The following is a 115,343-nucleotide window of genomic DNA, read 5'->3' as shown; positions in this document are numbered from 1 at the left end:
AACCTGTTCTTGATGAATTTGTCCTGCCACTTGCCGTAATCCGTTTCCTCTGCAGACATCACTGCCAGTTCCTTCGCGTGAGACGAAGCCGCCTGTGCCATAGTCTCGACGATCTCGTCCAGCTTTTCCTGCGGGAAGGTTGCCAGTTTCTGCTGCGCTTCATATGCATTTTCAGTCAAGATACGAGCTTCCTGGATCGATAGCAAATCGTTATCAATGATATTCACTTTCATTTGCATCTCTCCTTTTCTCTATAAGTTCGTCATCATATCCGGATTTTTTATTCTGCCGGATACGGAAGCAGCTTATCCAGCGAATACTGACAGGTGATCTTCTTCAGTCCCTCGTGCGGTCTTGCGATCACCGTGGAACTGTAAACCTCATGTCCGATCGCTTCTACTGCTTTGATGCCGGCTTCTACTGCAGTCTTGCATGCTCCGACATCTCCTTCTACCAGCACCGAGATATATCCGGATGCGGTATTTTCAAAACCGATCATTTCTACATCAGCTGCCTTGCACATTGCATCGGCTGCTTCAATGCAGTATACGATACCGAAAGTTTCGATCATGCCCAGAGCTTCTGTTCTGATCGCGCCGGGTTCCAGCAGTTCTTCGTCACACTGAGTATCTACATCATAGATGGATACTACATCCCCGATCGGACGGATCGGTCTTGGAATGACATCGGTCGCTGTCAATTTACCGATAGCTTCTGCAGCTTCTGCACCTGCCTTGATCGAAGACTTTACTGCAGCAACATCTCCCTTGATGAACATCGTTACCAGAGTAGATCCTACGTTTTCATAAGATAACAGTTCTACTTCTGCTGCCTTGAGCATCTTGTCACATGCTTCCAGTGCAGGTACCATGCCGATAGTTTCCAGCATACCCAGTGCCTGGTCTGCATAATATCTTGCCATAACAAGAATCTCCTTTCCTGAAAATCTTTGACACCTGCCGTCCCGTTTTCTTTGCGGCGGCAGTGCCGGGCTTTTTTAGCAAGTAAACCGAAAAAGGATGAAACACCCTTTTTCGGATACTGCATAACACTGATTTTAAATTAGTCCTTGATGTACTTGTTGATCGTATCGATGCCTTCCTGGCTGGACTTGTAGTAGATCACCAGTTTGCCATCCTTGTCCAGCTCATAACGGCTTTCGTCGATCAGTCCGTTGGAACACGCTGTCATCAGAGCTTCGTCCATAGCGTGATCCTTAAATGCCTTGAAATTGCCGTACTGTGCTCTGAGAGCATCCTGTACGTCAGCTCTGCATGCTTCTTTACCGTCTGTAAAGTACTTCAGTACTGAAAAGAATAATGGTCTCATGTTCCTACGCCTCCTTCTCTGTTGCCTTCTGCTGCGAAATAGCGAGAACGAAGATACCGATTACCATGGTGATAGCTCCTACCCAGCCTGGCCATGCGATATTCCATCCTTCTCCGCCGAAAATAAATCCGCATACAACGAGGCAGTACAACGGTCCCCAGAATGCGTATGTACCATTGCAGCCCATACCTAAAGCAGCACCGCACATGGAAGCACCCTTGTACCAGAACTTGAAGGACCAGGATGCAAAAATACCTGCAACGATGAACATCCAGATGGATGGTCCGTCAGCCAGTGCATGTCCTACCAGAACCAGTCCTGAACCGATCCCGTCTCCGCCGATCATAGCCAGCAGGGAACACAGGATGACAGCGTTTACGATACCGGATGTGCACTGACGGATACAGATCGCGATTTCTGTATCGACCATGCAGCACGCATATCCGCCTACAGCACCTTCGATACCCCAGCCTAATGCTGCACAGAATGCCGCGATGATACCGATAACAGCTTCACCGCTCATGTTTCCGAAGATACCTGCGAGTCCGTCTTTCGGAATGCCATATCCGAACAGACCGATGATTACAGCTGCTGTGAAGCAGATCACGATACCGAGGATCATGCCGCCGCTAAGCTTCTGCTTGTAAATGATCCTTCCTATGATCGCGCCGATTGCTGCGTTCAGCGCCGCGATCGGAACGATGATGGATCCAGCCATCTGCAGACCTATTACATATGCTGTGGAAGCTAAAGGCCCGCCTATGATCGCTGCAAGGATCAGGATCCTGCCCGGCTTCGTGTTGATAGATCTTGTGAAGTCACCCAGTCTTCCGATTATCGCTGCATAGATCAGAGACCATACTGCAGAACAGATATCGTTTACTGCTGCACCTACTGCAGACAGTGTGTAAACAAGTGCGAATGCAGAAAGACCTGCTGCCACCCCTGTTCCACCATAATAATCAACCCAGATTCCGGATGCCATGCCCTGTGTCAGGAACGCTGTATATCCACCATACAGAAAACCTGACATCAGTGCGATAAAAATCCCCTTTTTACGGTAGGATTTCTCCTGTACCTGCTTTGCCGCCAGAGCATTGTTTGACATAGTCATTGCACTATCGCTCATAATACACCTCCTTTTTAAACGAATATTTGCAATTAAAAATATATAACTCTATAAAAAATTATATCGTTACCAAAGATCAGCAGAATCATCTAAAAGTAAAACCGTATAGACAAGCAGCCCGGTATACGCCTATACTTCTGTTTCTATGACTCTTTGCATGGTAATAATCAGTACCTCAGTGCCCAGTATTTATATTATTATTTTAGCCTATACTCCTATGAGGAATGTCAATCCAAAAAAACACTTAAGCTACACTGCTTTTTAGTCACTTTTCAATCAAACATTGATATAAAAAAACAGTAAAACTTTTATTCGATAAGAAACTATACGGATTTTTCTTATTTTCAAAATCTTCACACTCCTTGCAATTCCAATAAAAAAGAGTTTTTTCTAAAATTCTTTTTTCGAAAAAACTCTCCTTTTCTTTCTTCTTCTGATTTTTTTCTTTTTTAAAACGATATATGATCAGATATTGCCCCTAAGGGGAACCTTTTGCCGACTGTAAAATCAGTATATTTATCCGGGACAACCCATATAAAGAAACTGCCTAAGTTATTTTTCAATATCCACATAAATCTCGGTAACAAAATCACTGGATTTTCGGATGGTCCAGTAATCCGTAACATATCTCTCAATAGAAGTATTTCCACATTTGTAACCGTGGATCTTCGCCCAGCGAAATATCCTGTAGTACGCTTCGTTGATGGCATCATGAGAACCGATATGATATGTCGAAAGCATCATCTTCCCGCCAAAACTCATAGTTTTGCTATCATCAATCTCCCTTGCTCCTCGCTGGAACACAAAAGCTTTGGTAGGCTTTCCCTCCAGTTTCTCCGCTATATCAGGGAAACATATACATACCGGACCCGTAATTGCATGTCCGATTTCCTCCAGGTAGTTAGTCCAGTCGATATTGATGATAGATTCCATATAGTTATGCTCAAAAGTCTGTTCCATATAGCACATAGATTGCATCACTATATATTTGAGTGAAACTTCTGTTGCCTTGTTCTCCAATACGCTTTCTGCCTCCATAACCAGATTGTACCAGTCAGAGACGGATGTATAGGCGACATTGATATCTTCTCTCTGCTGTCTCAGTTCATCTATCTTTTTGAGAAAGCCCCGTTCCTGCACTTCGTAGGTATCACTTTCCAGGAATTCCTTCATTTCCTCCAGTTTAAATCCCATCTGCTTGAAATATTTAATAACAGGAACCAGAAGCAGTGTCTCTCTGCTGTAATACCGATACTTGTTTTCCTCGCAGATATAGTCCGGTGAAATAATATTGATCTTGTCATAAAAGCGGAGTGCCTTTTTTGATATATTACAGATTCTGCTGACTTCTCCGATGGAATACAGATCATGCGGTATTTTCGAGTAATTTGTATCTTTCATCAAACCTGCCACCTTTGATTCCTGACTGCTGCTCATGCTCTGCCGACCCTGGCGCCGGGCTATCTCTTTCTCAGGATCCTTGCTTCTGCATCATCCATGGATCCGTACCCGTAAAATCTCGTCATGATCCTGTGGATCACAAAAGACGGGTTATGCAATTCATCTGCCGGATCGATCCCCGCAATGTGACGATAGTACAGTTCCAGTGTCCGCAGCGAATACGTTTTCAGCTCACCGATCGTATATATGTGAAACGACACACCGCCTGTCTTCGTACCCTGCAGCGGTCTGCTCCTGCTGCCAAGTATCGGATACCGCTCGGCGAACACTTTTTCAAAATCCATGAGCTTATTGACAATACAGTCCACCATCGCGTTCTTTTCAGATGAGATCTGCGGAAGTGCAGATTTTATCTCACGGTCAAAATAAACCTGATCCGTATACTCCATCATGTACCCATACTTCTCTGTGATTATATTACGTCCTGCTGCCTGTATTTCCAGAAGATCCTGCTCATAACTTTGCAGCGTCGCATCATCAAAAGCCGCAAACTGACTGAAACGCATCACATAGAAAGTCCATTCATCGTCCTGGCAGGGTGCACGTCCGCCTATATTGACCACTTGATCAAACATGCTCCATTCCATATCAATGATCCTGTTTATCAGTTCATCCTTATGGCCGTCCCTGCGCTTGAATTTATCGTTTATAAATCTCATATCGTACGCACCCACCTTTTCTCAAATATACATTTCAGAATTTCCAATATCGAAACAGCATATGCTGTCAATCAAAATCCGCCATGATATGCAGGTTTTTAAGGCGAGCATCATGAATACTTCGCATCAGTTCTTCCCCATGCACCTGCAAAAACGCATCTGTACTCCGAGTAAACCCTCTGCGATTCAGCTCATTGCCTACACTGATACATACTTTCTCGATCACTTGCATTTTATACCCTGCATTTTCCGGTCGGTCCACAATCTGTGTCAGCTCCGTAATAAGCTGCACGGCATCCTTCAAAATATTAAAACGCGCTGCGCCTTTGAAAACCCATTTGTAGTACGGCATATATGCTTCATTGAGCAGATAGACTGCAGACATTGCTGTTCTGATAAATTCTCCGCAAGCCAGATAAGCCGCCTGACTATCCCCGCGCTTCATACATCTGCCGTAATTATATTGTCCTGCCTGTGCCATGACAGCGCATCTCGCTGCTAATTTTTTTTTCAGCACGTCTTCCGGATAAAACGCTTTTAAAGCTGCCCGGATCTGTGAAAACATCCCGAGATAATCCACAAAAACTTCTCCGCTGGTCACCGTTGCTAAAAAACGTTCCGGTATCCGAAACCACTCCATGTTGTCCTGCGGTGCTTTGGACATCCCAGTGAACTTACGGTAAAATCCCTCTGCAGAGATCACGCCTACTCTGCCGCCGCCCTGTGCCGAAGGAATTCTCCTGTATCCATGATATTCTGCCGGCAAACTGTCATATGCGCTTTTGAGCTCAGCGCCTGCCTGCTGGTAAAGCCACTCCGGCACCCAGATACAGAATGCAGGTCCGAAATCGTGATCAGTGGAAATATCATCATCAAACCCCAGACATTCAGAGCCCTCCCCCACAAGCCCTGCGGCAATATAGGGACGGTACTGCAGCAGTCGGGTATCGATCAAAGGTTTTCCATATTCCTCAAAATATGCCCTGGAAAGTTCCATACCTTTCATAGTTTCATACCTCTCAATTTCATAACGCAGTCTGCCAGTGCACTATAATATTCCGTTCTGCCGAAGTCACGCTCCATCAGCGTCAGTGCCTTTTCATACCAGTGAACAGCCTCGCTTATCTGCCCTTTAAGATAAAAAACCTGTCCCAGTCCGGCACATGCAGCAGAATAATGGACATTACCGCCGCCTCCGGCCTCAAATAACCGACATGCCTCTTCAAAGCTTTCCTTCGCCATCTCCAGCTTATTCTGCCGGACCTGCAGTTCTCCCAGATTGGTATACGTAGTTGCCAGTTCTCCCCAGCATTTTGGAATGTCTTTTATTATGCGGAATGCAGTATCCAGCGCCTGTTCTGCCTTCTCCATTTCTCCGGTATCGCGATAGACCATACTTATGTTGTTGCACAGCGCCGCCATCCGGTAATCGCCCGCAAGCCCGCGCTCTACAAGCAAATCTCTGGCTTTCAGAAAATAACGAAGAGCTTCCTCAAGTTCTCTGGAATTGACATACACATCTCCCGTATTGATCAATGCTGTCGCATAATGCTCAGAATGAGTCAGACCCATGTGTTCTAAATTTGTCAGCACCGTATGGTACAGTTCCTTCGCTCGATCAGTCTGACCCATGGCACGACAAACACCTCCCAGCTCGTTGCATACTGCAACGATCCCGGAGGAGTCATGTTTTGTTTCTGCCTCCCGTAAACAGTTTTCCAGATATCTGATGGTCTCGGCACTGTTCTTTTTTTTATACAATGCATCCAGTTCCTGATAGAATTGTTTCAGATCGATTCCGTTCTGCATGATATCACCTACTTTTGACGAATAAAGTTAGTCATAACCGGTTTTTCATATTCCGGCTGCTTCACACACTCGCGCAGCCCTGCATACTTATTGCGGATAGAGTACGCTATGCTCTCTCCCAGCGTGCGCATAGTCTGCATACCCTCTTTATCCTGTCTGACTTCCTCAGGTGAATTGCCGTGTACCTGATTCCAGTACTGTGATGTTGCAACGGTCATCTTGTTGATCATAAAATATTTGTTGATTCGGTCAAATGCTGTGCTGGCACCGCCCCTTCTGCAAGAGACAACTGCCGCTGCGATCTTGCCCTCCATTCTGCCGCTTTGGTAATTACTGTAAAACAATCTGTCCATAAAGCAGCAGAGCTGTCCGGACGCTCCGGCATAATACACCGGTGATCCTACGACGATCCCGTCAAATTCCACTAGCCGACCGGAAATCTCATTGACTCCGTCATTGTCGAACACACACTTGCCCGTGGTGAAACAGCTGCCGCATCCTACGCATCCTCTGATAGGAACCGCACCGATATGATAGATCTCCGTAGTGATATCGTTCCTGTTGAGCGAATCTGCCACTTCTTTCAGTGCAGTATACGTACACCCGAACTGATGCGGGCTGCCATTGATCAATAAAACTTTCATTTTCAATCCTTACTGTAAGCCTTTTTTCAGTAATAAATATCAAAAAAGTCTCAGTTTTGATTCAATGTACCATATCTTTTGAAAAAAATCAAACTAAATTTTTCGATAAAACTGTTTCTGTTCCGAAAAACTTATACCGCTCAATATTATGATCCGGTCACATGTATCACACCCTCTGCAAAAGCCTTATTCGAGCTTCGAGAAATCTGCTGCACCATGTTTACAAAGCGGACAGATAAAATCTTCCGGCAGGTCCTCGCCTTCGTATATATATCCGCAGATATCACATACCCAGCCCTTTTTATCGGTTTCCGGCTTTGGTTTCACATTGTTCTGATAGTACGTGTACGTCATCGTTTCGATATCAGAAAGCTTGACGCTCTCCGTCACTTCACAGATGAACATGATATGGGTTCCCAGATCTACCATTCCCGTTACGTTTCCGGAAATATATGCATTGGCATGCTTTGTCAGATACGGCAGTCCGTTGACCGCTTTCGCCTGATGCTCATAACCGGCAAATTTATCCACATTTTTACCCGACTGGAATCCGAAGTGTTCAAAGATCTTGAACGTGGCGTCTTCCGAAAGGACAGAAACATTCAGTCTGCCCGTATTTTTTATGACTTCGCAGGAATAATTAGCTTTGTTCACGTTCACCGCGATCCTGTTAGGATTATCACTCACCTGTGTCACCGTGTTGACTATGAGACCATTGTCCTTTTTCCCGTCATTGCACGTAACGACATACAGACCATATCCGATCTTGAAAAGTGCGGTTGGATCCAATTCTGCCTGCGTCTTCGCGCTTACCGGCAGATATCCCTTTGACAGTTCGTCGGCCAGTGCATCTATCTGTGCCGTGCTTTCCTCATTGAGAGCGGACAGGATCGTCACGTTGTTCTTCGCTATGGTCATATGCTTCATGTCTTCGAAATCAGCCTTCATGATCTTGTTGGCAACAGGAGCCCAGGATCCATTTTCAATAAAGGCTACTGTTCTTTTTTGGAAATTTCTTTCCTTTAGCTGATCGATAAAATAGCGCATGAACGGGAAGATCTCGGAATTATACGTCGTGGTAGCCAGTACCAGCTTGTCGTATCGGAACGCATCTTCGACCGCTTCTGCCATATCACATCTTGCTAGATCGTTGACCGCTCCCACAGGCACACCTTTACGTTCAAGCTCCGACACCAGAAGTTCTACGGCTTTCTTCGTGTTGCCATATACCGATGTATAGCAAATGCATACACCATCGGTTTCAGGTTCATAGCTGGACCATGTATCATACAGATTGATGTAATATCCCAGATTTTCCGTCAGAACAGGTCCGTGAAGCGGACAGATCTTCTCGATATCCAGTCCTGCAGCTTTTTTGAGTATACTTTGCACCTGGGCTCCGTATTTACCTACGATACCGATGTAGTATCTTCTGGCTTCGCAGGCCCAGTCTTCCTCAGCGTCAAGGGCGCCGAATTTGCCGAATCCGTCAGCTGCAAAGAGGATCTTCTCCGAAGATTCATACGTCATCATTACTTCCGGCCAGTGTACCATCGGAGCAAACACAAACGTAAGCTGATGGTTTCCAAGGTCTAGAGTATCTCCGTTTTCTACCTCCAAAGTGTTTTTTAGTTCCATCCCCGGGAAAAACTGGCGGATCATCTTGAAGGTCTTCTTGTTGCCGACAACTGTGACATCACCGTATTTTTCCAGGAACGCCTTGATGGATGCCGAGTGATCCGGCTCCATGTGCTGGATGATGAGATAGTCCGGCTTCCTGCCTCCGGTCGAATTATAACTTCCCTGCCTGGTTGCGAACATAGCCGGCGGAACAGCAAGATAATCAAGCTTTCTGCCGCTCAGAGCAGCATCTATATTGGCAAGCCATTCCTCGGTTTTCTTCTTGTCTATCGTGTCCATGATGGCGATCTTGTCGTCGATGATCGCATATGAATTGTATGCCATGCCATTGGGAACGATATACTGACCTTCGAAAAGATCCACATCATGATCGTTAGCACCTATATTGATAATCGTATTCGTAACATTAGTTGTCATGTTTTGTACCCCCCTATACTGGATAATTTTTATCTATTAATTTTATTATACCCGTTTTTTCTGCAAAAGGAAACAGTCAAAACTATATTTTTTGATTTTTCAGATATTCAGATCCCGAAAGTCCAGATATTCCAGAAAACGCCGAGCGGCCAGAGACAATTCTTTCTTGTTTTTCATAGCTACTCCGATCGTCCGATACGCGTCCACATCCAGAGGCTTTACCATCACATCATATGCGATCCTCTGTAAAATCAGCTTTGGCAAAATGGCGATCCCCAGCCCTTTCTCCACCATTCTCCACCATGGACAGAACCGCATAGTCATCAAAAGTGGTGTACTTGGGCTTTGGTATCAGTCCGTTTTTTTGATAGTTCTCCGTGATTTCTGTTTTAGTTCCTTTTTCCAGCATGATAAAAGGATCATCCTGCAAAGACTTCACCGGAAAGGTGTCCGCATGCGCCAGGGGGTGGTCTTTCGGAAGCACTACCATTGTTTTTGAAACACCGAAAATCTCTTGTATTTTTAACTTTATCAGGGTATTCCATGGGAATAAGCTGGCTGTTTCTCTTTGAAGCGTATCGACGGATCGGCGTCAGCATCGCATCTCTCGGATACTACTGCGGTCCCGTCATCGTCATGGCTCTGGCGCCTGTGATGTTTCATGAAAAACTGACTTTGGAAACCTTTCTGTTCCATGAAAAGCCGGAGAGTCAAAAAACGAATCTCCGGCTAAGCTGTCTTATTCTATTGATGCTATCTTGATTATATTGATTCTGCAGCTCATTTAAACTTTACTTGCCACGCCGCAATTAAACTCATTGCTTTATACTTTCGATCCTTTATTTTTCCTGCTGCGAAGGATCAGAGCCACTGAACCGCCGGCTGCAGCTGTCATCAGAAGGATCAGCAGCAGAAGATTTGTGTTGTCCCCGGTATCCGCAGCAGATGTCTTTGGTTTGTCAGCAGAGCCCGGCTTACCATTATCCGTCGGTTTTACCGCAGGATCCTGTTCTTCCGTACCGCCTCCGGCTTTCACCCAAATCGGATTTGAAACCGCATAGTTACCGTTGCTGTCGATCGCAACGTAGCTGTACCACTTCGCATCTTTTCCGGAATCGATCGTGAATTCAAGCGTCTGCTTGTCTTTACTCCCCGCCAGCTCTTTTGTTTCCGCTTTCACGCCATTTCGGTAAAGAACAACTTTTTCCAGACCATTAACTGCCATTGCGTCAATCTTCAGTGCTTTCCTGTCTGCCGAGATGGTGTCTCCAAATGACTCTCCATCATAAGTAAAGAAGAGCGGTCCCATAGTAACATATGAACGTCCGTCCTTCAGCGCTGCGAGGTAAGCCTTCGTATCTGCACTGCCTGCTTCTTCGCTGTTTTTTCCGACTTTTGCATATTGCCTGATGATTCCCGGATACAGTGCCGTATTAGTCGCCTGATGCTGGTCGGAGCCTGCGCTCAGATATTTCTTTTCTCCGGCATTCCAGAACGCAAATGCAGTTACGAGAGCTTTTGCATCCATCTGAGAGATCCCGGCACTTGCAATGGTGCTGCTGAGCTTGTCCAGACTGATGTTCTCATAATTTTCTGCAGTGAGTTCTTCCAGTGTGTCCAGTGTCTTCCCATCGGATGATATAGTTGATTGCAGTTCGATGAGATCGAAATCCTTCCAGCCTTCCGCATGGCCGCCGGCAACGCTGTCCTGATTGTGCAGGAATCCGTAGTCGGAATACGGATGATGTACGATAACCAGAGCATTGGCATCATGTCCGGCTTTGATGATCTCAGGCGGTGTTGCTGTAGAAGCGTTGACTATGTTGCCTGTTTCTTTTTCGCTGAAATCAACGTTGAGAACACCCCAGTGTCCCCATCCCGGAGAAACTTCCATATTGGAGATGTACGGTCTTCCGAACTTGTCGGAGAAGTTCTTCATCAGAATATTATTGATCCGCGTATCGTGGTCCGAAACGAGATTGTAATGGAGCTTCGCGGCGATCTGTGCATTGAACAGATCCTTCGGAGGCGTTGCTCCATCGCCGTAGTCCGAGTGCTGATGGTTGTCCATGGATACCCAGCCGGATGTCTTCGGATCGATCAGTTCATCGATGACAAAGGTGTGTTCAACGCCGCCTGCAGTCACGTTCGTATTGAACGGTACGGCATTGGATTCAAAGTCCTTGCCGTATGAAGCGGTAAAGGTCACATCGTCTGCCTGAGTCAGATTGAATTCCACAGCTGTTTCCCTGGCTGCGGAATTACTGAAATATGTACTGATCCCGGCGCATTTGTTCTCATAGGTCACGCCTGAGATCTCTACCCGGAACGGGATCGCATTTCCATTCTGATCCTTGGCGCTCAATTTGACAGGTGCACCTGTCTTGATGGTAAAGTTCTGTGTTTTATCGCTCTTGAGTGTAAACTCCTCCGTAGTCTGGGATGTGTACCCGGCTGCTTCCAGCTTCAGCTTATATCTGTAAGTACCATCCCCGTCAAAGCTGTTTTTGGTCTTCGGCAGTTTGAAAGAATACTCCCCGTTCTTGTCGGTGATCGCCCATACCATCGGCTGTTCGACAGTCTTTGGTGTATCGACCTCAGCGCCGTTTACTGAACCGGATTTTTTCGTGCACATGTACTTACCGTCTTTTTTAACGATCACATTCACGCCTTCGACAGGCTTGCCGTTTTCATCTTTTACAGTTCCGCGGACCATCGCCGTATCGTCATCTTCGATCTTGTCGCGCGCATAGACGCGATCCAGCACGGACGCTGTGGAATTGGAGGTTTCTACGAGAACTTCCCCCTTGAAAGTGTAGGATTTCCCGGCCTCAAGAACCTGGTTGATGTAAAGATCCTTGTAGCCGGAAGAGCCTTTGTAGGCGTCGGAGCCGTCCATGATCAGAGATACGGCGTAATCATCCTTGTACGTTGTGACGAATTTCCCGAAATATTCCTTTACGTTCTCATTGTTTCCGATAGCGATCCCGGTAGCCTTGGTGTCCGGATAATATCCGTAAGGGCCGAACATATTGGCTGCGTTAGTGCTTATGGAATAGCCTGAGAACATTCCCGTGCTGCTTTTACCGGCAGCTGATTCATTTAAGGCCTTGTTTCCGTAGTCGATACCCTTATTTGGATTTTCTACCGTGGTCTCCATGGTAAGGTGACTGTCACCGGCTTTCAGGGTATAGACCTGTGTCACGTTAAGAGGCAGTGCATCATCATTGATGCCGTCCTTGTTGGGATCCGCCACCCAGTAGCGGTACTTCGACGTAACCGTGACAGTATTTTTGTCCGATGATACCTCCGATGTGACATTAACGTCGTTTCGCAGATCTGTCCCGTTGTATTCTCCTGTAGCAGTCCAGAAATCCATCAGAAGCTCCACGTCATTGACCAGATCCGGCCCCCAGTTCCCTTCTGAATCGATCGCACAGATATCCAGAATACTTCCCTTTGTCATATTCCAGTAGTTGTTGGAACCGACTGCAAAAGAAACCGCCATCTTATCATTCCAAATGGTGATATCTTCAGCATCTGTTGCCATTCCTTCAAAAATCTTGGTAGCCCCTTGCTGAACGCCGCAAGTTCCACTGGCTGCATAGGATATGGCCGGCAAGGATACGAATGGTGTTACCGCCATAATCAGAGCCAGAATACCAGCTATCATTTTTTTCTTCATAAAATATACCTCTCCTGTAATTTGTATAGTTATCACAGTAACTTTTCTCTTATGCAATTCTGCAGTACAGCATTGCTGCTGCCTGTTGTTATCATCTCCCCTTTCTTCCTCTTCCAGGTGATTCTGATTCTGCACAAACACCCGGATATTTTAAAATATTTCCTCATATCAGAAAATTTATTAAACTGATTATAGACTATACCTTAAAGGGAATGTCCAGAAAAAAATCAGAAACATCTGAAGATTTTATGCCGGCGGTTTTATGCCGGAATAACCACTTCAAAGCTTGCAGAAGCTCGGGAATCCTGCCGTGACCCATAAACTGCGGACAGCTGAATCTCCTGTTTTTTCCATATTCTAAGAGGGGATCTTACTTGACATTGACACAAGGGCATGGTGTATAAAATACTTGTTGCATAAAGAATGTACGGTTTTGCATGCATCACAGTCATCTCATGTCTGCGGCGAAGGAGGTAAAATAAAATGTTAAATGTGTCAAAACAAATGGCTTATATTATCCTGGCGATTTCCATCATTATCGAGATCATCGGTGATGCCATGCTGACCGCATCCAGTGGCTATGAAAACAAACTTCTGGGGATCGGAGCTATTATAACCATACTGTTTTCCTTTTTCATATTTTCCAAAGTGCTCCACATCATTAACCTGCCTGTCGCTTATGCCACCTGGAGTGTAGTCGGCGCACTGGTGTGCACACTGCTGGGATTTTTTTTATTTCATCAGCCTCTTTCCACCGTTGGCTGGATATCGATAATCGTACTGGCGGCAGCTACATTTACCATGAATATGTGGGGAACGCCTGTAAAAGAAGCATCTGGTTCTGAAACCAGCTCTGCAGATTCTGAAACAGCAATAAAAAGCACAGATAAGCACGACAGGAAGGAGAGTACATCATGTTAGCAGCTTATATTTTACTGGCACTTTCCATCATAGCGGAAGTAATCGCGGCCTCATTTGTGACAGCCACACATGGTTTCACAAATCCCAAACCGACACTTATCTGCCTTTTAGGGTACACCATCAGCTATGCTTTGTTCGGATTCGCACTGACGGATATCGATCTGGGTATCGCATACGCGACCTGGGGTGCAGTAGGTATTGTCGTGACCTCTGTGGTTGGATATCTTTATTATAAGCAGAAACTGACCAGGATCGGCTACATATCGCTGATAGTCATCATTATCAGCACCTTTACATTAAATCTGCTGGGATAACCTGATCTTTCGCTAAAGCTGACCAAATAAAAAGCCCGAAGCATATTGCTTCGGGCTTTTTATTTGGTGCGGATAAAGGGATTCGAACCCCCATGAAGTAACCCTCACACGGACCTGAACCGTGCGCGTCTGCCAATTCCGCCATATCCGCATATCCAAGCGACCCTTTTATTATACTACATATTCAGGTTATTGCAAGTATTTTTCGGAAATTTTTTAGGAATTTCCATAATTTTTTGTGCAATCATTATACAAAAAAAGTGATAAATACTTCAAACAATCTCTCCGGTCATTGAAAATACATTGGGCAAGACTGTAAGCCGGGTTCTGTATCAGACGATCATCTATCTTGGCCTGATGTTGCCACCAGGCTCATGCGACCTACCTCCCGGACAGCGACGGGCCGCCGCTTTCCATGTCCTATTTGGTCTTGCTCCGGATGGGGTTTACACGGGAGATATGTTACCATATTTCCCTGTGAGCTCTTACCTCACAATTTCAACCTTGCCACGGCATGACCCGTTTCGGCGGTGTGTTTCTGTTGCACTTTCCCTATAGTTACCTACGCCGGACGTTATCCGGCATCCATGCCCTGTGGAGCCCGGACTTTCCTCATACATCCCGAAGATGCACGCGATCATCTGTCTTACCCAAAATATGACTTTAATATTTATACCATATAAAGCTTTTTTTGTAAAGCAGTACATCTGCTTCTGCTCAGACCTTGCGCTGAATGCCACCCGTCACCAGCCGGTTTTCAATACCGGCTTCCAGCACTTGCGATACACCCGGCATTTTGCAATCACACCGTCACCGCATCCGCCGGCCTGCGCCTACAGCTTGCAATGCATACTGCCAGCCTGGCGCCTATGGACTGCGATAAATTCCGCAACACATTCCGCGCCGCATCCGTACCATCATCTACAGTATATTGAACGGATCGATGTTCACAGCAGACTCCACGACTTCCGCTTTCCCGGCGAGCTTCTTCTCCAGCAGCTCCCGCATCGCCTGGGCAAAGAATTTTTCCGTTCCGTAATGCCCCGCGTCCAGAAGGCAGATGCCTCGTGCAGCAGCAGCCTGCGCCTCATGATACTTCACGTCGCCCGTTATGAAGAGCTGACATCCTGCATCCACAGCCATTTCAGCCATATCCGCTCCGGCTCCGGTGCATATCCCGACCGATGTTATCTCCGTATTCAGATCGCCGCATGCGCGAAGCTGCCTGATACTCATGTTCAGCTGGTTCGCAGCAAGCTCTATAGCCTGCACATAAGTCAAAGGCTTCCTGAATCTGCCGGTCCTTCCTATATCCGCCTCGTCGCGGTTTTCTGCCATCTTTGACGGTGAAACAACGTCATCGCCCCTGAGGTTTTTCACGGACGAAAGCCCAAGCCTTTCCGCGATGATATCATTATTGCCGCCCCTGACCTTGTCAAAAGGCGTATGACATGAATACACCGATATACCGTTCGAAACCAGCTTCATCACAGCTCTGTCCTCACTGCTGTCGTAGCTGAGCTTTCTGATGCCGCTGAAGATCAGCGGATGGTGCGATACTATCATGTCTGCACCTGCAGCGACCGCCTCGTCTGCCACGGCCTCCGTTATTTCAAGACATGTTATGACTTTTTTAACATGCTTCTCCGGAAATCCGATCAGCAGTCCGCTGTTGTCCCACGACTCCTGCAGTGATACCGGCACTGCGTCCTCGATCAGTTCAGTCACATCCGCAACTGTTATTATACCTTTTTTCCTATCTTCCATTTCCGTATTCCTCCAGCAAACGCTTCAGATAAGCTATCCCTCTGCATATCCTGTCTTCCTGCGCGATATCGCGCTCCTTTGCCAGCATCACATTTTCGAGCCTTTTCTTCTCATTTTCGATGTTCCTGGCAATAAATTCCTCTACCGGACCTGTCGCCTGTGTGATCCACGGCGGCACACGATATATGATGTCCTCGCCGGTGTCCTCTTCCGATGCGAACGATACGCCTCTTATGCAAAGCCTGCCGTCGTCCGTGACGTCTCCGGCTGCGGTATGCACGCCATACGTTTCCGATCCGGCATTATGCACGTCATCCGTCGCTGATCCGGTGATACAAACGTCATTCATACGCGCATCACCCATATGGACGCCATCTGCCTGCACACCATCCATACAAGCCACATCCACACTGGCATCATTAGTAAAAACGTCGTCCGCCTGCGGACTGAGCGCTGTTATTATCTCAGGTATGAACCGCCCCTCCTCGACCAGATCCTCATGGATTATCGTGAACCCGTTCTCGAGGAGCCACTTCCTGAGGTGCCCCTGCCTGGTTCTCGGCTGCAGTATGTATTTTCTGAAAGAGCATGTGTGCTCCATGTCGATGCTCATTATATCTCTTATGAGCATGCCGCCCATTCCCGCTATCACTACTGTATCCGTTTCGCCGCGCTCCAGTACGGATATACCGTCGCCCACTCTGAAATCCGCACGCTTTCTGTCTGCACCCAGCATGTCGAGATTATCCGAGCCTTTCATCAGAGACGGCCGGCTGACGTCAGTCATTATCACCGACGGCGATATGTCGTTTTCTATCAGATATATAGGCAAAAAACCATGGTCTGTGCCGATATCAGCCATGGTTTCACCTTCATTTATCCTGTCTGCTATTTTCTGCAGTCTTATACTTAATTCTGTCATGTTTCTATTCCAGGTAGTCCTTGAGTTTCTTGCTTCTGGTCGGATGTCTCAGCTTCCTGAGAGCCTTCGCCTCGATCTGTCTGATCCTCTCTCGGGTAACGTCGAATTTCTTTCCGACTTCCTCGAGCGTCCTGGCTCTTCCGTCTTCGAGACCGAATCTGAGCTTCAGCACCTTCTGCTCTCTCTCTGTGAGAGTTCCCAGCACGTCGACCAGCTGCTCTTTGAGCATGGAAAACGCTGCAGCTTCTGCAGGTGCCGGCGCATCGTCGTCCGGTATGAAGTCTCCGAGATGGCTGTCCTCTTCCTCTCCGATAGGAGTTTCCAGTGAAACAGGCTCCTGGGAGATCTTGAGTATCTCTCTTACCTTTTCTACAGATATGCCCATCTCTGCAGCGATCTCGTCAGGGGTCGGCTCTCTGCCTTCTTCCTGGAGCAGCTGTCTTGAGACTCTTATCAGCTTGTTTATAGTTTCGACCATGTGCACAGGGATCCTTATCGTCCTCGCCTGGTCAGCTATAGATCTGGTGATCGCCTGTCTGATCCACCATGTAGCATAGGTACTGAACTTGTATCCCTTCGTCCAGTCGAATTTGTCAACGGCCTTTATCAGACCGAGGTTTCCTTCCTGTATCAGATCGAGGAACAGCATGCCTCTTCCGACATACTTCTTGGCGATACTTACTACCAGTCTGAGGTTTGCCTCGCAGAGCTTCTGCTTCGCATACTCGTCGCCCTGCTCCATCCTCTTGGCAAGGTCGATCTCCTCCTGCGCAGTGAGGAGCGGCACCTTTCCGATCTCCTTCAGGTACATCCTGACAGGGTCGTCGACAGCGATGTTCTTTGAGATCGTCGCCTCGAGATCTATCTCCTTCGCATCCGGATTCTCGGCTATCACCGCATCGACTTCCGGATCGTCCACTTCTTCATCCTCGAGCTCCAGCAGATCGATATCGTCAGGCTCGTTTTCCATATCGACCTCGACGCCCTTGCTCATCAGAAGTTCGTAGATCTCTTCCATCTGATCCTTGTCGAGCTCCATGTCTCCGAGCCTGTTCGAAACGTCTGTGTATGAAAGTGACTTTTTCTTCTTTGATGAGGCTTTTTCTGTCAGATCCTTTATGATCTGCGCTTTCGTTTCCTCGTCAAGCACTTCGTTTTCTGCAAATTCGCTGTTCTGCACAGGCTCGGCCTTAGCGCCTGCTTTTTCAGTGTTTACCTTCTTTGTCTTTTTCTTTTTTACGTCTTTTGTATCAGCCATTCCGTGCCCCTCACTTCTTTATTTTTTTCTGTATTTCTATAAGCTGCTGTGTAAGCCTTATTATTTCTTCGTGGTTTTCTTCCTCATCTGCCATGGAAAGGCGTACGAGGATCTCTTCTTCCTGCTTTTTGAGTTCTTTCTTCCTTATCTGTGCGATGCATTCGTCAAAGACGGACCGCTCGGTGCCTGGAGATATTATCTCCGCCTCTATTTCCGCAAGACAGACGGCGCACTCCTCATCGAGCCTGTCCTTAAGCGCATTGATATCAAGTATATGCCTGCCGTCGCAGATTTGCAATATATTTTCGTATATACTTTTTCCCTGTTCGCTCCTGAATACGATATCCCTCACATCTTCCGGCAGGTCGATGTAGACAGGATCCGTGATCATCAGCTTCAGCAGGTTTTTCTCTGCAGCCGGCATTTCCACAGCCGTCTCTGCTGCCCGGTCGTCGTCCCTGAAATGATGCTCGCCGCCCGGCGGCACCTTTTCCTGACTATTATTGCCTGAATACTCGAATCTTATAGCCCCTTCCGAAACACCTGTTTCCTCGGCAAGCTTTTTTATGTAGATATCGGCTTCCACAGGCTTCATCCCGCGCAGTACGTCCACCGCATCTCTGATGAAATCGACCCTCTGCTGTTCATCTGACAGATCGTACTTCGCCTTTACGAAGCCGAGCTTGAAGTCTCCGTACGGCAGTGCGTTTTCTATCAGCTCCTGGAAAGCCCTGCGCCCGTTCTTCTTCACGAACTCATCGGGATCCTTGCCCTCTGTGACTTTTAACACCTTTGCTCTGCAGTCTTCTCTGTAGAGTATGTCCAGTCCGCGCATGGCCGCGTTCTGTCCCGCCTGGTCGGCGTCATAGGAAAGTATCACATTTTTCGTGTACCGCCTGATCAGCCTTGCCTGATTCTCGGTAAGCGCCGTTCCCAGTGATGCAGAAACGTTCCGCACTCCGCTCTGATAGAGCGAAACGACATCCATGTACCCTTCCACCAGGACGATGGCGTCTTCCTTTCTCGCCTCTGCGCCTGACATATTCAGACCGTAGAGGTTGTACTTCTTCCTGAAGACCGGGGACTCCTGCGAATTGAGATACTTCGGCTCTCCGTCTCCTATTATGCGGCCTCCGAAACCGATGACCTTTCCTCCCGTGTTCTGTATCGGGAAGATCACCCTGCCGCGGAACTTGTCGTAGTACCTGCCGTCTTTCCTCGATTTCGATACGAGACCGAGCTCAAGCATCCTGTCTTCCGAAAATCCTTTTTCCTTCAGAAAAGTGTACAGACTGTCCCATCTGTCGTCAGCATATCCTATACCGAACCTGTTGAGTATCTCCTCCGAGATACCTCTGTTTTTCATATATGTATATCCCGGATTGCTGTGCTGACGCAGCGCCCTGTAATAAAACCGGGCCGCCTGACGGTTTATCTCGTAAAGCTCCTCCTTGTCCCTGCTTCCGCCGAAAGCGCCTTCAAGGCTGATGCCGTACTCCTTTGCCAGCATCTCCACAGCCCCCTTGAAATCGAGGTTGTAGTAGCGCTTTACAAATTCGATGACATCTCCCGTCGCTCCGCAGCCGAAACACGTGAATATCTGTTTTGTTTCCGATACAATAAAAGAAGGTGTTTTTTCATTGTGGAAAGGACAGATACCTTTGTAATTATTCCCCGTTTTCTTTAACGAAACGACTCTGCCTATAACATCGACAATGTTACACCTGCTTTTTATCTCATCTGCTATATTTACATTATTACTACTCACTTTTGCCCCTCTTGAAAACTGCGATGCATAATATTATTTACGACAGGAATCAGCACTTTCCTTTTTTTATTTTTATATTTTTTTGTTTTATTTACCGTGCTTCTTTCTGCGCTGCGCGCTGCCCTGCGCTTTCGGATATCCCGCAGCGCGAGTCTTTTGCAAAGCCTCCGCCTGCCTATCTCCAGCCCTTTGCAACGAACAGTTCTTCATAGAGGTTTATCGCATATCTGTCTGTCATGCCTGCGATGTGGTCCTTGGCGAGCTCCGCATCCGGGAAGCTGCCGCGCATCGCACGGAGATCGTCCGGCAGTCTGTCGGGATCTTCCAGGAAATACTGGTACAGCGACACGATGATGTTCCTGACCTGGCTCACGTCTTCCGCGCGCTTTACTTTATCATTGTGATACACGTTCCTGAACATGTAGGTCCGCAGCTCATCCATAGCCTGGTAGCGTTCCTCGCTGAGCTGCGCCGTAGGCCTTCCGCTGCTGTTTTCGATCATATCTCTCACGAGAGTGTCTATACGCTTCTTATGCGTGTCTCCGAGCACGGCTATGCTTTCCTTCGGCAGATCCTCCGCAGTGATGATGCCGCTTCTGATAGCATCGTCTATATCGTGATTGATATACGCTATGCGGTCGCTCGTCTTCACGACCTGCCCCTCAGCTGTCACAGGCATCGTGCTCCCTGTATGATTCAGTATCCCGTCACGCACTTCGAACGTCAGGTTCATGCCTCTCCTGCTGCTTCCCGACTCCAGCACATCGACGACTCTGAGACTCTGCACGTTGTGCCTGAAGCCTCCCGGATATATCTCGTTGAGCACGGCTTCACCGCTGTGTCCGAACGGCGTGTGCCCGAGATCGTGCCCCATCGCTATAGCTTCGGTAAGATCCTCATTGAGTCCTGCGCCTCTTGCGATGGTCCTGGCGATCTGTGATACCTCTATCGTATGTGTGAGCCTCGTCCTGTAATGGTCTCCCTCCGGTGCCAGGAACACCTGCGTTTTGTGCATGAGCCTCCTGAATGCCTTGGAATGCACTATCCTGTCTCTGTCGCGCTGATAGTCGGTCCTGATGCTGCACTTCTCCTCAGGCAGCTTCCTTCCTCTGCTCTCCGCAGCCTTTGCAGCATACGGCGACAGATATTCAAATTCTCTCTTTTCAAAGACTTCTCTGGTGACCATTTTACCTCCGGTTTTATCACAGGCTCCCGCGCATACCATCGATGTCCGGCGCGTGCATGAGCCCTCTCAGATCCTGCTTTTCCAGTATATATAATACTATCCGGCAGGCTATGTTGTAAAGTCGTTTCTGCGCCTTATGTTTTCCGCCAGCTGCACGTCTGCCTCGCTGATCAGCGCCGTGATCCTTTCCTGCAGTCTGCTGTCGAGAAAAAAGATATCCTCTGCTACCGCCTCCTCGAGATCCTGACGCTGCGCGGCAGTCATCGCTCTGTAAAAGCTGCTCGCCTGCAGCATTTCCTTCAATATGAGCTCCCCCTTTCCATGGCCTCTGTCCTGTACAGGAAATCCATGATCTCTTCGAGGCCGTCTCTGTAAAGCTCTATGCCTTTTACCGGTCTGCCGGGTATGAAGCTCGTCAGATCCTGTATGTTTTCACGATCATCAGTGAGCCCTGTGATGCGCATCACACCTGCCAGGACAAACTGCGCTGTTTCTTCGTCCCATTCTGCAGTGTGCTTCGGATGCTCCTCCGGGTCGAACTCATCTTCGGGTATCATCTGCACATAAAGATCGAAGGACGGGAAGCGGCCTGCTGAAATGTCGGAAGCCAGCTCTTTGAATGCCGTGTCACAGTCGAATCCAGCCATGAATTCAGCGGTTATCCGGTCGTTCACCTTTTCCCGCGATGCCGTTACATCCTCTCCACTGCCTGCTGCAGGGCATGACGGGATCCATCGGTACCTCACGAAGCACTTTTCACCTGAAGCGTTTTCCCAGACAGTTGTGTTTACAGAAAACCATTTTACGTTTATAAACGTTCCAGCGATGCCTTCGTACGAAAACAGCCTCAGCGCGCAGTGCAGAGACTCCGGATTTTCCGCGACAAACTCCCAGAACCTTCTGCTGTTCAGGCCGTCACAGTGCTCACTGCGTGTGAACGCCCTTATGAGATCCGGCAGCTTCTGCTTTTCATCGATGAAAAATACAGGTATGCTCTGACAGACCATGTCGTACTCTTCGCTGCCATGGAATTTGACGCTCATTCCTTTTATATTCCGGACAGTGTCAGCCGTCCCCTTCTGCCCGAACATCGATGCGAACCTGACCGTGACCGGAGTGACCTCATCCGTGCTGCTGAAGATCTCTGCCTGTGTATGATCCGCGAAGGACATGTAGGGCCTGAAAAATCCGCGGACGGTCAGCCCTTTGCGAAACAGCAGCCGTGGTCTCGGCATCTCTTTTATCATTCTCTGTATATGCTCAAGCATCTGAAAATCTGTCATATGCACCACCTCAACATTATAGTATGGCGCAGAGCGGATTTTGTTCTGAATATTATCAGACGGCTCCGGATACCAGATCTTTGTCTGATGTCCGGAGCCGCCGTTATTTCCATATTTATACGCCTGTATGTCCGAAGCCGCCTTCACCGCGCTCCGTTTCGGAAAGCACCTCTGCTTTCTCCAGGTCGGCCTTCTCATATCTGGCCACGACCATCTGCGCTATCCTGTCACCGTTTCTGACGATGAAAGCTTCATCTCCCCAGTTTATCAGCGAGACTCTGATCTCTCCGCGATAGTCGCTGTCTATAGTGCCTATGCCGTTGGTCAGCCCTATGCCGTGTTTCACGGCAAGTCCGCTGCGCGCACGTATCTGCACTTCGAATCCCGCAGGTATCTCCATGAAAAGCCCCGTCGGTATCAGCGCCCGGCGCCCCGGCAGTATCTCGACCGGTTCATCGATGTACGCCCTGATATCCATGCCTGCCGAGCCTTCTGTCTCATATCGGGGCAGCTCTCCTGACAGTGTCTTTACCTTTATCTTCATCGTTTTATCAGCCTTTCGAGGTCAAAATCCGTTCCTGTAACAGACGCTGCGCAGTACGACGAGTAGTCGCCGATCATCTCCGCAGCCTGCTTTATATCATCTTGCGTCACCTTGTCGAATTCGCTCAGCACTTCTTCAGGAGAGTACACCCTGTCAAGAAGCAGCTTGTTCTTTCCTATCGAAAACATCCTGCTGTTGATGTTCTCAAGTCCGAAGATATATGAGCTCTTTACCTGCTCCTTCGCCATAGACAGCTCTTCGGCAGTGACTCCGTCTTTTTTGAGCATCTCGAGCTCATGTCTGACCGCATCGAGAGTAGCTTCCGCCTTGTCATGCGCCACTCCGGCATATATGCTGAAAAAGCCCGTATAGCTGGAGAACACGTTCATTGAGCAGACTGTGTAAGCCAGACCCTTTTCTTCTCTTATATTCTGGAAAAGTCTCGAACTCATACTTCCTCCGAATATGCTGTTCATCAGCACGAACGCGTAGTACTTGTCGTCCGCCATGGAAATGCCCGGCGTCGCAAGGCAGATATGAGTCTGTTCGATATCCCTCACCTTTACGTCGAAGCTCTGTCTGTAAGGCTTCAGCGTGAAGTCCTGCGTCACTTTCTTCTCTCTGAGCGAAGTCAGCCTGCTTTCAAAAAGCTCTGCAATCCTTTCCTCGTCGAAATTGCCCGCAACTGCTATCACGATGCTGTCTCTCGCATACTTTTCGCTGTAATACGCAGTGAGCTTTGCACGGTCGATCCCCGCGAGGCTCTCAGGTGTGCCGAGTATGCTCCTGCCCAGCGGATTGCCGCTTGCCACGAGCTCCGATATCGTATCGTACACGTCGTCGTCCGGACTGTCCTTGACCATCTTTATCTCTTCACAGATGACCTTTCTCTCCTTGTCCATCTCCTCCTGGTCGAAGCGCGAACCTGTCAGCATATCGAGCAGGATCTCAGCTCCCGCATATATATTGGATGACAGCGTCTTGATGTAGTAGCATGTCGCTTCCTTTCCCGTGAAAGCGTTGAACATGCCTCCGATCTTGTCGACATCAGACGCGATCTCCTTAGCCGTTCGATTGTCCGTCCCTTTGAACATCATATGTTCGATATAGTGTGACACTCCTGAAACACTGTCGTTTTCATCTGCGGCGCCTGTTCTTACCCAGATGCCCAGGGCTGCCGACTGAACGTAGTCGGTCTTGTCCATTATTAACGTTGTACCGCATTTTAATTTTACTGTTTTTACCATATCAACGCTGCCTTTCTTCTAAATACAAAATGTATTGTAACACAAAAACATCTGTTTTCATATACTGCCATTGAACAAAAAACACATTAAAATCACCATTCAAGGAGGTAAAATATGAACTGTTTCTGCACACCGCAAAACAATGCTTCAGGGGATTCCTGCTGCAAAGCCAACGATCTCTGCAGCTTCAGCGGGAATCTCGATGACGTCACCGCTACTCCGATATACGTACAGAGCGTGTATGACGCCGTAAGGTTCCATATGCAGGGAATGAAGACTGTACAGAATCTCAAATTCACACCTGCGATCCCGCCGGGATGCTCCGTCAGCAGGATACTCGATATCCGCTGCAAAAAGGTCTTCGATCCTTCAAAGGCATCGGACCGCAGCAATCTGACACTCGACATGGAGACCGGTATCTCCGGCGCATATTTCGTGAACGAGTGCAACAGCGTTGTCGAGACTGTCGGCCCGGACGGAGTCCCTTCCGAGAAGATACTGTTCGCAGACACGAGCGAATGCGATTCGACCGGAGGCGGCACACCGATCTTCGGCACACAGAATGTCAAGATCTGGGGCAACATCATCATCTACATCGATCTTGCGATCTGCGACAGCTGCGGCCGTGAAAGCACGATGACGCTCTGTTCCGAAGTCAACATAGCAAATCCTTCCTGCCCTCTCGTACTTACCAATTTCTTCGAGCTCTGCATGCCTAGCACATCGAACTCCGCATTCATGCCTCGTCTCACGGAGCTTTCGAATGCCGGATTCAGCTGCAGGATGGCTACGAACAATGCGACGCGCGACCTGTGCATGGGTCCTAACGGCGAGATATCTGCAAATCTCATCGTCACGATCTGCATCACTGTCGAGAAGAAGATCACGGTGCCTGTACAGCTCTGCGTCCTGTCGACAGGATTCGCTGAAGCTCCTCTGCAGGAAAACGTTTCAGGCGTCGTGACATGCCCTGGTCTGTTTCCTGAGAGAAATGACAGCAGCGCTGCTGCCTTCGGCCCTCAGGGTGAGCAGAGCGGCTGCTCTGCGAACCAGGGGTGCGATCAGCACCGCCCTCCGGCACCTGGAGACTGCGACTGCGGCTGCAGTGATTACCCGCCGACGACATGCTGCTGAGTGCAGGATGCATACGCGGTGAACGATAGCATCATTCGTTAAGCCAGGCCGGCGTTCTGAAGCGCCGGCCTTTAGAATGCCCTGATCTTTGCATGACGCTGCGCCTTTACATACGGCATGGCACGCGATGCATATATGCATGCTCTCACACTTCTATGTAATAAGGGCAGATGTCCTCGTACTCCCCGTTTTTCATGCGGAAGCCGCCCGGGATCTTGCCTAACTGCCTGAAACCGAGGCGCTCATAGAGATGTCTTGCCGCGAGATTCGTCGCCACGACCGCATTGAACTGTATTATCGAAAATCCGTGCAGCTTTGCCTGGCGCATACAGTCAGTCACCAGCCTCTCGCCTATGTGCATCCCTCTGGCACGCGATGCCACTGCATAGCTCGCATTGCTTATATGTCCGCATCTGCCGACATTGTTCGGATGCAGTATGTAAAGCCCCAGCAGTTCGCCCGTCCGGCTGTCTTCCGCGACCGCACAGTATGTCTGGCCTGCGAAAAACTCCATGCCTGATGTCTCGTCGAGGCATTCCTCCTGCGGAAAAGCGATACCGTCCTCGACGACCTCGTTCCAGATCTCATTCATCGCTTTCACATCTTCACTTCTGTATTTTCTCACCGTTATTTCCGTCATCTCTGTCATGTCTCCTGCTGTGTCTCCTTCGTCATCATTTTTCATCAGCTCTTTATTTTCGCTGTTTTCGCGTTTACTTCGTTTTCACTTATGCTCCATCAGTTCCGGATGATTGACGATATTGTCCGGCTTTTCTCCGGCTCTCACCTTCTCTATATCCGACCAGATCATGTCGTATCCGCGCCTGAACGACGCTCCTGTTATCCCTCCGATATGACAGCTGAGCAGCAGCTTTCTGCCTGCCTCTTCGGAAATCGTCAGCAGATCGTTGTCAGCAGCTACAGGCTCTCCGTCTATGGTATCGAGACCCGCTCCTGCGATCTCGCCGTTTTCCAGAGCCTTCACCATATCCTGGCTGTTCACCAGCTCGCCTCGCGACGTGTTTATCAGATATGCGCTGTCCTTCATCTTTGCGAAAAACGCACTGTCTGCCATGTATCTCGTAGATCCGTTGACCGGCAGATGCAGACTCACTATGTCCGAGCACGCCAGCAGCTCGTCGAGCTCCATGTATCTGACGCCGTATAGCTTTTCATCAGCCTCTGCAAGCCTGTGCGGTTTGTGATAGATGACCTCGGCACCGAACGCTGAAAGCAGACCGGCCGTCGCCTTTCCTATATCCCCGAGACCTATAAGTCCCACTCTGCATTCACCGAGCTCCCTGAGATCTCCGGCCATCATGTACGCCTCTTTTACCGCGATCTGCTCTCCGGCTCTGACGCTGCGGTCTCCGCCGGCAACATCTCTGAGCAGCCCCAGCATCAGAAGCACAGCCTGCTCCGCTACGGCAGCCGCATTCATTCCCTTGCAGTTGCAAACGTATATGCCTCTTTCATCGGCCGCATCGATATCCACGCCCTGATAACCTACGCCTTCAGAGTGTATCAGTTTAAGCTCAGGCATCTGCCTTATCACATCTCCCGGCACGTTCCCGATCGCATCGACGATAACGTACGATGCGTCTTTTCCGGCATCCAGAAGCTGCCCGGCTGTCGCTCCGACTGGAACGTAAGATATATCGTAATCATCCAGCTTCTTTTTATCTGCTGTATATCGGGCAAGCCTGCCTTCCTTTCCTATCACGAGTATTTTGTTTTTCATCATCTTCTCCGTTCTGTCTCTTTCTCACACCGCTTCATGTGCTTCATGCTCAGATCCAAGCCAGGATCCACGCTTAAAAGAAAGCATCCGCTTCCTTTCGCCATGACATCTCCTCTTCATCATCCGTTTCATCCAGCGCGATGCCGTGAGGCTTCGGCGCCTTTGTCTCCGGATCGATCGTCACGAATGTCGCATAGCCCTCCGCATAAAGATCTCCGGTCTGTTCGTTTTTCAGATCCACATGGACCGTCAGGCTCGTCCTGCCTGCACGCACTACCGTGCTTTCGTATCTCACTATGTCTCCCGGTTCGACCGACCTGCTGAAATCAAATCTGTGCATGTTCTTGTAGAGCAGCCCGTTCTTGTCGCCGTGCGTCAGGCACGCTGCCATGAACGCCGACTCCACCATCCACTCGATGCCTCTGCCGGCATAGAGATTCGCATGATGGTTCAGGTGCTCCATCCTTATCATATGTAATGAAATATACCGCTTCATATAACTGTGTTTCTCCTGTCCTGACCGATGCATCCTCTGCGGATGCACCGCTGTTTTTCCGTAAATAATATTATCACAAAGAAATGTCAAAATAAAGACGTTCGCCGGATGTACGCCGAATGATGCCGGACAGCCGAATGATGCCGGACGTTCGCCGGGCGGTTGCTTTTCCCCCGTTTATATGATAGCATAATGCTTACGTGTGCATATCGAAAGGACTGAAAAAATGAAACGCGACTTTAAAAACATGATAATTATAGGACTTGCTCTTTTTTCAATGTTTTTCGGCGCAGGAAACATCATATTCCCGCCTTATCTTGGAATGGGCGCCGGCCCTGAATGGGTGCCGGGATTCATATGTTACTACATGGCTGATATCGGGCTGTCGCTGATCGCGATATTCGCTCTTCTCCGAAATGAAGGTGAGATATCAAGGCTGACCGGAAAGATAGGGACAGTTCCTGGAAAGATAATGGTCTCTGCGATCATACTGTGCATCGGGCCGTGCATAGCGCTTCCGCGTACAGGTGCGACCGTGCATGAGATGTTCGCCCAGCCGCTCTCCGGCAGTATACCGGCAGCCGTATCGACATCTGTATTTTTTCTCATAGTGCTGGTACTCACGCTGCGTGAGTCCGCAGTAGTCGATATACTCGGCAAATTCCTGACGCCGGCGCTGTTTGCAGGACTTCTCATACTGATAATCTACGGAGTCGTAAATCCTGCAGGTGAGATATCGGCAGAGTCTATGATGGACAACGTGATAGTATCAGGCATAAACGCAGGTTACCAGACCATGGACGTGCTCGCTGCGATGATCTTCGGGATCATAATAGTGAAGACGGTTACCGAAAAAGGCTACACCGAGAGCCGTATAAAATCCAGGATGGTCCGCAACGCCGGCATCATAGCGGCGCTGCTGCTCCTGATAGTTTACGGCGGTCTGACGTACCTCGGCGCAACCGTCTCTGATATCTACAATCTCAGGATCAACCGTTCGGAACTGATACTGAATATCACGGAAGCACTGATGGGCCGCACGGGAGTGATACTTCTCGGCATCATCGTGACGCTTGCCTGCCTGACCACCGCTGTCGCACTCGTCAGTGCGAGCGCTGACTACTTCTGCACGCTTTCAGGCAGAAAGCTGAGCTATAAGCTGCTCGTCATCGTCATATGCGTCTTCAGTGCAGTCATCGCCAACTTCGGTATAGACAAGATCGTCATGCTGGCAGCTCCTGTGCTCAGCCTCATATATCCGGGAGCTCTGACGCTGATAATCCTCGCCATGTTCGACAGATGGGTATCTGACTTCACTGTGAAATTCGCAGTGTTCGGCGCTATGGGAGGAAGCCTTCTGGAAATACTGCACAGCAGCGGCATCATAAATCTCGGTTTCATATCTGAGATGCCGCTCAGCTCGTTCGGCCTGGGCTGGATGTGCTTTGCCGCTGCAGCCGGCATCGCAGGCGTGCTCCTGAAGCGGCTGGTTTTCGACAGAAAAAGCATGCCGGCTGACTGATGTCAGCTGGCACGTCTTTCTATCCTGAGCTTGTCAGCTATGATCGCGATGAATTCCGAATTGGTCGGCTTGCCCTTGTCGTTCTGTACCGTGTAGCCGAACAGGGCGTCTATCGTTTCAAGCTTTCCTCTGTTCCATGCGACTTCGATGGCATGTCGGATAGCTCTCTCGACTCTGCTCGGAGTCGTGTTGTTTGCTTTCGCGATGGCAGGATAAAGCTCTTTTGTCACTGCTCCCAGCAGGTCTATATCCTCCACGACCATTATTATAGCGTCTCTCAGATAATGATATCCCTTTATATGCGCAGGAACGCCTATCTCATGTATTATATTCGTTATGTCTATTTCAAGATTCCTGTTTTCCTCATCCTTCTGTCCCGTGAGTATCGCACGCGCATACTGCATCTTGCTCTCGCCCTTGTCCTCGACTCCCGACAGCTGATTTATCCTCTTCATGAGTATGTCGAGATTGAACGGCTTAACTATGTAGTATTCTGCTCCGAGGCCAATGGCCTTCTGCGTTATAGGCTCCTGTCCCACTGCGGATAAAACGATAGTTCTCGGGTATTTTTCAAGTTCAAGGTTGTTGATCGTTTCCAAAACGCCCAGTCCGTCAAGATGGGGCATGACCATATCGAGTATAAGGATCTCCGGCTGATGTATTTTGATATTTTCTACTGTTTTTATACCATCATGAGAAACGAAAGCCAAATCAATATCTTCCTTGTCCCTGAAGTAATCCGTAAGGATCTCACAAAACTCCCTGTTGTCGTCAGCGATACCGATTTTAATTCTTTTCATTTTCATATCCTCCTGGTTGTTACTGCTTGCAGCTGTACTTCACTTATTCACTGCTATATTTCCATTTTCAGACAAACCATGTAAATTATCAACGGTATCATGAATACAATTTGCTTTACTTTTCGACAAAAGCTGACTCATTCAGCATCCACTCGATAAATATCCCGTAACCTCGCTGCGGATCATTCACGAAAACATGCGTAACAGCTCCGATTATCCTGTCGTTTTGTATTATCGGACTGCCGCTCATTCCCTGGACTATGCCCCCGGTCTCCTCGAGAAGCTCCCTGTCGGTCACTCTTATCACCATGCTCTTATCCGACGGAGTATCCTGCTTTTCGATCTTTTCGATCTCTATCTCAAAACGCTTTATCTCATTGTTCGAAAGAGTAGACAGGATATACGCCTTCCCGAGTTCAGCCTGCTCCTTCGTTCCCACCGCGACAGGCTGCGTGTATATCGGGTTTTCTATCGGATGATACGCAGTGCCGAACACACCGTAGCTGCTGTTCTTTACAAGACTTCCCAGCGGATCGTCGGAATGATAGAATATGCCCTTTATCTCCCCGGGCTCTCCGCTCTTTCCTTCCCGCACCTCCTGCACCTGAGACTGTAGCAGCTGGCCGGTTTCGACAGAAAGCACAGCACCCGTTTCAGGGTCGGCGATCCCGTGCCCCAGAGCGCCGAAAGAAGAATCGGCAGGATCGTAATACGTAAGCGTGCCTATGCCTGCCGTTTTGTCCTTCACCCATATACCCAGCCTGTAGACGCCGTCTTTTTTCGATTTCACCGGATCTATGTCGACGCTCAAAGTCTCCTCATTTCTCTTTATCCTGAGCCTGACAGTGCCCTTCGCCTCGTTTATCAGCTCCTGGACCTCGTCCGCGCGATACACCTCGGTCCCGTTCACCGTCATGATGATATCACCTATCTGCAGTCCGCTCAGAAGCCCCGGATTCATCTTCGTTCCGTCCTCGCCCTCGATTTCCTCAAGACCGACTATAAGCACACCTCTGACGTCCATTTTGACGCCCACAGACTGTCCTCCCGGGACGAGCACCTTTTCAGCGACCACCGGAGCCGCCGCCGTGCTGTCCTCTCCCGGGAAGATCTGTCCTATCAGGATGATCGAAAGAAGAAGTCCGCCCAGCACGAGCGCACCCTTTCTGGCAAACTGTTTCATCAAAAGCCCCCTAACTGTCAAAGTTCTGCAGGAATTCCCCGAGATCTTCCTCCGTCTCCATCGTGACCCCGTCGACAAAAAGCTGCTGATCGCTTTCCGAAAGCAGATCGAACGGTATCGACGTGATCAGATACAGCTCCTTCCTGCCGTCTTCATCACATACAAAAACTTTGACCACTCCGTCAACTTCTTTTATTAGATATGTCTTCGGCTCCTCCTTCGTGCCTGTCTGCTGCTTCGAAGCGCTGTCCTTTTTATCGCTGCCGCTTTCGTCCGCCTTCTTGATCTCCGCAGTCTTCACCGCCGCTTCATCCGCACTGTCGCTGCTGTCGCTCTGATAATTGAGCCATACTCCGAAAGCCATGATAAGTATCCCTATCGCGCAATAGATTATCCTGTTTCGAAGCGCTTTTTTTCTCGTATCTCTAAACATAATACACTTCACCTCAAATGTATTATTGTCATTTTTCCCCTGTTTATACACTTCATCGCGGACACAAAAAACAGAACCTTCATCATGCTCCGGCTCTGTGGTTTTTTCTGATTTTTTTATGCGGCAAAGCCGCTTTTTTCTTTTTTGTAAAGCTGCAGCTGTCTGTTTTCCGGCATGCACGGATCGTCTGACGCGTGCGGCACGCTGTGCGCGCTGCGGATGACGTATGCCCGTCACCCGTCTATTTGAGCCCGAATTCCACCAGCTTGTTGAAAAGCTGTCTTCTGGATATCGAGAGGATCTCTGCGACCTTGTTCAGATCGTTAGGATACCTAGACAGCAGCTCCTCTATATAGATCTTCTCGGCCTTGCTCCTGTACTCCTTGAGTGATTCCGTGTAGTCCGTCTCGAAAATGTTCGTGGCAGTCCTGACAGGCCTTTCCGAAAGCATATCCGACGGCAGATACTCCTCGCGCACCTCCCCGTGCTCCGACAGCACCATGCACCTTTCCACTATGTTCTTGAGCTCTCTGACATTGCCCGGGTAATCGTAGTTTACGAGCAGATTTCTCACCTTGTCGCTCATCTCTATGTTCGTCTTTTTCATCTCCCTGGCGTACTTCTCCATGAAGTAGTCTATGAAGAGCGGTATGTCCTCCGGCCTTTCTCTGAGCGGCGGTATCTCCAGCACTATAGTACTGATCCTGTAGAACAGGTCTCCTCTGAACAGCTCCTTGTCCATGTCCTCCTTGAGGTTCCTGTTCGTTGCCGTTATCAGCCTGAAATCGACAGTTATCGGCGTATTGCTCCCCATCCTGTAGATCATCTTGTTCTCTATGGCTTTGAGCAGCTTTGCCTGCAGGTTCATCGACACTCCGCCGATCTCATCGAGAAACAGCGTCCCGCCGTGAGCCGCCTCGAACAGTCCGATCCGCCTCTGGTTCGCTCCCGTAAACGCACCCTTTTCATGTCCGAAGAGCTCGGATTCCAGTATCGAATCGGACAGCGCCTGACAGTTGAGATCCAGCAGGCTGGCATTTTTCCTGTTGCTCTTTTCATGTATGAAGGTGGCCAGCACTTCCTTTCCCGCGCCGGACTCGCCGAGTATCAGTATGTTCGCTTCGCTTGCCGCAGCTCTCTCTGCCATCATCAGCATCTGTCTGTACTGAGGATTCTGGCTCTGCAGCATATATCCGCCTCTGACCTGTTCTTCGAGCACGCGGTTTTTCATCGCCGCAGCCCGCATATCCCTTATCTTTCGCACTTCGATCAGAAGCTCCTCAGGATCGCTTCCCTTCGTGACGTACGAATATGCGCCGTTTTTCATCGTCTCGACTGCCTTTTCTATAGTGCCGAATGCAGTCAGTATCAGCACCTCTGTATCGTATTCGCGCTCCTTGATGTTTTTCAGAAGCTCGAAGCCGTCCATCACCGGCATGCTCAGATCCGATACCACGACGTCGAAACTGCGCTCTTCGAGTATGTCGAGTGCCTCTTTCCCGTTGAAGCACGTCTCCACTACATACCCGTTGTTTTCCAGGATCATCTTCAGGACCTCACAGTAATCCTTTTCATCATCCACTACAAGTATTCTCAAATTCTCCTTGACCATTGCGACCTCCATCCCTTAACTTTTCCTTAACTGTCCCTGAGAGGCAGATTAAGCCTGAATACAGAACCCTCGCCGACCCTGCTCTGGACCTCGATCTTCCCGTTGAGCTTGTCGGTCTCATTATATACGATATAAAGTCCCAGTCCGTTTCCTTTGTTGTTTCCCTTTGTCGTGAAGAACGGATTGAATATCTCCTGCAGGATATCCTCCTCTATACCGGTCCCTGTGTCCTGTACATCTATCTCGAATGTCTCATCATATTTTAACACTTTTATCGTCAGATTGCCATTTTCTTTCATCGCATCCGTGGCATTCTGTATCAGATTTATCAGGATCATATCCAGAGACTCCACCTGTATGAACGTTCTTACGGACTCACTGCATATTATATCCAGATTGATATTTTTCTTTTTCAGGATGTTGCGGTTGAGCGACGTCAGTGATCTGATATGCTCCTCGATATCGATAGTCTCACCTTCTTTTGATGACGCTCTTGAAAAGTTCAGCAGGTTGTTGATTATCGCGCCTGAATTGTCGACCGCCTTTTCTATATGCTCTATCGCCTTGTCCTTTACCTCTGCATTGTCATTCATGTTCTTGAGCACATAGCAGTAATTCCTTATTATACCCAGAGGATTCCTTATCTCATGCGCGACGCCGGCCGCCAGCTGACCCACCGCTATCATCTTATTGTCCTGCAGCAGCTGCCTTTCCGCCATCACCTTGTTGGTCACATCCTCGCCCATGAACAGCAGCTTGTCCACCGAACCCGATGCGCTCTCTATAGGGAAGATATCGATATCCAGCACTTTGCGCCGCATGCTGATATCGATCTTTTTATGATTTTGCCCGTTTACAGCCGCCTCTACAGCATCCTCGAGCTTCTGCCTGTTCTCACCGTCGAGATCGAGTACACTCCAGATCTTCCTGCCTACGATATCAGCCTGTATCGCATTGTAAAACGCCCGGTTTATATCCTGTATTCCGCCTTCAAGATCGAGCTCCGCCATATAGTAGTTGACTCCGTTGAATGTAGTCTTGAGCTCATTTTTGCTTTCTGTCAGCTTCTGCATCCTCAGATTCAGCTCATCGTACAGATTCTTGTCAGCATGATAATAGATAAAGAAGACGACGAGCACTGCAGTGAATATCACCAGTATCAGCAGATAGATATCTTCATTCCTGTTTTTCATGTAGACAGGCCCGTTTCCGTCAAGCCAGCGCTGGCTCGCTCTGTAGGAAATGACATGTCTGTCCGCTGCATTCACGCACTTGTCAAGTATGCCGTAGGCCGCTGTGTCCCCCTCATCGGTGATGATGCAGACATTTTCCGTATATATCGCGTGGTCAAGCGCACTGTAGTCATTGTCACCGCCCAGTGCGTCTTTTATAGCGCTGAGATCTCCAAGTATGAAATCCGCTTCCTTCTCTCTTGCAGCTGCAACAGTTTCTTCAGCGGTATCTTCATAGCTGAAATCTATTTTCTTACCGTCATATTTTATTTTTTCTTTGCCTTCTTTAGTACGTCCGCTCATCGCTACACCGTCAGGATCTTCTGACCATTCTGCTCCGTCGCGCAGGAAAAGAGTGCCTTCCAGCTGAAACAGCGCGGAAGTGTAGCTGATGTCACGATCAGCATGGATCTCATCGGTCACGACCACCATCATGCAGTCTGCAGAACCCTCGTCAGTCGTCAGGATCACATCAGTTCCCGCGTCACCGAAAACATTTTTAACGTATTCCTGCAGGAATCCGTCGTCACCGTCGCCCATCAGATACCGCAGGTTTTCATCGACATATATGTATATACCGTCATGGCTTTTTATATACGCCTGCTCACGCTTGTTCAGCTCTATTTTCGAATGCTCCTGAGCATTTATGTTTATGCTGTTCTTCTTGACTCCCCATATGCAGATCGCAGCTATACACAGTATTATGATTATCAGGAAAGTATGCTGCAGAATCTTATTTTTCATTTCGCACTCCCTTTCTGGCGAATTTCTCACCGAATATCAGAAGCTCCCGTTCTTCTCTGCTCACAGGCTTTCGTCTTCTGTTCAGCATCTTCACCATCACGAATCCGAGCAGCATCCATGCTGCAGTTATCACGAATTCCGGGCTCACACCGGACAGATTGACGTTTGCATTTATGTAAAGTCCCAGATAGACTGCAGTTATCGCCAGAATGAATATGCCTGTCTTTGCTCCTCCTTTTATGTTGAATGGCCTCGGCAGTTCCGGCTCGTTTTTCTTAAGCATTATGAACGATATTATCACAAGTATATACGAAATCAGCGCACAAAATGTGCTGGTGTCCATGAACCATACCAGTGCATTCATTCCCAGAAGCGGAGCTGTCACACACACTGCCCCAATTAGGAAGATCGCCACATAAGGCGTCCTGTATTTTTTATGGAGTCTGCCAAACACAGCAGGAAGCATCCCGGCTCTGCCCATGGAAAACAGCAGCCTAGTCGCTCCTATGAAAAAGCCGTTCCACGACGTGAGTATGCCGAAGATACCGCCGACTATAATTATCACCGAAAAAATATCCCCGTTGAACATGTACGAAGCCACATCAGCCATAGGTATCACTCCGGAACCTCTGATCTCCACAGGAGCCGCAAGTGAAACTCCTGTTATCAGCAAGATATACCATATTATGCTCACTATGATGCATACCAGTATCATCTTGCCTATATACCTGGGCTCTATGTTCATTTCCTCGGAAGACTGCGGTATGACGTCAAAGCCTATCAGCATCGCCGGCACCATCAGGAATACATATGAAAAGCCTCCATACGATCCGAACATATCACCGATATTGTCAACACTCCCGAATACTGCACCGCCAAAAAATATGAAAAGAACGATTATCATCATCGCCGCCGTCGCCATCACCTGGAACAGTACAGCCGGCCTGACTCCGAAAAAATTCAGGAGAGTGATGATCACTGCGCCCAGCATACCTACAAGTGCCCATGACATGTGTACCTGATATCCTGCCACCTCCCACAACAGGCCCACCTGAGGAAGAGGGAACATGTAGTTCATCGCCGTTGCCAGCGCGATGCCCTCCCAGGCCGCCACACCTATATACGCCATGGACATGATCCAGCCTACTATCCACGCAGCCCGGTTTCCCATAGCCCTGTAGGCGAATACGAATTCTCCTCCTGCAAGAGGAAGTGCAGCTGTAAGCTCTCCATATGTCAGCCCTATCGTGAGTATGATCGCACCGCCTATGATGAATGCGGCTATCGCACCGACCAGTCCCGCTTCGTTCACCCATATCGGTCCCATCATCACCCAGCTCCAGCCTACCATCGTGCCGAACCCTATAGCTATTATGTCTGTTCTTCCCAGTACCTTGCTGAGGAGGTTTCTCTTTTTTTCCATAATAAAACCTCACCTGTCACTAAACTTGGATCTTGATACATCCATTATACATTGTACAAAAAAAACAATAAAGTGGCTAGCGCCACTTTACCGTTTCGAGAATTTATTAAAAGGGATGAAATTGGACTCTGATTTAATTTTCAGGTTTGACCTGCAGGCTCTGCAGATGCAACAGCCACGATGCCTTTGCCATCCGTGTAAACACGACTTCACCGATTGCCATGGCGATTGTCGCTGTTGTCTGTAATACATCATAGTATCCTTCTCTGCATCTGTAATGCAGGCCTCTCTTATTGATCATACTTATAGTCTGCAGTGCCTGCCTGCCCTTTGCCAGAATGCATTGTTATCCTTCATTGGAGACGGATCACTAACGCTCCTTGTGCAGGCGGCAGTACAGGCCTATACTCAGCATAATCAAACCCCACGAATACAGTCTTCACACCGTTTAACAGGAATGCTTCAAGTCGCATTTGATTTACATGCGTGATTGATGCAGGAAATCTTAATTCAGCTGCTTGACTGTATTTGCCTATATATAAAACAAGTTCCGTGCCAATCTGGCACGATTCGCGAAAAACTTTTGTATTTTTTTATTCAACATCCCAAGAACATTGAAATTCCAACGTTTTTCTTTGCCGAAAAAAATACATATTTTTTATTCTTCCTGTTTTTTATTTTTTATTCTGGTATTTTTCCACCGGAAATAAAGTTCATCAAGAAAAAAAATTCCTGTTTATGAAGCAATTTTTTTCCTAGTTCGTATTTTTACTACCCTTGCCCGACGCTGCATTTTCTATTTTATCTGTCAGCTTCTCGCAGATCGCATCAGCTGCCGAAAAGTCCATGCCTGATATATAGTACCCTTCCAGTACGTCATGCTGCTCCTTCGCTTTTCTCAGCATTTCCACAGCCTTTATCATCAGCGCTCTCGACGACTCCCTGAGATCGCGGAAAATATCCTCCGGCATCTCATCATGCCACGCATCTTTATCAGGTGCAGCCTTTATGACACTGACCCTGCCGTCAAAATCATCAGCACCTACAGTGTGGAAATCATTGCTCGTAACGATCGCGATATCAGCGCCCGGACACACGATATGCTCCAGTCTCTCCTCCGGAAACATCGGGCAGTAGTATTCCTCGACATCCAGTCCGGCGTCCGCGAGCCGTTCTGCTACAGGCCTCAGCAGTCTGCCGGTACGGAACCCGACAGGCACATCCAGTACTATCACCCTGCCTGCGCCGTTTGCGACCGAAGTGATATTGCTCTTGATCCCTGCAGGTGTTATCGCTCCCGCGAAAAATCTCTTCACCCTGCCGCAGTAGTCGTATCTGCCCAGCGCATCGTCGCGCTTTGCCTTTCCTTCGGCCCTCTTGAGCACTGTCACCGCATCAAGATTAAGCTTCAGCCGGTTTTTCAGCTCTCTGATCCTGTCGTGCGGTATCAGCCTGTCAAGCATATTTCCCATGAATATCTGCTGCTGCTGTGCACACTTCAGATATCCGTATGCATACCCGAAAAATTCACTTATATGGCTGCTGCACTCCACGATCTCGCCGCGATACTTCTTCAGCTCGTCTTCGTCCCAGTGATCGCCCAGGTTCACTATCTCATCGACCGCTCCCGGGTTTTTCGGATCTACCACATGCGGCGCTGTGCCGTCTACGACAGCGATGTTGCGGTTTCTTATAAGTACGCCGTCAAGAGAAGACGGATCTGAGGAACACCACATGAGATCCACGTCTTCTCCCTTCTTTATGAAATGCTGCGCGATATTCTTCATAAGCGTTGATTTGCCCGTGCCCGGGCCGCCTTTTATGCAAAATATTTTTTCTGCTTCCCTTTGTGGTAATATATAGTTATAATAGGAATAGAATCCATCGGGAGTGTTGCCTCCCGGATACAGATTTCTTACTCTGCCGTCCATAAAAACCTCCTTTTCCGCTCATTCATAATATGCGGGACAGCATACGGAGTGTGAATGCCGGAGGCTTTGCGGCACGCGGAAGTTTATTTTTATAAAGTGAGGAACAGCCTATGAACAACAAAATGAAGCGGAAAAAATCCGGGATCGTGATCTCCGTGATACTTTTCCTGTTTTCCGCAGTATCTCTGATCTACGGTATCTACATGGTCAGATATTCGCTCAGCTACGTGAACACCTATACAGGGATGTCAGCCGTCCCGGCAGACAAGGTAATGCAGTATGTGGTTTCAGCCTCGTCGATATATTTCGGCTTCGGCATACTCTTTGCCGCATGTGCTTTCATCATCCTGTTCCTGAGCGGCACATCGCGCAAAGCTGCAGACTCCGAGCCTGCAGACGTCGATGAACATCCGGAAAACAATCCGTATTACACCGCTCCGGCTGACGCCGTACATACAGATGAAGCTGCCCGACCCGATGCCGGCATAGCCGAGATTCCTGCACAGCCGGAGACAGACATCCCTGACATACCCAGACAGGCTGGACCAGACACTCATGAAAATCAGATATGGCAGGAAGCCGAGCTTCATCAGGTAGCTGCTTTCGAAGAACACGCGGGACCGTCACATCACGAGGATCTGACACATGATACAGAACCAGAACTGACCGAAGCTTTTCAGCAGGACGCAGTAACAGCTCATACTGAAGAATCCCCGCAGCAGGACGCGATCCCGACTGAAGCGGAAACCACTCAGCAGGACGCAGCGCCTGCCGATCACGAATACCATATCAGGCCTGAGCTTGCTTCGGATTCCTGGTTAAAGGATGCATTTATAAAAAAATAGCGATAGATAATGTAAAAAACAAAAGACAGCATAGAAAAGATGTGCCCCCTGCCTGTACTGACAGAGAGCACGACAAAATCTCTCATGCTGTCTTTTTATTATGCGTTATTATGCTGTGATATCAGCAGATTACCTGATATCGCTGCCGCCGTGATCTTCATCAGCCGGTGCGCCTGGCGCCCCCTGCGGATCCTTATTTCCGTTTTCCGAGAAGATCGATGAAACATCCACTTTGTGGCCGCTGTTTCCTCCGCTCTGCACTTCATTATATCCAGCTGCTCCAGAAGCTGCCGGATGCGGCTGATCCTGCATCTGAGGCTGCTGTGTCTGATCGTAAGGAGCTGCCTGTAACTGCTGAGCTGCTACATCAGTTCCCTGACCATAAACCGTTTTTTCCGCTGCCACATCGTCGTAATGGTGTTCTTCTGCTGCAAAATGTACTGCCTCAGGTTCTATAGGAGCCGGCTCCGTTTCTTTTATCAGATGACCTGCAAGTATCTCGTAAAATCCTGCAAATGTCGAGTTCATATATACGATCACAGGAACCATGAACAGCGAACCCACTATTGATACGATCGTCTGGGCAAATACAGGAAGACCGATTATACCTGCTACCGATTCCAGGATCCATGACGGTATGCCCGAAAGAATGATCCATCCTATGAACGACAGCGACAGACAGAAGCTCTTTGCTTTGTTTCCGCGCATCATTCGCTTGCTTTCGTTCATGCACTCCCGGATGCTCTTTTCAGGGTCATCGACAAGCACATAGAAAGCCTGGCTGTATCTTATAGCTGCGATTATTCCCGGCACTATGAACAGCATAGTCCATAATGCGATGAACAGACTCTGGAAAAGGAAAAGACCGAGAGCCTTTCCGAAACGCTCAAATCCGAGAAACACATCGCTGACGCCTACCTCGTGTTTTCTGAACAGAGCCAGGAAAAATATCGTAAGTCCCAGAGTGAATGATCCGGTCACGAGAAGCAGATAGATACTGCTCAGCGATGAATAGTCAGGCATGCTGTCGTACATCGAATTGTAGTTGTAGTATCCGCCGGTAAATGTATTGTAGTAAAGCTCAGCGACGTTCACTCCGAACAGTTCATCAAGTATAGCAGGCGGTACCGAAAGGCACAGCGTACATACTGCCGATGCCATTATCGCTATCTTCCATTTGCCTGTAAGTGCATTGCGTCCCAGTGCTCTGAGGTTTCTGCTGGGCTCTGTTATTATTATATTCTGATCTATCATATTCTGCTGCATTTCATACCTCTCTTTTTATAAATTCAATGAAATCATCACTATATACTACCACAAACATGACGAAAAGGCAATGCTACGAGCATGGCAAACTTTTACAGTCTGTAGAGCTGCCTTTGCCGGCGTGCAGATCACTGTAAAGTCTGGTAAAAATGCTGCAGGCTTCGACAGTGTTCCCGGCGCCTGACCGGAGGAGAGGCTTTTCTTTGCACAAAAATACCGGCCTGCGGTATTCTGCAGGCCGGCAAAAGTCTGTTCTTATTAATACAGGTTTTCGAAGATCTCTGCGATCTCTTCTTCTGTAAGTGGAACATAGTTGTTTGCGAGCAGTCTCTGCTGGTTGTCAACAGTTGACTTAGCAAATTCAGCAACCTGATCCTTTGTCATGCCGTATTCGTGGAGCGGCTTCTTCTCGAGGATCTTTCCTAAGAATTCATCCAGTGCAGGATATACATCTGCAGGATCGCATCCTAATACGTCAGCAAACAGCTTGTTAGCGAGCTCGATCTTGCCCTTAGGCTGCTTTCTCATGTACATCTTGAATACTTCTGTGAAGCAGATGAAGTTAGCTTCACCGTGAGCGATGTGGAATGCTCCGCCGTGAGCATATGATAAAGCGTGAACTGCACCGCAGCCTGCATTACCGAATGCGATTCCGGCATAGTTAGCTGCCAGGCAGAAGTCTTTAAGATGAGGCTTTCTGTTTTCAGCTGTATTTCCACCTGCTGCGATGATCTCTTTGTATCCGTTCATGATCATTTCGATAGCCTTCACTGAGTACATTTCTGTGAAAGGTGATGCTTTAGGTGAAAGGAATGATTCTACTGCGTGGATAAGAGCGTCTACTGATGAAGTAGCGAATACTTTATCAGGCAGACCCTGAAGTGATTCAGGAATAAGTACAGCGATGTCAGCATAAGTTTCTTCGTCAGCGATACCCTTCTTGAGGTTGAGTGACGGGATAGATGCTACAGCAACGTTAGTTACTTCTGAACCTGTACCGCATGTAGTAGGTACAACAACAAGCTTCTTTACTCTCTTAGGAGCTACTTTTCCTGTGTAGAGATCAGCTACTTTGTCAGGGATGTCACATGCTAATACTTTACAGCAGTCAACGATAGTACCGCCGCCGAAAGCGATGATTCTGTCATATTCATACTTATCCATTTCAGCCTTCATAGCGTCCATCATTTCATCTGTTGGCTCGCCAGCGCCGTATTTTTCCTGGTAGATAACAGGCATATCGATACCAAGCGGTTTTACATACGGATCATACATCCACTGATTAGTTACGAGAATATCGCCTTTTCCCAGTTTGAATTCTTCATTGAAATCTTTGAATGTGTCAAAGTAATGGATTGTAGGAACTACTCTTAATGCTTGCATAATTTTACCTCTTTTCTTAAACTCGACTATAACTTAATGATTAACCTTAATGAGCCTGAGCCTGCCCGCCGTCAGCGCGGACAGACTCTTCTCAGATAGTTCGATTTATTTTAACAGATATCCGTCAGCGCACGAACTAGAATTCTGCGTTGAATCTTTCCTTGAACTGCTCTTTCAGCTCTTCTCTGAAGTCAGGGTGAGCTATGTTGATCAGCTGTCTTGCTCTGTCCTTAAGGTTTGTACCCTTGAGCTTAGCGATACCGTATTCAGTAACTACATAGTCAGCGTCGCATCTTGATGTAGTAACTGCAGCACCATGATCGATGAACGGAACGATCTTGGATATCTTTGAGCCGTCTTTCTTAACTGTTACGGAAGGCATTGCTATGATAGCTCTTGCATTTCCGTCTTTTGCCATCGATGCGCCTCTGATGAAGTCTACCTGACCGCCTACGCCTGAGATCTGCTTAGTACCGATACACTCTGATACTATCTGTCCCATGAAGTCGATCTGTACGCATGCGTTGATGCATACGAGGTTCTTTAAGTTGCATACTGTCATAGGGTGGTTTACATAGTCTACTTCTCTGAGCTCTACCATAGGGTTCTTGTCGCACCAGTCGTACAGCTTCTTAGTTCCCATAAGGAATGTAACGACCATCTTTCCTTCGTCGATACCCTTCTGTGAGCAGTCGATAGCGCCCTTTTCGAAGAGGTCAACAACTCCGTCTGCGATCATTTCCGAGTGGATACCAAGGTGCTTCTTCTCTCCCAGCTGAGCCAGTACAGCATCAGGAATAGCTCCGATACCGAGCTGCAGAGTATCTCCGTCGTTGATCAGTGAAGCGCAGTTTTTACCGATAGCTTCTTCAACAGGTCCGATCTTTGCAGGCTTGCTCTCAGGAAGCGGACGATTGTATTCAACAAAAGCATCTATTTCATCTACATGGATGTAAGTGTTTCCGAATACAGTAGGAACCTGATCGTTTACTTCAGCCAGCACTACTCTTGCAGATTTTACAGCCTGCATAGTGTAGTCGGAGGATACGCCGACATTGCAGTAGCCGTGTTCATCCGGCGGTGTTACTGTAACCATTGCAACGTCTACATGTAAGATGTCTCTTCTGATAAGACTTGGGATCTCATGGAAAAATACAGGGATGAAATCTCCGTGTCCTTCTGAAATAGAATTTCTTACTGAAGGTGAAGTGAACCATCCTTCATATCTGAATACGTCACTGTTCTCTTTCTTTGCGTATTCGCCCTTGCCGAGCGTTACCATGTGAGATACTGTGATATCCTTGTATAAATTTTTATTGGCAACCATAGCATCAACGAGAGCTACAGGCTCTGCAACAGCGTGTGCAAATACTACATTGTCGCCTGATTTGATAAGCTTTACGGCTTCATCAGCAGACATTTTTCTGCTTTCGTAAGTTTTTTTCCAGTCCATTTTACTTAAACTCCTCCGTTCCTTTACTTACTTCTTCCATAAGTTCTTTTTTTACAGTTTCGACCTGATCGTAATCCCAGATCTTATATACTTCACCCTTAACATCAAAGTGGCCGTATGCCGCACAGCAGTTGGCGCATCCGCCTATGACCAGCAGCACATCGTACAGTTCACCTTCGATTGCATGGGTAAAATCCATGTTTTTTACATCCTGCTCTATTTCTTTCAAAGCTTTGCCGCGATCGAATCTGGGGTTGCATCCACCGCAGAATCTCACGCCGCATTTTATCTTTTTTATCATTATTACCGATCCGAATGTCTTAAGTAATTTGAAAAAAGAGGCCGCTTTGGGCTACAAAGCGGCCTCAAATTTTTCTAATACAGATTAACTGTTAAATCCAAGACTTAACTATTTAATTCCTGCGATAGCCTTAGCTAATTCTTTCTTGCCTTCGAGATTTCCCTGTCTTGCGATCATGATTCTCTGAGCCTGTGGGGAACCAGCGCCGTGCAGTGATTCTGTTCTGTATCCTACAGCTGAAGATCCTAAGCAGATGTTTTCGATGAATCTTAATATTCTCATTCTCTCTTCTGTTGTGCATGAAGGAGCTGCTGCGAAGAACTTGTTGCAGATCTCGCCAATAGTCTCTCCGTTGCTTCCAACCTTTACATCTGACTTGAAGTCTTTTTCTGAAGGCATTGTAACCATGAGTCCGCCTGCGATATCTTCAGCTAATCTTGTGATGTCGTAAGGGAATCTAGTTACGTTCTGCTTACAAACGTTTGCTAACAGTAAGTCGATCTCGTAGTTTCCTGCGAGTGTAGGGTGACCTTCTGATGAGCAAGCGATACCGCAGCAGTACAGAGTTTCGTTCAGGTGGATCATTTCGATGAGCTTATCCTTGATGTGTGATGCTTTCTGAGCGCCATTGTATTCAGCAGCCAGAGCAGCAGCTCCGATAAGAACGTCACCAACACCTACTTTGCATCCGCCGTATGACTGTCTGTGATATCCTGCGAATCTTTCTACCATCATTCCTGCGAAATCATATTCTCCAGCGAGGAAGATATATTCGTTAGGGATGAATACGTTATCAAATACTACTAATGCTTCCTGTCCTCCGAACTGCTTGTTTCCGAGATCCACATCAGCGCCTTCTTCTAATTTTCTAGTGTCGCATGACTGTCTTCCGTAGATCATGTACATTCCTTCAGCGTCTGTAGGACATGCAAATGATACTGCGAAGTCTTTGTCAGCTTCCTTCATTGCCTGTGTAGGCATTACGATGTGCCAGTGTGAGTTGATAGTACCAGTCTGGTGAGCCTTAGCACCTCTTACTACGATACCGTCTTCTCTTCTTTCAACGATATGTACGAATAAGTCCGGATCTTTCTGTGCACTTGGAGCGAGTCCTCTGTCACCCTTAGGGTCAGTCATTGCGCCGTCTACAACGTAGTCGTTCTTCTGAACCATTTCGAGGAACTTCTTGAAGTTTTCATGGTAGTTAGTACCATATTTTTTATCTGTCTCATATGTTGTGGAGAAGACAGCATTAAAAGCATCCATACCTACGCATCTCTGGAAGCATGAAGCTGTTTTCTGTCCGCAAAGTCTCTGCATCTTAACCTTTTTCTTTAAGTCTTCTGTGCTCTGGTGCAGGTGTGCGAATCTGTTGATAGTTTCGCCTGTAAGGCTTGACTTGGCAGTCATCAGGTCAGCATACTCAGGATCCTGTGCCAGATCATAAGTTACTGCCACGCAGTTGATTGAAGGTCTGATGATAGGATGATCCACCCAATCTTTTACCTCTTCTCCAAACATGTAGACTCTCGTCTTCATTTTTCTCAAGCTTTCAATATACTGTTCTCCTGTCATTAACATATTAAAATCACTCCTTTGGTTATATTTAATTTCTCCGTACGCTTGATTGCTTACTGAGAAATCATTAACGATTTTACAAAACACTTCGGAAAAAATCAATGATTTTCTTTGTGTAAAATTTTCCTTGCCATATCGAGCAGGTCTTCACTGATCGAATCGTCGAGTACGACGTCCTTTATCTCCGGTATGTTTTCTGTAACAATAGCCTTCACTACTTCTTCGATAGTGGACTGGGCTGACGGACATGAAGCACATGAGCCTGTAAGTCTGACCATAGCCACACCGTCTCTGTAGTCGGTAAGGATAGCTCCGCCGTAATGCGCGGCCAGAACCGGATCGACTTTCTCCTTCAGCACTTTTCTGATTCGTTCTTCCATAATGTCACCTCTCATTAACCGTTGTTACAGTGCTATTATATATCTTGCTTTCGGCTTTTTCAAGAGGTTATAATTATCAATAACATCAAAAAACGGAGGTAATTTTTGAAAATGAGCAAGGCATTTATCATCACATCATTCATCGAAAACGAGATCGACATAAATAGCAGGGTAAATTCTGAAGATTATGTTATTTGCACGGACGGAGGCTATGATATTGCAACGGTTCAGGGAATTCGGCCAGATCTGATTCTCGGAGATTTTGATTCGATCAGCGGGGCACTTCCCGGAGATATTGAAATCAAAAGGTTTAAGCCAGAAAAGGATTTTACGGACCTCGAACTCGCGATCAAGACAGCCGTCGAGTCAGAATTTACTGAATTGGAAATAATAGGAGGCATGGGCGGCCGTCTTGACCACACTGTTGCAAATCTGCAGCTGCTTTTTCACTATGACATGTACTTTGAAAAGCTCGTCATGCTCGACGGAATGAATGAATGCTTCATACTGGATTCAAAAAAAGACAGCAACTTTATAATCCCATTCGCGGCCAATAGTTATTTTTCAGTATTTTCACTCACCCCAAAAACCACAGGATTGTGCATAAAGGATGCAAAATATGAGCTGACTAATCACATTCTGACAAGCGATTTTCCGCTCGGCGTCAGCAATGAATTTTCAGATAATAAAAATGCCGCCATCTCTATGGATGACGGCACACTGCTCATCGTGATATCTAAAAAATGATCTGTCAGCCGAGCGAGGCCCTGAGACGCTCGAACATGTGCTTCACCTGCGGTATGCACAGCAGAGCCACAGATATCGCTCCCTCCACGGCAACGTACGTGAAATTGTACCAGATAGACCATGTGAATGCATTGAATCCTTCCGGAGCATATTCCCCGAAGAATATCACACCTGAAAGCACGGCGCATATGTAACGGCAGAATATACCGAATATGTAGCCTTTGATCAGTCCGTTTTTCTTCGCGGCGAATATGCCTCCCAGCGCCAGGGAGCCGAATGCCAGCGGATAATCAAGCAGCAGCTGTATCGGATGTATCACGTACGGATTGAATATCAGTGATATCAGTCCTACGCACATCCCGGCCAGAAGACCTCTCCTCACACCGAAGAAATATGCGCACAGCACTATCGGTACCATAGAGAACACTGTTATGCTGCCTCCCTGAGGCATCCTGAATATTACGAGCTGATTGAGTATCAGCGAAAGCGCCACTAGAAGCGCGGAAATCGCAAGAGCCTTGGTATCCGTAGGTTTGCCCTTTCCGGAATAAAGTATCGCAGCGAACAGTATCACTATGACGCCCGCCACCGTGAGCTGTCCTGCAAGTGAATCAAAAAATGTCTGAATATCCATAAATCATTATTTCGCCCATCCGAGAGTGCACTTTACAGCTCTGTGCCATCCGTCGATGAGCGTTTGTCTCCTTTCTTCATCCATATCAGGTCTGAATATATTGTTTATCTGCCAGTTAGAGATGATATCGTCTGTGTTTTTCCAGTAGCCGGTCGCAAGGCCCGCCAGATACGCTGCACCCAGCGATGTGGTCTCTATGCATTCCGGTCTGTAAAGCGGCATGTTTATGATATCCGACTGGAATTCCAGCAGAAAATCATTCGCACACGCCCCGCCGTCCACCTTGAACGTCTTTATCTCATATCCCATATCCTCTGTCATCGAGTTCATCAGATCATATGTCTGGTAGGCCATCGACTCGAGCGCGGCCCTGACTATATGATTTTTGTTCACACCGCGGGTCAGTCCCATCAGCGCGCCTCTGGCGTACGGATCCCAGTACGGAGCTCCCAGCCCCGTGAAGGCCGGCACGATGTATGCACCTGCCGTATCATCGACGGATCTGGCTATTTTTTCAGACTCCGCCGCATTGTCGAGTATCCTCACCTCATCGCGCAACCACTGTATCGTAGCGCCCGAAACGAATACCGAGCCTTCCAGCGCATAGCACACTTTGCCGTCAAGCCCCCAGGCTATGGTCGTCAGCAGGCCGTTTCTCGACTCGACAGGAGTCTCTCCCGTATTCACCAGCATGAATCCGCCGGTGCCGTATGTGTTCTTTGCCTCTCCCTCCTTGAAGCAGGCCTGTCCGAAAAGCGCAGACTGCTGATCTCCGGCCGCACCTGCTATTTTTACAGGGCCTCCGAATATCAGAGGGCTGCTTTCACCGAATACCATGCTGGAAGGGCACGGCTCGGGAAGCATACACGCCGGGATATCCAGCTCCGCGAGTATCTCCTCGTCCCATTTAAGCGTATGTATATTGAACATCATCGTTCTCGATGCATTCGAATAGTCAGTCACATGGACCTTTCCGCCGGTAAGTCTCCATATCAGCCACGTCTCTATCGTGCCGAAAAGCAGCTCGCCGTTCCTCGCACGCTCATATGCGCCATCGACATTCTCCAGTATCCACTTCAGCTTCGTCGCGGAAAAATACGGGTCTATCAGAAGTCCTGTCTTTTTCCTGAAAAAGTCCTCAAGTCCTCTCGATTTGAGCTCGTCACAGAACTCCGACGTCCTCCTGCACTGCCAGACTATGGCGTTGTACACAGGCTCGCCGGTCACTCTGTCCCACACTATCGTGGTCTCGCGCTGATTCGTTATCCCTATGGAATCTATATCTTCATATGTAGCGTCAGTCTTGAGCAGCGCCTCCTGAGCGACTCCGATCTGAGTCGACCATATATCCATCGGATCGTGCTCGACCCATCCTTCGTGCGGATATATCTGTCTGAATTCCTTCTGAGCAACGCTGATCTGCCTGCCCTGCCTGTCGTAAAGTATGCATCTCGCACTCGTCGTACCCTGATCGAGCGCCATTATGTATTTCTTTTTCATCAGATAAACTCCATCATGATCCTGTTGGAAATGTCCACGCCTCTTTCTGTGAGGTACAGCCTGTCCCCGTTCAGGATCAGCAATCCTTTATATCTATTTAGTATGTCTCTGTCATAAATGCTGAAAAAATCCTCGCGGAATGTCTGTCTGAATTCTTCAAGACTTATCCCTTCGGCTTTTCTCAGTCCTGTGAACACGAATATCCCCATCTCTTCACGAGGCTTGTAGACTTCGGTGCTCTCCTCGTCCACAGGCGCCTTGTTCTGATTGAGATCTCTTATATAATCGTACATCTTGTCGTGATTTTTCAGTCTGGCGCCGTCCACGAACGAGCTTGCACCAAGACCGAGCCCCAGATACTCGTCGTATGACCAGTACTTGGTATTGTGACGGCTTCGGAACCCCGGCAGCGCGCAGTTCGATATCTCATACCGTTCGTAGCCCGCAGCTTTCATCATCCTGAGCGCTGCATGATACATCTCGCGGTCCGTGATCTCCGGCACAGGCTCGAGCTCGCCTCTTTCATATATCATCTTGTAAAACTCGGTGCCTTCCTCGATCTGCAGGCTGTACAGAGATATGTGCGACGGTTTCAGGAAAATGCACTGCCTCACCGTATCTTTCCACATTTTCATGGTCTGCCCCGGTATCGCGAACATCAGATCCAGGTTTATATTGTCGAAGCCCGCCTTCCTGGCTCTCTGAAAAGCGTAAAACGCATCGTTCTTGTTATGTATCCTGCCGAGCACGTCCAGCATGTGATTGTCAAAAGACTGGACGCCTATGCTCAGCCTGTTGATGCCCTTTCGGAGATAACGCTCCATCTTTTCATCGGAAAGTGTCGCAGGATTCGCTTCTATGGTTATTTCCGCATCATGCGCCACATTGAAATTGTCTTTCAGGCAGTCCACGATCCGGCCCATGTCCCACTCCGAAAAAAGAGACGGCGTGCCGCCTCCTATATATATGCTGTCCACCTCGCGATATCGCCAGCTGTCGGACCTGATCCTGATCTCGCGGATCAGAGCCTTTGTGTATTCCGAAAAGACTTTACTGCTGCTACAGCTGAACGACAGAAAATCACAGTATCTGCATTTTCTCGCACAAAACGGTATATGAAGATATATCCCCAGTTTATTTGTTGTCGTCATATTTCAACACCGCAGTAAACGCTTCCTGCGGTACCTCCACGGTACCGAACTGCCGCATTCGCTTCTTTCCTTCCTTCTGTTTCTCAAGCAGCTTTTTCTTTCTCGATATGTCTCCTCCGTAGCACTTGGCTATTACGTCCTTCCTGTATGCTCTGACAGTCTCTCTCGCGATGACCTTCTGTCCGATCGAAGCCTGTATAGGCACCTCGAACTGATGCATAGGTATTATCTCTTTCAGCTTGGAGCACACGAATCGTCCCCTCGCATAGGCCTTTGACTCGTGCACGATCATGGAAAATGCGTCGACCATCTCCTTGTTGAGCAGTATGTCGAGCTTGACCACCTTTGACGGCTCGTATCTCGTGAATTCGTAATCGAGCGATCCGTATCCCCTGGTCTTCGACTTCAGTGCATCGAAGAAATCGTATATCACCTCATTGAGCGGCATATCGTAGTGCAGGTTCACTCTGTTTTCGGTGATGTATTCCATATGGAGCATCCTGCCTCGTCTCTCCTGGCATATCTCCATTATGTTGCCCACGTATTCCTTAGGTACCATTATGTCAGCCTTCACCATCGGTTCTTCTATATGGTCTATCAGCACAGCGTCCGGCAGGTTCGACGGGTTCTGCACCATCTGGATGCTGCCGTCGGTCATAACTACCTTGTATATAACGCTCGGAGACGTCGTCACGACAGCCAGATCGAATTCACGCTCCAGCCTTTCCACGATGATCTCCATGTGCAGCAGCCCCAGGAACCCGCATCTGAATCCGAATCCCAGCGCTGTAGACGTCTCGGGCTCAAAGTGGAAAGCTGCGTCATTTACCTGCAGCTTTTCCAGTGCATCCTTGACGTTCTCGTATTTTTCTCCCTCAGCCGGATAGATACCACAGTACACCATCGGCTGCACCTTCTTGTATCCCGGAAGCGGCTCTTCCGTAGGATCGTCCGCCAGTGTGATCGTATCACCGACTCTGGCGTCGGACACCTGTTTTATGCTCGCGCATATGTATCCTACCTCGCCCGCTCTCAGAGTTCTGCATTCCACAGGCCCCGGCGAATACACGCCGACCTCTGTGACCTCGTACTCCTTGCCGGCATTCATCAGCCTTATCGTGTCGCCTTCCTTCACAGTTCCGTCGAACACCCTCGTATATATCACGACTCCCTTGTAATTGTCGTAGTACGAGTCGAATATAAGAGCTTTCAGCTTGCCGTGCTCGTCTCCCTCAGGCGCAGGTATGTCAGTGACGATCTTTTCCAGCAGCTCCTCTATACCGGTCCCCTCCTTTGCCGAAACCAGCGGAGCGTCCTGAGCCTCCACGCCTATCACGTCCTCTATCTCCTGCTTGACCTCGTCGGGTCTTGCGGACGGCAGGTCTATCTTGTTGAGTATCGGCATTATCTCCAGGTCTTCATCCATCGCCAGATACACGTTGGCCAGAGTCTGAGCCTCCACGCCCTGCGTCGCATCCACCACGAGCACCGCGCCCTCGCACGCCGCCAGACTTCGCGACACCTCATACGTGAAGTCGACATGTCCCGGAGTATCTATGAGATTGAACACGTATTCATTTCCGTCTCTGGAATTGAAGATCAGACGCGTGGTCTGCAGCTTGATCGTGATGCCTCTTTCTCTCTCAAGCTCCATATTGTCCAAGAACTGTTCCCTCATCTCACGTTTCGAAACGAGACCTGTCTTCTCTATGATCCTGTCCGCGAGCGTAGATTTTCCGTGGTCTATGTGCGCTATTATGCTAAAATTTCTTATATACTTCTGATAATCTTTCATTTCTGCCTCTCAAACTGTTGATTTATATCTTGTATTTTACTGGAAAAATGTCTAATTATCAACATGCAAAACTAATTTTCCTCCCGCACCGGTCGTTTCCATACATATATTATCAAGTATCAGCACGCCCGCAGTTCCCATGAAAAAAATCACGAACACGAGCAGCATCTCCACGATGGTCTTTTTCATCCTGTCCGTCCTCCTTTCCTACTGCTGTTCCTCCTTTATTATGCCCGCAAGCACTTCCGCAAAATATTTCGCGCATAGCCTTGTCTCCTCTATAGTGTTCTTGTTGTTGCCTATCTCCAGCAGCAGCGCCCTGTCGCTCACGAATTCATTATATCTGTAGTTCTGTTCTATGATCGCGCCGCCGTAGCCTTTGTGCAGCGCCTCTGATCTCTCGCTCACTTTTTTTGCAAATGCGTAAAGCTCCGTGTAGTTGTCATTCTGCTGTCCCACTACCATGCTGAACTTTGCGACCCGCTTTCCATCTATCTCCAGGTACTTCCCCTCTGTGGCCGAGGCTGCCGCCGCGTCTCTGTGAAGGTCTATCACATACACAGCCTTCGGGTATTTTGCAGTGAGCGCCTGCACCGTCTCGAGCGACCGGCTGTACGATTCGTTGTACGACGGTCTGTCATGTAAAGTCCTGTCGTGTATGACATTTATACCTTTTTTCTTGAGTTCCGTCTCAAGCACGTTCCCGACGTCACGCACCGTGCCTTCCTCTTCCTCCCGGTGATAGTTGCTCTCACTGTACGGCATATATGATTCTGTACTGTGCGTATGATATATTATCACGAGCGGATCGCCTGTCACGACGATGTTCTCGTCACCTGATTTTTTACTGCCGTCCGTGTCGTTCTTCTCTTCACTGCTTTTATCGCCGCTTCCGGCGTCATCTCTGCCCGCCGTGTCTTTCCCCGCGTTTTTTTCTGCGGAAAGCTCTCCCTCGCCGGCATCCGTCACTCTCGTGACCTGCCCGATGCATATCTCTCCCAGCTTTTTTTCGTCTATCCACGCCGATCTGAGCGCAGAGGCAGGATCTGTTTTAAGAAAAAACGCAGTAGAGCATATGAACACCACTGCCGCGACAAGAAAGAGCATCCTGTTTTTCTTTTCCATAGTTGTCCTCCTGAAGTTTCTTTTACGAATATATGCCGGGGTGCAGTGTTTTATTTATTCCATTTGATATTATGTCCGAAAAATCTTTTATGATCGTGTCTATGTCCGTAGATGTCACGATCATCTGCGCTTCGTGCTCCTTTATATAAGCCTCGGTCTCCTCCGTACCCGTGCTGCCCGGGCCGCCTGCCAGCGCGTCCCTTATCACCGTGGTGACGTCTATTACCGTAGGCACGCCTATGGCGACGACTTTTGCACCTGACGTCTCACTGTTTATGCCCGTCCGTCTGTTTCCCATGCCGGCTCCCGGCGATATCCCTGTATCCGTTATCTGTATCGTCGTGCTCAGACGCTTTATGTCACGCGCCGCCAGCGAGTCTATCACTATTATCACTTCCGGCTCGACGAGCTCTGCGGTCTTTTTCACAAGCTCCGCCGTCTCCATGCCTGTGACAGCTGTCACTCCCGGGGCTATGCAGCTGACTCTGGCCATCTCATCATCGCCGTCCGCTCCGAACATTTCGAACAGATGGTTCGTTACTCTTATCCTGGACGCCGTCTGCGGTCCGAGCGAATCAGGAGTCACTGCGCTGTTTCCCAGCCCTGCGACGAGCACGTTGAGGTAGTAGTGAAATCTTATCAGCCGGCTGAGCTCCTCCGCAAGCACGTTCTCTACTTTTTCCTTGATGTCTTCGGTCTCTTCGATTATGCCTTCAGCCTCTATCGTGATATAATTTCCAACGGGCTTTTCCATCCGCCTGGCGCCCGACTCGTTCGTGATCTCTATCCTCGTTACCTTCACTCCGTTTCCACGGTCGATCTCATCGATGACGATCCCGTCGATCACACCTGAAGCTTCGCGCTCTGCGTTTTCTTCATCGATCATTTCCTTCATTTCCAGTGCAAGATCCGTCCTGTATTTCATATGTCTCTCCTTTTGCCTCTTTTCCCGCTGTTTTGCGGTTTTATAGGATTTTCCCCTTGAAAAGATGCTTTTATTCATATATACTAATAGATGCGAATTTTAGCTATATTAATCAAGAAAGTGGGGTAATTTAAAATGGCAAATATTAAATCCGCAAAGAAAAGAATCCGTGTAATCGACAAGAAGACAGCAAGAAACAGAAGGATCAAGAATCATCTGAAGGCAGTCTTAAAGTCATTTGATGCAGCTATCGAAGCAGGCGATATGGATACAGCTAAGGAAAAACTCGCTTTAGCAGAGAAAAAGCTTATGCAGGCTGCTGCAAAGCACACTATCCACAAAAAAGCAGCTTCAAGAAAAGTATCAAGATTAGCAAAGAGATTCAACAAGGCTAACGCCTAAGTCTCACCCGTCCCCACCAGTGCATAAGTTAAATGCACAGCAATGAGCAAAAGAAAAAGATGGATGTGTCTCCCATCTTTTTTTATTATGCAGGAAATATCGCTTTCGATATTTCCGGAACATCAACAAAAGTCTCATATGAAAATATGTGGCTAAGCCACTTTTGTTCTTATGCAGGAAATATCGCTCTCGATATTTCCGGAATATCAACAAAAGTCTCATATGAAAATACGTGGCTAAGCCACTTTTGTTCTTATGTAAAACATTCCAGTACCCGCGCTTTTCCACGCAGCATCGATCATCCCTGAACAGAATCAGTAAAATGAAACGAGGTAGGTCATGAAAAACCTTATCTTCCCTCACCCGCTTGTTCCCGGAGACAGAGTCGCGCTCGCAGCGCCTGCATCTCCGGTTTCACCGGACGCGCTGGATACTGCAGTCCGCTCGCTTAGAAGTATCGGTCTGGATCCTGTGGTGATGCCGGGGTGCCGCGAAAGTCTCGGCTACCTGTCAGGCACTGATGAGCAGCGCGCAAAGGACATCAACGATGCGTTCCGGTCAGACGACATAAGAGGCATATTCTGCGTTCGCGGCGGATACGGCTCCATGAGGATACTCCGTCTGCTCGACTGCGAAACGATCATGAAGCATCCCAAAGTATTCGCAGGTTTCAGCGACATCACCGCCATGCATATATTCCTTAACGAGAAATGCCGCATCGTCACGTTCCACGCACCGATGCCGGCCGCAGATTACGAAGCCATGGACTGCTTCACGCTAGGCTCGCTCAAAAACCATATATTCGGACAGCCTGACTGCAGCCCTTTGCATGATCCTCCCGGCATTCCAATAAATATACTGAACCCCGGGAAAGCATGCGGACAGATAACCGGCGGCAGCCTTTCCATAATGACAGCTCTGCTCGGGACTCCGTTCGAACCCGATACCCGCGGCAGACTCGTATTTCTCGAAGATGTAGGCGAGCCGCTTTACAAGATCGACCGGATGCTCACGTCTCTGATTCTTGCTGGCAAATTCGAAAACTGTGCCGGGATCGTCCTTGGCTCGTTCGAAGACTGTCCGCCGGACTGCGGGATCGCACATGAACAGTCCGCCCTGGACGAACTTTTTCGCGATATACTCATGCCGTGCGGCATACCTGTGATCTCGAATCTCCGATTCGGCCACACATACCCGCAGGTCACCTTCGCATCAGGCGCCGCCGCACTGCTGGACACGGAAAGCTCGACTCCGCTCAGGTACTGCCTTACAGCGGACTGTTACAGATAAATCTTCTCAAGACATAACTGTTTTATAAACTCCGCAAATGTGATATACTTGTGTTATAATAAATCCATAATGATATCAAAGGAGAATGCTTTTATGAGCACACATATAAATGCTGCAAACAAGAACGACATCGCTTCATCAGTGCTTCTTCCGGGCGATCCGCTCCGCGCGAAATTCATAGCTGAGAATTATCTTGAAAATGTCAGATGCTACAATGAGATACGCGGTATGCTGGGATTCACAGGAACATACAAGGGCGTTCCCGTGTCAGTACAGGGAACAGGCATGGGCATGCCGTCGATGGGTATATATTCATGGGAACTCATCACTGAATACGGTGTGGAAAATCTGATCAGGATAGGAACTGCAGGCGCTTTCCACAAGGACATCAAAGTAAAAGACATCGTTGTCGGCATGGCCGCATCGACAGACTCCAACTACATCCATGCGTTCGACGTACCGGGATCGTATTCACCATGCGCAAGCTACGAGCTGCTGACAAAGCTCGGCAAAGCTTCCGAGGAGCTCGACATACCGTTCAAGGCGGGAAACATCGTTTCATGCGACGTCTTTTATGAACTCAAGGAAGACTGGTGGAAAAAATGGGCTTCTATGGGCGTGATGGCCGTTGAAATGGAAGCCGCTGCGCTTTACATGAACGCTGCGTACAACGATGTGAACGCGCTGGCTGTGATGACTATAAGCGATCACTTCGTGACAGGCGAAAAGGCCACTGCCGAAGAACGTCAGAACTCATTCACAGACATGATGAAACTGGCTCTCGAAGCTGCCATAAAATAGAACGGCACATTGCAAAAACGACATACTGTAAAAAAGAAAAACAAATAAAAACGATTAGGAGGATAAATTGAAAGTATTAGAATCTGCTGAAAACTATCTGGAATCAATACTTATATTGAAGCAGAAAAAAGGGACCGTGCGGGCTATAGACATCGTCAACTATCTCGGATTTTCCAAGCCGAGCGTGAGCATCGCTCTCAAGCAGCTCGAAACGAACGGTTTCATCACCAGAGATGACGACAATCACGTACACCTTACGGAGTCCGGTCAGGAGATCGCCGAATCTATCTATGAAAGGCATCAGCTTCTCAGCACGCTGTTCATGAAGATCGGTGTTTCCAAAGAGACTGCACTCGAGGATGCCTGCAAGATAGAGCATCACATAAGCCAGGAGACTATCGACTGTCTGAAAAAGCACCTGGATTCCATATAGCAAGACGATACAGCGCAGCCGGGCGACACTGTCCGGACTGCGCTTTTCTGTATGTGCACCCTGCGCATTTTTCGTTTAAGCATTGTCCCGTTATCCGGAAATCCCGGGACCTCAGACTTTTATCCTGTCTTTTATCTTTTCAAAGCTCTTGTCCCCTATCCCCGAAACGTTCTTGATGTCTTCTATCGATGAAAATCTGCCGTTTTCTTTTCTGTAGTCTATTATCTTCTGTGCCGTGGCAGGTCCTATGCCGTCAAGCTCCTGCAGCTGTGCGGAATCGGCGGTGTTTATATTTATCCTGCCGTCTCCCCTGCTTACCTGCTGTCCCGATGAAGACGCATCTTCATCTTCTCCCGTTCCGTCGACCGCAGCAGGCGGTATGTATATCTTCTCTCCGTCTTCAACGAATGCCGCCCGGTTTATATCCGTGAGATCCGCATTCTCCGTGACACCTCCAGCAGCCTCTATCGCATCGCCGACCCGGCTCCCTTCATCGAGCTCGACTACCATCGGCGATACCACCTCGCCCCCGATGTCCACGAGGATCTTCGCCGTCTCGCTTTCAACAGCGACCGTGCTTTCCTTAACCGCATCGGTTTTCTTTTCATCATCGTCCGGCGATGCAAAAACAAAAAGAGCAGCAGTGATCGCGCAAGCGACCAGCACCGCTCTTATCAGCATATCTCTGTGTTCTTTTACAAAACCTGCAAGTTTTTCTCTGTCACCGATATACTCAATTATCTTTTTCACTGAACAAGCCCCCTTTCACTGAACATTTTACAGTGGTTGGAAGTTTTTGTCAATTACTTTTTCCTGTTTTTACCATCGCCTCGACACTGAACCACATTACTCGAAAAATATCTGTTTTCGCGTCACGTCCATCTCGCTCCTGTCAGTATCTATGCCCAGCCTTTCCGTGAATGTCTTTATCAGAAGCTCCGGACTGAGGTTGGAGATACTTCCCGAATCGAGCACCGTGTCTATCACGATCAGTCCGTCCTGCTGTGAAACCTGTAGCTGCCTTATCATCGGCTTTATATCGATCTCTACAGGGACTTTTTTCTTCTTCTGCTTTTTCAGCGTGATGATCCTGTCCTGACTCATGTAAAGCTCTGCGATCTCTCCATCGCTCATGTCTACAGGCTCTGCAAGCGGTATCTCTATCATGTACTCGGCTGCAACTGTCATCGCAGCAAGCGTTTTCCTGCCTTCCGCCATACGCTCGCAGCCTTTTATATCAAGTCCCGGCGGCATGAGCTCCGACAGTTTTTCCGCTATATATCCAGGCTCGTGATCCTCTGTAGTCTCTATTTCGATATACTCGTTAAGACCCGTGTATCCCAGTGACAGCGGCTGAGCGAACACCATTTTCGGATGAGGATTGAATCCATGCGAATACGCCAGCTTTATGCCTGCACGTTTGATGACACGGTTGAAAAGCCTCATGATATCTAGATGCGACGTATAGCATATCGTGCCTGTCTTCGAAAATCCCACTGCGTATTTATACATCTGACACCTCCCCGCACGACTGCTGATCTGACAGCTGCACCTCTGATGACTGTCCTTCTGACGGCTGCTTCACCTGCGGATCTTCTGACGGCTGCCGCTTTGCAGATCCCGGAGCATCAAACTCCGCGCCTTTGAAACACTCTGTAAACCTGTTCATCCCGCAGCCTGCGCATCCCAGCCTGCAGTCAGGAGTGACCAGCTCTTTCTTTGCCTTTTCGTTTTCTCTGATAAAAAACTCTTTGGTGACCAGCGGATCCACTATATCCCACGGAAGGATCTCATCATAGCTTCTCTCCCTGTAGCAGTAAAAATCGGGATCTATGCCGGTCTCCTCGAAAGCCTTCTGCCACAGCTCGGCTTTGAAATGCTCTGTCCATCCGTCGAATCTGCATCCCAGCCTGTGAGCTGCCTCGAGCACTCTGCCCACCCGCCTGTCGCCTCTTGCGAAAACAGCCTCCAGATTGCTGGTGTTCGTCTCGTGATAATTGAACGTCACACCTTTTATCTTGAGTTTTTTCGTGAGGTAAACATGCTTGTCCCTGAACATCTCAGGTGTATCCTGCGCTGCCCATTGGAACGGGGTGTGCGGCTTCGGCACGAAGTTCGAAACGCTTATGGTCACTCTGAACCTGCCGCCCTGTCTGCCTCTCAGCCTGTAGTTTATATCCATGATGTTACGAGCGATCTCGCCGATCCCGTCAAGATCCTCATACGTTTCGCCCGGCAGCCCGTCCATGAAATACAGCTTTATGTGATTCCATCCGAGCTCGACAGCCTGTTCGACCGCACCGTATATGTTCTCTTCCGTTATATTCTTGTTGATTATATTCCTGAGACGCTGACTTCCCGCCTCCGGTGCGAAGGTGAGTCCGGATTTCCTGTATCCCTGTATCTCATCCAGCACCTTGAACGAAAACGAATCGAGTCTGAGCGACGGAAGCGACAATGCGACGTTCTGCGCCGCGCACATTTCCATTAGCTCTGTAGCGAGATCCTCGAATCTCGAATAATCGCTGGTCGAAAGCGACAGCAGCGACAGCTCGTCGTGTCCGGTGTTCGCCAGCTGCTCCTCTGCGATGCGCTCTATCGTCTCTTTTTTACGTTCTCTTACCGGCCTGTATATCATGCCCGCCTGGCAGAATCTGCAGCCTCTTGTGCAGCCTCTGAAAGTCTCGACGACAGATCTGTCGTGCACCGTCTCTATGAACGGTACGATATTTTTTACCGGAAAATCCGCTTTTTCAAGGTCGCTGATCAGAGCTCTCCTCACTCTGTCCGGGGCCTTGTCATTGAGCTTGCGTATATTCCCGATGGTGCCGTCTTCATTGTACTCCGGCTCGTAAAAGCCCGGTATATAGACTCCGTCAAACTGCGACACCGTTTCAAGGAATTCTTTTTTTGAAGCCGAGTCCCGTCTGGCGATACACACTTTTTCAAACAGCTCCTCACCGTCGCCGATCATGAACAGATCTATGAAGTCAGCCAGAGGTTCAGGATTGTATGCGCATGGCCCCCCTGCAACTATCACGGGGTATCCTTCCCCTCTCTGGTCGCTTCTGACCGGTATGCCTCCCAGCTCGAGCATATTCAGTATGTTCGTGTAGCAAAGCTCGTACTGAAGAGTGAAGCCGACTATATCCATCTCCCTTATCGGAGTCAGAGTCTCCAGCGTGAACAGCTCCCTGCCGTTTTCCCGCATCAGCTGCTCCATGTCATCCGCCGGTGCAAACACTCTTTCGCAGTATATGTCGTCGTTTTTATTCAGTATATTGTAAAGGATCTGCATGCCGAGATATGACATGCCTATCTCGTATGTGTCCGGAAACGCAAAGCCTACGCGTACTGAAACGTCAGCCGGATCTTTGATCACGGAGTTGACTTCTCCTCCGATGTACCTCGCCGGTTTCTCAACGCGCCTGAGCAGCTTGTGCAGTTCTTTATCTATTGTCATTCGATCAGTTCTCCTGTTTTTCGTTGTTCATCATCAGCTCATCCACCGTCATACCTATTACGGATCTGATTTCATCGAGAAAACGTTTAGTGTCTTCTTTTTTCTCCAGTATGATCGGGATAGCTTCTTCCTTGCCGTTTCTCTTTGCTTTATCGATTATATATTCTATCCTGGAATCGAGTCCGACGTATGTGCCTTCTTTTACAAGGCGGTCGCCCAGGCAGACCATATCGGTCTCTGTCACTTCAGCTACAGGTGAAAACGGAGAGTATCTCATATGTACGCGGATTATGCAGCTCTCTTCCTTATATCCGAGCTTTTCCATGATATCCGCACCTACGTCCCAGTGTCTGTCTTCGACTCTCGATATATCGTGTAAAAGCCCTGCAGCCAGTATCAGCTCAAGATCAAGGTCATATCCTTTTTCATTGAGTGCGGACGCTATCACGAACGCAGTGCGTGCCACCTCGCGGCAGTGGTTCCTCACATGTTCCGGTGTGCCGTATTTTTCCAGAAGCTCTTCGCATTCTTCTCTTGTAGGGTGTTTCATCAATTGCCTCCTTGCCGCGCGTCAGTGCTTGTCAACTGTTACAGCGCGCATGCGTCCATTATACCATATACCGCAACTCATTCAAATTCCCTAAATGAATAATAGAACTGTTTTTCGTCAGACTTCTCATATGTGCCTATGATCTGACCTTTTTTTACTCTGGATGGCACTTTCACTCCTGTCGTGCTCAGATTCCCGTAAAGGCTTTCGCCTTTTTCTCCATGGGTGATCTTTATGTATTTGCCGATCTCCTCGTTCTCACCGACTGACGTGACCTCTCCTCCGGCAACTGCATATACCGATGTGCTGTCACCGGAAAATTCTTCATCTATCGGCTCTCCGTATGATGTCCCGCCTGCTATGTACCCCGCCGTCTCGATCACACGCTCAGTCAGCGAAGCCGCCAGATCCCTGCACTTTACAGCTGCAGCATGCAGGCCTTCTCCGCTGCACACGGCGCTGATCATACTGCCGGCCGCTGCCGTGTCTTTTTCCTGCATAGCTGCGCGTGTGTTTCCCGAAAAAAATACGACCGCCAGAACAAACAGCGCGATGACGGTCCTCTTAAGTGTCTTTCGTTCCATATCTGCACCTCCATATACTATCTATATTTGAAAGGTGCAAAAAAAGAAGACGTTTTATCCGTATACGTCTTCTTTGCTCTCTGCTGTTTTGGATTTTTAAGGGCAGCCCGTCAGTCTTTTTCCCGGGATCCTGCTTTTTAGGATACTGTTTCTCAGGATCCTGCTGCCTAAGACTCTGCTGCCTATTAAACCCTAGAACTGATCGAGATACTCCTCATCCAGATACTCGAGTTCAAAATCCTTTATCTTTATCGTATCACCGTCCTCGATGCCGAGTTCTTTCATCTTGTCAAGTGCGCCGCTCTTTTCTATATACCTGTAGAGATATCTTACCGATCCCGAATCTGTAAAGTTCGTGGAATTGAATATCTTTTCGAGCTGTTTTCCGCTCAGTATATAGTTCCTGCCGTCGAATTCGACTGAAACCGTCCTGTAGTCAGGATCATATTCATCAGCCTCGAAGTCGAACATCTCATAACCGTCATCTTCCTGAGGTTCTTCCAGAAGCTTCTGCAGCTTGTCCGCAGCTTCTGCCAGGACCTCTTTCACACCGATGTTTATCGGCGCCGACATCGGGAATACCTTGTATCCCTTTGACTCGACGTATTCTTTGAACTCAAGGTATTTCGGATCATCTTCGCTGATGAGATCTATCTTGTTTGCCGCCACGATCTGCGGTTTCTTCATCAGTCTCGGACTGTACTGTTCAAGCTCTCTGTTTATCTTGTCAAAATCCTCTATCGGATCGCGTCCCTCGCTCCCTGAAACGTCCACAACGTGTATGAGGACTTTCGTTCTCTCTATATGTTTCAGGAATTTGTGGCCGAGTCCCGCGCCCTGATGCGCGCCTTCTATTATCCCTGCTATGTCCGCCATCACGAAGCTCGTGTCATATATCTGCACGACCCCGAGGTTCGGAGCTATCGTCGTGAAGTGGTAATTCGCTATCTTAGGCTTTGCACTCGTGGAAACAGACAGCAGTGTCGATTTGCCGACATTAGGGAATCCTACCAGCCCTACATCTGCTATCAGCTTCATTTCGAGTATTATCTCGCGTTCTTTTGCAAATCCGCCGGCTTCCGCAAAGTTCGGCGCCTGTCTGGTGGACGTCGTGTACTTCACGTTGCCCTTCCCGCCTTTACCGCCTTTCGCAGCGACAAAGGACTGGCCGTTCTCCGTCAGGTCCTGCATCACAAGTCCCGACGCTTCGTCTATCACAACTGTGCCGACAGGAACTTTTATCACGAGATCCTGGCCGTTCTTGCCGTATCTCTTTTTCTTCATTCCATTCTGACCGTTTTCCGCCTCATATTTTCTTTTATATCGAAAATCCATCAGAGTTCTGAGATTTTCATCTGCCTGGAAAATAACGTCTCCGCCTTTTCCTCCGTCTCCGCCGTCAGGTCCGCCTTCCGGCACGAATGGCTCTCTTCTGAAAGAAACAGCACCATCTCCGCCTTTTCCTGACTTTATAAAAATTCTGGCTCTGTCTACAAACATGGAACCTCCTTTATCAAAAAAGTAAAGCCCCTATAAAATAGGGGCTCTCAAAACAATCTGTTTATGCTTCTTTTGGATATACGCTTACTTGCTTTCTGGTTTTGTCATATCTTTCAAACTTGACAGCTCCGTCAATCATTGCAAATAATGTATCGTCTCCGCCTTTTCCTACATTGTTGCCAGGGTGGAACTTAGTTCCTCTCTGTCTAACTAAAATGCTTCCGGCACTTACAAACTGACCGTCGCCTGTCTTAACGCCTAAACGTTTCGACTCACTATCACGACCGTTCTTCGAGCTACCTACACCTTTCTTACTTGCCATCGACCAGACACCTCCTCGCTATATCAATATCAGTTAAATTCTTAAATACTTTGCTTTTACTATTTTAATGCAGCTTCGATAGTTTCGATCATTACCGCATTAGTAGCTTTTTCATCGATTTCGATGTTGTTTTCCTTAGCAAATTCTATAAGTTCTGCTTTTCTCATAGATTTTAAGGACGGCTTCTTAGCAGCTTTTGCTTCTTCTGCAGCTTCAGGTTTTGCAGCCACTGTAGTATCACCATCGATCGAAGTGATCTCTACGAGTGTATACGGCTGTCTGTGACCCTGCTTCTTTCTGTAGTCTTTCTTTGCCTTGTACTTGAAGATGATCACCTTCTTGCCTTTGCCTGTTTCGATAGCTTTTCCCTCTACTACAGAACCTTCGACATAAGGAGCACCTACTTTTACATCAGCACCTTCACCTACTACCAGCACCTTGTCAAATACTACCTTTGATCCGTCTTCTACATTGCTGAGCTTTTCAACAGCGATCTGATCACCGTTCTTGACTCTGTACTGCTTTCCGCCTGTTTCGATAATTGCGTACATTATAATTCTTACCTCCTCTATCCAGTCTCGCCTAACCAGGTAGCAGTTTTATCTTGAATATCAAACTGCATTTCAAAAAACCCTCTTCGAGCGGCTTACATTCATATATATTACTATATTTCAGCTTCAATGTAAAGTAAATTTACTGTATTTTGCACATGTTTTTATTCGTTCTGCTGCTGCATTTCAAATACGTTTCGACTTGCCTCAGCAGCTTTGCGGAACCGGAGTTATTCGATGATGACTCCATCCTCGTCGATGAAGAATTCATCTTCCAATGCATCCGGTATATCCTGTACCGGTTCTTCATCTTTTTTATCCTTGTCGGCCTTGAGCGTATCGAGCAGCAGTCCTTCGACCTGATCAAGCACATCAGGATTCTCTTCAAGATACTTCTTGACGTTCTCTCTTCCCTGTCCGATCCTGTTGCCGTCAAAGCTGTACCATGATCCGGCTTTCTCTATGATCTTCGCATCTACTGCACAGTCGAGCACATCCCCGGATTTCGAGATGCCCTTGCCGTACATGATATCGAATTCCGCCTGCTTGAACGGAGGCGCCACCTTGTTCTTTACGATCTTCGCTCTCGTCCTGCTTCCCAGTATCTGATCGCCCGATTTGATGCTCTCGACCTTTCTCACATCTATACGCATCGATGAGAAGAACTTGAGAGCGCGTCCGCCTGTAGTCGTCTCAGGGTTTCCGAACATCACTCCGATCTTTTCTCTGAGCTGGTTTATGAAGATTATAGTAGTATTCGTCTTGTTGATGACTCCCGCGAGCTTTCTGAGGGCCTGCGACATCAGACGAGCCTGCAGACCGACTGTCGCATCTCCCATCGCACCGTCTATCTCATGTTTCGGAACGAGAGCCGCTACCGAATCGACTACCACGATCTCCACAGCGCCGCTCCTGACGAGCATCTCTGCGATCTCGAGAGCCTGTTCACCGTAATCCGGCTGTGAAACGAGAAGTTCGTCCACATCGACTCCGAGATTTCTCGCATATTCCGGATCCAGTGCATGCTCCGCATCGATGAATGCCGCTCTTCCGCCCTGTTTCTGGGCTTCTGCGATGATATGTAAGGTAAGAGTAGTCTTACCTGATGATTCCGGTCCGAACACCTCTATGATCCTGCCCTTCGGGACTCCTCCGATACCTGTTGCAAGGTCAAGGCTCATCGAACCTGTAGATATAGCTTCTATATTCATTCTGGCGCTGTCATCGCCGAGCTTCATAACAGCACCCTTTCCAAACTGCTTCTGTATCTGGGCCAGAGCTTCATTGAGCGCTTTATCTCTATCCTCTTTGCTGGCCGTCTTCATGTTTTTAGTTTCGTTGTTTTTAGCTGCCATCCGATTTCCTCCAATCAAGAACATTTGTTCTTAAACCATGATACCCTACTTTTGCTCCAAGGTCAAGACAATTTTTCCGATGCATAAAACTCACCGGAATGAACATTTTACCGTCCCGCCCTGAAGCTCCGATGTCATGGAATAATTTTACATCAAGCGCCGTATTTTGTCAATATTTTACAATACATTAAATGTGATCAAATATTCCTGTTTATCATATCGAGCATGCTGAGCAGTGTATACCTGCGGTTCCAGCTCCTGTCGTCATCGCCCGTACTCAGCTTCCTGCACAGTTTCTTATCACCGTACATGAAACCTATATATATCAGTCCTACAGGCTTTTTCGCGCTACCACCGCCAGGACCTGCGATGCCAGTAACGGATATGCATATATCGCTGCCGCTTGCTTTCCTGAGACCTTCGACCATTTCAAGCGCAGTCTCTTCGCTGACAGCACCGTACTTTTCCAGAGTCTCCGCTTTCACGCCCAGCTCGTCCATCTTGGCCTGATTGCTGTATGTCACCAGCCCGCGCTGGAACACCTGAGATATTCCCGGGATGTCCGTGACCGCAGCAGCGAACAAGCCTCCCGTGCACGATTCTGCCGACGAAAGCGTCAGACCGCGATCCATCAGCTTCCTGCACACTACCTGTACCAGTTCTTCATCGTCACAGCTGTATATATACTCTCCGACGCGCTCCTTTACCTTCTCTAGCATGTCGTTGACAGCCTTTTCAGCCTCAGCCTCGGTCTTCCTCTTGGAAGCCACTCTGAGCGAACACTCGCCCTCCTTTGCATAAGTGGCCAGCGTAGGATCTGTCTGTCCGTCGATCAGATCGAGAAGATCAGTCTCCAGGCGCGACTCGCCTATGCCGAATACCCTTGCCATCCTGTAATAGATGACCTCGCTGGAAAGCGACTGTATGAACGGCTTTACGCTGTTCTCGAACATCGGCTTCATTTCAGACGGAGGCCCCGGCATGCAGATCACGTACTTTCCCTCATTTTCAGCACAGAAACCCGGCGCTGTGCCGTTTTCATTATGGAAAACGACCGCACGTGACGGCAGGTATGCCTGTTTCCTGTTGTTCTCGGTCATGTCCTTGCCGGCATTCCTGAAATATTCAGTGAGAGAGTTCATCTCGTCTTCGTTTTTCACGAGCTCGTCTTTCATCACCTTGCACACGACTTCCTTGGTGAGATCATCCTGCGTCGGTCCGAGACCGCCAGTAGTGATCACCATGTCGCAGTCTTTGAGTGCCAGCTTGATCATGTCCTCGACTCTTTCGGGATTGTCTCCCACCGTATAGTGGTACATCACGTCAAAGCCCAGCATGTTCAGCTGCTGTGAAAGATACACTGTATTAGTATTCGTTATCTGCCCGAAAAGCAGTTCTGTACCGATACTCAGGATCGCAGTTTTCATATCTCATTCCTTCTTTCCTGTGTTTTCCTGCATTTGTTGTTTTTCCTGAATTGAAAACCTACATAGAAAACAGTTTCTTGTTCTTGATTATGTATTCAGTCCCTGATACTACCGTCATCACGAGGGCTATCCAGAGGAATATCGTATCCATCGGCAGATTGAAGCTCAGCATGCTGAACGGCCAGTTGTCGAGCAGCAGCAGAGGTATCGCGATCATCTGCGTTATGGTCTTGATCTTTCCTGTTATCCCGGCTGCGATGACTATTCCCTGTGCCGCAGCCACCTGTCTCATGCCTGTGATGATGAATTCTCTTCCGAGTATCACGACTACCATCCAGCCTGCCACATCTCCGATCTGCACCAGACATATCAGCGCCGACATCACCAGCAGCTTGTCCGCCAGCGGATCCATCAGCTTTCCGAAATTAGTCACGAGATTGTGTTTTCTCGCGATATGTCCGTCCAGCATATCGGTCAGCGCCGCGAGTATGAAGATCACCGTCGCCGCGTACCTGTAGCCGAGCAGAAACACGATGATGAACACCGGTATCGCGAAAATTCTTCCCATCGTAAGTTTATTAGGCAAATTCATATTATCCCTCCATCTTTCCTACAAGATCATAGTCGAATGCGTCTGTTATCTTTACCTGCACCATGTCTCCCGGCACAAGTTCTTCATCTGCTGTAAAAATCACCGTGTTGTCGATCTCCGGAGCGTCATATACCGTCCTGCCGAGATATGCGCCGTCTTCATCCGTGCCGTCCACCATCACTGTCATAGTATCTCCGACTTTGGACTCGTTTATTTCCCTGGAAATGTCGAGCTGTCTGCGCATTATCGCATCTGCGCGCATCGCCTTGACGTCTTCATCTATCTGATTTTCCATATCTCCCGCAACAGTCCCTTCCTCGCGTGAATATGCAAATACGCCAAGTCTCTCGAACCTCGTTTCCTCGACGAATTCCAGGAGCTCTTCAAACTCTTCCTCAGTCTCTCCCGGGAATCCCGTGATGAGCGTCGTCCTTATGTGGATGTCCGGCATCACTGTACGCAGTCTGCCAAGCGTATCCTTTATGCTTTCCGTAGTCGAATGTCTGTTCATCGCGCTCAGCACTCCGTCAGACACATGCTGCAGCGGTATATCGATGTAATCGCAGATCTTTTCTTCGGACGCCATCACTTCTATCAGTTCATCGGTGATCTTGTCCTCGTAGCAGTACATTAGCCTGATCCATCTTATGCCGTCGACCCTGCAGAGCTTTCTGAGCAGCTCCGGGAGCATCAGTCTGCCGTAGATATCCGTACCGTATTCTGTCACGTCCTGAGCGATCAGTATGATCTCTCTGCAGCCCTTTGACGCCAGCAGCTCAGCTTCTTCTATTATATTCTCCATCGGTCTGCTCCTGTATGCACCCCTTATCTGCGGTATCACGCAGTATGCGCAGCAGTTGTTGCAGCCTTCGGCTATCCTCAGCGTCATTGAATAAGGGTTGTCCTTTATCTTTCTTGCGGAAAATTCGTAGAATGCATCCGGCTGGCAGCTGAAAGCCTGCAGACGCTTGCCTTTCCTGTACTCCTTCACAAGCTGCGGCAGCTTTTCATAATCATTGACCCCGAGGAAAATGTCGACCTCTGGCATCTCGTCGGCCAGCTCTTTTCCGTATCGCTGCGAAAGACATCCTGAAACTATCAGTATCTTTTTCTCGTGATCCGGCGCCTGCTTCGCGGATTCATCTATGAATCTCGCCATGTCGAAAATGCAGCCTATCGACTCCTGCTTCGCGTCGTTTATAAAGCCGCACGTATTCACAAGGATCGCGTCTGCTTCGGCAGGGTCGTCTGTCAGCGACATCCCGGTCGATTCCCATATTCCTCCTATGCTCTCCGAATCATTGAAATTTTTCGGACATCCCATCGTTTCTATGTATAATTTCATTCTTTCTCTATATCCTCTGTACTTTCTTTCATATTTATTAGATCCGCTTCTGTGATCAGCACCTGTCTCGGTCTGCTCCCGTCTGACGGACCGACGATCTGCCTGTCTTCCATCATGTCGATTATCCTGGCGGCTCTGTTGTAGCCTATCCTGAACCGTCTCTGCAGCATCGACACGGATGCCTGCTGCGCCTGCACGACAAGCTCTATCGCATCAGGAAGCAGCTCATCTTCAAGATCTCTGTTTCCCTTCTCTGCGTCAGGGACATTGGCACGCTCTATTGAGTCGAGAACGTTATCCGAATATCTTGTCTCCTCATTCTGCGCTTTCACAAAATCGATGATGCTGTTGACTTCATCATCCGAAATGAATGCGCCCTGGACTCTTATCGGCTTGCCGCTGCCGAGCGGATTGAACAGCATATCGCCTTTTCCCACGAGCTTTTCGGCTCCCGACATGTCCAGTATCGTCCTCGAGTCGACCTGTGATGATACTGCAAAGGCTATTCGCGACGGTATGTTGGCTTTTATGACTCCCGTTATTACGTCTACCGACGGTCTCTGCGTAGCCACGATCAGATGCATGCCTGCGGCTCTCGCTTTCTGCGCAAGCCTGCAGATAGACTCCTCTACCTGTGACGGCGCTGCCATCATCAGGTCAGCCAGCTCGTCTATTATGATGACGATCTGAGGCATCACGCTTTCGTCATCGCCCTTTGCCTTCATCGCCTTGTTGTAGCCGGTCAGCTCGCGGACTCCCTCTGCCGCGAATTTCTTGTATCTGTCATCCATCTCTGCGACAGCCCAGTTCAGTGCGGCGGCGGCCTTTGACGGCTCCGTCACGACCGGTATCAGCAGATGAGGTATGCCGTTGTAGTTTGCAAGCTCCACGACCTTGGGGTCGACGAGAACGAGCTTGACTTCATCAGGTCTTGCCTTGTAAAGGAAGCTTGCTATTATCGTGTTTATGCACACGCTCTTTCCGGACCCTGTAGAACCTGCGATCAGCATGTGCGGCATCGTCTTAAGATCTGCGACTATAGCCTTCCCCGCGATGTCCTTTCCTACTGCAAACGTTATCTTCGACTCTGATTTCTTGAATGCTGCAGAATCGATGATCTCTCTGGCAGTCACCATGTTGATCCTGTCGTTTTCTATCTCTATGCCGACTGCCGGTTTTCCTGGTATCGGCGCTTCTATCCTGATGCTCTTTGCCTCCATGTTGAGTGCGATATCATCTGCAAGGTTTTTTATGCCTTTGACCTTTACACCGCTGTTAGGGTGTACCTCATATCTTGTTACCGTAGGACCCTGTGTGACATTGGTGACCTGTGCATCTATATTGAAACTGTGCAGTGTGTCTTCCAGCTTCATCGCCTTCGCTCTGAGGATGTTTTCTTCCTCTGCGGCGTTTCCCTTCGACCGCTTCGCCTTGTTCAAAAGGTCTATCGGCGGAAATCTGTAGCTTTCCGACGTCGTCGTCACATTGAAATCGCCTTCTTTGAGCATGCTCTTTGCAGCTTCGGCCTTCGAAAGCTTTTCTTCCATTTTTTTAGGAGAAAATCCGCCGACTATTATCGGACTGCCGAAGCCTTCTGTCTCCGCTTCACCGCCCGCTGCTGCACCTGTATCGAATGCATCTTCTGCCACATGTGCAGTATGTACAGATGTGTTTCTTTCCTGTGCAGGCATATCTGTTCCTGCTTCTTCAGCAGCCTTCTTTCGACGCTTCTTTTTCTCCCTGTTTTCTCCAAGTGAAAAGTCGAGCTCCTGCTCTGCTCCGTTCCTGCCCGAAGCCAGATCGTCATCTTGCATATATCCCAGTATCTTTTTCTGTCTCGCGCTCACTCTCCCGCTGTGCGCATCCGGCATCGGGATATATCCCTGCATGTTATCCGCCGCATATCCTGCGGCAGGTCCCGCAGCTGCAAAGCCTGCGCCTTCATACTCCGGCTCATGGACTTCAGGATATGAAACCTGAGGTTTTTCCTTTCTCCTGGCTGCCGCACGCTCCTGCTTAGACTCATCATGTTTCGCCTTCTTTTCCCTGGCTTTTTCGAAAAACCGGGATACCGGCGTGTTCATGAGGAGAAGCAGACATATTATCACGACTACTACTGCGAATATGTAAAGCCCCGGAAGGCCTGTGAGCATCACGATGGTCTTGCCTACCATCATACCGAACACTCCGCCGTCATCCAGCGCCATGCCGTTGTTGTAATAGACCGCCATGTTCCAGAAATTCTGATTTATCACGCTTTCATCTATGAACCTTCCCGAATTGATCAGCGATATCATCAGAAAGATGATCAGCAGCAAAACTGCAGATTTTATGCCTACATGTATGGTCTTTCTCATAAACAGCAAAATGCCGTATATTATAAAATAATACGGCAGTATGTATGCGGCAAATCCAAACAGACCTTTGAAAAAGTGCGACAGCGACATCCCTATTGCTCCTGCCGCCGAAGTCTGGAACGCTATGATGAAGAAAATACCTACAGCGATCAGAATGATGGATACTATCTCATCCCTCACTCTGCTGTCGATCCTCCGTTCATCTGCCTCCGCAGCCTTCTTCCTGCCGGCAGCCGATGTCTTTGAGGATGATGAGCTGCTCCTGCTTTTTGTCCCCCCGGACGTAGATCTCTTCTGCTGTCGTTTTTTTTCAGTCATCCTTTTACCTCTGTAAACAAGTGATTTTATCTTCTAGGCGAATATAAGCGCATAGACTATAACTGCTATACCCAGAGCCCATGTATATATCGAAAATCCGATCAGGTTTTTGTTCGAAACAAGCTTTATCATCGCTTTGATCGCAAACAGACCTGAAATGGCAGCAACTACCACACCTGCGATGACCGGACCTACGAGTGATATGTCCAGTCCTTCTCTGAACGCATCGGGCGCTTCAAGTATCACTGAACCGAGTATCGACGGGATCGATATGAGAAATGCGAATTTAACTGCGAATTCCCTGTTGAGACCCGATATCAGACCTCCGAAAAGAGTCGATCCCGATCTGGAAACTCCCGGGCATATCGCAACACCCTGCATGAATCCCACGAACAAAGCGTGTCTGAACTTCATTTCTTTTACAGTTTTATTGCTCTTTCCCATCCTTTCGGCGATCACGAGTATCGTACCTGTAATTAGCAGACCTATGCCGATCGCTACGAGTGAAAGATACATCGCATTGAACAGATCATTGAACAGCAGACCTATCACTGCCGTCGGTATCGTAGCGACGATTATCATGAAGCCGAGACGTCTCGTCGGATTGGCATTTATCCTGAGTCCTTTTCCTGTAAAAATATCCTTTATCACTGCTCCGAGCTCTTTTATCAGATCAACGATGTCCTTCCAGTAAACTATGAAGACCGATACCAGAGTACCGAAATGCAGAAGCACTGCAAAAGGAAGCACATTATCCGCATTTATGCCGAAAAAGTACTGCAGAAGCGCCAGATGTCCCGAGCTGCTGATAGGTAAAAACTCCGAAAGCCCCTGTGCCAGTCCCAGAATCACCGCCTGAATGTAAGTCATGTTTAGTTCCTCCCTGAAATTGTACTTTAAAATGATCCAAGTGCATACTGAAGCAGACGCCCCGGCCGATCCGCCCGATCCATCTGTTTCAATAAACACTTCCCTGCGGCAACGCCGCTTATTATCCAAGTGTTATTTATTATAACAGACAAGCTCGTCGCAGTCTGTTTCAATAAACACTTCCTTGCGGCAACGCCGCATATCATCTAAGTGTTTATTATAACATATCCCTTCCGCAATTAATATGTGTTTTTTGTGTGCAGCATGATGCCAAGCGGCATCGCAGCATGATACGGAGCAACATTGTAAAACACTGTCACACAATCCGTATTACCACCACTCCTTCGCACACCGAAGCACTGCATCTTTACACAAGGCCTATGCGCATTTTTTGTGGTTTTCAACTAAAAATCCGAACATTTTTATGTTTTTTGTTAAAGTATTAATTATAAGAAATCCCTTCTTATCCCTTTACACAGGGGTGCCTGAGGTAGTATAATCGTTGATAAAGCATATGTTGCACGCATTATGACGCGATCATCATCCGATGCATATGCATAGAATAATTATACAGAATATAATAAAAATCAACAATACATTTAGGAGGTCACAATTATTATGAAGAGAAAACCCAATATTGCAGTCGTGGGAGCTACCGGAGTAGTCGGTTCCACATTTTTAAAGGTTCTGGAAGAGAGAGATTTCCCTTTCGAGAACATTTACATGATGGCATCTGCTAAATCAGCAGGCAAAAAGCTGACCTTCAAGGGGAAAGAATACACAGTCGAAGAGCTTACAGAGCATTCATTCGACAAGCCGATCGACATCGCACTTTTCTCAGCCGGTGGCTCAACAAGTGAAAAATTCGCACCTATCGCAGCAGCCAAAGGCGTTACCGTTGTAGACAACAGCAGCCAGTGGAGAATGGACAAGGAAGTTCCTCTCGTAGTCCCTGAAGTAAACCCTGAAGATATCAAATGGAACAAGGGGATCATCGCAAACCCTAACTGCTCGACTATCCAGGCTATGGTAGCTCTGAAACCTCTCCAGGACAAATACGGCATCAAGAGAGTCGTTTACTCGACTTATCAGGCTGTTTCAGGCTCAGGTGTAAAGGGCATCAATGATCTGAAGAACGGTCTTGCAGGAAAAGAGGATGAGCTTCAGGCTTACGCACATCCTATCGCAGGAAACTGTCTGCCTCATATCGATGTGTTCACAGACAACGGATATACAAAAGAAGAAATGAAAATGATCAACGAGACTCACAAGATCCTCGGCGATGACAATATCAGAGTAACTGCAACTACAGTTCGTGTGCCGGTATTCGATTCACACAGCGAATCCATCAACATCGAACTGGAGAAGCCGTTCGAGCTCGAAGACATCTTCGAACTGTTCAAGAACTCGCCTGGAATCGTAGTTCAGGATGACATCGAACACGATGTATACCCTCTCGCAAGAGACGCTGCAGGTACAGACGAAGTTTACATCGGCCGTATCAGAAGAGACTTCTCAGTTGACAACGGACTCAACATCTGGGTAGTTGCAGACAACATCAGAAAGGGCGCTGCAACAAACGCTATCCAGATCGCAGAACAGCTCCTCAAGGACATGGACGACTAATCAGCTGCAGCTAGGCCTGAGCACTTAACACGCCGCAAGCCGCTGCGCGTCCTGCCTATGACAGCTGCAGCACCTGCCCGGAGAACGCTTGAGGCTTTTGCAGATTTGAGACTTTTATAAAAACAACGGACTGCATACGGAAGATCAGATAAAGATCTCCGCTCCGCAGTCCGTTTTTCATTGCATATTATTGCTGCACATTTATAGACATCTGCGTCAAATCGTTACGCCCTGAACGCAACCCTGAACACGGTCTTCCCGTCAGCGGAAGCCGCACTTATCTGCCCGCCGTGACTTTCCACTATATTCTTCGCTATCGCAAGGCCGAGACCGAACCTGCCTTCGCTCCTGTTCCTCGATTCATCTGCACGATAAAAACGCTCGAATATCTTTTCCTCATCGCCTGTCTTTTCGCATCTGAGCTTCGACTTCGCCGTATCGAGCTGCAGGTCCCCGTACTCCAGACGATCGCTGTTTTTGAATTCAGAAGGGTCGCGGAGCTGTATGTTTACTCTCGCCATCAGCTCATCCATATGGAAAGGCTTGGTGATGTAGTCGTTCGCGCCGTGTTCGAGACCGTTGAGCTTGTCCTCCAGCATCGACCTCGCAGTCAACATTATCACCTTGCTCGCGATCTTTGCTTTCCTTATCTCTCTCAGTATCTCGAACCCGTTTTTCCCCGGCAGCATCACATCGAGTATTATAAGATCGTATATGCCGGTCATCGCATTGTAAAGACCCTCGTCTCCGTCATAGCAGACATCTGTCGTGAAATTTTCCTTTTTGAGTTTTGCGGCTGTCACATCAGCCAGATTCTTTTCATCTTCTACAATCAAAATACGCATAATAATCACCGTGATAAAAATAACTTACATTTATTAAATCAACCTTAAATACAGCCTATTTTAACATTTTTGCAAAAAAGTTTTCGCGTTTAATGTTCATTTAAGGAAGAAAAGTTATCATGCTCTGCGATGAAAGAAAACAGACACGAAGTTCTAATGAGAAAGGAGTTCAAACGATATGAAAAGATTATTCGCTAAACGGTATATAAAAAACACGCTGGCCGTGCTGCTGATCGCGGCGATGTGCGGCTGTGCGTTTTTCACGATGAAATATGCTCAGTCCCATGTGATCAGCGGTCCTGACACGATCATGACACAGTCATCAGAAGGCAGCAGTCAGCCGTCCGGAAACCAGCAGAGCAACGATCCACAGAGCGGTCAGCCCGGAGGCGATGCTCAGAACGACCAGAACGCAAGCGATCAGAATGGTCAGGGTGATCAGAACGGCCAAGGCGGAACACCTCCTGACATGAACGCTTCAGGATCATCATCGGCACTGCCGATCGGATACTACTTCGTTTTCGGCGCTGAAGGCATCATCCTCGCCGCCGGAGTGATGTATCTGATAATGACACGAGGAGGAAAGAAATCAATAAAGGAGCTAGCTATGAACAGAGATAAGATAACGATATTCATACTGTCAGCAGTACTGCTGGCATCAGCATTCACATTCTCATGCAGCGGCATAACAGGCAGCGTATTCATAAGCAGCGCAGCGGAGACCGGTCAGATGGGAGGCCCCGGCGGCCAGTCAGCAGGTACTGCATCATATTCGGCAGTAAAAGAGATAACATCAGACGAAACCATAAAAGTCGAGACATATAGCTCGGAAAACTCAGACGAGAACGCAGTCCTCGCAACAGGCAGCATCACTGCACAGCTTTCCGATACGACGATAACCAAGACCGGTGATTCAGACGAAGGCGACACCAGCAACTTCTACGGCAATAACTCCGGCATCACTGCAAAAGACGGCGCTGCCCTGACGCTCAAAAATATGAAGATAACTACCGATGCCAGCGGCGCCAACGGAGTATTCAGCTACGGAGGCTCTGCGACTACCAACAATTCTTCCGGCGACGGCACATCAGTCACGATAAGCGATTCTGAGATCACGACTACAGGTGATAATGCAGGCGGCATCATGACGACAGGCGGCGGCACTTACACGACTACAGGTATCGGCTCCCCCTTCCGTATATTCCACGGCCGACATCATCGTAAGCAATGCCAAGCTCGTCGCAAAGGCTTCCGAGGGCATCGTGATCGAAGGAAAGAACTCGGTTACTTTGAACGACTGCACTCTCACGGACAGCAACACTGAACTGAACGGACAGTCGACTACTTACAAGAATATATTCCTCTACCAGTCGATGAGCGGCGATGCCGCCGACGGCAATGCGGAATTCACGGCAGCAGACAGCAAGATAACGACGAAAAAAGGCTACACGCTGTACGTGACAAACACGACAGCGACTATCAACCTGGAAAACAACACTATAAAGAACACAGACAGCGAAGGCAACTTCCTCAGAGCCCAGGCCGATTCATGGGGAAATTCGGGATCAAACGACGGTGACGTCACCCTAGTGATGACAAAGCAGAAGGCCACTGGCAAAATCGTGAGCGACTCGATCTCGACTCTCGATATGACCATGAAATCCGGCTCATACTACGAAGGAACGATCAACGGCGACAACAGCGGCAAATCGATAAAGCTGACGCTCGACAAGAAATCCAAGATCAAGCTCACCGGCGACAGCTATGTTACTAGCCTTGACGACGCTGACACAGACTACAGCAACATCGACTTCAACGGATATACACTGTATGTTGACGGTGAAGCGATAAACTAAATATAGCAGACGCAACCTCAAAAAAATGCAAGCGCCGATAAGCGCCAAATCAAATAGCCTGCTATGGTATTTTGATCTTACCATAGCAGGCTAGCGCAAATGTCATCAATTAAGATGGTCAAACCGAGCATGGACTTATAGCCAGCATTGATTTTCATTGATCTGCTGAACGAAAATGCGTCCTTGATTTTCTTCATCTTTAGTCTGATGATATTTGAAAATCATATTATTTTCATTTAATGCTCCCAGGATTTCTATCTTTCCTGTAATGTGCGACATAACAAAGCGAAAACATTTTCCCATCCCGCTCTGCATATTTTTTGCAGCCTCAGTGATCTCATATCCTTTTCTCAATGGTATCTGAAAATGATTCATGACACCTGTCACCGGGCGACACTGGAAAACATAATAAGGGATCACGCCTATAGCTGTAAGCTTCTTTATCAGATTACCCAGAATATAGCTGTCATCATTTATTCCTTTAAGAAGCACTGTCTGGTTCTTGACCAGTATATTTATATCTAACAGTTGCTCGACTGCTTCCGCGGACTGTTGAGTGATTTCTCGTGGATGATTGAATTGTGTCACTATGTTTATTATCTTTTTCTTATTATATTTACATAAAATATCTCTGAGTTCCAGATCTGCTGTTATTCTCTGCGGGAATACAACCGGTATTCTGGTCCCAAACCGTATCAGATCCAGGTGAGGTATGGCACTAAGTTCCTTAAGATATTCCTCTATGAGTTCATTGCTGTTCATAAAAGCATCACCGCCACTGATCAAGACATTTGATATTTCCGTATGCTCATTGAGATAGTCAACGATAGCTTTAAGTTCTTTTGAAGTTTCTTTTTCCGATATCCCTACCATTCTTCGCCTGAAACAATGCCTGCAATACATCGCACATCGGTTATTAGACAATATCAGCGCCGTTGCTTTATACTTATGCTGCAGTCCCGGTAAAACCGTATTATCCTTTTCACCACTGGTGTCAAAGCTTCCAACGGTATCTAACTCTTCCACCGAAGGTATGCAGAGCTTTCGTATAGGATCTGCTTCATCATCTATGTCTATCAAAGAAAAATAATACGGATTTACAAACATCGGATACATTTCCTGTATTTTTTTCAACATTTCCGTTTCTTTATCAGAAAACCCAAACAATGTTTTTACCTGTTGAATATCCGTACATCCTTGAACTAAGTTTTTTTCCAATCCTCTATCCATTTACATCACCTGCCAAATACTTTTTATTACTTTATATCATTCCTCGCTTTTCAACACCGGCTTCTTCCGGAATTTCCATGTTTTTTGATGCTGTACCGGAAAGCCTTTTCGATACGCAGCACTATATTTTATATATTAATATACCATAAAAAAATATATTGTAAATAATCATTTGTTTATAATTTTCGTAATATTTTGTCGCTTTATTTTTGTAGATAATATGACAGCAACTGTTTTCAGCCTGGTCGAGACTGCAAAAGCCAGCAGTCTTGATCCATTCAAATACTTTCTCCTTCCATTTGCATCATCAGTTTCCATTCCCCAGCGCCTTTGATATTTCCTTAAACTTTCCGTTTTTCTGATATTCCTGTATTTTATTTTCACTAAATGACAATACAACCATTTCGACATCATTATTGCTTATCACACCATGGTGATTGCACATTACAAGATTATATGTTTTGCCAGAAACATGATATGCATCGATTTCACTATATCTCCCTTTATCTATGCCATTTAAATCAAGGCTGTCATACGCATATAAATCACCCAGACCCAAAACATGACCAAACTCATGTTTTGCAATATCCTGTATTTCATCATAGTCATTTAATCTTACATCTCGGTTACGTATATAAATAGCCTTTCGAGAAGTTACCGACCATTTTCTAGCACCTGTAAATGCAAAACCTTCTGAGTTATCCAGTAAATTTTTGCCTTTTTTAGAACTTAGCTTTGATGCAATATCAACAGTGTCATCACTAATCGAGAATATATAAACATTGTCATAAGCATTGTTCTTATCTGTTATCTCAATTTCAACAGCTAATTTCTGACCGCCAAAAACTTCATACATGCCCGCCCATTGTCTGAATCCGTCTAACACACTCTTTTCAAACTTTTTCTCATCTTCTACAGAATCATCCAAGTGTATAAAAATCGGATTCAAAGAAAGGTGCAGATAATTCATACCATCTTTATAGGTCAGTACAGCATCTACCGGCGTACGTATCCCTGTACGATTTATTATGATCTGCTTCCCTTCAAAATCAACCAGCGGACCTTCATTTACATTTTTTGTATTCAACGGAATATTCTTTTGATACCTATAGTAGCAAATCTGATTCAACATCAATTTAGCATTCATATTTCCCATACTTGCAGATTCAAAAAGAAAGTTCATTCCAGTCTCTTCCCTATCAAAGCCTTCTTTTAAATTAATAATTCCTTCTAGTACAAGTTTGCCTGTCAAAAACAATGCTTCATCATCGCCCTGCTCTACAAGTTCCATCAGCAGGCCTATGCCATGTACTCGCGTTTCGTTATCAAATCCTGATCCCAAAATATACATCTTCGCACGTTCTAATTTGTCTAATACATCTTTTGTTTTTTCCATTTTTTCTTTTTCCTTTAATTCTTTATCTTACCCTATATATTTAGGTAACATATTACACCTTGTGTGATAATTCAAAAATTATTTATCACACGTTTCCTTTTTGCAATTTTTATTCAAATATACTATTTCATCTTAACATATACCGCAGGCCTCACTGCGATATTAGATTGCCTGCCATCCAATCCGCTTTCTTTAATTATGCCTGATTTAGATACAAAAGGATAATTTCTTGGATAACGCTTGTCCTGACATAACCACCAAGCATACTTTCCAAGACCTTTTGTCACACCTGTTTTAATTTGAGCACATTGATTCGAATATTCACGAGCTTCATTCACAGTCAGTAAAAACGGATATCTATCCATACTGTTTTCACTCCCATTTTTCGATACAATGAAATTTTTCTCCAGTGCAGTAAAGCGCTTCATAAACTCAGTTTTCAGCCATTCATCTATGCCTTCATAAACTCCTACCTTTGCTGATGACTCCAATAACAGCAATGCGACGCCTTTCTTTACATCAATTACTATCCATTTCATTTTGACCGCTTCATCCGAATCTATTGCATCGACCCGCTTCGGTAATTCTCCAAAATCAACGATATCTCCAACCTTTGCTTCTGTAATCGGACTCTGCACTGATTTTTGAACTTTATTTACATCTATAAGTTCAAGAAGACTCCTTATATCATCTGTTTTGTCTAGTGCTTGCCGTTCTTGATTTTCCCTGGCCATTATAACATCTTCGTTTTGTCGCACATCACTGCAAACTGTCCCGGCATAGCCGCAATCTGAACATCCAAGTAACTCTTTTATACCCGCAAGAATCCGAATAAATTCCGGTACATCGGCACGGATTTCCGGAACAGCAACAATTTGACTGCTGCCAATATAAAACTTGAACCCTGAATTTAACTTCAGGTCTTCTAACTGCATTGGAAGTATCGGTTTTTTATATGTAATTGCTCTTTCTATTTCTCTCTCGACAAATTGAGACAGCTGTGATGCATTTGTAAGTAACAGCAGTACGCATGAACAATTCTCTAATGCATCATTGATCACATATGCATATCTGCTGCCTGCCGGAATATCATATGGTGCCATCCAGCAGGAAATGTTATTTTCCTTAAGCAAAAGACGAACCGAGTCCGCCATCTGCTGATTTACTGAACTATAGCTAATAAAAACATAATTCCCCTTGTTTACATCAACACTATCAATAGATGTTTTCTTGTTCATTGTTCTGCCTCCTTCGAAGTAATCTTATATATAGGATTCCGCTCCTTCTATGATAATATTGTTACAGAATCTTTCTGCATACTGCTGCATATTCTTGTCTTTAACAGTCCACCCAATCAAAGGAATTCCATGCTTTTTACATTCGGCCTCTATTTCTTCATTTTCCACATCCTCTATAGCATATGTCATGAAGTCCGGGATAACGTCATCAAAATATTTCTTTTCTTTGTGATGTTTTTTGACTTCGCTTGGAACCCCACTATATCTACCTTTTGAAAAATCCAGAGATATCTGTCCAATCGGAATCATGCAATTCTTTTTCCTTATCATTTTCAAAATACATGAATTGGCTGAATGAATTGCTATTCTCCCGCTAGAGTTTATAGAAATATGTTGTCGTATATATTTCTGCACAATCTCTACCAAACGATTTACAAGCCCGACATTCTGCTTACTAGTCTCTTCATAATCATCTGATTTAACTTCCAGAAGAACTGGTATACGTCCATGAATGTAATCTAGAAATTCATTAAGAAACATAATCTGCCTTGCCGAAATGTATCCTTTTGACTCTATTTTCTCTCTAAGCTCCAACCATGTCATGTTAGATACTTCACCTTCTCTGCAGCCCATCCATTCCGCAAGTTGCTCTTTTCGCCCCACAACAATTTTATGATCTTTTAAAACAATAAGGTCAACTTCTATAGTCGCTTTATTTTGAATACATAATGAAAAAGCATCTCGTGTATGCGGCAGTACATCTTTTGTTATTTGTGCCCTGTGTATTATCCTTTTATCTGACAGCCAACTTACGTCTGGATGTCCCTGATACATATAAGAATTTTCCTGAGCAATTCTGAAAAAGTTGAACTTAAAGAAAGAATAAAGCTCTTTTGTTTCAGGATTATTTTCCATCAGATAAAATGATGGCCTATATTTATCTTCTCCCGGCAAAGGTGCATACAGATCTATTTTCATGTGGTTATTCTCGGGATTCTCATGCTCTGTAATCATCATTCCGTACGGCAACGCAATATCAGTCAGATAAACATTCATTTGCGTCCCCAGTGTATCCACTTTCTTCAAATCATAAAACTTGTTAAGATTTCTGATTATAATCTCACTTCTATCAACTGACATACCACTGGGATACATCTTATATAATTCTGCATCTATTGCCGCTGCTGAATATGGATTAGTCAAAACAGCTTCAATCTGCACATCTCCGGATAATAAGCGAGACTGAAAGCCTTTGGTAAAATATCTGCCTGAATTATATACTCTGGCCACCGAACTTCCTACAAGAAAACTTGTTGCCGCAAAATTCATCAGCATCACTTTTTTTACATCATACATTCTTTCATAAAAGGGATAATCTGTCAGACTTTCTGTATCTCGCTTGAATTCAAGTCTAACATTTGGAGCTTTCATAAATTCCTTCACAGAACGTATACGATAATTATTTTTTATCAGCTGTTCACCAACAAGCTGCACTGTTTTCTGTTCATTATTTTTATCGTATTTGATCAGCTTACAGTGGATTAATCTATCTGCATCTTTTTTAAAACATAAGTTTATATTCCTTATCTTTTCAAGTTCAGCTTGTTTATCAAAACTTTCAAGCTCTACTACTACAAAATGCATATAAGGATTTTTTAGAGCTTCTGTAATTTCCATATATGTGATTGAATGTTTTCCCTGCCGCCTAAAATCGCTGAAGAATGTTTTATTCAAAGGAATAACAAAACATTCCACATGTTCCATCACCCTCGGAATAGTCATTTTATAATTTTCTGCTATCTCCTCCTCCGGTGAAAAATAGACATTTCCATACTTTTCTTCAAAAAAAGGATCCGAGATTAAATAATCATATAGCTTTCCCGCAAACTTTTTCCCTATAGTGTTTCCTTCCCCTTGAGACTCACCTCTGTAGCTGATAAAAATCCTATATTTCTTCTCCATATTTACAGCAGTATTTGTCACCCTAGACTCCTTTCCACGTTTAGTGCATTACTTTATTATCACAGTTCTATTGGATTGCATAAACAATTTTTTAATGTTATTGTTTTTCACAGCTTCCAGCTACTGCCGCCCGATCCTTTGGTATTTCTTCTTCTGATAATTCGTCATAACTTTTAAGGTCGTTATGCATTTTACCTAAATCATTACGGTATGGTGAATAAATGAATCCCTCTGTACGCATATATGCATTCCACCTACGATGCTCAAGCTCAGCAACCAGTTCTTCTTTATCAGGTTTCAACCGTCCCTGATCATCTATGATATCTAATATATTTTTTTTTAGCTCATTATGTATTGCTGTGGATATAGAAGAATTATAATAATATTCATACTCACTGAACTCTTTTTTCTTCTGTTTATTCTTTTCCGCACCATAGCTCGTATCATCTTCTTCATTTCCTTGATACCACTCACCATTCATATGTATTCCCAAAGCTTTCTTCTCCAGATCTGTTGTCTTTACTGAATCAATTGAGTACATTTTATTTAATGCTCCTATAAACTGGATTTTATATTTTTCTCCCTTGTAATGCTTGACATTTTCCAGCCTGCTACTGATAACGCTGTTTTTTACTACTGTCGTAATATGAGGTTTTTCATTGAATTTCTGCAACATTAAAATCCTTAAACGAACAGAGGCATTCACATTCTCACTATCGTCTCCCAAAGCAATAAATATAAAAGTGGGACAGTTTATATTTTTAACTTTTTTATCAAATGTTCCCGTATATATATCTACACCGGAATGAATATTTATATTGTACTCCGCCTCTCCTTTAATACGCTTGCCATTGTATTTTTTACTAAGCAGTTCAGGACACTCTGCCGCTATTCTGTCTTCTGCAGATTTATCCTTGTCAAAAGCATCTATGTATACATGATATCCCTCCATCTGACAAAACCAAGTCAAAGCCTTTAACATTTCTTTTCCATACCCTCCTAATCCGGCGATTAGTATATGGATATTCTTATCTCTGCCCCTGCTGGATATCGCAGAATCAAATATATATTTCTTCCCATATTCATACAGGTACTCGTTTATAAGCGACCTGCATCCATTGATCCTCCGAACTTTTACCTTTCCTTTATCCATATCCGCCAGTAAAAGCTCTCCTTCACGTTTTGTTGTAAAGACATACAGCTCTGTATTCTCCCTATTTCGAAACTCGTTTATAAGACTCATAGCCTGACGTATATTTTCTGTTTCATCATAACCTATGGCAAAGAAAGCAATCATATTTTTCCTGCTGTGTCTCCAATAATTGACCAGTCCAATATCTTTCTTGAACAAAATACTTCGCATTTCTCTTGCTTTCTGCACTAATTCATATGATATCTCTTCATTCTTTTCAAAAACGTCAGTATAAATTATTCTAGCTCTGGGATCTTTTTCTATAACACTTTCTGCAAGAACTATTGATTCATCATTCAGTTCTGAAAATACATATATATCTCTAAAATATGAGAAAAAATACGATATATATGCATGTGCATTTTTTATAAGAGACAACGCTGCACTGAATGTCAATAGCGGCGCCAGAACAAAAATAACTGCTGCCAGTATTGTATACGGAGCGGCTATGCCACCCACATTGCCAGTGATATTATTATCTATGATATCGAACTCACCATCGACAATAAACAGTCTGATTGCATTATGTATAGATATCAGAAAAGTTTTAATCCACGATAATGAATCTCCCTGAAAGATTCGTGAATAAATCGGTATAAAAAGAGTTGATGCCGATATAAATACGCTCACTATAAGTATATTCAGGGATTTGAATCTTACATTTCGGACTCTATATCTTGAAAGAAGTGTAGCAACAATGCCACTAATAAATACAAGCATTGAAATCCAATAACAAGTTATATACAACATCTGTTTCTCCTTCTTTTTTATAAATTATCTTCACTCCCATCACTGCTGACCGTGCCTGCGTAGCTGTATAGGTCAGAGTATGAGAGATCAAGATGCAAAGCGGGACGCACGGCATAAGTACCATTGTAAACAAAACTACCAGTATAGTGGACGTGTCCGTCAAAACGAACATAGACAGCATCCATACTATGCCAGCCCGGCGACCGGAGCCACCAAGTACAGTTGTTGCCATACGCTCCCATTGCCCTCGCATATGTGCTACTTTTACATCTGCGTGCCTCATCATGCGTACTACTACTTTTGACAAATCCATATGAAATAGCTCTACCTGAGTTGTAAACCTCGTTCTCAGACAAAAGGAATATTTTATCGCGGGTGTTATTGCAGCCCTCAGTACCAAGATTTATATTGTCATCATTTACCACTTCTGTGGTTTTTATTGCATTGCGCTCACTTGATATAAATGCCACATTTATGAAGTTTTTGTTGCTGTAATCTGTTCCATACGTGTTCACGTAAGAATAATACCCGTTGAGCCAGCTCCTCATCGTGCTTTTTTCCCATTTGACAGATGTCCTTGAAGTGTTATATCGTTGGTCATCAAGAGATTTGTCTGCCAGCAGAAAAGCATCAGTTCCATTAACATCAAGCACACGCCATTTGATTGGTTCATACTTGAAATACCGAACGGTATCATCACCCCATTCATAATAGCTGTTGATTCCTGGTATGACTATTTCAGAAGCTGCATCTGTCTTACTGAGACGCTTGTATTTCACTCCGTCTACAATAGCATCCCCATTTCTGTCATATACTGCACAGGTTATTTTTTTCCACAGCACACTGCTGACAACAGCATACAGATTATCATTTGATTCCAATTCACTGATACGCCTGGTATTCGTTTCACATACAACCTCTGACTGAGGATAACTGCCGAACCATATACAGTCCCAGGTTACCTTCTGTCCAGATTCCATTGATGCATCTTCTACAATTCTAGGATTACTGTACCTCGACACTGTTTCAGTTTTTTTATTGCCCCCTGCATTTTGAACAGTGGCAGTTTCATTTGCTGCCGAAAGCTGTGTTTTTTTCTTCAGTGTATCAGTTCGACCGGTAAATGCAGCTATTCCCTGCAGTGCTCTTTGGAAATTCTCATCATCTTCGTTTATTTTGGGTGTTGCGATTATCTGCTGGTTACCCAGATAGAACTGATATCCTGAGTTTAAAACAACTCTCTCCAATTCCATTGTAATTATAGGCTTTCCATTTGCCACAGCACGCTCAACCTCTTTTTCCACAAAAATAGACTCCTGTGAGGCATTGGTAAACAGCAAAACAAGACAAGCCGCATCTTTAATGGCATCATTTATAACATATGCGTATTTTGTTCCTGCAGGTATGTCATATGGCGCCATCCAGCAGGAAATATCATTATTTAAAAAAATGCTTCTTATCGCATTTGCTTTTTCCTGATCTTTTGAACTATAGCTTATAAATGCATATCCCATATCAACATCGTTCCTTCCCATTCTGCTTTATTCATCTACAATCAAATCCATGCAAAGAAAGCTCTCGTAAAACATCTATTTCACACCCGTAGCTAATAAGATTTTCTTATCTCATACCCAAGCTTTACAATAAGTTTCAATGTTTCCAATGCTGTGTTGCGATCGTACTCTTTTTCATCCTCAGGCAACTCATTGTAGGCTACCATCTGTGGAGTAGTTTTCTTTTCAATATCCTTAACCGGACCATATGTCCATCCTTCTGCAATGCGCCCGACCGCCCAAACATCATGGACATTTTCTGCAATCTTCTCAGTAAGTGACAGTAATTCTTCCGGAAGAACAACATCTGAAGTATCGACCGGAATCGGATTATACTTATTTTCTGACATAAAGACTCCTTTCTGTGTCAAGCATTTAGCCATTATATTCCTGATTAGCTTTTTACAAATTATCTTCACTCCAAAAATTGCATACGGTACCCGCATAGCTGTAGAAATCAGAACACGACAGATCAAGATGCAAAGCAGGTCGTATTGCAACGCCACTACAGTCGACATAAAACGCATCATATACACCTCCGTCATAATTGACAAATGCAGTATGATCAGTAATGCCCTGTGAACGGAGCCACCACCAGTAATACCCTACGCCAAAGTCCTCTTCATCACCATACATTGCTGTTACGAATGCACTGCCTTCACAGGCGCGGGCATAAGATGTATCGCAGAACTCTTCAAACCCGTATGAAACGGCTGTATCAGAGTTGCAAACTTCATTTTCCGATAGCAGAAATATCTTATCCCCGGTATGATCAGTATCATTAATCACTTTTGTAGTTTTTATCGCACTACATTCGCCGGATGTGAATGCATGGTTTATAAAATTCAGTTTTGTATAATCCTCAGCATTGCCATTGAAAGAGCTGTCATATCCATTAAGCCAGCTCCTCATGGTGCATGTCTCCCATGTCACACTTTCTCTTGTCATGTGATAGCGCTGAGCGTCTACAGCCTTTTCCGACAACAACAAAGCATCATTCCCATTGACATTCAGTATGCGCCATTTAATGGGCTCGTACATGAAATACTGGTCAGTATCTTTACCATCTCCAATACAATTGTTGTCTCCATCTTCCAAACCATTGATGTCAACCGTTCTTAAACGTCTGTACTTAATACCATCCACAACAGCATCACCGCTCTCGTCATATGCGGCACCGATTATCTTATTCCACTGCGCACTGCTGACAGTAACATACTGTTTATCATAATCACTGTCGTTCAGTTCATTAATACGCAAGGTATCTGTTTCGCATACAACTTCGGACTGAGGGTAATTTCCGAACCATATGCAGTCCCAGGTCACTCTCTGTCCTGAATCGATTGATGCATCTTCTACGATCCTAGGACTCTTCAGAGCAGGCATTACTTCAAGTTTCTCATGTTTCATCTTATTCTTATCCATTACATTCTCCTTCGTGTATTTCTCTAACTGATTTTGAAAACTCTTATTACTAGTTTTATTGCTTTTTTATAAATTATCTTCACTCCCATCACTGCTGACCGTCCCTGCGTAGCTGTATAGGTCAGAGTATGAGAGATCAAGATGCAAAGCGGGACGCACGGCGAGATCCGTAGCGTAGGCAAAGGGATTAAAGCGGTCATGAATGTAGCCGTCATAGTCAACGTAAGCAGCAATATGGCTAGAGGCGCCAGGCGACCGGAGCCACCAAGTACAATTGCTACCATACGCTCCCATTGCCTTTACATATGTGCTGCTTTTGCATCTGCGTGCCTCATCATATGTACTGCTACTTTTGACAAATCCATATGAAATAGCTGTACTTGAATTGTAAACCTCGTTCTCCGACAAAAGGAATATTTTATCGCTGGTATTATTGCCGCCCTCTGTACCATAACTTATATTGTCATCATTTACCACTTCTGTGGTTTTTATTGCACTACGCTCGCTCGATGTGAATGCATAGTTTATAAAATTGAGATTAGTATAATCCCTGCTACTGCTATTGTACAAACTGTCATATCCATTGAGCCAGCTCCTCATGGTACATGTCTCCCATGTCACACTTGCATCTGTGTTACTATATTTCTGGTCATCCAAAGCCTTATCTGCAATCAGCAAAGCATTAGTTCCATTAATATCAAGTACACGCCATTTGATTGGTTCATACTTGAAATACCGAACGGTATCATCACCCCATTCATAATAGGTGCTACCTTCGGATGTGTCATAAACTGCATCTGTCTTACTGAGACGTTTGTATTTTACTCCGTCTACAATAGTCTCATCATTTCTGTCGTATGCTGCACCGGTTATTTTCTTCCACAGCACACTGCTGACAACAGCATACTGATTATCATATACGTCACTTGATTCCAATTCAATAACGCGCCTCCCACTACTCATTCCGCCCAGCACCTCCGACTGAGGATAGCTGCCGAACCATATACAGTCCCAGGTTACCTTCTGTCCAGATTTCATTGATGCATCTTCTACAATTCTAGGATTACTGCACCTCGACACTGTTTCATGTTTTTTATTGCCCCCTGCGTTTTGAACGGTGGCAGTTTCGTTTGCTGCCGAAAACTGTGTTTTTTCCTTCAGTGTATCAGTCCGACCGGTAAATGCAGCTATTCCCTGCAGTGCTCTTTGAAAATTCTCATCATCTTCATTTATTTTGGGTGTTGCAATTATCTGCTGATTGCCCAGATAAAACTGATATCCTGAGTTTAAAACAACTCTCTCCAATTCCATTGTAATTATAGGCTTTCCGTTTGCCACAGCACGCTCAACCTCTTTTTCTACAAAAATGGACTCCTGTGAGGCATTGGTAAACAGCAAAACAAGACAAGCCGCATCTTTAATAGCATCATTTATAACAAATGCGTATTTTGTTCCTGCAGGTATGTCATATGGCGCCATCCAGCAGGAAATATTATTATTCAAAAAAATGCTTCTTATCGCATTTGCTTTTTCCTGATCTTTTGAACTATAGCTTATAAATGCATATCCCATATCAACATCGTTCCTTCCCATTCTGTTTCATGAATCACATTCCTCCACTCATGCTACAATTCTTATTTCTTATCCGAGTTTTTTTATTCCAGTATCTAAAATCCCTTTCGCCAATCATTTGGCACAGATAATGTCCACTTACTCTATTTATCAGAGTTTCTAAAATCAACTTCATATGATTTTTTCCATTCATCATAATCCACATGATTTTTTTCAGGCAGTTTATAGATTTCTACTTTATCTTTCCCATCAGGAGCCTTTGCAAAGAAAATTTTTGTACCGGCTTTATTTTTCGTAAAGTGTTTTGTCCACGGCGGGATAAAAACAAAATCACCTTTTCTAGCGATATATTGTTTTCCGCTTCCTAAATCCAGTATTTTCTGTTCTCCCTGTAAAATAATATAATGCTCTGCTGTTGTTTCATGATAATGCGGCGTATCTACACTAAATTGTTTATAATGTGACATGCCTGTTTCTAAATAGCTGAATTTATTTCTTATATTACCCCTTTCGAATAAACGGCTCCCTGTGAAGTACTGTCTGTACTGCTGTTTTAAACTTTCGGAAATCTGTTCTTTCGTAAAAATATGCACATTTTCTTCCTGGATCGCTATATTAGGATTATAATCATTTGAATGATCCGAAATAGCTCGCAATTGATTTGAAAAGAATTCAAACTCATTATGTTGATATTTATCTGCTATAATCATTGTCCGGTGATGTGCATTTACATCTAGTAAAGGTGAGTACAAATCTATTTTTATATGGTTCAAATGTGTATAACCTTCTTTATATTCCACTTTAAGAATAGAATATGGTAAAGAAAGATCAGTTACTTTACAAATAAAGCCCTGCTTCCATCGCTCCCTAAAAATACCATTCTCTGCATCTGAATCAAAGCACTTATGCAACTTTTGTAAAGAGTCGTAAAATGTATGCTTATTTATATTGCCAATTTTCTGATGTGTGATAGCTTCCCCTGCTGCTTTGGAATTAGGGTCCGTTATAATTAATTCTAAATTAAAATGAATATCTTCATTTAAAAGAAGATTAATTGCATCACTTAATCTTCTTGCAGTACGTCTACTTACATTCGTAACTGCCCCTGGATTTAAAATAGATCCTGCCGTATAACAACACATCGTAATTTTTTTCACTATATAATTCCCGTTTTCATCCACAGATAAAAATCGATTCATATCATCTATATGATGTTCAAAATACTCGCGTGAATACCAAATTCCAGTGTGGCGTCGATTAAAATTATCAATCAAATACATTGCTGGCAATCGATTTTTTAACCAATCATAAACTTCATGAAATATATCATCATCTTTTTCTTTAACAGCCCTAAAATGAGGTCTATTTGCAAACAGTTCGTGCAATTCTGCTTCTGCCCCCAACGGATCATTTCCATACATTAAAACTTTTGCGTCCTGCACTGAAACATCATGCTGCGTCTGAGTCAATGCATAAAAAGCATCAATTTCATAAGAAAGATCATAATGCTCAACCTTATTAATTTTACCGTCCTCATCGCGCGCAATATGATCATTACAGACCAAAAGGAAGGTCTTAGACTGCATTACCGCCAGATAATTCGCCTTATAGGCATCTCCAGGATATCGTGGAAAGAAAAATACACTATACCCTTTTGATTCAAGAAAGTCACACAACTGTTCAGCCTTACTGCAACTCCCATTTGAATCATATGTACCATGATATGCAATAAAAATGTCGTAATTTCTTTCTGCTATTCTACCCATTGATATTCCTCCCTGGATTTCAATAATAAATTTGTTTGCTGATTGTTGAATTTTAAACAGTTTTCTTTCTGAAACCTCAGCAGTAACATATATTCCTGTGCCAGGCTTTCAGTCATATATTTTCCAGGCGTTCTGCTTATCTATCTTCTTCATCTACTGCAAGCCTGATTTTTCTCCCGCGAAAACCTGCTCAATTTCATTCGGAACAGCCTGAACAGTTTTCCAGTCTCCACCTTCATGCCATGTCAAATTTTTTGATTGCATATAAGCTTTAACATCTTGCTGATGAATTCCCATTCGCTCTGCCATTGCATTATTTGCTGCATTCTCTATTCCACCATAAATTCTTATATCAGAACGTTTCAGAGTTATATTGCTATCTATGCTTTTTTCTGCACGCGTTTTTCGCCGTTTCCCATTTTCTTTTAAGAATCTGTTCATATCCTGAGGATCAAAGTTTTGTTCAAAAGGGCTGAGATCCGCTTCTCTATGGGTGTATGAAACTTTATCAGTGCCATACTTTTCCTTCATATGATATTTGAATTCCTTTCCTGTATAGGCTATTTCCTTTTCCTGTGCTTTGTCAAAAATATGCAGGACTGCATCATCACGTACACGACAATCACAATTTCCTTTTTTTTCTGAAACATCCCATTCCACATTTTTTTCTGATGGTAACCTATGCTGCAAAATTCTCAAGTTCAGTATTTCCTGAGGATTCTTTGTTTCTCCCCCTTTTCCCTCTCGAACTGCATCAGTCCTCTTCTCCGGAAGTTCCAAAGTATTCTTAAGTTCAAGCTTTTTTTCAAAATTTTTTGCATGACCCGAAAACATTTGTTTTTTTAAATTCTGATTTTTCTTTTTAATATTTTGATAATCAGGTCCTTTCATAATAGTTGACCGTAAATTATTTTCCGGCAGTTCGTTAACTGAAATAATTCTCTGAGGTCCTGATTTTGACCCTTCTGTAAGGCTCTTATGCAGCACCTGAAAGTCTTTTTCTGTTCCAATTCCTCCCGTATGCGAAAACACTTGATGAATATCACTGGGTATCGCCTCCAAATGCTTCCTGTCACCACATTCATGCCAGGTAAGATTTTTGTCTTTCATATATGCTTGTACATCATTGGGTAATATCCCCAGTGCATCTGCAATTTTCTCATTTGCATTCTTAAAATTAATATCACGATCTACGCTCATACGCTCAACTTCGACATGCCCGTCAATACTCCCTGTTTCGGAGCATCTTCGCCCACTGCCGGTTGAGATCAAAAACTCATTCAGTGACTGTGAATCAAAATTATGTTCAAACGGCCGAAAATCCGCCTCTCTGTAAAAATAATTTACTTTATCCGTACCATACCGTTCCACCATGCTTTGATTGAACTCCGCCCCAGTACAATGGAGATATTCCTGATTCTTTTTATCATATATTTTTAGCGCTGCATCATTTCGAACACGGCAGGCACAATTGCCCTTCTGCTCAGAGTTTTCCCACTCGACTTTATTCTCTGGGATATGCTGTGCAGAAACTTCCCGATGTAGCATATCGCGAAGTTTTCCTCCTGTAAATTCTCCGCCCTGTTCATTATTTGTTTCTTGTACTTTACAAGAGGACTCCACCGCATTATCTAAATCTGCAACATTCCGTTCAATTTTCATACAGATTCCTCCTACCAAAGCAACCATGTCAATACTACAGATGCTGCCATCAATAATATCGCCCAGCTAATATCATTTCTATTTTTAAAAATGGCAATAGCGCCTCCTATCAAAGCGCCCGCCACTGCAAGCAATGAGCAAATCGGTCCTAAGTTAAAAATCCCTGCAATAAATGTAAACACAAAAGAAATTGCAGCAATACTAAGCCATGCATGTGTTTCACGATCTAACGTACTTTTTACTTTTACAGTACATGTGGCAGAACACTCACCTTCAACCGTTCTGCAGGTCAAAACGCATCCATTTTCATTTACTCGCTTTGCATGAATCTTTTCCAAGCCATGATCATAAATGACTACTGCTACTGATTCGTCACTGGAATCCCATTCATACGTCTTATTAGAGCAATTTTCCGGCAGCACTCTGACTGTCACATCAACAGATTCATTGACATAACAATCTATTTCACTTGGAATAATTACAATCTCTGAAGCCTGAGGCAAAACATGAATAACAGCACTAGTACTAATCTGATCGACCCTTGCTGTAATCGTACATTCACCTGCTCCGACAGCCATAATCTTCCCGTCAGAATCTAAATGCAAAACACTGTCATCACTAACTTCCAACTGAACGGAATCTCGATTGTCTGCATCTGAAGGAACAGTCATTAGCTTTATCTCCTGTGTCTGATCTATATGCATAACCATATCCCGTATTTTCAGATGAATTTCTCTAACGGAATCGTCTCGATAAACCCTGATATTTTTCTTCGCAAATGGTATCTTATCCGCTCCCTGATAAAAACTTACCGTTGCTGTTCCTCGACGTCCTGTTATTAGGCTGCCCTCTCTAATATCAACAACTTCAATATTGCTTGAAGTAATATGTATGGATGGCTTCACCCCATTGTCTGGTGTCACTGAATATTGTGGAGTACATCGAGTTCCCATTTTCAGATTCATGACATCTGGCAAATCAACGTCTACTATCGAATCTATTGCCAATGCCATATTAACAGCTTTGATTTCCTCAGTTTTCATATCAGGAATCACTTTATCTATCTTCATTCGAATATTTTTAATAGTCGGCAAAACTCCTAAATATGTAACTAATCTGTTTAATTCTTTAAGCTTATTTTCTATTGGTAAATGCCATATATACTTATCACCACTCCATTCCAGGTGCTCTTCTTCTCCCAGAACTAATATAAATTGCGCCCGACTAGCATTGCTAATCACATTACTTAAAACATCCTCATTTTCCAGAATGCATACCTGCGCCTCCTCCAGCTTTACATTTTCTAAAAAGTCAAATCCCAAGATATTTTCATCAAAAGAAAAAACTTTAACGAATACTTTGCACACCTCTACAGATACATTATATTTCTTTGCAATATTAGAGAGTATTTTATACCTTTCATCAGTCCTCATATTCAAAGGGTACTCTTTGATCTCAATACCATGACAGTCATCACAGTTATTTGCAAGTAAACGCAACATACGAATTTCGAGTTCTTCCCCACTGACTGTGATAGTAAATTCATCATTTAATTCATCTTCCACAGTTGCAAAAAATTCATGTGCCCAATCTAAGAATGAAGTATCAGTGTAATTATTTAATGCACTAAAATGAGCAATCGCATTTCCATCAATTGAAACTGTATTGATCCCTTTATAAAAATTTGTTTTCAGTTCTAAATCTCTCATTTTTAATTACACTTCTCCAAATAGTATTTCAAAAATTTTTTCATACACTGCTGTTTTATTTTTGATACATTGTGCAAGAATTAAGCTATCTATAACATTTTGCATATAATTATCCGGCAGTTCCAAATATGATCTTAATGCATTGTCAAAATGATCTCGCCATGCATATATATACTCTCTGTTTTGTATCTTATCTAATAAATTTCTCTCTTCATTTTTAAAAAGTTCTTCTGCCCCGGAAAGATGTAAAAGCAGTATGCAAAATGTTTGCAAGGACGCATCTTGTTGGACTTTTTCTTCAAACTCCATAATCTGCAATAAATACTCTCTCTTTTTCCACTTTGAGATATCCATTCCCTCTACAATTTGTTTTAGTGGTTCCCGTTCCAGCCACACCGTTTTCGCATCACAATTATCTGCATACTGATCCATCAATTCGATAATTAGTTTTGAATTCAATAGTCTCAACTTTTCATATGAATCGGGTTGAATCATCATTTCATAAGATTCTGTAAATCGATCAATTTGTGTCAAAACGGCTTCCAGCCAGTTATTTTGCATCAATACGGCAACACCTGTTTGCAGCTTAGAAAGTTCTTTTATTTGTTCATCTTTCAAGCCAACCGCACTACCTGCCACATCTGCATCCTCTTTATCCGGCAATCGCATTAAAATTTTAGTATTTGTATTTTTTATAGCTGCACTATCTACTGCCGTTGGAGATTGATCTACGATTATAAATCCTTCTCCATACGTTCTCATTTCTGCGATACTGCTGCAAAGCATTTCCACAGATTTTTGCACTACATTACTCCCTTCCTGACTTGGCTGCACTCGTTTTAGCAGATTATGCGCTTCTTCTAATACCGTAATATGCTGCAACTCACGGTTTGCTCCTTCAGCGTGAGACATACGATATTCCGAAAGCTTCAAGACCAGCAGCCCCATGATCAAAGACTTTGTTTCCGACGAACCCACACGGCTTAAGTCTACAATTGTATTTTGATCAAAAATAAATTCATCAGACAAGTCATATGTATCACAAAATATTTGTCCTGAAATGCCATTTGTTAAAGAATTTACACGTGTCACCAGTGCACCGATATAATCACCCTTTGTCTCCGATGAATATCCTGACTGCTGTATGAGCCGCGGTAATGTATCCATCAAATCATGGAATGTAGGATATTCTACCGGACCATCCTTAACATATACCGAATGTAACAAATCCCATCCTTTATCTATATAGATCTGTTCGATCGCATCCTTTAAAATAGCCGGCATTGCAGCATACATTTCCCAGCAGTTATTAAAAATTTCAATTAAACGATCTAAATGCTCCAATACATGAATGTTTGAAGCAAAACGGAACGGATTCAATTTTAACATCTGACCGATCAACGGATTTGTAGTAAGGACGTTAATTCCTTCTACGCTGCCGAATACGCTTTTATACTCACCTTTTGCCGGTTCCACTACCAAAAAAGGAATCTTTTCTTTCATAAATTTCTCTAGCAGGCAGTACACTGTATTTGATTTTCCACAACCTGTGGATCCTGTAATAAAACAGTGTGATGCAAAACTTTTCATATCTAACTCTACGGGCGTTGCTTCTACTTTTCCCATATGAAAAACCTGCCCCACACGAAAGCTTTTATGGCCGGAGATTTTCTTTTGTACAAAAATATTTCGCCCGAATTCTGCCATATGGCTTACATTCAGACCAGTCACAGATTTCTGAGGCAACCCCATAAATAGAGGAAGCTCTTTTCCGCTGATATAGCTTCCCGGCGTTACGATTTGAGGAAGAAAATCTCCAATCGCTTCCGTTTGAATCATTGGATGCATTCCATATCGTATATATTCCAAAATATCCAGTGCTTTGTCACCATTCCATACGTTAATAAATGAATTTTCTACACCTGTATGATCACCCGCCATCAATGCCTTATATGCATTGGCTGCAACAACAGAAGTCTGAATATCTTCTGCTGCAAAATATGCTGCACATTCCCACAATCCATATGCTTCACAATTTTTCAAACGTTTTAAATTTTCATCAATCTTCTCTCCAATACAACTAATGGATTTGTTATGGAATTCAACTGTCAAGGTGCGAGAATTCCCTGCGGTTTCTGATTCACCGTAATTGGTTCCCGATCCTTCAGATTCAGATGATCCTTCTGTCACTGCTTTTGACCATGAATATCCAGATGAATACCCTTGAGATTCTCCCCAGCTTTTTCCGTGATTTATTCCCATTCCCGGCAAACCAATATTATTGCCTTTATTCGTGCCAAAGCTTATCCCGCGATTTTGACCATAATTCTTCCCAGTAGTATTTGCAATACTGTTATTGATTGAAGCAGAAAAATTTTTAAACATCCCTTTTGAAACAGCTTTACTGTAATTTTCGCCATGAGCTAAAGTTGTTTTCATAAATGGAGACAGCACGCTGTATAATTCCTCATATCCTCTCTTCTTCCATTCAAGTTCCTTCTTCTCCGCCGGTCTGGCAATTAAAATTGCTGTATAGCTTTCCCCCTGCATCGTATCTATGAATTTCTCAAGCCCTTGCACAAACCCCTGTTTTCCTTCCCCACGGAGAGATGGGATCACAGTAACACTAGAAACATTGTTACGCTTTTTTCCCCCGACTTCCTTTTTCTCAGTTCCAAAAGCATCATTCATGATTTCAGAGATGCCCGCACTCCTGATATTTTCCAAGTCACTCCCCGGGAAATTCCCCAAAAAGCTTTTCTCTAAAACCTGCTTAGCAATGGAAGCCCCATTACCCTTGAGTCTGGTCCCCAAATAAATAGATATGCCTTCTCTTTTTCCGCAAACCATTAAAAATGCAGTACTGTTGATGTTTTCCAGCGCACTGTAAACACTGATCAATTTATCATTTATATTCTCATCTTTATCATAAATAAATTTATTTAACTTCAGCAAACGCAACTCACCAGCATGCTGGTCTTCTTCACTAAGCGCTAAAATTTTCTGTTCATTCATATTCAACAAATAATTTTTATTAATAAATCGATCTGCTACGGCCAGCCCGTTTTCAATGGCATCCAATTGCCGCTGTTCTTCTATAGTTACAGTTGATTGTAATCCAGTACTTACTACAGTTTCCATAACGCACCTTCACTCTTATCTTATAAATTTAATACTTTACCCCCAGCTCCCTCAGTCTGGCAATACGTTTTTCTGTCTTTGGATGAGCGCTTTTCAAACATGAAAAAAAACTTTTCTTTCCCGGAATGGAAATCATATCAAGCAGCCTGCAAAGAGCCTCACCATATCCCAGGTTAAAAGCAAACTCATCTGCCAGATACTCATTTTCTCGATGTGATTTCATTACTAGCAACACTCCAACCTGTGTCCACAGCCAAATCAATCCGTTTACAAATACATTGACTAAAAAGCTCGAAACAACTGCTACTAATGTCGTTAATGCACCTCTATCTCCAATAACAAGCCCGATTAAAAAAACTGCGATCAAAAACAATAGCTGTATAAAAAGAATAAGCAGTCTAATAACCAGTGCAATTCCCATAATAATCAAATTTCCTACTGAAATAACAAGAATCAGATCAGTATCCTTATGTGCTAAATGTCCAAATTCATGGGACATCGCTGCTTTGATTTCTTCATCCGAATGATCCATTAACGCTGTCGTTACACATACTGTTTTACGCCCTAAAGCGAAAGCATTTGGCTCTATATCTTCTTTTACATATAGCCCCACATCATTCGGAATTGAAGAATTCAATTCACGTGCATTACGATACACTTCTACAAAAATAGCCTCTAGATTTCTAGGATCTCTATCCTTCGTTACCCGATGACACTTATTTATTTTTCTTAAAAGCCATTCACCGAATGGAGACAATGCAACGAGAATACACGCAATATATCCCCCTAGTGCAATCAGTGCAGCCTGCCACAACTTCATTGACCCAGACACAGAAGAATTTACAAAATAAAAAACTGCAATTGTTATAATCGCTACATTTAACAAAATATACAGCATACTCGGTATATTAGTTTTATTAAACATTCTTTTAAAAAAATCCACAATATACACAGTCATTCTCCTTTAACATCCACTGTCATAAACCATTACACCGATCGATAAATTTTTGTAATAAGAGCTCTTCCTTTTTCTACATTGTCTTCCTGATCAAACTCTTCTGCGTGACTCGTGTATTCACTTGCAAACTGCAGAGCTTTATCAATTTCTTTCATTTCAAACAAAAATTCAGCATAAAGGTATCGCACATCCCATTCAAAGTCACCTTTTTCCTCTAACTTAATTAATTTCTCATATAATTCGCAAATGCTTTCCTTTTCCGAATCATTCAATCCGTGCTCTTTAACTTTCTGAATGTAAGCAATATAATTTCTGATTACTGTCTCTATATAGTCGGTATTTATATTCATCTTTAATTCCAATTCTTCATAGAGAGAATCGTTCTCATCTTTACTGCCCGGGAAAGAATTTATGCGATAAGGCTTATATACATGCAGCCCCCTGCGATTAACAATTGGAATAATATTACGAATCGTATCGCGATCCAGTTCTTTCACATCTTCAGTCAACTGGCCATATGGTATCATATACGGAGAGTACTTCCGTTCAACATCCTTAACCTCACCGTACGACCATCCATTTTTTCTCCGTTCTTCTACCCAGTCATCATGCTCTTTTTGCGCCAGAAATTCTATTGTAGATGTCTCAAATTCTTTAATCTCATCTCCCGGGTATCCATCTTCGGACAGATAACATCCCATCAGTTCTAACTTATGTACAATGCCCATTGCCTGTCGTATATTAGAATACTTTAAAGAATCCGTAAGCTGAGACCATTCTGTTATGTCAGCGTCCGCTCCTTTTCGTTCTACTTGCTTATTGCAGTAATCCTCATGTATTTCCTTAGCAATTTCCTCAAGATGCTCAATCATAATCCTTGGAGTACTTTGGTGTTGAGCAATCTTTATATCATTAAGATACCGTTCCGAAGAATCGGTGGCTGATAAAAAGATTCCTTTTGAAAAAATTTTATCCAGCTGCAGTGTATTCTGCACACCCTCCTTTTTCCCTTGGATAAACTCGGGATTCATATACCCTTCCGTTGCAATATAGTGTAAATTTAAACAGGCATCATCAATGTATAATTCTGAAATATCGTCTACCTGTATGCAGGTGCGTATCACCTTGCCATATGCTTTTCTATTCCACTCTTGCAATTCATCGCATAAAATTAGCAGAAAACTAATAGGAGCCGCTGCAGGGTCAATTCCCGGCAAATCAAATGGTGGATTCTGAAATGTTTTCTTATATGCGTTATGAAGAAAAATTGCTGTTGCCGCATCAACTATTTGTGTAAATAGATCACTCATTTCTGAGGTAGCGTATTGAACAGCCTCGCCATACCATCTTAAAACAATCAAGGCGCTGTAAAATCCATGATCAATAAATCCTTTATTCTGCATAATATCCAGATAACTATCCATCACAATATGTGTCTGTTCATAAGATAATCCAAACATTCCGGCAATATTATATGCAATCAAATTTGTTGGCCTATATGGATCCACCTGATCCGGCGCACCTGCAATATCAGCTAAAATCGATTCATGATCTGGACGTTTCTTAATCATATCCAAAGCTGCGAAATCCTTATATGCAATATAAGGTCTAACTTCTTGCATTCCCACTTTTTCATTAATAACATAACTAAAAAATTGTTGTAACTGTGCATTAACCATTTCAACAGGATATCCAATATCATGAAATAATGCTGTCATACCCCAGCAGAAAAGAAACTCTTCATCAGTATTGAACAACTCCTTCCTGTGTTTTCTTTTCAGGGATTCTGCAAACAAATGGCGGAATTTATCATTTTGTGCATAAATCATCAAACCCAGTAAAAAAACATTTACTGAATGGATGTAGTGGTCTCGCTGTTTATTATTTAAGACTCCCATGCTTTCTTCGTACTGACTCAATGCATCTAACAAATCCAGGACAGAGGTTCCTTTTGAAGTTTTAATTCTATAAATATCAAGGAAGATTTTATATACTTCATTCGCAGTATCTTTGTTTTCATTTTCTAAAAACATATCAATGGCGCCCTTCAAAAAAGATTTATAATCATGACCCTCTGAAATATCTGCTTTTACTTTCAGTAATTTAAAAAAATTATCCACATAGTTCTGCTTATTAAGATTCATAATATATCGCTCCTATTCTTCCATTGCTGCTTCTAAAATTTCACACATATGATCAATAAAGAAATAATCCACAGCCTTATAATCTTCTGACTTATTTTCAATTCTAGACACTTCACAACTCACAAAATCCAGTTCTTCCCAAGATACGATAGCCGGGTGCAATTTTGCCTCTTTATTACTTGGTTTTTTCGTATATTTGAAATACTGTTCTACAGCATCTATAGAAGCTTTACTATATCCTTCTGATCGCATAAAAGCATTCCATCTTCTGTGTTCCAACTGTGCGAGTCTGTCTCGTAAACCGGAGTCTTGTAATTTTTCACGCAATTGCTTGATATGCTCCCTTTTTAAAAGAGTTCCTGACGAAATAGCTACACCACAATCATGCATTTTATATATAATGTGCAATGCAGAAGCAAAAGATGATCTCTGATTATACTCCTCCGAATTATAAGAATCTCTAGCATATTGTATGTCTGCCTTTATCCTCGGATCATCCTGATGTTTCAATTTATCAAGCACTTGGTAGTATGCAAAGTGGGAAGCAAGCGCCATCTTTTCTAAATTAGAATGAATCAAATTCTTATGGCTAAATACTTTTTCAATACTTCCAAATGCATTTATGTGAAAATCATCCTGTTGGTAAACTCTCATAATTCGCTCATTTTTAACAGTATCCCTCACCCTAAGATGAATCATAGGCATATCTTTTTTACTAAAGTCAACCGCTTCATAATACATTTTCAAATAAGTTGCTGTATCAATATTCAGATCATCCTCTTTCAAGGCTATCACTATATAAGTAGCATCCCTGCAATACTGATCCAAGACTTCTTTAAACTCATTTCTTGTAACATCTGCCTGATAAAAGCCTATTTTGTTTTCCAGAAATATTTCCGGACATTCTTTTAACAATTGCATTTTGGCTCGTTCCGCATCCAGATCAACTACAGATATTTTAAGATCTGCATCCAGCATCTGTCCACACCAGCTGACTGCCTTTATCATTTCCTTTCCTGTAGTGCCGGCTCCCACAACCAGGACAGAAACCTTATTGCGGTTGATATTATGATATAATGGAAAGTCAAACAGCAAGCTATAACAGGTATATTTCACTTCATCAATAATGCGAATTCTGCAATTTTTTTTCTCAACAGAATTGAACATGACTTCTGTTGTAGAACCTGAAGCAAAAACAGCAACCTCGACACTCTTCTTCTGTAGATCCTTTTTATATCTTTCCATGAAAGCCAAGGCATTCTTTTCGTTAGCAGTTCTGCTCTCTGCAATTTCATATACATGTATCTTCTGAACATCTAAATGAAACTTTAATTCTGTTTCCGTGCCTTTTAAAATCACTCCTTTTATCTGCCTGATTCGCTTTCTGATTTTTTCATCTAAATCTGAAATCTTTCCGCTATAATTACAGAATACATAACCACATTTATTATCATTTATACTCTCCGCCAATAACAGTGAAGCTTCATTTAACTGCGAAAAAACATGTATTTCTGCTTTTCTCATCATACGAAATCGGATATTTTCTACGAAACTTCCAAAAAAAGAGATTATAAATCCAGCTGTAATGACTGGCCCTGCAATAAATAGTACATATAACAGCCATTTTACATACATGTAATCCTGTATATAATCCACTGTAATACCTAATGGCTGACGCCCTGCTAAAGTTCTCAATACATATAAGAACGAGAAAATCCCGCTACTCAACGCATCTCCCCTGCCAGCTTCGCCATAGCCCATACAATATGCCGGAAAAATCAGCACGCCAACCATCAAAGAACACCCTACCAGCAAAACCTTGATAATGCGTTGCCCATTTAATCGTTCTTTAACTGTTAATAAAATGGTAACCAATAAAATTACTATTGCTACTCCGAAAAATATAAGTACCATATGATATACCTTTAATTGCCTTTCCTAATGCTTCTTAAGTTTCTGCACTTCTTCTATCCTTTAATAGCTCTGCATCTTTCTTATCATTACTTTCCTGTCCTTTTAATTATAGGAATATGAGTGGGTTGCAGACTTCGGGAACTCCGTTTTATCCCATGTCCTGGATTTTTCCATAAATGCATCCGTGACTAAAAAATACTCTCTTCTACTGCTTCCTCCATCATTCCAGCAAACGTCCCATTGATACCATTGGCCATCTAACTGAACTAAATTCCAGGCATGTCCACCTCCGTTACGAACTTCACCTATAACGATTTGACAATTCACACCAGCTTCTTCACACAATATATCTGCTGCACGTGCGTATCCATCACATACCGCTGAATGCTCTACAAATGATCCATACGCCGTATGGCTTACATCTGAATAAGGCTCCTGTGCGGGATATTCCACTGTATCACACAGATATGTATTAATTGCTTTTACTTTTTCATAATCAGACATACCATCCAATTTTAACTTGTCCATAACAGCATCAGTTTCTTTAACCACCTTTGCTTTAATTTGTTTCACTTCTTCAACATTTCTCTGATAATTGATTTGTAATTGAAATTCTGCATTTCCATCTTCAATTGCAGTTTTCCTGCATCGAAAACTTTTTAATAAAATACCATCATAGCCATTTGCATAAGCCGCATTTTCCGATAGAATGTCAAAAACCTGCTGCTCAGTAATTTTATCTGATGCGTGAAAAACGATACCTGTTGGAACAGATTTCAGTTCATCGGCTAAAACTTGTTTCAATTTATCCAGATCTTCGCCAATATCTTCATCCACCTCAGACGGATTCGGATCCATCTCAGTATCACTGTCAACTATACCGCGATCCGGATCCGGCAAGTTCCCAGTATACTTCAGAATCATGTAATCCAATTCTTCTTCTACCGACGCACGTCCTCCAATCCCATTATAATAATTTTCGCCATCATGCTTATGTGTGATTTTATTGATTCTTGCCTCTGTAGTTCCTGTAACACCAAAATGTATTCCAGCACAAAGCATTAATAGAATTACTATAGCAACTACGACAGAAATTACTTTTTTTCCGATATTATTCATCCGCACTCACCGATTGTATTACACTCTCTTCTAACAGTTTCACGACTTGAAAAATGTTTTTATTCGGATATTGTTTCATCTCGTTTTTCAGCAGCAGATATCCCTGATAATACGGATTATCCTCCGTATTGTTAATATATGGTAATTTTTCGAGAGTGTTTCTTGCATAAGAATCTTCTGCCAGAGCATGAAGCATTTCTAATTCCACATAAGTTGCATGTCCCTCCAAAAGTTCTAGAGAACAGCGTTCCATATCTAAATGCTGTTTCTGCCAGCTATGTGTCAGCTCATGAATAATTACTGACATCATATAAACTCTTGGTGCATACTTTTCCACCCAGATTTCAGATTTTTTAAGATCATAGAACCCACATGCAGCAGAATCACCCGCCGCTTTTACAATTTCATCTCTTCCTTTAAATTTAAATCCACGGATCTTCGGCAGCTTTACTCTATAATGCTTCTCTATTAGCTTTTTCGCAGTATGATAAAGATCATTCACCTCGTTCATTTGTACAACAATTTGTTTTGCACAATGTTCACACATATATTTTCCATCAGTAGTCTCTACATGTTCTGCAAAGATTTTCCTTCCGCAATACGGACACCGTTCTGCCCCATCCATTAACTCCTGTGAAATAATTCCATCTGCACTTTCTACTGACTTTCTGCTAGTCTTAACTTCCCCTAAATAAGTTATAACTGCATCTGTATCAAAGATCTGTGGATATGAATCAAATCCATATTTCAAATAAGCTCCCTCTTGACCGTCTTTTGCCAACTCCCATTCCAGATATTCATACATAATGTCAAAGATATTTTGTATATGATCTTTTACTTCCAATCCTGCCAAAATCTCCTTGCTCTGATACGATTGCTCCAGAACATAGATTGTAGGTTTTCTAACCGATGAAACCTCTGTTACGAAGTCAAGAACGGGCACAAATCCAATAAGAGCCTGTTCTTCAGCTGAAATCTTTGAAATCGTTTTTCGGTATAACTCCGTATCTGCACTACAAACAATCAAATCCTTATAGTTACCGGGATATAAAGTTTTTATGATTTCATTAAACATAACAACAATCAAAAATTCCGCACGAACAGGATTTTCACAAGGAATATCCATTTCTAATTTAATTCCATATTTATCTCGGCGTTCCACTCTCAAACTCTTCGGCAAAAATATCTCCGAATAAGACTCAATTTGAGATTCATTATTTATGCCAAATACGATTCCATCTGTAAACTCATAATATCCCGAAATCGTTTTATCAAAGTCAGCTTTTATCCTCGATACCGAATATTTATTGTGATTTGTATATAAAAGCTTCTCCTGGAATTTTAAAACCTGATATGTTGCTATGCTGCTATATTCAGGAACATCTTTCGGAGCCGTTTTCATTACCTCCACTTGATCTGCAGCTATTTGATTGATTCTATATAATTCACCATCAAAGCAATGGATCTGCCCCGGTAAATAGTAATTATAAACATCTTCTTTATGTATACCTGTTGTTTTCCATTGGCCTGATCCACTAAATCTTAATTTCAGGAAATTATACTTTTTATGTATATTAATGTAAATATCCTTATCAATTAATTTAACATTATAATATCCATTAAATTTCCACTGTCCAGCAATTTTATCGAACTCTTCACACTTTACGAATGTAAAATGATCATAAATCGAATAAACTTTCTTTTCGGGCAACACGGTATAAAGCATTTCAATCAGACATTCTTCTATCGAATTTTCACCAAAGCTTCTGCCATAAAATACATCACACATTTTTATAATATCACTGCTTTTTTTTCCATGCTTGCTTTCATATAAATTTAATAAGAGGATTACACACTGCTTTGCCACGTCACATCCATTACTCGGCATAATACGTTTTATATCCGATGGCTTCATAATCAATTTGGAAAAATTTGTCGCCAAATAGTCACGTAACATATATGGTTTAGAGATTACATGAATCATGCTTTCACTGCTGCCACCATATTTCAGCCAATTCTCCACTAATGCTATCAAATTGTAATGCTCATCAAAAACAATTTGAAATTTAAGACCACTCTCCTCGTAACTGCTGATATCATTTACATGCACGATGGTATTCAAATTAATAGAAGCATCTTGAAATAAATTCAACTTCAAATAGTCTAAATTATCATTAGTCGCTTCTGAATACGTAACGTATGGAGTTTCTTCATCACACCACACATCAATGGAAGATACTCCCATTTTAGCAGCGAGTAAAGCAATGGGATACTCCGCTCCAATATATGATCCCTTTATTCCTAATTTATACTGTAACTTTTCCTGCGGTTCTTTTTTCCAAAGGATTACACAAGTGCGTTTTTCCGATATTAAATTTCGATACGAACTTATATTTTCTCCAATCGTAGTCTCTATATTTTCTTCTAAATTTCGCGTTATATTATTGCACAGGAATATATACTGCAATTTTCTTACTCTCGAAATTTCACCAATTTTATTATGTATTAATTTTTTAGATACTGCCGAGGACGTGTATGTACATTCAGGATCATCCACAACCAAACAGCCAATATTCATTGTAAAGAAGTTTTCATCAATCTTAATCAGATCATCGCTTGTACAAACAAGAAGATCTATGCCTTTATCATATCCATTATTTCTACAGTACTGTTCATACGTACCAATTCTCCATATCGAGTTAATATCATTTACTTTCTTAAACTCATGAAGTAAACTGTTCGCAATCTTATCTTCCCTCTTTTTACTTCCTGTAATAATAACAGCCTTTGCTCCAGAAGACAGAAAATAATTTAAGTATGCAGTCAAATATGCTTTAAATTCTCCAAAAATCGAGTCACCAACTGCGATGCTTCTTCCTTCTGTTAAATTCAGAATTGCCTCCGTGTAACTACTGTTAAGCATCCTCCTGCTTATTTTGGCAAAATTAATAACAGTCTCAAAAGCAGATCGGTTTTTACTTCGATCCATCTGCTCTGCAGTGTCATTAAACAACCCATTCTCAATCTGACTCTTTTCCAGCCAGTAATCGTCTTTGTTTAAAATTGCACTTCCAAATTTTTCAACATAAAGTTTTAATAAGCTATCATACCGTCCTACCCTGGTAGAGGATACATCATCACTTTCAAAGGATGTTGCTTGTTCATTCTTTGTGAATCCATCTAAATAGTAAAAGGCCTCTGTCACAACGATATAGCTTGCCATTATCAGAATAAAAAAGCTCTTTAAAAGTTTTAGCAACGTGGCTCCTTTTATCACTGCGGGAATATAAATGCAGACAAAAGCTGCAATAATCATAGCAAAAAATAACATAAGAATGGCTTTTCGAATATAATTCAGCCATTGTACCATTGCAATTCTTTCTTTTTTTAAATATATCTCACCAGCATCATCATGAAACTCATAAAAATAATTACTGATATCCTCAGCCTTCCTTGTTAAGAAAAATGAACTATAACTGATGCCGTTTCTGGAACATCTCTCCGCAATATTCAAAACCAGAGTTTCTAACCAGAGAAAAACTGCATTGCTCAGCAATACGATAAGCAGCATAAAAGCAGCGCCATAACTCTTTGCAGGTACACCAGCTAAAACGATATTGGTTATCCACTTTAACGATAAAAATGGATCTATGATCATTAGCAGCAATGAAAATGTAAATGCCATTACAACACTGTATATCATAGAAAATATTACATACGGAAGCTGTTTATATCGTTCTGCTTTTTTGAAATTAAATCTACTTATCTGAATAATTGTGCCTGTAATCGCAAGCATCAATATTCCAACTAAGAATAAATACAACACCATACCAATTGTTCCTCTACTTATCTTTCCATCCAGTATATTTCATTTGCCTTTACACTTTTCCCCAGCTCTAAAGGACGTCCATATGTATATTCAGACCGAACTCCCAAAGCATAGTTGGATTCCAATGTCATAAGTTCTTTGAAATAATTCGTAGCATTAAGGTGATCTGATATTTCCTGTTTATGAAATTCCTTTTGTTCACGAAATTCCTGACGACTTCTCTTTTCCAGATCAAGAGCAAGTCTGGCTCTCTCTATATTTTCCAGTTCTATCATGCCATTTACACAATTTGTAAAATCCTGTTTTCTACTCTCCAAATTTTGCACATAATTTTCTACTTCATCCCGCAAATCATCATAAGCCTTTGACAGGCTGTATTTAGCAATAGCCGTTAATATCAATTTTGCAGAAAAAAAACTTACTGCAAATATCATCAAACAAACAACGGGAAAATAATTACCTTTAAACAGTCCCGAAAAAATGTACATCTGTGAAATACTGTATGGAATACAAACGGCCATCATACAAGCCCCCCAAACTTTCAAGAACTCTTTCATAGATATATGCTGATAATTTTCCTTCATCTTCTTAATTTTAATTTTCATAGCACAGATCTTATTTACAATTTCAAGTTTTGCACGATAAGACTCATTATTATGAATTCCAATATTACGCATATTCTCCGCAGCCTCTTCACTTTTTATATCCAAATCATATTCCGCCTGCTCCAAATTTGCATAGTCGTATGCAGCTTGCTTTTCGATCATTGGCGAAATCGGCTGATGAAACTCTTTCTTAACAGCTTCACCATAACTTTGCAGTTTGGAATCAAAATAATCCAATTTTTTCAAAACCAAAATATATTCTTCATCCCATTCTGATTCTTCTGGTAAATTCAGCACATCCTCTATAAATGTATCAATATCAAACTGCCATTTCTTTGAAGTCTCATCTCCTAGGGCAGTAACTGCATCTCTTCTAACCGCCTCTAAATGTACTTCGCTACTTTGCTGCATCTGATCCAGGGTTCGCTTACTCTCTTGTAATTTCTTTTGGTATCTCAATATTTTTTGTGCCAGAGATTTTTCCTCAAACGAATTACAAAATTCTTGAAATCTACGATCCAGAGGGCTGTGGTCTTCTTGTGAATGATCTCTTGTCAAATACGATACAAACTTTAACATCCTCTTGGTGTACGCTTTCCGATTTTGAACATCCACCTCCAGCTCATATGTTTCTATAGCAGGGTTTTCCAAACAGTCAGCTTTAAACCGCCCAAAAGATTCTTCATAAAATTCTATCAAGGAGCCGTCTTTTTTATTTTCTTGCCATTTCAAAAATTGAGTTTCCATATTGGATGCAAATATTTCATCGTACAGTAATGAGCCCATTTTACATTGTTCTAACTGGTTTGACTCCAACAGCACTTTTTCAGGAAATGTTTTCACCTGTATATTGCGAGTATAACCATGCTCCCATAGAAAACTGTTTTCGCTTTCAAAAGCAGTTTCTGGATTATCGGTAACCCGCTTCAAACTGAAAATCTGCACAGATGATATCTTTTTACGAATAAATTCCTTCAATGCCGAATATACACACAGGCGTACATATAAATCTGAGCATTGTTCAAATCCTATGTGTGCCCAATCTTTAGGCACACATAAGATAATTTCACTTCCCGCTAAATCAATGGATTCTCGTTGAATCATTTTCCTTAAGTTGAGAATTTCATCGGAAAGGTTTTCTATGCAATCGACCTCCAAAATAGATAACCGTCCTTTTGTTTCTTTTTCATAAAAAAACATTTTAAAAAATGACATGTCTACTGCATTTCCTATATTGATAAAAAACGAATGCATTTATACCCTCCTGCTTCCTACTGCATCAGTTAATGGGATTTGTTCGGCAAAATGCCTTTGATTTCAGCATTTGCCCTCGTGATATCATTTGAATTATCGAAAATATATCTAACGATATCTTTGTAAAGTTTATCTCTCTGCTCCTGGCGATTTCCCATTTTGTCAGCATATCTGTGAAGATATCTTCTAACAGCCTCCCTCATTTCCTGAGACTTATCTTTACTCAAGATATTTGAGTAAATCACTATAAAGTCAAATATGGTGTGAATATCCGGATTCCCTTCACTTGCAATATCACCGATATCCACAAACTTCTGAATAATCTCATGCTTCAAAATCTCATCTTCGATAATAGAACTGTTTTCCATTTCTTTCTGTTCAATTTTGCTGACACGCTCCATAATATCCCGCTTGATTTGTGCATTATAACTCATGCTTCGTAACAAGCCCTTTAAGTTTCCTGGAGCATTGTCCTCGTCCAACTTAATGTTGTATGGAATTAGATCATTTATGTAAGTCCATCGTTTTACCCCATCATACTCTGTCAGCTCCACTGTATGATCCAGAAGCAACAAGAACACAAACGCTAAATATCTGGCATCCCGTTCTTCTGCCTCTTCCTTTGGGTCAATAGCCGGTAAATACGCTTCTTTATACCAGCGTTTATCTAAATGCGGCGTTAAAACACTTCCATCATGTGCATTGATGGCCTGATCAACGATATAGTCATAATATTTTCTGGCAGCGCTGTTTTTATTGAAAAGCGTAAGTTCTTCTACTTTGGCTGCATAAACAGAACGGCAGCAAATCAATTCATTGCGAGTAAAATCCCTATCCGCAATTACTCCTGTACTTTTGAAAGAGCCTGCATCTAATCGAGCCTGTATCCTTGCTCGATCTGGTTCTCCATTTGCATCCACTGGCACGATACCCGGATTGACCCCCCAGTACAACAACTGTTCTCTTGGATTATTTTCTAATCGAATAAACGGCGCTGCTCTATCAATGACTTTCATGATTTCAATTTCAAAGTCCGTTTTAATATCCTGTTCAGAGTACGTATCAATACCACGCATAAAACGATTAAGCATACCAGGATCTACATCACGATTTTTAGTATCTTTACGTTTTTTAGTATCTTTGTGATCAGAGATCTGCTGATACAGAATTTCATACTCCAGCCCTCTCAATACTCCGATATCCAAAATTTTCCCAGCATTTGATTTCATCTCATGTTCCAGGCTTTTCTGAATCGACTCTTTAAATAACTGCGGAGCATTAGCTTCTATAATATCTGATTTCAATTGTACCTTTTCCTGTGCAGACACAGCTCTGCTCTGAGAATAGAAATCCACAAATAACTCATACAAATCTTCTGTGAACTGCATTTTGGTATCTTCGGATAACGTATTCTCATTAAAATCAGTTGATTTTTTAACCATTTCATATGCAACTTTTTTATAAATCGGAGCTGCAAAAACATAACGAATCCCCTTATCCTGAGACTTATGCATTTCCTCTTGCATCATTACCTTCTCCTTTATTTCATCCTCCACTTTATTTAAAGATTCAAAGAATGTTTTATAGGTAAATAACAATTCATCAATCTTTTCAAGAAGGCTCTGATATACCCGCACCCTGTAATTTGCTACATTATAACGCTCTAAAACATCGATTTGCTCCTGCACAGTCCGCATAAATTTATCCGCAAATTCCTCCAGTTCATTTTTGTTATTTTTAAAGGCAGCCTTTGCTTTCTGGAATAAATTTGTTTCTGTTTCTCTTCGAAGCTGTAAATATACCACTTCTGCTGTTTGTACACCAGGCATCTCATCATCAAAATCTTTTTCAAGCAAAAGATTTAATCCGCGAGATGTTTCAAATAAATCCGGAGATACTCGTTCCAGCTTATTAAGCAGTTCTTTTTTGATTTTGTACAAAGCATATCGAGCTGTAATCGGATGTAATCCTTTTATTAAATTAAAGATATTATAATCACGATCTGCATCACGATCATCTGCGTGTCCCTTGATCCGCGGCGATACGGAAAGAATTCTTTCTGATGCCGCATAAATAGTTGATCGATTCATCATGATCAATTTCTTATAGTTCTCCACCTTTTCCAGTTCATAGGAAATAACAGCACCATTTTCTGCATTAATGATGCTATCTGCATTCATATGATAACAATCCAGTTTCGCATTTGTGATAGCTTCTGTATTAGCAGACTGCTCAATAAACTGATCAATTGCATCTATCGCTTTCTGTATCTTGTTATATGAAATGTTTCGTTCAAAACCATCCTCATTCATTTCTTTGATATCATATCCAAGACTCAGTTCAGCATTTAACTGAGAAAAAAAGCGATTCTGTGTCTCTGGATTTGCCAGATCTTCAAAAGTTGAAACGTAACTTGTAGCTTCATCCGCTGGAATATGAAAAGGATCTTTCACCTGCTGTTCTTTATCAGCCTGCTTTTTATCCAGATATACACGATCCAATTTTTCCCATTGATTTTGAATAATATCCTTTGCCCATCTCAATGCACAATATTTACTGATTGCATCCAATGGATAACGAACTTCCACTGCACCTGCACCACAATATCGATCCATTCCATGAGCATCAATATGGCCTAAGATAAGATTATCCTCCGCTGAAAACAATCTGGCTCCAATCTGTGTCAGCTGTGCTCTCAGAATATTCTTGGCCATATCAAAGTAATTGGTAAGATAACCATTTCCCAAAATTCCGCCATTCAAATTATTTCTTCCAATCAAAAAGATGAAATCATAAGGTATCATATTAGTTTTTACACCATCCGCAGCCCGTCCTTTTTCATAGTATTCTATATCGATCGGAATATCAGAAGCCTTGCTAAAGGCATTTTCATTGCATGCATTAATCTCCTTGATACAAGCATACGCATTCGAATAAATGGATGCGATTTTTATCGGATTATATCCCTGAACACTTTCACATACATCGGGAGTTAAGAATAATCCACGTATTAAAATATGCTTTTTCCCAGTCTGCTCCCCAATAAGCTTCCTCAGATAAAACGGCAACTGTACCATCATTCCCGCACCAGTTCCTCCAGCAATGGATCCGACGATAAAGGTTTTCATACTCTGCGGATATAACGTCCCCGCTCGATTTAATTTATCAATTGCCTGCTCCAATGCGCCGAATTTATTCGCATTTATACAGGAGAGCATTGCCAGTCTGGAGGATTGTCGAATTTGCCCTGCGCCTTCCAGCATACTTTTTTCATTCAATAACGGATTCGTCTGAAACCATTCCGTCATTCCCTTGTTCTCAGGTTTCGCTAAAATATCCCCCACTACATCATTTGTACTGGTTTGAATAACTGCATCAACACCAAGTTCCTGATATCGTTTCAGATCATTTGCATCGGTATCCATACACACTGTAGCAATGGTTTCTTTATCTTCTGCATCTAAGGATTTAAATGTTTCTGCTACAATATTGCAGCCCATTCCACCAATTCCAATAATTAATGTTGGTATCTTATTTGCCATAATTAAACATCCTTTCACTTATTTGAATTTATAGTTTTCAACTAATTTCGTCGTTCCTATACTTTGATCCACAAATGTTTCTTTATCCTTTTTCATCTTAACTACTGTAGGATCTTTCTTGCTCAGAAGGCCCGGGGCAGCCTTCATTGCCTTCAGACGCATATATCGCTCCAGCAATTTATGAGCAGTATCTGGTGTAATAGTTTCCGCACCTGTATTGAATTCTGTCTTTACGTCTAAATCAAACCGCCTCTGCCCTTTCGCGGTAAGAACTATTTTTCGGTCCTTATCAAAAGTCTTTTTCCGCGGACCCGTCCGATATAAAGGACCAAAGAAATCCGTAAAATACCCTATCTTTATAGGCCCTTTCACACGAGTCGGTATATTAGGCTTTCCACTGCTGTCAATCCGGTATTCATACCGCTCTAATTTTCCAGAAGGAAAATGCTTCGTAAATACAGTCAGACGTAGCGCAATAAGAAATAAAATCAGCAATATGATTCGCCATAAAATTTCCCTTGAACTATAGAAGTTTACCTGGAAGTGATCTTCTGCAGATAACTTTTTATTCAAAGAAACTTTAACATCGTACTGCCCCCTTGGAATAGTAAAGGTACCTAAAACTGCGTGATTCAGCCAGGATGTTGTAGGCGTAACCTTTATCACACCATTTTTACCGATAGAATAATCATATGCAATCCCAGTCTCCTCACCGCCATGTGTGATCCGAATAGAATCATCATCAATGAGAGTCTCTATCTCTGATTTTGAAAGAGGTTGTCCATCACCTGTAACGATAAAGTTGCAGCTCTCTTTGCAATTGCGAATCTTTCCCAATGATAACTGCAAGTCACCGTCCTGTGCTTTGATATCATAAACAACAGGACTCTTTGGGGCAAATTGAACACTTTTAGTAAGCGGTGCAAAGCCCTGAAGGTTGGCTGTAGCTGTGATTGTCGTGTCATTTTTTGTTACTTTATAATTCTTATATGTAAATTCTTCAGTATTAACAACATTCTGCCCACTTTCATCAATGTTTAATGAAAATCCCTGATACATACCTTCCGGCAATTTTTTTAAATCAATACTTTTATTCGTTCCCATTTTAACGACTTTACAGGAAATATCGAGAAGATCACCTTCCCTCAATACCTTGGGATTCGTGATGGTTTTCCCATTTCGAGTAATCGTCATTTTTGTCTCCAACGCTGCTTCATAAAGAATAACTACATCTTCTTTTTTGATTGTATTGTCGAATGTAATTTCATATTTTCCATCTTCAATATAGTTTCCTTTAGACGTAATCGTACTTATATTTCCGTATAATGTTTGTCCTTTTGTTCTTCCGCTCACATTGTCAGGACTTGCAATGTGCACTGTTGAATTTTCTAAGTTTTCCCCATCTTTTATACTGACGCTTTTGACTTGAGCATCCGTATTCTGTGTAAGTACTCGAATATTCAATAGTGGTACACTTGATGAAATCTCAATTTTATTTCCTTCTTTAATTTTAAAATCGCTGTCTTGCAACCGATACCTTCCAGATACCTGATCTGCGATTTCTGACAATGTATTTACAATATCTACTGTGCTCGAATGTTTTACAATAAGGTTCTGAGTTTCTGTCGGCAATACCGCTTTATCTCCAATAGCCATGTAAATGATCTTCATATTAGATCCATTTGGCATTTTTTTCTTCTGATACTCCGCCAGTTTTTCCTGAATCTCAGCAGAACTCGTTTCCGTGTTCGTATCTCCAGGCTTTTTTTCAAATGCGCCATCGGTCAAAATTACCATCCAGTACTGTGTGTTAGGATCATTGGTTGCAGTCGATGCTAAAGCATTTCCTACAGTATCAATCCCATCAAATGGAGTCACGTCCCCACTTTCTGTTTTTCCTCTGATTTTATCAACAGTATCCTGTCGGTCAGAAGAAAATAATGACAAGACTCCATCTGCATTGCTTTTTAAAACAGAATCAGAAGAGCTCATATATGTAAGCAACAGTGTATCATTTCGATTCAATAATCCTGTAAAAGTCTGCATTGCATAATTTGCATATGCCCAACTTGGATTGTTTTTTATATGCATACTTGATGAATCATCATATAATACAGCTACTATTTTAGGAGAACTAATTGACTTTTCATTCGAATTTTCTAATCCAAAGCAAAAACTGCAACTAGTAACCCATAATATCAATGACATCAAACAAATTAAAATTTTACGCATAAATCAGCCTCTCCCTGCTTCTCGTTTCTTGAACTTTTTCACATTTCCTAAACCTGTTACTTTTTATTTACAGGCTGCAATTAGTAATCAAACTTTAATCTCAAAAGTTTGGTTTGCTAAAATGTAAACACCAAAATTATTTAAAACAGCATAAGCATATGATTACATTCGTTTTAAGTATTGTACTGTGTGCACATTTCTATATGTTTTTGTTCATATAAATAATTATACGCTGTGGATTTAAGCATTTCAATATAATTGTCATTGTATTGTACATTATGTAAATGTATTCATTTTAAATGTAACGTTTGTCGAATTATGAATGCTGAAATTTGCTTTTGGCTTCGCCTGCAACCGTACCGACTATCAGCCTGTACTCATCATCTAAAAAAATACAGGGGTGTACCGTATTAATTATTTATATTTTTACCATTTACTGACTCACATTATCGTTGGTCTTTTATTCAAATGTCTAACGATATTCCTGGAGTATTTAAGTTATTTTTACCATATACACAAAAATAAATATTTATGTGTGTACACCCTATTATAAATCCCGGCTTTTAATATTAAAATTAGAGCATCTTTTTATCAGATCTTTTGCAAAAATATGTTTACACAGTTCATTTATTTGAAGGAGTTCTTATGGGATCAGGATTCGAGCCGGATTACAAGGCGATTGGCAATCGAATAAAACAGGCTAGGAAAAGACAAAAAATCACTCAGGAAAAGCTTGCTGAAATGAGTGATCTGTCCACATCTCATATGAGCCATATAGAAAGCGGCAAAACCAAAGTGAGCCTGCCTTCTCTGATACAGATAGCGAACGCTCTGCACACGACGGTCGACAGCCTGCTGCACGATAATATCGAAGCAAGCTATGAAGCATTCGACAAAGACTTCAGAGATCTCATAGAAGACTGCACTGTGAAAGAAAAAGAAATCATTTTCCAGGCATCAGTACAGGTGAAAAATGCACTCAAACGATAAATATATCCAATGGCCCTCTACTATATATCCTTGATTCTCTCTAAGCAAAGGCTTCTTTGACATGTTCAACAGCAGCTGCCATTACCAAAACTTCACATCAGAACTTTTCATTTTAGCATTTTTCCTGTAAAACGAGCCTTTTCAACGAGCCTGTTGACCAAGAATCAAATCCAAGCTGCTCCTTTTTAGCAAAGATCAAAAGAAAAATGAGCCTTTCCATAAGAAAAATACCAAAATCAATGCCATCGGATCGACTTTTTGGTAAACACTGAGGTGCACCCATAAAAGTAGAGTATCAAACCTCGTTTTTCCCCTGCCTGTAGAACTCGTCAGGAGTTAAATATCCGAATGTTTC

Annotated in this window: 96 protein-coding genes, 1 tRNA gene, 1 other RNA gene and 4 pseudogenes (1 of these 102 running past the window's edge); 15 read left to right on the top strand and 87 right to left on the bottom strand. The window is 44.4% G+C overall.

The window, feature by feature from the left end:
- From OCV59_RS08420 to OCV59_RS12045, 15 genes and pseudogenes are all read right to left on the bottom strand, one after another.
- Window positions 1-227, bottom strand: the start of a protein-coding gene (locus OCV59_RS08420; protein ID WP_147594067.1) for an aldehyde dehydrogenase family protein. The gene continues 1,252 nt to the left of window position 1, outside the view; 227 of the gene's 1,479 nt are visible here — the first part of the coding sequence; it begins with the start codon at window positions 225-227; the stop codon falls past the left edge of the window.
- A gap of 53 nt (window positions 228-280) precedes the next feature.
- The gene (locus OCV59_RS08415) at window positions 281-571 is read right to left on the bottom strand and encodes a BMC domain-containing protein (RefSeq protein ID WP_317240150.1); all 291 of its coding nucleotides are present in this window, start codon (window positions 569-571) and stop codon (window positions 281-283) included.
- A 54-nt stretch (window positions 572-625) separates the two neighbouring features.
- Window positions 626-922: pseudogene (locus OCV59_RS08410) on the bottom strand (BMC domain-containing protein); the annotation flags it as partial.
- A gap of 140 nt (window positions 923-1,062) precedes the next feature.
- Window positions 1,063-1,329, bottom strand: coding sequence for a hypothetical protein (locus OCV59_RS08405; protein WP_147594046.1), 267 nt, complete (start codon window positions 1,327-1,329; stop codon window positions 1,063-1,065).
- 4 nt (window positions 1,330-1,333) lie between these two features.
- Window positions 1,334-2,458 (bottom strand): hypothetical protein, encoded by a 1,125-nt coding sequence (locus tag OCV59_RS08400; protein ID WP_147594045.1) that lies wholly within the window; start codon window positions 2,456-2,458, stop codon window positions 1,334-1,336.
- 552 nt (window positions 2,459-3,010) lie between these two features.
- A complete protein-coding gene (locus OCV59_RS08395) occupies window positions 3,011-3,859 on the bottom strand; it encodes a MerR family transcriptional regulator (RefSeq protein WP_147594044.1) in 849 nt (282 codons plus the stop codon).
- A gap of 59 nt (window positions 3,860-3,918) precedes the next feature.
- On the bottom strand, window positions 3,919-4,578 hold the full coding sequence (locus tag OCV59_RS08390) for a DUF4125 family protein (protein ID WP_147594043.1): 660 nt from the start codon (window positions 4,576-4,578) through the stop codon (window positions 3,919-3,921).
- A 67-nt stretch (window positions 4,579-4,645) separates the two neighbouring features.
- Window positions 4,646-5,584, bottom strand: coding sequence for a DUF4037 domain-containing protein (locus OCV59_RS08385; RefSeq protein ID WP_147594042.1), 939 nt, complete (start codon window positions 5,582-5,584; stop codon window positions 4,646-4,648).
- Complete coding sequence (locus OCV59_RS08380; RefSeq protein ID WP_147594041.1) at window positions 5,581-6,387, bottom strand: tetratricopeptide repeat protein; 807 nt, start codon at window positions 6,385-6,387, stop codon at window positions 5,581-5,583. The genes OCV59_RS08385 and OCV59_RS08380 overlap by 4 nt, the downstream gene beginning before the upstream one ends.
- Window positions 6,388-6,395: 8 nt before the next feature.
- Window positions 6,396-7,031: a flavodoxin family protein gene (locus OCV59_RS08375; RefSeq protein ID WP_147594040.1), complete on the bottom strand. Its 636-nt coding sequence runs from the start codon at window positions 7,029-7,031 to the stop codon at window positions 6,396-6,398.
- A gap of 186 nt (window positions 7,032-7,217) precedes the next feature.
- Window positions 7,218-7,385, bottom strand: a complete 168-nt coding sequence (locus OCV59_RS12055; protein ID WP_394803008.1) for a rubredoxin-like domain-containing protein — start codon at window positions 7,383-7,385, stop codon at window positions 7,218-7,220.
- Window positions 7,365-7,784, bottom strand: a pseudogene (locus OCV59_RS12050) (flavin reductase family protein); the annotation flags it as partial. The pseudogene OCV59_RS12050 and the gene OCV59_RS12055, both read right to left, overlap by 21 nt.
- A 72-nt stretch (window positions 7,785-7,856) precedes the next feature.
- Window positions 7,857-9,089, bottom strand: a pseudogene (locus OCV59_RS08370) (FprA family A-type flavoprotein); the annotation flags it as partial.
- Window positions 9,090-9,188: 99 nt separating this feature from the next.
- Window positions 9,189-9,383 carry a LysR family transcriptional regulator substrate-binding protein gene (locus OCV59_RS08365; RefSeq protein WP_262584238.1) on the bottom strand — a complete coding sequence of 65 codons (195 nt, stop codon included), beginning with the start codon at window positions 9,381-9,383 and terminating at the stop codon, window positions 9,189-9,191.
- Complete coding sequence (locus OCV59_RS12045; RefSeq protein WP_147594037.1) at window positions 9,319-9,579, bottom strand: LysR family transcriptional regulator substrate-binding protein; 261 nt, start codon at window positions 9,577-9,579, stop codon at window positions 9,319-9,321. The genes OCV59_RS08365 and OCV59_RS12045 overlap by 65 nt, the downstream gene beginning before the upstream one ends.
- Here OCV59_RS12045 and OCV59_RS08360 point away from each other — a divergent pair.
- The gene (locus OCV59_RS08360; RefSeq protein WP_317240134.1) at window positions 9,579-9,851 is read left to right on the top strand and encodes an EamA family transporter; all 273 of its coding nucleotides are present in this window, start codon (window positions 9,579-9,581) and stop codon (window positions 9,849-9,851) included. The genes OCV59_RS12045 and OCV59_RS08360 overlap by 1 nt on opposite strands.
- A 61-nt stretch (window positions 9,852-9,912) precedes the next feature.
- Here OCV59_RS08360 and OCV59_RS08355 read toward each other — a convergent pair whose 3' ends face one another.
- The gene (locus OCV59_RS08355) at window positions 9,913-12,774 is read right to left on the bottom strand and encodes a CehA/McbA family metallohydrolase (RefSeq protein WP_147594035.1); all 2,862 of its coding nucleotides are present in this window, start codon (window positions 12,772-12,774) and stop codon (window positions 9,913-9,915) included.
- Between the two features lie 504 nt (window positions 12,775-13,278).
- Between OCV59_RS08355 and OCV59_RS08350 the strand changes: the two genes are divergently transcribed.
- Complete coding sequence (locus OCV59_RS08350) at window positions 13,279-13,695, top strand: DMT family transporter (RefSeq protein WP_262584237.1); 417 nt, start codon at window positions 13,279-13,281, stop codon at window positions 13,693-13,695.
- Window positions 13,689-14,009: a DMT family transporter gene (locus OCV59_RS08345; RefSeq protein ID WP_147594033.1), complete on the top strand. Its 321-nt coding sequence runs from the start codon at window positions 13,689-13,691 to the stop codon at window positions 14,007-14,009. Before OCV59_RS08350 ends, OCV59_RS08345 begins: the two co-directional genes overlap by 7 nt.
- Window positions 14,010-14,073: 64 nt before the next feature.
- Here OCV59_RS08345 and OCV59_RS08340 read toward each other — a convergent pair.
- From OCV59_RS08340 to OCV59_RS08290, 11 genes are all read right to left on the bottom strand, one after another.
- Window positions 14,074-14,160 (bottom strand) — tRNA-Leu (locus tag OCV59_RS08340).
- Between the two features lie 149 nt (window positions 14,161-14,309).
- Window positions 14,310-14,662, bottom strand: an RNA gene (gene rnpB / locus OCV59_RS08335) — RNase P RNA component class A.
- A gap of 268 nt (window positions 14,663-14,930) precedes the next feature.
- Entirely contained in the window at window positions 14,931-15,776 is an 846-nt protein-coding gene (locus OCV59_RS08330) for a Nif3-like dinuclear metal center hexameric protein (RefSeq protein ID WP_147594032.1), read from the bottom strand.
- Entirely contained in the window at window positions 15,766-16,698 is a 933-nt protein-coding gene (locus OCV59_RS08325; protein WP_147594031.1) for a tRNA (adenine(22)-N(1))-methyltransferase, read from the bottom strand. Before OCV59_RS08325 ends, OCV59_RS08330 begins: the two co-directional genes overlap by 11 nt.
- A gap of 4 nt (window positions 16,699-16,702) precedes the next feature.
- The gene (gene rpoD, locus OCV59_RS08320; RefSeq protein WP_394803007.1) at window positions 16,703-17,848 is read right to left on the bottom strand and encodes an RNA polymerase sigma factor RpoD; all 1,146 of its coding nucleotides are present in this window, start codon (window positions 17,846-17,848) and stop codon (window positions 16,703-16,705) included.
- Window positions 17,849-17,966: 118 nt separating this feature from the next.
- Window positions 17,967-19,724: a DNA primase gene (gene dnaG / locus OCV59_RS08315; protein WP_147594029.1), complete on the bottom strand. Its 1,758-nt coding sequence runs from the start codon at window positions 19,722-19,724 to the stop codon at window positions 17,967-17,969.
- Between the two features lie 175 nt (window positions 19,725-19,899).
- Window positions 19,900-20,910: a deoxyguanosinetriphosphate triphosphohydrolase gene (locus OCV59_RS08310; protein ID WP_147594028.1), complete on the bottom strand. Its 1,011-nt coding sequence runs from the start codon at window positions 20,908-20,910 to the stop codon at window positions 19,900-19,902.
- A 108-nt stretch (window positions 20,911-21,018) separates the two neighbouring features.
- Window positions 21,019-21,213 carry a catalase-related domain-containing protein gene (locus OCV59_RS08305; RefSeq protein ID WP_147594027.1) on the bottom strand — a complete coding sequence of 65 codons (195 nt, stop codon included), beginning with the start codon at window positions 21,211-21,213 and terminating at the stop codon, window positions 21,019-21,021.
- Window positions 21,210-22,193 (bottom strand): catalase, encoded by a 984-nt coding sequence (locus tag OCV59_RS08300; protein WP_262584236.1) that lies wholly within the window; start codon window positions 22,191-22,193, stop codon window positions 21,210-21,212. Before OCV59_RS08300 ends, OCV59_RS08305 begins: the two co-directional genes overlap by 4 nt.
- Before the next feature lie 115 nt (window positions 22,194-22,308).
- Window positions 22,309-22,737 carry a dUTP diphosphatase gene (gene dut, locus OCV59_RS08295; RefSeq protein WP_147594025.1) on the bottom strand — a complete coding sequence of 143 codons (429 nt, stop codon included), beginning with the start codon at window positions 22,735-22,737 and terminating at the stop codon, window positions 22,309-22,311.
- The gene (locus tag OCV59_RS08290) at window positions 22,734-23,984 is read right to left on the bottom strand and encodes a M16 family metallopeptidase (RefSeq protein WP_147594024.1); all 1,251 of its coding nucleotides are present in this window, start codon (window positions 23,982-23,984) and stop codon (window positions 22,734-22,736) included. The genes dut and OCV59_RS08290 overlap by 4 nt, the downstream gene beginning before the upstream one ends.
- A gap of 114 nt (window positions 23,985-24,098) precedes the next feature.
- Here OCV59_RS08290 and OCV59_RS08285 point away from each other — a divergent pair, with 114 nt between their 5' ends.
- Window positions 24,099-25,118 (top strand): hypothetical protein, encoded by a 1,020-nt coding sequence (locus OCV59_RS08285; RefSeq protein ID WP_147594023.1) that lies wholly within the window; start codon window positions 24,099-24,101, stop codon window positions 25,116-25,118.
- Window positions 25,119-25,263: 145 nt separating this feature from the next.
- On the opposite strand, the gene OCV59_RS08280 is transcribed toward OCV59_RS08285, so the two are convergent.
- From OCV59_RS08280 to OCV59_RS08270, 3 genes are all read right to left on the bottom strand, one after another.
- Window positions 25,264-25,803, bottom strand: coding sequence for a GNAT family N-acetyltransferase (locus tag OCV59_RS08280; protein WP_262584235.1), 540 nt, complete (start codon window positions 25,801-25,803; stop codon window positions 25,264-25,266).
- Between the two features lie 39 nt (window positions 25,804-25,842).
- Window positions 25,843-26,859 carry a 2-hydroxyacid dehydrogenase gene (locus OCV59_RS08275; protein WP_262584234.1) on the bottom strand — a complete coding sequence of 339 codons (1,017 nt, stop codon included), beginning with the start codon at window positions 26,857-26,859 and terminating at the stop codon, window positions 25,843-25,845.
- Between the two features lie 73 nt (window positions 26,860-26,932).
- Window positions 26,933-27,355, bottom strand: coding sequence for an acyl-CoA thioesterase (locus OCV59_RS08270; RefSeq protein ID WP_262584233.1), 423 nt, complete (start codon window positions 27,353-27,355; stop codon window positions 26,933-26,935).
- Window positions 27,356-27,581: 226 nt separating this feature from the next.
- On the opposite strand from OCV59_RS08270, the gene brnQ reads away from it, so the two are divergent.
- The gene (gene brnQ / locus OCV59_RS08265; protein WP_147594020.1) at window positions 27,582-28,877 is read left to right on the top strand and encodes a branched-chain amino acid transport system II carrier protein; all 1,296 of its coding nucleotides are present in this window, start codon (window positions 27,582-27,584) and stop codon (window positions 28,875-28,877) included.
- A gap of 2 nt (window positions 28,878-28,879) precedes the next feature.
- On the opposite strand, the gene spo0A is transcribed toward brnQ, so the two are convergent.
- From spo0A to OCV59_RS08225, 8 genes are all read right to left on the bottom strand, one after another.
- Window positions 28,880-29,683, bottom strand: coding sequence for a sporulation transcription factor Spo0A (spo0A, locus tag OCV59_RS08260; RefSeq protein ID WP_147594019.1), 804 nt, complete (start codon window positions 29,681-29,683; stop codon window positions 28,880-28,882).
- A 109-nt stretch (window positions 29,684-29,792) separates the two neighbouring features.
- The gene (gene spoIVB / locus OCV59_RS08255; protein WP_147594018.1) at window positions 29,793-30,860 is read right to left on the bottom strand and encodes a SpoIVB peptidase; all 1,068 of its coding nucleotides are present in this window, start codon (window positions 30,858-30,860) and stop codon (window positions 29,793-29,795) included.
- A 10-nt stretch (window positions 30,861-30,870) separates the two neighbouring features.
- A complete protein-coding gene (locus OCV59_RS08250; protein ID WP_147594017.1) occupies window positions 30,871-31,293 on the bottom strand; it encodes a hypothetical protein in 423 nt (140 codons plus the stop codon).
- 241 nt (window positions 31,294-31,534) lie between these two features.
- A complete protein-coding gene (locus OCV59_RS08245) occupies window positions 31,535-32,905 on the bottom strand; it encodes a sigma-54-dependent transcriptional regulator (RefSeq protein WP_147594016.1) in 1,371 nt (456 codons plus the stop codon).
- A 26-nt stretch (window positions 32,906-32,931) separates the two neighbouring features.
- On the bottom strand, window positions 32,932-34,881 hold the full coding sequence (locus tag OCV59_RS08240) for a two-component system sensor histidine kinase NtrB (RefSeq protein WP_147594015.1): 1,950 nt from the start codon (window positions 34,879-34,881) through the stop codon (window positions 32,932-32,934).
- The gene (locus tag OCV59_RS08235) at window positions 34,871-36,304 is read right to left on the bottom strand and encodes an APC family permease (protein WP_147594014.1); all 1,434 of its coding nucleotides are present in this window, start codon (window positions 36,302-36,304) and stop codon (window positions 34,871-34,873) included. Before OCV59_RS08235 ends, OCV59_RS08240 begins: the two co-directional genes overlap by 11 nt.
- A gap of 133 nt (window positions 36,305-36,437) precedes the next feature.
- Window positions 36,438-36,605 carry a hypothetical protein gene (locus tag OCV59_RS08230; RefSeq protein WP_262584231.1) on the bottom strand — a complete coding sequence of 56 codons (168 nt, stop codon included), beginning with the start codon at window positions 36,603-36,605 and terminating at the stop codon, window positions 36,438-36,440.
- A gap of 454 nt (window positions 36,606-37,059) precedes the next feature.
- Entirely contained in the window at window positions 37,060-38,235 is a 1,176-nt protein-coding gene (locus OCV59_RS08225; RefSeq protein WP_147594013.1) for a hypothetical protein, read from the bottom strand.
- Between the two features lie 110 nt (window positions 38,236-38,345).
- Here OCV59_RS08225 and OCV59_RS08220 point away from each other — a divergent pair, with 110 nt between their 5' ends.
- The gene (locus tag OCV59_RS08220) at window positions 38,346-39,080 is read left to right on the top strand and encodes an OST5 family protein (RefSeq protein WP_147594012.1); all 735 of its coding nucleotides are present in this window, start codon (window positions 38,346-38,348) and stop codon (window positions 39,078-39,080) included.
- A 129-nt stretch (window positions 39,081-39,209) separates the two neighbouring features.
- Here OCV59_RS08220 and OCV59_RS08215 read toward each other — a convergent pair whose 3' ends face one another.
- From OCV59_RS08215 to OCV59_RS08190, 6 genes are all read right to left on the bottom strand, one after another.
- Complete coding sequence (locus OCV59_RS08215) at window positions 39,210-40,346, bottom strand: DUF975 family protein (RefSeq protein WP_147594011.1); 1,137 nt, start codon at window positions 40,344-40,346, stop codon at window positions 39,210-39,212.
- A 258-nt stretch (window positions 40,347-40,604) separates the two neighbouring features.
- Window positions 40,605-41,729, bottom strand: a complete 1,125-nt coding sequence (locus OCV59_RS08210; RefSeq protein WP_147594010.1) for a 4-hydroxybutyrate dehydrogenase — start codon at window positions 41,727-41,729, stop codon at window positions 40,605-40,607.
- 136 nt (window positions 41,730-41,865) lie between these two features.
- Window positions 41,866-43,182 (bottom strand): acetyl-CoA hydrolase/transferase family protein, encoded by a 1,317-nt coding sequence (locus OCV59_RS08205; protein ID WP_147594009.1) that lies wholly within the window; start codon window positions 43,180-43,182, stop codon window positions 41,866-41,868.
- 1 nt (window position 43,183) lies between these two features.
- On the bottom strand, window positions 43,184-43,483 hold the full coding sequence (locus OCV59_RS08200) for a hypothetical protein (protein ID WP_262584230.1): 300 nt from the start codon (window positions 43,481-43,483) through the stop codon (window positions 43,184-43,186).
- A gap of 108 nt (window positions 43,484-43,591) precedes the next feature.
- A complete protein-coding gene (locus OCV59_RS08195) occupies window positions 43,592-45,064 on the bottom strand; it encodes a 4-hydroxyphenylacetate 3-hydroxylase family protein (protein ID WP_147594008.1) in 1,473 nt (490 codons plus the stop codon).
- A gap of 95 nt (window positions 45,065-45,159) precedes the next feature.
- Entirely contained in the window at window positions 45,160-45,441 is a 282-nt protein-coding gene (locus OCV59_RS08190) for a NifU family protein (RefSeq protein WP_262584229.1), read from the bottom strand.
- 111 nt (window positions 45,442-45,552) lie between these two features.
- Here OCV59_RS08190 and OCV59_RS08185 point away from each other — a divergent pair, with 111 nt between their 5' ends.
- Window positions 45,553-46,188 carry a thiamine diphosphokinase gene (locus tag OCV59_RS08185; RefSeq protein ID WP_147594006.1) on the top strand — a complete coding sequence of 212 codons (636 nt, stop codon included), beginning with the start codon at window positions 45,553-45,555 and terminating at the stop codon, window positions 46,186-46,188.
- Window positions 46,189-46,192: 4 nt separating this feature from the next.
- On the opposite strand, the gene thiT is transcribed toward OCV59_RS08185, so the two are convergent.
- The 7 genes from thiT to gpr are packed head-to-tail and all read right to left on the bottom strand — an operon-like array spanning window position 46,193 to window position 53,318.
- Window positions 46,193-46,822 (bottom strand): energy-coupled thiamine transporter ThiT, encoded by a 630-nt coding sequence (gene thiT, locus OCV59_RS08180; protein ID WP_147594005.1) that lies wholly within the window; start codon window positions 46,820-46,822, stop codon window positions 46,193-46,195.
- Window positions 46,823-46,828: 6 nt separating this feature from the next.
- Complete coding sequence (glpK, locus tag OCV59_RS08175) at window positions 46,829-48,322, bottom strand: glycerol kinase GlpK (RefSeq protein ID WP_147594004.1); 1,494 nt, start codon at window positions 48,320-48,322, stop codon at window positions 46,829-46,831.
- Entirely contained in the window at window positions 48,322-49,473 is a 1,152-nt protein-coding gene (gene hemW / locus OCV59_RS08170; RefSeq protein WP_147594003.1) for a radical SAM family heme chaperone HemW, read from the bottom strand. Before hemW ends, glpK begins: the two co-directional genes overlap by 1 nt.
- Entirely contained in the window at window positions 49,457-51,268 is a 1,812-nt protein-coding gene (lepA, locus tag OCV59_RS08165; protein WP_147594002.1) for a translation elongation factor 4, read from the bottom strand. Before lepA ends, hemW begins: the two co-directional genes overlap by 17 nt.
- Window positions 51,269-51,319: 51 nt before the next feature.
- Window positions 51,320-51,457 (bottom strand): hypothetical protein, encoded by a 138-nt coding sequence (locus tag OCV59_RS08160; RefSeq protein WP_262584228.1) that lies wholly within the window; start codon window positions 51,455-51,457, stop codon window positions 51,320-51,322.
- A gap of 18 nt (window positions 51,458-51,475) precedes the next feature.
- Entirely contained in the window at window positions 51,476-52,393 is a 918-nt protein-coding gene (spoIIP, locus tag OCV59_RS08155) for a stage II sporulation protein P (protein WP_147594001.1), read from the bottom strand.
- Window positions 52,394-52,415: 22 nt separating this feature from the next.
- Window positions 52,416-53,318, bottom strand: a complete 903-nt coding sequence (gene gpr, locus OCV59_RS08150; RefSeq protein ID WP_262584227.1) for a GPR endopeptidase — start codon at window positions 53,316-53,318, stop codon at window positions 52,416-52,418.
- Between the two features lie 135 nt (window positions 53,319-53,453).
- On the opposite strand from gpr, the gene rpsT reads away from it, so the two are divergent.
- The 4 genes from rpsT (at window position 53,454) to OCV59_RS08130 (ending at window position 56,244) form a co-directional block, all read left to right on the top strand.
- Window positions 53,454-53,720, top strand: coding sequence for a 30S ribosomal protein S20 (rpsT, locus tag OCV59_RS08145; RefSeq protein WP_147593999.1), 267 nt, complete (start codon window positions 53,454-53,456; stop codon window positions 53,718-53,720).
- Between the two features lie 339 nt (window positions 53,721-54,059).
- Entirely contained in the window at window positions 54,060-55,010 is a 951-nt protein-coding gene (locus OCV59_RS08140; protein ID WP_147593998.1) for a S66 peptidase family protein, read from the top strand.
- A gap of 93 nt (window positions 55,011-55,103) precedes the next feature.
- Window positions 55,104-55,811, top strand: coding sequence for a purine-nucleoside phosphorylase (gene deoD / locus OCV59_RS08135; RefSeq protein ID WP_147593997.1), 708 nt, complete (start codon window positions 55,104-55,106; stop codon window positions 55,809-55,811).
- Between the two features lie 67 nt (window positions 55,812-55,878).
- Complete coding sequence (locus OCV59_RS08130; RefSeq protein WP_147593996.1) at window positions 55,879-56,244, top strand: metal-dependent transcriptional regulator; 366 nt, start codon at window positions 55,879-55,881, stop codon at window positions 56,242-56,244.
- A 111-nt stretch (window positions 56,245-56,355) separates the two neighbouring features.
- On the opposite strand, the gene OCV59_RS08125 is transcribed toward OCV59_RS08130, so the two are convergent.
- The 14 genes and pseudogenes from OCV59_RS08125 to OCV59_RS08060 form a co-directional block, all read right to left on the bottom strand.
- On the bottom strand, window positions 56,356-56,994 hold the full coding sequence (locus tag OCV59_RS08125) for a helix-hairpin-helix domain-containing protein (protein ID WP_147593995.1): 639 nt from the start codon (window positions 56,992-56,994) through the stop codon (window positions 56,356-56,358).
- Between the two features lie 96 nt (window positions 56,995-57,090).
- Window positions 57,091-57,756 carry a TIGR03936 family radical SAM-associated protein gene (locus OCV59_RS08120; RefSeq protein WP_147593994.1) on the bottom strand — a complete coding sequence of 222 codons (666 nt, stop codon included), beginning with the start codon at window positions 57,754-57,756 and terminating at the stop codon, window positions 57,091-57,093.
- A complete protein-coding gene (locus tag OCV59_RS08115) occupies window positions 57,749-59,707 on the bottom strand; it encodes a TIGR03960 family B12-binding radical SAM protein (protein ID WP_147593993.1) in 1,959 nt (652 codons plus the stop codon). Before OCV59_RS08115 ends, OCV59_RS08120 begins: the two co-directional genes overlap by 8 nt.
- A gap of 4 nt (window positions 59,708-59,711) precedes the next feature.
- The gene (locus tag OCV59_RS08110; RefSeq protein ID WP_147593992.1) at window positions 59,712-60,257 is read right to left on the bottom strand and encodes an HDIG domain-containing metalloprotein; all 546 of its coding nucleotides are present in this window, start codon (window positions 60,255-60,257) and stop codon (window positions 59,712-59,714) included.
- A gap of 77 nt (window positions 60,258-60,334) precedes the next feature.
- Window positions 60,335-60,841 (bottom strand): M23 family metallopeptidase, encoded by a 507-nt coding sequence (locus OCV59_RS08105; protein ID WP_147593991.1) that lies wholly within the window; start codon window positions 60,839-60,841, stop codon window positions 60,335-60,337.
- Window positions 60,842-61,033: 192 nt separating this feature from the next.
- Window positions 61,034-62,341, bottom strand: coding sequence for a GTPase ObgE (gene obgE / locus OCV59_RS08100; RefSeq protein ID WP_147593990.1), 1,308 nt, complete (start codon window positions 62,339-62,341; stop codon window positions 61,034-61,036).
- Window positions 62,342-62,402: 61 nt separating this feature from the next.
- Window positions 62,403-62,663, bottom strand: a complete 261-nt coding sequence (gene rpmA / locus OCV59_RS08095; RefSeq protein WP_147593989.1) for a 50S ribosomal protein L27 — start codon at window positions 62,661-62,663, stop codon at window positions 62,403-62,405.
- A gap of 242 nt (window positions 62,664-62,905) precedes the next feature.
- Window positions 62,906-63,214, bottom strand: a pseudogene (rplU, locus tag OCV59_RS12075) (50S ribosomal protein L21); the annotation flags it as partial.
- Between the two features lie 230 nt (window positions 63,215-63,444).
- Entirely contained in the window at window positions 63,445-64,569 is a 1,125-nt protein-coding gene (recA, locus tag OCV59_RS08085) for a recombinase RecA (RefSeq protein ID WP_147593987.1), read from the bottom strand.
- A 197-nt stretch (window positions 64,570-64,766) separates the two neighbouring features.
- Window positions 64,767-65,996: a competence/damage-inducible protein A gene (locus tag OCV59_RS08080; RefSeq protein WP_147593986.1), complete on the bottom strand. Its 1,230-nt coding sequence runs from the start codon at window positions 65,994-65,996 to the stop codon at window positions 64,767-64,769.
- A gap of 58 nt (window positions 65,997-66,054) precedes the next feature.
- A complete protein-coding gene (pgsA, locus tag OCV59_RS08075; RefSeq protein WP_147593985.1) occupies window positions 66,055-66,588 on the bottom strand; it encodes a CDP-diacylglycerol--glycerol-3-phosphate 3-phosphatidyltransferase in 534 nt (177 codons plus the stop codon).
- A gap of 1 nt (window position 66,589) precedes the next feature.
- The gene (gene rimO / locus OCV59_RS08070) at window positions 66,590-67,933 is read right to left on the bottom strand and encodes a 30S ribosomal protein S12 methylthiotransferase RimO (RefSeq protein ID WP_147593984.1); all 1,344 of its coding nucleotides are present in this window, start codon (window positions 67,931-67,933) and stop codon (window positions 66,590-66,592) included.
- Window positions 67,930-70,608, bottom strand: coding sequence for an FtsK/SpoIIIE family DNA translocase (locus OCV59_RS08065; protein ID WP_147593983.1), 2,679 nt, complete (start codon window positions 70,606-70,608; stop codon window positions 67,930-67,932). Before OCV59_RS08065 ends, rimO begins: the two co-directional genes overlap by 4 nt.
- Window positions 70,609-70,641: 33 nt before the next feature.
- A complete protein-coding gene (locus OCV59_RS08060; protein WP_147593982.1) occupies window positions 70,642-71,478 on the bottom strand; it encodes an undecaprenyl-diphosphate phosphatase in 837 nt (278 codons plus the stop codon).
- Between the two features lie 618 nt (window positions 71,479-72,096).
- On the opposite strand from OCV59_RS08060, the gene OCV59_RS08055 reads away from it, so the two are divergent.
- On the top strand, window positions 72,097-73,104 hold the full coding sequence (locus tag OCV59_RS08055) for an aspartate-semialdehyde dehydrogenase (protein ID WP_147593981.1): 1,008 nt from the start codon (window positions 72,097-72,099) through the stop codon (window positions 73,102-73,104).
- A gap of 224 nt (window positions 73,105-73,328) precedes the next feature.
- Here OCV59_RS08055 and OCV59_RS08050 read toward each other — a convergent pair whose 3' ends face one another.
- A complete protein-coding gene (locus OCV59_RS08050) occupies window positions 73,329-73,949 on the bottom strand; it encodes a response regulator (protein ID WP_147593980.1) in 621 nt (206 codons plus the stop codon).
- Between the two features lie 178 nt (window positions 73,950-74,127).
- On the opposite strand from OCV59_RS08050, the gene OCV59_RS08045 reads away from it, so the two are divergent.
- Together OCV59_RS08045 and OCV59_RS08040 are read left to right on the top strand one after the other, a co-directional pair.
- Entirely contained in the window at window positions 74,128-75,273 is a 1,146-nt protein-coding gene (locus OCV59_RS08045) for a hypothetical protein (protein ID WP_147593979.1), read from the top strand.
- The gene (locus OCV59_RS08040; protein ID WP_262584226.1) at window positions 75,239-75,805 is read left to right on the top strand and encodes a hypothetical protein; all 567 of its coding nucleotides are present in this window, start codon (window positions 75,239-75,241) and stop codon (window positions 75,803-75,805) included. Before OCV59_RS08045 ends, OCV59_RS08040 begins: the two co-directional genes overlap by 35 nt.
- Before the next feature lie 135 nt (window positions 75,806-75,940).
- Here OCV59_RS08040 and OCV59_RS08035 read toward each other — a convergent pair whose 3' ends face one another.
- The 21 genes from OCV59_RS08035 to OCV59_RS07935 all read right to left on the bottom strand — a co-directional run bounded on the left by OCV59_RS08035 (window position 75,941) and on the right by OCV59_RS07935 (window position 113,998).
- Window positions 75,941-77,035, bottom strand: coding sequence for a KamA family radical SAM protein (locus OCV59_RS08035; protein ID WP_147593977.1), 1,095 nt, complete (start codon window positions 77,033-77,035; stop codon window positions 75,941-75,943).
- A gap of 307 nt (window positions 77,036-77,342) precedes the next feature.
- Window positions 77,343-78,431: a zinc metalloprotease gene (locus tag OCV59_RS08030; protein ID WP_147593976.1), complete on the bottom strand. Its 1,089-nt coding sequence runs from the start codon at window positions 78,429-78,431 to the stop codon at window positions 77,343-77,345.
- Between the two features lie 122 nt (window positions 78,432-78,553).
- Window positions 78,554-79,669 carry a toll/interleukin-1 receptor domain-containing protein gene (locus OCV59_RS08025; RefSeq protein ID WP_147593975.1) on the bottom strand — a complete coding sequence of 372 codons (1,116 nt, stop codon included), beginning with the start codon at window positions 79,667-79,669 and terminating at the stop codon, window positions 78,554-78,556.
- 24 nt (window positions 79,670-79,693) lie between these two features.
- Window positions 79,694-81,652, bottom strand: coding sequence for a glycerophosphodiester phosphodiesterase family protein (locus tag OCV59_RS08020; RefSeq protein WP_147593974.1), 1,959 nt, complete (start codon window positions 81,650-81,652; stop codon window positions 79,694-79,696).
- A 76-nt stretch (window positions 81,653-81,728) separates the two neighbouring features.
- Entirely contained in the window at window positions 81,729-83,573 is a 1,845-nt protein-coding gene (locus OCV59_RS08015; RefSeq protein WP_147593973.1) for a hypothetical protein, read from the bottom strand.
- Window positions 83,574-83,590: 17 nt separating this feature from the next.
- Window positions 83,591-85,108, bottom strand: a complete 1,518-nt coding sequence (locus OCV59_RS08010; RefSeq protein ID WP_147593972.1) for a DUF6273 domain-containing protein — start codon at window positions 85,106-85,108, stop codon at window positions 83,591-83,593.
- A 71-nt stretch (window positions 85,109-85,179) separates the two neighbouring features.
- A complete protein-coding gene (locus tag OCV59_RS08005; RefSeq protein WP_147593971.1) occupies window positions 85,180-85,476 on the bottom strand; it encodes a RyR domain-containing protein in 297 nt (98 codons plus the stop codon).
- 52 nt (window positions 85,477-85,528) lie between these two features.
- Window positions 85,529-86,551, bottom strand: a complete 1,023-nt coding sequence (locus tag OCV59_RS08000; protein ID WP_147593970.1) for a DUF6273 domain-containing protein — start codon at window positions 86,549-86,551, stop codon at window positions 85,529-85,531.
- Window positions 86,552-86,617: 66 nt separating this feature from the next.
- A complete protein-coding gene (locus OCV59_RS07995; protein ID WP_147593969.1) occupies window positions 86,618-88,144 on the bottom strand; it encodes a DUF6273 domain-containing protein in 1,527 nt (508 codons plus the stop codon).
- A gap of 122 nt (window positions 88,145-88,266) precedes the next feature.
- Window positions 88,267-89,889, bottom strand: coding sequence for a cupin domain-containing protein (locus tag OCV59_RS07990; RefSeq protein WP_147593968.1), 1,623 nt, complete (start codon window positions 89,887-89,889; stop codon window positions 88,267-88,269).
- Between the two features lie 153 nt (window positions 89,890-90,042).
- Window positions 90,043-91,551 carry an HNH endonuclease gene (locus tag OCV59_RS07985; protein WP_262584225.1) on the bottom strand — a complete coding sequence of 503 codons (1,509 nt, stop codon included), beginning with the start codon at window positions 91,549-91,551 and terminating at the stop codon, window positions 90,043-90,045.
- 11 nt (window positions 91,552-91,562) lie between these two features.
- Window positions 91,563-93,260, bottom strand: coding sequence for an Ig-like domain-containing protein (locus OCV59_RS07980; protein ID WP_147593966.1), 1,698 nt, complete (start codon window positions 93,258-93,260; stop codon window positions 91,563-91,565).
- A 6-nt stretch (window positions 93,261-93,266) separates the two neighbouring features.
- Entirely contained in the window at window positions 93,267-96,401 is a 3,135-nt protein-coding gene (locus OCV59_RS07975) for a helicase HerA domain-containing protein (protein WP_147593965.1), read from the bottom strand.
- A 28-nt stretch (window positions 96,402-96,429) separates the two neighbouring features.
- Window positions 96,430-97,353, bottom strand: coding sequence for a M48 family metalloprotease (locus tag OCV59_RS07970; protein ID WP_262584224.1), 924 nt, complete (start codon window positions 97,351-97,353; stop codon window positions 96,430-96,432).
- A 35-nt stretch (window positions 97,354-97,388) separates the two neighbouring features.
- Window positions 97,389-99,503 (bottom strand): RyR domain-containing protein, encoded by a 2,115-nt coding sequence (locus OCV59_RS07965; RefSeq protein ID WP_147593963.1) that lies wholly within the window; start codon window positions 99,501-99,503, stop codon window positions 97,389-97,391.
- 12 nt (window positions 99,504-99,515) lie between these two features.
- On the bottom strand, window positions 99,516-101,417 hold the full coding sequence (locus tag OCV59_RS07960) for a Rossmann-fold NAD(P)-binding domain-containing protein (protein WP_147593962.1): 1,902 nt from the start codon (window positions 101,415-101,417) through the stop codon (window positions 99,516-99,518).
- Between the two features lie 102 nt (window positions 101,418-101,519).
- Window positions 101,520-102,536 (bottom strand): transglutaminase domain-containing protein, encoded by a 1,017-nt coding sequence (locus tag OCV59_RS07955; RefSeq protein WP_147593961.1) that lies wholly within the window; start codon window positions 102,534-102,536, stop codon window positions 101,520-101,522.
- Window positions 102,529-106,365, bottom strand: coding sequence for an MATE family efflux transporter (locus OCV59_RS07950; RefSeq protein WP_147593960.1), 3,837 nt, complete (start codon window positions 106,363-106,365; stop codon window positions 102,529-102,531). The genes OCV59_RS07955 and OCV59_RS07950 overlap by 8 nt, the downstream gene beginning before the upstream one ends.
- Window positions 106,366-106,382: 17 nt before the next feature.
- On the bottom strand, window positions 106,383-108,224 hold the full coding sequence (locus OCV59_RS07945; RefSeq protein WP_147593959.1) for a hypothetical protein: 1,842 nt from the start codon (window positions 108,222-108,224) through the stop codon (window positions 106,383-106,385).
- A gap of 29 nt (window positions 108,225-108,253) precedes the next feature.
- Window positions 108,254-111,766: a tubulin-like doman-containing protein gene (locus OCV59_RS07940; RefSeq protein WP_147593958.1), complete on the bottom strand. Its 3,513-nt coding sequence runs from the start codon at window positions 111,764-111,766 to the stop codon at window positions 108,254-108,256.
- Window positions 111,767-111,784: 18 nt separating this feature from the next.
- The gene (locus tag OCV59_RS07935) at window positions 111,785-113,998 is read right to left on the bottom strand and encodes a hypothetical protein (RefSeq protein WP_147593957.1); all 2,214 of its coding nucleotides are present in this window, start codon (window positions 113,996-113,998) and stop codon (window positions 111,785-111,787) included.
- Window positions 113,999-114,643: 645 nt separating this feature from the next.
- On the opposite strand from OCV59_RS07935, the gene OCV59_RS07930 reads away from it, so the two are divergent.
- Window positions 114,644-114,988 carry a helix-turn-helix domain-containing protein gene (locus tag OCV59_RS07930; protein ID WP_147593956.1) on the top strand — a complete coding sequence of 115 codons (345 nt, stop codon included), beginning with the start codon at window positions 114,644-114,646 and terminating at the stop codon, window positions 114,986-114,988.
- Window positions 114,989-115,343 lie beyond the last annotated feature (355 nt).

It is taken from the genome of Brotomerdimonas butyrica, from assembly GCF_025567305.1.
Classification (GTDB): domain Bacteria; phylum Bacillota; class Clostridia; order Peptostreptococcales; family Anaerovoracaceae; genus Lentihominibacter; species Lentihominibacter butyricus.
This window is presented reverse-complemented; position numbering and strand designations above follow the sequence as displayed.

Coding starts and splice junctions, on each gene's coding strand:
- OCV59_RS08275 (WP_262584234.1), bottom strand. CDS start 26,859: ATGAAAAACAAAATACTCGTGATAGGAAAGGAAGGCAGGCTTGCCCGA.
- OCV59_RS08405 (WP_147594046.1), bottom strand. CDS start 1,329: ATGAGACCATTATTCTTTTCAGTACTGAAGTACTTTACAGACGGTAAA.
- OCV59_RS08300 (WP_262584236.1), bottom strand. CDS start 22,193: ATGACAGATTTTCAGATGCTTGAGCATATACAGAGAATGATAAAAGAG.
- OCV59_RS08230 (WP_262584231.1), bottom strand. CDS start 36,605: ATGATCAATAAGAGAGGCCTGCATTACAGATGCAGAGAAGGATACTAT.
- OCV59_RS08210 (WP_147594010.1), bottom strand. CDS start 41,729: ATGCAAGCATTAAGAGTAGTTCCTACAATCCATTACTTTGACACATTC.
- lepA (WP_147594002.1), bottom strand. CDS start 51,268: ATGAAAGATTATCAGAAGTATATAAGAAATTTTAGCATAATAGCGCAC.
- OCV59_RS08350 (WP_262584237.1), top strand. CDS start 13,279: ATGGCTTATATTATCCTGGCGATTTCCATCATTATCGAGATCATCGGT.
- gpr (WP_262584227.1), bottom strand. CDS start 53,318: ATGAAATACAGGACGGATCTTGCACTGGAAATGAAGGAAATGATCGAT.
- OCV59_RS08120 (WP_147593994.1), bottom strand. CDS start 57,756: ATGTATAAATACGCAGTGGGATTTTCGAAGACAGGCACGATATGCTAT.
- OCV59_RS08060 (WP_147593982.1), bottom strand. CDS start 71,478: ATGACTTACATTCAGGCGGTGATTCTGGGACTGGCACAGGGGCTTTCG.
- OCV59_RS07950 (WP_147593960.1), bottom strand. CDS start 106,365: ATGGTGTTGTATTTATTCTTAGTTGGAATATTGATGCTTGCGATTACA.
- deoD (WP_147593997.1), top strand. CDS start 55,104: ATGAGCACACATATAAATGCTGCAAACAAGAACGACATCGCTTCATCA.
- rpmA (WP_147593989.1), bottom strand. CDS start 62,663: ATGGCAAGTAAGAAAGGTGTAGGTAGCTCGAAGAACGGTCGTGATAGT.
- OCV59_RS08190 (WP_262584229.1), bottom strand. CDS start 45,441: ATGGAAGAACGAATCAGAAAAGTGCTGAAGGAGAAAGTCGATCCGGTT.
- OCV59_RS07935 (WP_147593957.1), bottom strand. CDS start 113,998: ATGCGTAAAATTTTAATTTGTTTGATGTCATTGATATTATGGGTTACT.
- OCV59_RS12055 (WP_394803008.1), bottom strand. CDS start 7,385: ATGACGTACACGTACTATCAGAACAATGTGAAACCAAAGCCGGAAACC.
- OCV59_RS08185 (WP_147594006.1), top strand. CDS start 45,553: ATGAGCAAGGCATTTATCATCACATCATTCATCGAAAACGAGATCGAC.
- OCV59_RS07995 (WP_147593969.1), bottom strand. CDS start 88,144: ATGGGAAGGAACGATGTTGATATGGGATATGCATTTATAAGCTATAGT.
- OCV59_RS08160 (WP_262584228.1), bottom strand. CDS start 51,457: ATGAAAAAGACCATCGTGGAGATGCTGCTCGTGTTCGTGATTTTTTTC.
- rpsT (WP_147593999.1), top strand. CDS start 53,454: ATGGCAAATATTAAATCCGCAAAGAAAAGAATCCGTGTAATCGACAAG.
- OCV59_RS07965 (WP_147593963.1), bottom strand. CDS start 99,503: ATGAATCTTAATAAGCAGAACTATGTGGATAATTTTTTTAAATTACTG.
- OCV59_RS08205 (WP_147594009.1), bottom strand. CDS start 43,182: ATGGACTGGAAAAAAACTTACGAAAGCAGAAAAATGTCTGCTGATGAA.
- OCV59_RS08235 (WP_147594014.1), bottom strand. CDS start 36,304: ATGGAAAAAAAGAGAAACCTCCTCAGCAAGGTACTGGGAAGAACAGAC.
- recA (WP_147593987.1), bottom strand. CDS start 64,569: ATGGCAGCTAAAAACAACGAAACTAAAAACATGAAGACGGCCAGCAAA.
- OCV59_RS08330 (WP_147594032.1), bottom strand. CDS start 15,776: ATGGAAGATAGGAAAAAAGGTATAATAACAGTTGCGGATGTGACTGAA.
- OCV59_RS07930 (WP_147593956.1), top strand. CDS start 114,644: ATGGGATCAGGATTCGAGCCGGATTACAAGGCGATTGGCAATCGAATA.
- OCV59_RS08270 (WP_262584233.1), bottom strand. CDS start 27,355: ATGAAGCGGTATATTTCATTACATATGATAAGGATGGAGCACCTGAAC.
- OCV59_RS08110 (WP_147593992.1), bottom strand. CDS start 60,257: ATGAAACACCCTACAAGAGAAGAATGCGAAGAGCTTCTGGAAAAATAC.
- OCV59_RS08140 (WP_147593998.1), top strand. CDS start 54,060: ATGAAAAACCTTATCTTCCCTCACCCGCTTGTTCCCGGAGACAGAGTC.
- OCV59_RS08105 (WP_147593991.1), bottom strand. CDS start 60,841: ATGGAACGAAAGACACTTAAGAGGACCGTCATCGCGCTGTTTGTTCTG.
- OCV59_RS08000 (WP_147593970.1), bottom strand. CDS start 86,551: ATGGATAAGAATAAGATGAAACATGAGAAACTTGAAGTAATGCCTGCT.
- OCV59_RS08225 (WP_147594013.1), bottom strand. CDS start 38,235: ATGGACGGCAGAGTAAGAAATCTGTATCCGGGAGGCAACACTCCCGAT.
- OCV59_RS07960 (WP_147593962.1), bottom strand. CDS start 101,417: ATGGTACTTATATTTTTCGGAGTAGCAATAGTAATTTTATTGGTTACC.
- OCV59_RS08215 (WP_147594011.1), bottom strand. CDS start 40,346: ATGCAGCAGAATATGATAGATCAGAATATAATAATAACAGAGCCCAGC.
- rimO (WP_147593984.1), bottom strand. CDS start 67,933: ATGAAATTATACATAGAAACGATGGGATGTCCGAAAAATTTCAATGAT.
- OCV59_RS08390 (WP_147594043.1), bottom strand. CDS start 4,578: ATGAGATTTATAAACGATAAATTCAAGCGCAGGGACGGCCATAAGGAT.
- OCV59_RS08395 (WP_147594044.1), bottom strand. CDS start 3,859: ATGAAAGATACAAATTACTCGAAAATACCGCATGATCTGTATTCCATC.
- OCV59_RS07980 (WP_147593966.1), bottom strand. CDS start 93,260: ATGAGAGATTTAGAACTGAAAACAAATTTTTATAAAGGGATCAATACA.
- OCV59_RS08050 (WP_147593980.1), bottom strand. CDS start 73,949: ATGCGTATTTTGATTGTAGAAGATGAAAAGAATCTGGCTGATGTGACA.
- OCV59_RS08080 (WP_147593986.1), bottom strand. CDS start 65,996: ATGAAAACTGCGATCCTGAGTATCGGTACAGAACTGCTTTTCGGGCAG.
- OCV59_RS07975 (WP_147593965.1), bottom strand. CDS start 96,401: ATGGAAACTGTAGTAAGTACTGGATTACAATCAACTGTAACTATAGAA.
- OCV59_RS08045 (WP_147593979.1), top strand. CDS start 74,128: ATGAAAAGATTATTCGCTAAACGGTATATAAAAAACACGCTGGCCGTG.
- OCV59_RS08310 (WP_147594028.1), bottom strand. CDS start 20,910: ATGGTCACCAGAGAAGTCTTTGAAAAGAGAGAATTTGAATATCTGTCG.
- OCV59_RS08280 (WP_262584235.1), bottom strand. CDS start 25,803: ATGAAAAATGATGACGAAGGAGACACAGCAGGAGACATGACAGAGATG.
- OCV59_RS08375 (WP_147594040.1), bottom strand. CDS start 7,031: ATGAAAGTTTTATTGATCAATGGCAGCCCGCATCAGTTCGGGTGTACG.
- OCV59_RS12045 (WP_147594037.1), bottom strand. CDS start 9,579: ATGGTAGTGCTTCCGAAAGACCACCCCCTGGCGCATGCGGACACCTTT.
- brnQ (WP_147594020.1), top strand. CDS start 27,582: ATGAAACGCGACTTTAAAAACATGATAATTATAGGACTTGCTCTTTTT.
- thiT (WP_147594005.1), bottom strand. CDS start 46,822: ATGGATATTCAGACATTTTTTGATTCACTTGCAGGACAGCTCACGGTG.
- OCV59_RS08015 (WP_147593973.1), bottom strand. CDS start 83,573: ATGTTGTATATAACTTGTTATTGGATTTCAATGCTTGTATTTATTAGT.
- OCV59_RS08055 (WP_147593981.1), top strand. CDS start 72,097: ATGAAGAGAAAACCCAATATTGCAGTCGTGGGAGCTACCGGAGTAGTC.
- OCV59_RS07940 (WP_147593958.1), bottom strand. CDS start 111,766: ATGGCAAATAAGATACCAACATTAATTATTGGAATTGGTGGAATGGGC.
- OCV59_RS08115 (WP_147593993.1), bottom strand. CDS start 59,707: ATGACAATAGATAAAGAACTGCACAAGCTGCTCAGGCGCGTTGAGAAA.
- OCV59_RS08030 (WP_147593976.1), bottom strand. CDS start 78,431: ATGGAAAAAACAAAAGATGTATTAGACAAATTAGAACGTGCGAAGATG.
- OCV59_RS08200 (WP_262584230.1), bottom strand. CDS start 43,483: ATGATAAAAAAGATAAAATGCGGCGTGAGATTCTGCGGTGGATGCAAC.
- OCV59_RS08245 (WP_147594016.1), bottom strand. CDS start 32,905: ATGGTCAAGGAGAATTTGAGAATACTTGTAGTGGATGATGAAAAGGAT.
- OCV59_RS08035 (WP_147593977.1), bottom strand. CDS start 77,035: ATGGATAGAGGATTGGAAAAAAACTTAGTTCAAGGATGTACGGATATT.
- spo0A (WP_147594019.1), bottom strand. CDS start 29,683: ATGAAAATGAAAAGAATTAAAATCGGTATCGCTGACGACAACAGGGAG.
- hemW (WP_147594003.1), bottom strand. CDS start 49,473: ATGACGACAACAAATAAACTGGGGATATATCTTCATATACCGTTTTGT.
- OCV59_RS08025 (WP_147593975.1), bottom strand. CDS start 79,669: ATGAACAAGAAAACATCTATTGATAGTGTTGATGTAAACAAGGGGAAT.
- OCV59_RS08355 (WP_147594035.1), bottom strand. CDS start 12,774: ATGAAGAAAAAAATGATAGCTGGTATTCTGGCTCTGATTATGGCGGTA.
- pgsA (WP_147593985.1), bottom strand. CDS start 66,588: ATGAATTTGCCTAATAAACTTACGATGGGAAGAATTTTCGCGATACCG.
- OCV59_RS08250 (WP_147594017.1), bottom strand. CDS start 31,293: ATGTTTAGAGATACGAGAAAAAAAGCGCTTCGAAACAGGATAATCTAT.
- OCV59_RS08005 (WP_147593971.1), bottom strand. CDS start 85,476: ATGTCAGAAAATAAGTATAATCCGATTCCGGTCGATACTTCAGATGTT.
- OCV59_RS08285 (WP_147594023.1), top strand. CDS start 24,099: ATGAACTGTTTCTGCACACCGCAAAACAATGCTTCAGGGGATTCCTGC.
- OCV59_RS08290 (WP_147594024.1), bottom strand. CDS start 23,984: ATGGTAAAAACAGTAAAATTAAAATGCGGTACAACGTTAATAATGGAC.
- OCV59_RS07945 (WP_147593959.1), bottom strand. CDS start 108,224: ATGCATTCGTTTTTTATCAATATAGGAAATGCAGTAGACATGTCATTT.
- OCV59_RS08325 (WP_147594031.1), bottom strand. CDS start 16,698: ATGACAGAATTAAGTATAAGACTGCAGAAAATAGCAGACAGGATAAAT.
- OCV59_RS07955 (WP_147593961.1), bottom strand. CDS start 102,536: ATGAATAATATCGGAAAAAAAGTAATTTCTGTCGTAGTTGCTATAGTA.
- OCV59_RS08385 (WP_147594042.1), bottom strand. CDS start 5,584: ATGAAAGGTATGGAACTTTCCAGGGCATATTTTGAGGAATATGGAAAA.
- OCV59_RS07990 (WP_147593968.1), bottom strand. CDS start 89,889: ATGGGTAGAATAGCAGAAAGAAATTACGACATTTTTATTGCATATCAT.
- OCV59_RS08345 (WP_147594033.1), top strand. CDS start 13,689: ATGTTAGCAGCTTATATTTTACTGGCACTTTCCATCATAGCGGAAGTA.
- OCV59_RS07985 (WP_262584225.1), bottom strand. CDS start 91,551: ATGAAAATTGAACGGAATGTTGCAGATTTAGATAATGCGGTGGAGTCC.
- OCV59_RS08220 (WP_147594012.1), top strand. CDS start 38,346: ATGAACAACAAAATGAAGCGGAAAAAATCCGGGATCGTGATCTCCGTG.
- spoIVB (WP_147594018.1), bottom strand. CDS start 30,860: ATGAAACAGTTTGCCAGAAAGGGTGCGCTCGTGCTGGGCGGACTTCTT.
- OCV59_RS08380 (WP_147594041.1), bottom strand. CDS start 6,387: ATGCAGAACGGAATCGATCTGAAACAATTCTATCAGGAACTGGATGCA.
- OCV59_RS08195 (WP_147594008.1), bottom strand. CDS start 45,064: ATGTTAATGACAGGAGAACAGTATATTGAAAGCTTGAGAAAAATGAAG.
- OCV59_RS08240 (WP_147594015.1), bottom strand. CDS start 34,881: ATGAAAAATAAGATTCTGCAGCATACTTTCCTGATAATCATAATACTG.
- spoIIP (WP_147594001.1), bottom strand. CDS start 52,393: ATGGAAAAGAAAAACAGGATGCTCTTTCTTGTCGCGGCAGTGGTGTTC.
- OCV59_RS08065 (WP_147593983.1), bottom strand. CDS start 70,608: ATGACTGAAAAAAAACGACAGCAGAAGAGATCTACGTCCGGGGGGACA.
- obgE (WP_147593990.1), bottom strand. CDS start 62,341: ATGTTTGTAGACAGAGCCAGAATTTTTATAAAGTCAGGAAAAGGCGGA.
- glpK (WP_147594004.1), bottom strand. CDS start 48,322: ATGAAAAAGAAATACATAATGGCGCTCGATCAGGGTACGACGAGTGCG.
- OCV59_RS08400 (WP_147594045.1), bottom strand. CDS start 2,458: ATGAGCGATAGTGCAATGACTATGTCAAACAATGCTCTGGCGGCAAAG.
- dut (WP_147594025.1), bottom strand. CDS start 22,737: ATGAAGATAAAGGTAAAGACACTGTCAGGAGAGCTGCCCCGATATGAG.
- OCV59_RS08365 (WP_262584238.1), bottom strand. CDS start 9,383: ATGGTGGAGAAAGGGCTGGGGATCGCCATTTTGCCAAAGCTGATTTTA.
- OCV59_RS08415 (WP_317240150.1), bottom strand. CDS start 571: ATGATCGAAACTTTCGGTATCGTATACTGCATTGAAGCAGCCGATGCA.
- OCV59_RS08010 (WP_147593972.1), bottom strand. CDS start 85,108: ATGGGAAGGAACGATGTTGATATGGGATATGCATTTATAAGCTATAGT.